Below are 115,343 nucleotides of genomic sequence, written 5' to 3' on the forward strand. Positions count from 1 at the left end.
CCTTTAGTATCAAAAAGATAAAAATCACATACCTTTTCATACGGCGCTAAGAGGCTGAAATCAAATTCATCTAAAACAGAAAATACCTTAATAATTTCTATATTTTTTGATTTTTCGCTTAATTCTTGACAAAATTCTGGAGATTCTTTTCCATGCAACTGAACAGCCACAAGTCCAAAACTTCTTATTTTTTCGATTATTTCAGTAATCGAAGCATCCACAAAAACACCTACTTTTTTAATTCGGTGTGGAATTGCATCAAGAGTTCCCTGATAATTTCTTTTTGAATTTTCCCAAAATATAAATCCTAAATAATCCGGGTGTAAAGCAGCGACATGGGCCGTATTTAAATTCATGCCACATATTTTCAATTTTAAAGCGTGCTGCTCCAAAGTTGTGGGCTTTTCCTGTTTAACTGTATAGTTGTAGGCTGCCATGATTACAAATCAGCGTTTAATTGCTCTATAAAATTTTTAGCGCTTTGGCCAGGATGATCCGTTTTCATAAAATTCTCACCAATTAAGAAACCTTGATATCCGTAGTTTTTCAACTCTTTTATCGCTTCTATACTGCCAATGCCACTTTCTGACACCTTTACAAAATCTGCCGGAATTAAATGCGATAACGATTTGCTGGTGTTTAGGGAAACCTCGAAAGTTTTTAAATTTCGATTGTTAACCCCTAATAGATCTAAACTAGGCATAATTGATTTTTGCAATTCGGCTTCATCGTGTACTTCTAAGAGTACATTTAATTGCAAGCTTTTTGCAAAATTAGATAGTTCTTTTATTTCTTGTCTCGTTAAAATGGCAGCAATAAGTAAAATAACATCAGCCCCATAGGCTTTTGCTTCTACTATTTGATATTCGTCGATGATAAACTCTTTGCGTAATAATGGATATTTAGTTACCGCCCTTGCTAACAATAAATCATCTAAAGAACCACCAAAATACTTGGCGTCTGTTAATACCGACATACCACAAACGCCTGCCTGTTCATATCCGGTAGCCACATCTTGAACATTTAAACCTTGGTTTATTTCTGATTTCGAAGGCGAACGCCTTTTATGTTCTGCAATGATCCCAGAGCTGCTATTACGTAGTGCGTTTGCCAAGGAATTTTCTGGCCTATCAAATAATACAGATTGTTCTAGTTGCTTCATAGGAATTAAAGACTTTCGTATGGAAACTTCCACACGTTTATCAGCTACTATTTTTTCTAATATATCCATTTTTATCGTTGCTCGTTGTTTTGTGTAGGTTGTCATAGCGATCCTTTTAAAAGCGTGTTTCTGGATCAGGATGTCAATACTACTTACCTTACTTTAAAATATACTATTTATCAAACACTCAATGCTTGTAATTTTTTTAATGATACCAAGGCTTTTCCACTTAAAAGCGATTCTTTTGCTTTTTCAAAACCTGCCATTGGGCTACAATTTTCAACCGTTGCGATGGCGATACCTGCGTTTGCACAAACCACATTATTTTGTGCTTCTGTACCTTTTCCTTGAAGAATATTCAAGAAAATTTGTGCTGACTCTTGAATGCTCTCACCTCCAGAAATTTCTTTCATAGTCACGGCTTTTACACCAAAATCGGACGGTTTAAGTATGCCTTCATTAGTGTTCGATATGGTTTTCGTATTTCCAGTTAAGGATATTTCATCATAACCGTCTAAGGCATGAAGCACCGTGAAATTCTTATTCGTATTCTGATACAAATACCCATACATTCTCGCCAACTCTAAATTAAAAACACCTACGATTTGGTTTTTTGGAAAAGCGGGGTTTACCATGGGCCCCAACATGTTAAAAAAGGTTTTTACCCCCAATTCTTTTCGAATAGGAGCAACATTTTTCATGGCAGGATGAAATAAGGGCGCATGTAAAACACAAATTCCAGCTTGATCAATGGTCTTCTCTAGAAAATCGGCATTACTGCTAAATTTAATACCTAAAAACTCCATCACATTGCTACTTCCACAAGTCGACGAAACGCCATAGTTTCCATGTTTTGTTACTTTAATGCCAGCTCCGGCAGTCACAAATGATGCTAAGGTTGAAATATTAAAGGTATCTTTTCCATCACCACCAGTGCCACATAAATCTATAGGATTGTACGCTGATAAATCAATGGCAATACATAATTCTAATAAAGCATCTCTAAACCCTTCAAGTTCAGCAATGGTTACGCTGCGCATCATGTATACCGTTAAAAATGCTGCAATTTGACTTGTATTGTAATCTCCGTTGGCCATATTCACTAGAATTTGTTTAGCATCTTCTTTAGCTAATACATCGTGATTAATAAGCCGGTTTAATGTGTCCTTCATTGCCTTCTTGAACCTTCCCCAAGGGGAAGGAATTTATTTATTTTATTATGCTTAATGCTTCAGTTTTATTGTTTACTTACTATCGCGAGCTCTAGTTGTTAATTCTTTACTTTAGCAACTAGTGGGCTTTTGACCCAATTTTCTAACATCTTTTTTCCGTCTGGTGTGAGAACAGATTCGGGATGAAATTGAACAGCTGAAATAGCATATTCTTTATGTCTAATCGACATAATTTGTCCGTTGGCATCCAATGATGTTATTTCTAAAACCTCCGGGAAGTCATCCGGATTAACCACCCAGGAGTGGTAACGACCTACTGCAATTTCTCTTGGCATTCCTTGAAATAAAGGATCGTCTTTTACAATGTTTATTTGTGTTGCAATACCGTGGTATACCTGTTTTAAATTAATCAAGGAACCACCAAACACTTCGGCAATTGCTTGTTGTCCTAAGCAAACACCTAATATTTTTTTAGTGGATGCATACTGTTTAATAATCGCTTTTAATAAACCTGCTTCATCTGGAATTCCAGGTCCAGGCGATAAAACAATGCTCTCAAATTTAGCCACCTCGTCTAGTGTTAGTTGGTCGTTTCTTTTGACCACTACTTCGCAATTCAAATCTTCTAAATAGTGGACTAGATTATAGGTAAAACTATCGTAATTGTCTATGACCAATACAGGACCCGTACCTTGGTTCTCCGACTGGGATAAACTCTTATCTGTTACTACTTTTTTTGTATTCATTAATTTTTTATTAAAATGCACCCTTTAGGGTTTGAAGCTTATATCTCTTCAGCTATTTCAAGGGCTTTTGTTAAAGCGCCTAACTTATTATATGTTTCCTGTAATTCTTCTTCTGCATTTGAAGCGGCTACGATGCCTGCACCTGCTTGATAATGGAGTTGGTGATTTTTACTTAAAAAAGTTCTAATCATGATGGCGTGGTTAAAATTTCCTTTAAAATCCATAAAACCTATAGCACCACCATAATAACCTCTGCTTGTTTTTTCGTATTTTTCTATCAATTGCATCGCCCTGTGTTTTGGTGCGCCACTTAATGTTCCCGCAGGAAAAGTATCCGCCACGACTTTCATCGTCGGGATATTTTTTTTCTTTTTTCCAACCACTTTTGAAACCAGATGAATCACATGAGAAAAAAACTGAACTTCTCGGTAATTCGTTACTTTTACCATGCTACCATTACGGCTTAGGTCGTTTCGTGCCAAATCAACCAGCATTACATGCTCGCTGTTTTCTTTATCGTCTTCGGATAATTGTTTGGCTAGAATAGTGTCTTGTTCGTCGTTTCCTGTGCGTTTAAATGTCCCAGCAATAGGATGTATTTCTGCCATTCCGTCTTTCACTACTAATTGAGCCTCGGGTGAACTACCAAATATTTTAAAATCGCCATAATCAAAATAAAAAAGATATGGGGAAGGGTTTATGGAACGTAAAGCACGATACACATTAAATTCATCACCTTTAAAGTTCTGAGAAAATCTCCGTGACAGTACCAATTGGAAAATATCGCCTCTTTGACAATGTTTTTTAGCTAATTGAACATGTTCTTTATATTCTTCATCTTTTAAATTAGAAGCAACCTTGCCATCCAAACTAAAATTGTACGATGCGAAGTTTTTCACATTTAAAATTTGTTCTATTTCAGAAATGTTACTTTCAGATTCGTAACAGTTTGAAAAAATATAGGCTTCATTTTTAAAGTGATTGATCGCTATGATATTTTTGTACACCGCGTAATAAATATCAGGAATGGCAACAGAATTAGCTTTTTTTGTCAATTGAACATCCTCAAAATAGCGAACTGCATCATAGGCCATATAACCAAATAAGCCGTTTTCAATAAACTTAAAGGCGTTGTTTTCGGCTTTAAATCTTTTGCTGAAATTTTCTATAACCGCAACAACATCTGTGGTGGTATCAATGACTAATTCTTCAATAGTACCATCAGGAAATTGCTGGGTGATGACTTCATTCTCAACTTTTATAGACGCAATAGGATTGCAACAGATATAGGAAAAACTATTATCGTTGGTATGGTAATCGCTACCTTCTAGTAAAATACTGTTCGGGAAACGATCTCGAATTTTAAGGTAAACACTGACCGGCGTAATGGTGTCTGCCAATATTTTTTTGAAATGTGTTTTTAATTGGTATGTCATTTTAATGCTTTAAAATAAGTAAGGCTTGTCGTGATGACAAGCCTTATATAATTATATACAATGGTGCTTTGCTCACGGTTTTTGTCGTAAGGTATTCCACCACCAAGTATTTACAGTTAAATTTTTCATTGACCTCAAAGATAGAAATCATTTTTAAGAATACAAACAGGAAGTTGTAAAAAAATAAACCCCACTAGAAAAATATCTACGTAGTGGGGTTTAGGTGATTTTCTTTAATTTTTAATGGAACTTAAAATTCTAAATCTACTACCAAATCAAACTCGTCGTAAATAGCCTTGTCTTTTAAGGTGTCTGTAAAATTTGAAGACCCGTATTTAATATTATAATTAGTTCTGTCAACCTTTAAAGTAGCGGTTGCCTTACTTCCGTAAACCGATAGATCAAAAGTAATTGCTTTCGTAATTCCTTTAATGGTTAAATCACCAGTAACCTCGTATGAATTTTTCCCATCTGCTTTAACATTGGTAAAAACTAATTTCGAAGTGGCATGATTTGCCGTTCCAAAAAAATCATCAGCATTTAAATGCCCTTCTAATTTTTCTTTTCCTTCACCTGCTTTTAAGTCTTCAACAGTAATACTCGACATATCCACCATAAACTCACCACCAGTTAATTTATCACCTTCAAACATGAGTGTTCCTGATTTTAGGTCTATTTTGCCATAGTGTGAACCTGCAAATTTGTAACCTTTCCAGGTTACTGTGCTACTTTCTGTTTTTACTTCTTTTTTTTCTCCATCAATAGGAGTTGTTGCAAATGCGGTAGCACCAAATACTAGTGCAAATACGAAACTTAAGCTGTTCTTTTTCATGTTTTTAATTTTTATTGTTTGTGTTTAAGTATTTGTGATTAAAATTTATCTAATAGTTTATTTAATAGGGTCAAATCGGCTCCGTTAAACTTATGAAGTAAACTTTCTTCTGCTTTTTTCATGGCTTGGTCCATACTGAGTAAAACTTTTTCGCCTGTTTGGGTTATCGTAATTTCAACTTTTCTCCTATTGCTCTCGCAAGTTTCTCTTTCTACAAAATCTTTTAAAATAAGCTTATCCACCAACCTTGTGGTATTACTCATTTTCGTTACCATTCGTTCATTTAAGGTACTTAGGTTAGCAGGTTTCCCTTTTTGGCCTCGCAAAATTCGAAGCACGTTAAATTGCTGTAGCGAAACATCATAGGGTTTTAAGGCATTTGTTATGACCTCATTTACTTTGTTTTCAACCAAACTTAAGTGAATTATTGTCCTTTGTTTTAAAGGAATTTCTTTTTCAGTTTTTATGGTTTCTTCTACATTCATGTCAATACAACAATTGTATATACAAATGTATTTCTAATTATTTAGGATACACTAAAGTTTGCTATTAATGTTTTGTTAAATTTTCTCTAGTTTTAAAATCACGTTGTGGGCGGTAATGCATTTTGAAAATAATGACTTATTTTTGAGGATAAAAGTTTTTAATATGGCAGATTTAGTACAAGAAGATTGGGCGGAACAACTAAAAAAAGATGCGAATGCGTTTCTTTTAGATGTAAGAACAGCACAAGAAGTAGCAGAGGGATATATACCTAATGCAACCAACATAGATATTCATTTAGGGCAAGGTTTTTTAAATGAAATTGAAAAATTAGATAAGTCTAAAACTTACTTTGTGTATTGTCGATCAGGAGCACGCAGTGGGCAGGCTTGTGCTATTATGAATAGCCTTGGTTTTGAAAATGCCTATAATTTAGTTGGAGGCTTTATGAATTGGGAAGGTGAGGTTGCTCAATAAAAAGTTTTATCTTTAATTAGGATAGTCGAATTTTCTGATCTTTCTCTCTATTTTTAACCAAAACAGCGAAACCCGAACTAGGTGCTGCAAACCATTAGAAACCAGAAATCAACATGCGAGAAGATTTTCTTCATTTTATCTGGAAATATAAAAAAATAAGAACTGCACCCCTAGTAAGTTCGCAAAATGAGACAATCGAAATTCTATCAGAAGGTACGCATAACCATTTGTCTGGTCCGGATTTTTTCAACGCCAGAATAAAAATAAATGAACAACTCTGGGCTGGCAATGTGGAAATCCACATCAAGTCATCCGATTGGTATGCACATGGCCATGAAAGCGATCCAAACTATGACAACGTAATTCTTCATGTTGTTTGGGATGATGATGTGGCTATTTTTAGAAAAGACAATACACAAATTTCTACGCTCGAACTTAAAGCTTATGTATCAAAAGAGGTATTTGAAGCCTATCAAAAACTTTTTGAAGCGCGCACGAACAGGTTTATTAATTGTCAAAATGACATAACTAGTGTTAACGATTTTGTTTTTAAAAATTGGTTAGAACGCCTATTTTTCGAGCGTTTGGAACAAAAATCGAATGCTGTAGCCGAATTATTAGTACGGCATAACAACGATTGGGAACAAGTATTGTTTTCACTTTTAGTAAAGAACTTTGGACTAAAAATAAATGGAGAATCTTTTCAAAGTTTAAGCGAAAGTTTGCCTTTTAGCATCGTTCGAAAAATAGGGGATAGTGCCCTACAACTTGAAGCTACTTTTTTCGGGATGGCGGGCTTTTTAGAAAGTGATGAAATTTCAGATGCGTATTACCTTCATCTTAGAAAAGAATATCAATTCATAGAGCACAAATTCAAATTAAACAATCAAGCTGTTCAGAAGCCAGAATTTTTTAAATTAAGACCATCCAATTTTCCGACACTGCGTTTGTCGCAAATCGCTAATTTGTATTCAAAAAATCAAAATCTGTTCCATAAAATAATAGATGCCCAGAGCTTAGATGTTATTTATGACCTATTTAATGTTCAAGCCAGTGCCTATTGGAATTCTCATTTTACCTTTGGAAAAGAATCTAAAAAAAGTAGCAAAAAACTAACTAAAAATTTTATTGAACTTCTCCTTATAAATACCATACTTCCTTTAAAATTTGAATATGCCAAGCATTTCAATACCGCCGAAGAGGCTTCTATCGTCGCTATTGTGGCGGGTATTAAAAATGAAAGGAATAGTATTATTGATAATTTTTTGTCCTTAGGGGTTGGCATATCTAATGCTATGGAAAGTCAGGCTGTTTTGCAATTGTATAACAACTACTGCTCAAAAAATAATTGTTTACATTGCGCCGTTGGGCATCATTTATTAAAAGGAAATACTTAATTTTAGCCTATGAATATTTTCTATCAGGCATTATATTTTTTTCAAAAGCGTGGTTTTGAGGTGTGTAGACGTATCGCGGAGCGTATGGGCATCAGAGCGAGAGTGGTCAGAACTTCATTTATTTATCTTGCTTTTGTTACCTTAGGCTTTGGTTTTGCCCTGTATTTGTTCGTTGCGTTCTGGTTAAAAATAAAAGATCTGGTACATACCAAAAGAACCTCCGTGTTTGACTTATAAACAATGATAAAACTCTTTAAATCTAAAATATATCTAGCCTTTTTTTTGATGATAGCTGTTTTGCTCGTTGGAGTTTTTGGCTACAGAATGATTTCAAATTTTGACTGGATTGATGCGGTTTATATGACCATCATTACGGTCACTACAGTTGGTTTTTCTGAAGTGAGACCATTAGATGACACCTCAAAACTATTTACTGTTGTTTTGATTATCTTAAGCGTTTTTATTTTTGCTTATGCCATATCGGTGATTACAGAATATATTTTAGGTAGAAATTCATTACAATTATTAAAAAAGAAAAAAGTGAAAAACACCATAAATAGTTTAAAAAACCATGTGCTTATTTGCGGTTTTGGACGTAACGGAATACAAGCATCTGAGCGTTTAAAAGCCTACAGAAAACCATTTGTAGTTATTGAGAAAGATAAGGCCATCATAGAAAGGTATGAAAATGACATTCTTTTTGTGGAAGGTGATGCTAATGACGATGATGTTTTAATAGAGGCAGGTATAGAAAATGCACAGTATTTAATTACCGCATTACCAGATGATGCCACTAATTTATTTGTGGTGCTATCAGCCAGACAGTTAAATAAAGATTTATTCATTATCAGCCGGGCATCATTGGCAAATTCTCAGAAAAAATTACTTTTGGCAGGAGCCAATAAGGTAATTATGCCTGATAAAATTGGTGGAGATCACATGGCATCACTTGTCGTTATGCCCGATTTAATTACTTTTATGGACAAATTGTCCATGGAAGGCGAGCATACAACCAACTTAGAAGAAGTCGCTATAGAAGATTTTGCGGATCAGTTAGATTGCAATTCTTTGCGTGATTTAGATTTGCGGAATAGAACAGGGTGTACCATTATTGGATATATTGAACCCAACGGTAATTATATCATTAATCCAGAAGCCGATTTAAAATTAGAACCCAAAAGTAAAGTCATTGTCTTAGGAAGACCAGAGCAAATTCGAAAATTAAATGAAATGTTTCGGATAGTTTAACTGTCTTTGATAAATAAAATTTGATACCACTTTTTTTTTTTAGATATTGCCTAACAATTAATCAAATAAAACTTACGTAACCAACATTATGAAGAAATTAATTTACTTCGTTTCTCTACTAATTTCCTTTTCAGTTTTCTCTCAAGACCTTAAAGTAGAAGGAAAAGTTTTCAATCCCTCCAACACTATCAATGATGGTGTTATAGATCTAGAAGTCTCAGGCGGTGTGGAACCTTACACTTTTAAATGGAGTAACGAAAATACCCCACTAAGCTCGAAAAGAGCCACAGGCTTAGTTGAAGGCGTTCCATATGATGTTGTCATTACAGATGCCAATGGGCAAAGTGTAAGCAAATCTTATAAAGTAAAAGCAGAAGCCATAACTGAAATTTTTAACGGTACCATGACGCCCGCGGTAAGTGCCTTAGGGTCTGTGTTGTTTTGGGATCCTTTTGCTGCAGTAGGGCTTTATGATCCTGTAGTTTATGCCGATGTAAAAAGAGTAGGAGTACCGAATTGGTCTCCTGATATGAATGATAAATTTACCCTCACAAAATGGATTAAGCCAGAAGGTTCAAAAGTTAAAAAGGGAGAGCAAATTGCTATTATTACCAATAATACTGGAGAAGAAATTGGTATTAATGCCTTAGCGAGTGGAGAATTAAAACATTTAACGGCCGAAGGTAAAGTAATTTATAATTCCGAGAATAAAGAACATATTATTGAACAAGGGGCTCACTTTTTAGCTTCTATTAAATATGATGACCCTGAAGTCGTAATACATCCAAATGGTGATCCAGTGACAAAACCTATTTCGTTTATCGTGATTTGGTTGGTATTAGGAGCCACCTTTTTTACCTTTAGAATGGGCTTTATAAATATTCGAGGCTTTGGTCATGCCATAGATTTGGCACGGGGAAAATATGATGATCCAAATGCACCTGGTCAAGTTACGCATTTTCAAGCTTTGGCTACTGCCGTGTCCGGTACTGTTGGTCTAGGTAATATCGCAGGGGTTGCCGTTGCTGTTTCTTTAGGGGGCGCAGGTGCTACTTTCTGGATGATTGTATGTGGATTTTTAGGTATGTCTTCAAAATTTGTAGAATGTACTTTAGGTGTAAAATATAGAGATATTTTACCAGATGGTCGTGTTTTTGGAGGTCCAATGAACTATTTGCGCTACGGTCTTGAAAAAAGAAATATGAAAGGTTTTGGCAAAGTACTTGCAGGTTTATTTGCAGTATTAGCAGTTGGTGCTTCTTTCGGAGGTGGAAATATGTTCCAAGCAAATCAATCTTTCGAGCAGTTAGCGGGTCAGTTTCCTGTTTTAGCAGGTAACGGATTTTGGTTTGGTATTGTCACTGCAATTTTAGTTGGTGTTGTTATTATAGGTGGTATTAATAGTATTGCTAATGTAACGGGTAAAATTGTGCCAATTATGGCTTCAATCTATATTGTTGCTGCCTTAGCGGTAATTATAATGAATATTGAGAATATCGGTCCAGCATTTTCAGCCATTTGGAATGGTGCATTTAGTCCGTCTGCATTGAAAGGGGGTATCATTGGAGTACTGGTCATAGGTTTTCAGCGAGCCGCGTTTTCTAATGAGGCCGGAGTAGGTTCTGCTGCCATTGCACATAGTACAGCGAAAACAAATAACCCTCCCTCGGAAGGCTTTGTAGCGCTTTTAGAGCCTTTTATTGACACTGTTGTGGTATGTACGCTTACCGCTCTTGTATTAATTTTTACGGGTATGCATGAGGTTGAAGGCATGGCGGGGGCTCAATTAACATCAGATGCATTTGGAAGTCAAATTTCTTGGTTCCCTTATGTGCTCGCTTTAGCCGTATTCTTATTTGCATTTTCTACAATGATTTCTTGGTCGTACTACGGAATGAGAGCTTGGACCTATTTGTTTGGAAAGAGTAAAAGAACGGAGTTTATTTATAAAATGGTTTTCTTAGTATTTGTTGTTATTGGAGCTTCGGTAAGTTTAGGCGCTGTATTAGACTTTTCTGACATGATGATTTTAGCGATGTCTTTCCCTAATATTATTGGATTGTATATCATGTCTGGGGAAGTTAAAAAAGATTTAAAAGAGTATTTTACGAAGTTAAAATCTAACCAGTTATATAAAAAGCAAATAGAGTCTAAGTAAAATAACCTAATGAAAAAATATAAATCCCACGTTAAGTTCAATACACAAGAACAGCGTGGGATTTTATTTTTATTACTTATTATTATAACGCTTCAAGTCGCTTATTTTTTATACATAGCTAAGGTTTCTACTAATTTAAATGTTACTGGTGCTTTTGTAAATGAAGAACAGCAACATCAAATTAACCTTTTAAAGCAGAACATGCTTAAAAAGGATACGCTACATTTATTTCCCTTTAATCCTAACTATATAAACGATGCCAAGGGCTATACCTTGGGGTTGTCTTTAGAAGAGCTTGATCGATTACACAAATTTAGAAAAGCAAATAACTATGTAAATTCTAAAGCGGAATTCCAGAAGGTAACTTTGGTCTCAGATTCGCTGCTTGATCTAATAGCGCCCTATTTTAAATTTCCGGATTGGGTGACTAGTACTTTACATAACAATCCCACAAGGTCAGAAAACCAGAGGGCTGTTAGGTATGAAAAATCAGTAGTAGAGGCCAAGCAGGACTTAAATACTGCTACGACAGCAGACCTAAAAAAAATAAAAGGAATCGGTGACAAACTATCAGAAAGGATCGTTAAATTCAGAGATAGGTTAGGCGGCTTTCTGATAGATGAACAGCTATATGATGTCTATGGCTTAGCGCCAGAAGTTACAAAAAGGGCTCTGGAAAAATTCACGGTAATGCATCAGCCGACGGTGCTAAAAATAAATTTAAACACCTGTTCCTCTTCCGAATTATCAAAATTAGTATATTTAAATGATGTGCTTTCTGAAAAAATTATACGCTATCGAAATACGGTTGGTGTAATTCAATCTTTTGAGGAATTAAAAAAAATAGAGGGTTTTCCTTCGGAAAAAATCAATAGAATATCTTTATATTTGTCTTTATAAAAAAAAGCTATGAAATTGGCCCCAAAAAAAGGTGACTTTACCTTTTATTGTTGGGCTAATTACATGATAATGTAATTATGAAATACAAAAACATGAACAGTATGTACTTTACTGAAGAGCACCAATTATTCAGGGCAAGTTTAAAAGATTTTTTAAAAAAAGAAGTAGTTCCGCACATTGAGAAATGGGAAAGCACAGGGACCATTGAGCGTTTTATTTGGAAAAAGTTTGGCGACATGGGCTTTTTTGGTCTTGCTACACCAGAAGCTGACGGAGGCTTAGGTTTAGATTTGTTTTATACGGTTATTTTACTTGAAGAATTACAAAAAATAAATTCTGGCGGTTTTGCTGCAGCAATTTGGGCGCATGCTTATTTAGCGATGACCCATCTTAATAAGGAAGCTGATGCACAACTAAAGAAAGATTATTTAACCCCTAGTGTACATGGTGACAAAATAGGTTGCCTATGTATTTCAGAACCTTTTGGAGGTAGTGATGTAGCTGGCATGAGAACTACTGCTGTAAAAAAGGGTGACTCTTATGTCCTAAATGGCTCAAAAACTTTTATAACAAATGGTGTTTATTGTGACTATATGATAGTGGCTGCAAAAACAACTCCGGAATTAGGAAATAAAGGCATCAGTATTTTTCTTGTCGATAAAGCTACTCCAGGAGTTTCAGCAACCAAATTGAATAAATTAGGTTGGAGAGCATCAGATACGGCAGAGATAGCCTTTGATAATGTAGTGATACCAGAAAGTAATTTAATGGGTGACGAAAACATGGGATTCTCTTATATCATGGAGCATTTTGCCTTAGAGCGCCTAATTATGGGTATTAATGCTCATGCAAGAGCTGAGCACGCCCTAGAGTATGCCCTGCAATATATGTCAGAACGCCAAACTTTTGGAACCACCATAAATCAATACCAAGCACTGAGACATCGTTTAGTGGATCTGTATGCAGATATGGAACTTTGTCGAGAATATAATTACGTTGTTGCAAGTAGGTTAAACAAGGGTGAATATGTGGTTAAGGAGGCGACCATATCAAAACTAAAATCTACCAAAATGGCAGATGAGGTTATTTATGAATGTTTGCAATTTTTAGGCGGTTACGGGTATATTGAAGATTACCCTTTAGCTCGTATGCTACGCGACAGTCGATTAGGACCTATTGGCGGAGGTACTTCTGAGATTTTGAGAGAAATTTTAGGTAAAATTATTATTGATAAAAAAGAATATAAGTCTGCAATAGATTAAATTTTAAGGATTTAATCTATTGTATTTTAGCTGTTTGCAAATAATCACTAATTAAATTTTAATTATTGATTATAAATTCTAAAATAGTTATTACATTTGCAAAATAATAATCACAAAAGAGAGGAGGTTGTAGCCCATGTTAATTATACCGATAAAAGAAGGAGAAAACATAGATAGAGCATTAAAGCGTTTCAAGCGTAAGTTTGATAGAACTGGAACAATGCGTCAATTAAGAAAGCGTCAGCAGTTCACGAAGCCTTCTGTAGAAAGAAGAGCTCAGATTCAGAAAGCGCATTATATGCAAGGCTTGAGAGATCAAGAAGAGATATAATAAGAAAACTATCTAATGAAGATATATTTAAAACCTCGCATTTTGCGAGGTTTTTTTGTTTTTAATTATGTTCTTGAAAAATCTTTATTAATTTTAGGCTATGAGTATTGCTTCATTTGTAGAGTATCTTTCCTTAGAGAAAAAATATGCCACCAATACTGTTAAGGCTTATCAGGATGATTTGTTGGAGTTTGATGCCTATTGTAGAGCAGAATTTGGCGTGCACGACATAGAGAATAACAGCTATGCAGAGATAAGAAGTTGGGTTGTGGTATTGGTGGGTACTAAAATCTCTAATCGAAGTATCAATAGAAAAATAGCCTCTTTGAAAGCCTTCTATAAATTTTTGCTTAAAATTGATGCTATCCAAGTGCATCCATTAGCAAAACATAAGTCCCTAAAAACTCCAAAAAAAATTGAAATTCCATTTTCGGAATCTGAGATGGAAAAAATAATACAGAGTATTTCTTTCCCTGATGACTTTACAGGACTTAGAGATAAATTAATGATTGAGCTTTTCTATTCAACAGGAATACGGCGCGCTGAATTGGTTAATTTAACTATGAGCAACTTAGATTTATCGAATAGTACTTTAAAAGTGATTGGTAAGCGAAATAAAGAGCGGATACTTCCTATCGTAAAATCGTTGAAGATATTATTTGAGTCTTATTTAGAGCAGAGAGCAGCAGTTTTGAGGGATCCATCGATAAAATTTGTTTTTTTGACTAAAACAGGAGATAAAGTATATGAAATGCTTGTTTATAGGGTTGTAAATCATTATTTTAGTAAAGTGTCTACCAAGGTAAAAAAGAGTCCGCATATTCTCAGGCATACCTTTGCAACACATTTATTGAATAAAGGTGCGGATTTAAATTCAGTAAAAGAGTTATTGGGGCATGCCAGTTTAGCTTCTACTCAGGTATATACGCATAACAGTATAGCGGAGCTGAAAAAAGTACACCTTGCATCCCATCCTAGAAATCAAAAAAAAGAGTAGTTTAACTTTAAATTTTTGTCCATGAAAGTAAATGCACAATCTGTTAATTTTAATGCAGAGGGAACTCTGATTAATTTTGTTCAAAATCGATTAAATAAATTAGATCAATATTACGATAAGATTTTAGGATCTGATGTATTTTTAAAAGTTGAAAAAATGAGTGCAAAAGAAAATAAAGTTGTTGAAATAAAAGTTTATGTACCTAAGAATGAATTTATTGTAAAAAAGCAATGTAAGTCTTTTGAAGAGGCAATTGATGCGGCTTGTGATTCATTAAAGCGGCAATTAGTGAAGCAAAAAGAAAAATTACGTATTTCTGCGTAAATTTTTTCAAAAAATATTTTGTTTAAATAAAAATATATCTACATTTGCAGTCCGTTAAAATAACGGGCTTTTTTTTTGACCGAAAAAAGTTTTAAAAGCCGATGTAGCTCAGCTGGCTAGAGCAGCTGATTTGTAATCAGCAGGTCGTGGGTTCGAGTCCCTCTATCGGCTCAAATGAAGTAAGATTTCAAAACTCTTACTGAAATATTGAGATTGAGTTTAAAGTCTTATGATTATTCTATAATCATGGTTTTAAAGATAATTTAGTTATCAGCTCAAATGTTCTTTTATAGTATTGGTTTGGGGAGATACTCAAGCGGCCAACGAGGGCAGACTGTAAATCTGCTGACTACGTCTTCGCAGGTTCGAATCCTGCTCTCCCCACAAAAAGAAGTTTGAAGTTTCATATTCAAAGTTTTAGGTTGAATAACAAAAAACTCTAAATACGGAACTTAAAATTGCGGGAGTAGCTCAGTTGGTAGAGCGTCAGCCTTCCAAGCTGAATGTCGCCGGTTCGAACCCGGTCTCCCGCTCAAAATTAATTAGTAAGTCTTTTTTGGTTTACTAGTTTTTTTAAACCTAAGTTGTTAAAACTATGGTTTGGTATTGCCAAAGTGAGTTTAATTGAACGTATAATCAGTTTTAGATTCATTTTGAAATCAGACTTGAGTGTCTGTAGTTGTAGGGTTTGAAAAAGCACTATATCTTTTAACCTTGAGGTAAGGTTGATTGTTTTGAGTTTATTGATTGTTCTGAAAATGATGAAGATAGATTTTTAACTCAATTAGGCCGGTGTAGCTCAGGGGTAGAGCGTTTCCTTGGTAAGGAAGAGGTCATGAGTTCAAATCTCATCATTGGCTCAAATTACGACATAAAATTGTACACTAATATAAACTAAGATTAAAATTCAATAAACATGGCTAAGGCAACATTTGATCGTTCTAAACCGCATTTAAATATCGGTACTATTGGACACGTAGATCACGGTAAAACTACATTGACTGCCGCTATTACAACAGTTTTGGCAAACGCAGGATTGTCTGAAATGAGAAGTTTCGACTCAATCGATAATGCACCGGAAGAAAAAGAAAGAGGTATCACTATTAATACATCGCACGTAGAGTACTCTACAGCTAACCGTCATTACGCTCACGTTGACTGTCCAGGTCACGCGGATTACGTAAAGAACATGGTAACTGGTGCTGCTCAAATGGACGGTGCTATACTTGTTGTTGCTGCTACTGATGGTCCAATGCCACAAACTCGTGAGCATATCCTATTAGGACGCCAGGTTGGTATTCCTAGAATGGTTGTATTCATGAACAAAGTGGATATGGTTGATGATGAGGAATTATTAGAATTGGTTGAAATGGAAGTAAGAGAATTACTTTCTTTCTACGAGTATGATGGAGATAATGGTCCTGTAATTGCTGGTTCAGCATTAGGAGCATTAAACGGTGAGCAAAAATGGGTAGATACAGTAATGTCTTTAATGGATGCTGTTGATACTTGGATTGAATTACCAGAAAGAGATGTTGATAAGCCTTTCTTAATGCCTGTTGAAGATGTATTTACGATTACAGGTCGTGGTACTGTTGCAACTGGTCGTATAGAAACTGGTGTTGCTAATACTGGAGATCCTGTTGAGATCATTGGTATGGGTGCTGAAAAATTAAACTCTACAGTAACTGGAGTTGAAATGTTCCGTAAAATATTAGATAGAGGTGAAGCGGGTGATAACGTAGGTATTTTGTTAAGAGGTATTGAAAAATCTCAAATCAAAAGAGGTATGGTAATCTGTAAGCCAGGTTCAGTAAAGCCACATGCTAAATTTAAAGCTGAGGTTTACGTACTTAAAAAAGAAGAAGGTGGTCGTCACACACCATTCCATAACAACTATCGTCCACAGTTCTATGTTAGAACTACAGATGTAACAGGGACAATTAACTTGCCTGAAGGTGTTGAAATGGTTATGCCAGGTGATAACTTAACTATTATTGTTGATTTATTATCTCCAATTGCTTTGAGTATTGGTCTTCGTTTTGCTATCCGTGAAGGTGGTAGAACAGTAGGAGCAGGTCAGGTAACTGAAATTTTAGATTAAATTTTATAGCATATATATTATTTTCATCAAGGGTGTCCTGCTATCGCAGGATACCTTTCGATGTAAATAAATACGGGTGTAGCTCAGTTGGTAGAGCACTGGTCTCCAAAACCAGGTGTCGGGAGTTCGAGTCTCTTCTCCCGTGCTAGTAAGAAGTTTTAAAATAGAAATTCCTTTTTTTGGAATGGTGATTAGAACTAAATAAATAATGTTGACTGGTAATTTTGTTTCTTTTGGATATCAAAAAAAAGTCAAAAAAAAATATAAAGTTAAATCTTTCGCAGCATGTTGACATATATCAAGGAATCCATCGAAGAACTTAGAACAAATATTACGTTGCCCTCAAGAGCAGAATCCTCTAATCTAATGGTAATCGTTGCTGTTTTTTCTATTTTATTTGCATTGGCAACTTGGGGTGTAGATAGCCTTTTTAGTGAGTTAATTCAAATTTATTTTGATAATATAATCAATTAAAAAGCTTATTCTATGTCTGAAGTATTGGAAAAGAAATGGTATGTAGTAAGGGCTGTAAGTGGTCAGGAAAATAAAATCAAAGGGTACATCGAATCTGAGGTGGCTCGACTTGGTTTTAATGATTACTTAGAAGACGTTTTAGTGCCTACTGAAAAAGTTATTCAGATTCGTAATGGAAAAAAGATAAACAAGGAAAGAGTTTATTTTCCAGGTTACATTATGATAAAGGCTAACCTAGGAGGTGAAATGACGCACGTGATCCGATCTATTACAAATGTGATAGGCTTTTTGGGTGAAACAAAAGGGGGAGACCCTGTTCCTTTAAGAAAGTCCGAAGTGAATAGAATGCTCGGTAAAGTAGATGAGTTAACGGTGACTATGGATAATGTAGCCATTCCATTCGTAATGGGGGAGACCGTAAAAGTTATCGACGGACCCTTCAACGGTTTTAACGGAACTGTGGAAAAAATTAACGAAGAAAAACGCAAGCTTGAGGTAATGGTGAAGATTTTTGGTAGAAAAACACCATTAGAATTGAGTTATATGCAAGTAGAAAAAGTATAATAAGAAAAACTGTTACATAAAAAATTGTATTGCTTCCAATTTAATACAATGAATTTAATTTTAAACAATGGCAAAAGAAATAAGTAAAGTAGTTAAACTACAAGTTAGGGGAGGTGCAGCGAATCCATCGCCACCGGTTGGACCCGCTTTAGGTGCTGCCGGTGTGAACATCATGGAGTTCTGTAAGCAATTTAATGCGCGTACTCAGGACAAACAAGGTAAGGTTTTACCTGTTGCGATCACCGTATACAAGGATAAGTCGTTCGACTTCGTTGTAAAGACACCGCCAGCGGCAGTTCAACTTATGGAAGCGGCTAAGATTAAAAAAGGATCTGGAGAGCCAAATAGAAACAAAGTAGCAAGTGTATCTTGGGATCAAATCAAAAACATCGCTGAAGACAAAATGGTAGATTTAAATGCTTTTACCGTTGAATCAGCTATGAGCATGGTTGCGGGTACTGCAAGATCTATGGGTTTAAAAGTTTCAGGCACTAGACCTTTCTAATATCTTAAAAGCAATATAATGGCAAAATTAACAAAAAATCAAAAAGAAGCGCTTTCTAAGATAGATAAGAATAAATTGTATTCGTTATCAGAAGGGTCGGCTTTAGTAAAAGAAATAACAAAGGCAAAGTTTGACGCATCTGTAGAATTAGCGGTTCGTTTAGGAGTAGACCCTAGAAAAGCTAATCAAATGGTACGTGGCGTAGTAACCCTACCTCACGGTACTGGTAAAGATGTTAAGGTTTTAGCATTAGTAACACCTGACAAAGAAGCAGAAGCAAAAGAAGCTGGTGCTGATTTCGTTGGATTGGATGAGTATTTGGAGAAAATTAAAAACGGTTGGACAGATGTTGATGTGATCATCACTATGCCTAGCGTCATGGGTAAATTAGGCCCCTTAGGTAGAGTTTTAGGACCTAGAGGTTTAATGCCTAATCCAAAAACTGGAACGGTAACTATGGATGTAGCAAAAGCTGTTGCAGAAGTAAAAGCTGGTAAAATTGATTTTAAAGTAGATAAAACGGGTATTGTTCATGCGGCTATAGGGAAGGTTTCTTTCTCTGAAGACAAGATTCAAGAAAACGCAAGAGAACTTATCGAAACTTTAATCAAATTAAAGCCAACTGCTGCAAAAGGTGTTTATATTAAAAGTATTTACATGTCTAGTACTATGAGTCCTAGTGTGCAATTAGATGCTAAATCAGTTTAATTCGGGTAAATTATGAACAGAGAAGATAAATTAAACGTAATAGAAGATTTAACTGCGCAATTAAGTAATGCTTCAACGATATATTTAACAGATATTTCAGGTTTAAACGCAGTGACAACATCTGATTTAAGAAGAGCTTGTTTTAAAGCAAATATTAAATTAGCAGTTGTTAAAAATACATTGCTTGAAAAGGCAATGAAAGCCTCTGATAAAGATTTTGGTGAGCTTCCAGGAGTTCTTAAAGGAAGTACTTCATTGATGTTTTCAGAAACATCGAATGAGCCTGCAAAATTAATCAAAGCCTTTAGATTAAAAACTAAGAACAAGCCTTTATTAAAAGGTGCTTTTGTTCAGGAGTCAATTTATATTGGTGATGAGCAATTAGAATCTTTAGTGAATATTAAATCTAAAGAAGAAGTAATAGGTGATATTATTGCATTATTACAATCTCCAGCTAAGAATGTTATTTCAGGTCTTAAGTCTGGTGGTGGTAAACTTGCAGGTATCCTTAAAACATTATCAGAGAAATAAAACGTACGCACTAAAAACAATTATATTTTAAAAATTTATTAAACGATAGAAAAATGGCAGATTTAAAAGATTTCGCAGAAAAATTAGTTAACTTGACAGTAAAAGAAGTAAATGAGTTAGCGACTATATTAAAAGATGAGTATGGTATCGAGCCTGCTGCTGCTGCTGTTGCAGTTGCTGCTGGTGGTGGTGCAGCTGCTGAAGCGGTTGAAGAGCAAACAGAATTTGATGTAATCTTAAAAGCAGCTGGTGCATCTAAATTAGCAGTAGTTAAATTGGTTAAAGAATTAACTGGTTTAGGTTTAAAAGAAGCTAAAGATATCGTTGATAGCGCACCAAAGCCTATCAAAGAAGGTATCTCTAAAGATGAAGCAGAAGGTATTAAAAAATCATTGGAAGAAGCAGGAGCTGAAGTTGAGCTTAAATAATAGCAACAACCATATAGTTTTTGGTTTAGGTCTTTTCACTTTTGGTGGCTAGACCTAAACCTATTTATGTATGTAACCTTTATTTACATGCAATTTTAGAGTAAGTATTCATAATCAAAATTTTGTCCATTGATGGTTACAAATCAGACTGAAAGAATAAATTTCGCATCCGCTAAGAATATCCCGAACTATCCAGATTTCTTAGATATTCAGGTTAAGTCGTTTCAAGATTTTTTTCAACTTGAAACCAAATCTGACGAAAGGGGAGATGAAGGACTATACAATACGTTCATGGAAAACTTTCCTATTACGGACACGAGAAATCAGTTCGTATTAGAATTTTTAGACTATTTTATAGACCCTCCACGTTATTCTATACAAGAGTGTATAGAACGTGGTCTTACCTATAGCGTTCCGCTAAAAGCAAGGTTAAAATTATATTGTACGGATCCGGAACATGAGGATTTTGAAACAATTGTACAGGATGTTTATTTAGGGACTATTCCTTACATGACACCAAGTGGTACTTTTGTGATTAATGGTGCTGAACGCGTTGTTGTATCTCAATTACACAGATCTCCTGGTGTATTTTTTGGACAATCATTCCACGCAAATGGAACAAAATTATATTCTGCAAGAGTAATTCCTTTCAAAGGCTCTTGGATAGAATTTGCAACTGATATCAATGGCGTGATGTATGCTTATATTGATAGAAAGAAAAAATTACCCGTTACTACATTATTCAGAGCCATCGGTTTTGAAAGTGATAAAGATATTTTAGAGATTTTTGACCTTTCTGAAGAGGTTAAAGTTTCTGTTGCGGGACTTAAAAAAGTACTAGGTCGTAAATTAGCGGCAAGAGTGCTAAATACTTGGCATGAAGATTTCGTAGATGAAGATACAGGCGAAGTAGTTTCTATAGAAAGAAACGAAATTATATTAGATCGTGACACTGTTTTAGAAAAAGATCATATCAACCAAATAGTTGATGCTGATGTTAAAACTGTACTTCTACACAAAGAAGGTGCGGCGCAATCAGATTACGGTATTATTCACAATACATTACAAAAGGATCCTACGAACTCTGAAAAAGAGGCCGTAGAACATATTTACCGTCAATTACGTAATGCTGAACCGCCAGATGAGGAAACTGCACGTGGTATTATTGACAAATTATTCTTTTCTGATCAACGCTATAACCTAGGTGAAGTTGGTCGATATAGAATGAACAAAAAATTAGGTTTAGATATCGAAATGGACAAACAAGTTTTGACCAAAGAAGATATTATTACCATTATAAAATATTTAATAGAGTTAATTAACTCTAAAGCAGAGATCGATGATATTGATCACCTTTCTAATCGTCGTGTTAGAACAGTAGGGGAGCAATTATCACAACAATTTGGTGTTGGTTTAGCGCGTATGGCGCGTACTATTCGCGAGCGTATGAACGTTCGTGATAACGAAGTATTTACTCCCATCGATTTGATCAATGCTAAGACACTTTCTTCTGTGATCAATTCGTTCTTCGGAACAAATCAATTATCTCAGTTTATGGATCAAACAAATCCGTTAGCTGAAATTACACACAAAAGAAGGCTTTCTGCATTAGGACCTGGAGGTTTATCAAGAGAAAGAGCTGGTTTTGAAGTACGTGATGTTCACTACACACACTACGGAAGACTTTGCCCTATTGAAACGCCAGAAGGACCAAACATTGGTTTAATTTCTTCGCTTTCAGTATTTTCAAAAGTGAATTCTATGGGCTTCTTAGAAACTCCTTACCGAGAAGTATCCAATGGAAAAGTAGATATTCATAATTTTAGATACCTAAGTGCTGAAGAAGAAGAAGGAATGAAAATTGCGCAAGCAAACATTCCAATGGATAAAGATGGAAATATCACTGCTGATAAGGTAATTGCAAGAGAAGAAGGGGATTTCCCAGTCGTTGATCCTTCAGAATTAAACTTTACAGATGTTGCTCCTAATCAAATTGCTTCTATCTCTGCTTCTTTAATCCCATTCTTGGAACATGATGATGCGAACAGAGCTTTGATGGGATCAAACATGATGCGTCAAGCAGTACCATTATTAAGACCAGAGGCTCCTATCGTGGGTACTGGATTAGAGCGCCAAGTGGCATCTGATTCAAGAGTATTAATTAATGCGGAAGGTGATGGCACCATCCAGTATGTTGATTCTGAAAAGATTTCTATAAAATACAATAGAACTGAAGAAGAGCGTTTGGTAAGTTTTGAAGAAGATTCTAAAACATACGAATTAGTTAAATTTAGAAAAACAAACCAAGGTACAAGCATTAACTTAAAGCCTATCGTAAGAAAGGGTGATAAAGTTAAAAAAGGTCAAGTACTTTGTGAAGGATATGCGACTGAAAATGGTGAGTTAGCTTTAGGAAGAAACCTAAAAGTTGCCTTTATGCCTTGGAAAGGGTATAATTTTGAGGATGCTATTGTAATTTCTGAAAAAGTAGTTCGTGAAGATATTTTTACTTCGATACACGTAGATGAATATTCTTTAGAAGTAAGAGATACAAAATTAGGAGCTGAAGAACTAACAAACGATATTCCTAACGTTTCTGAAGAAGCTACAAAAGACTTAGATGAACACGGGATGATCCGTATTGGTGCAGAAGTAAAACCTGGTGATATTTTAATTGGAAAAATAACACCTAAGGGAGAATCAGATCCTACACCAGAAGAAAAATTACTACGCGCTATTTTTGGGGATAAAGCTGGTGATGTAAAAGATGCGTCATTAAAAGCCTCTCCATCATTAAGAGGTGTTGTTATTGATAAAAAGTTGTTTTCTCGTTCTATTAAAGACAAGAGAAAACGTTCTGAGGATAAAGAAGCTATTTCAAAACTAGAATTAGAATACGAAGTTAAATTTCAGCAGTTAAAAGATGTTTTAGTTGAAAAACTATTTACATTGGTGAATGGAAAAACCTCGCAAGGTGTTCTAAATGATTTAGGTGAGGAAGTACTGCCGAAAGGCAAAAAGTACACCATGAAAATGTTGAATTCTGTGGATGATTTTGCTCACTTGGTGGGTGGAAGTTGGACTACGGATAAAGATTCAAACACCATGGTTGCTGACTTATTGCACAACTACAAAATTAAACTTAATGACCTTCAAGGTAACCTTAGAAGAGATAAGTTTACTATTTCTGTAGGAGATGAGTTACCAGCGGGTATCATGAAGCTAGCTAAAGTATATGTTGCTAAAAAACGTAAACTTAAAGTTGGTGATAAAATGGCAGGTCGTCACGGTAACAAAGGTATTGTATCTCGTATCGTAAGACATGAAGATATGCCTTTCTTAGAAGATGGAACACCAGTTGATATTGTTTTAAATCCATTAGGGGTGCCTTCTCGTATGAACATTGGTCAAATTTATGAAACTGTTCTTGGATGGGCAGGACTTAAATTGGGCAAGAAATATGCAACACCAATTTTTGATGGGGCTACTCTTGATCAAATTAATGAATATACCGATGAAGCTGGAATTCCAAGATTTGGGCATACCTACTTATACGATGGTGGTACCGGACAACGTTTTGATCAACCCGCAACAGTTGGGGTTATCTATATGTTGAAATTAGGACACATGGTAGATGATAAGATGCACGCTCGTTCTATAGGACCATACTCGTTAATTACGCAACAACCTTTAGGTGGTAAAGCACAGTTTGGTGGTCAGCGTTTTGGAGAAATGGAAGTTTGGGCACTTGAGGCTTATGGAGCTTCTGCTACGCTACGTGAAATATTAACAGTTAAATCTGATGATGTTGTAGGTAGAGCTAAAACGTACGAAGCTATAGTTAAAGGAGAAACAATGCCAGAACCTGGTTTACCAGAATCTTTCAACGTATTAATGCATGAACTTAAAGGTTTAGGTTTAGATATTAGACTGGAAGAGTAGTAGTAATAGGTTTTTTTAGAGACACTATTTTTTAACACAATTTAATTTATCATCACCATATTGTTATGGCTAGACAAAGAGATAATAACACAATTAAAAGGTTCGATAAAATTTCAATAGGCTTGGCCTCACCAGAATCAATCCTGGCAGAATCAAGAGGAGAAGTTTTAAAACCTGAAACTATAAATTATAGAACGCACAAACCAGAGCGTGACGGTCTTTTTTGTGAGCGAATTTTTGGCCCCGTAAAAGATTACGAATGTGCTTGTGGTAAATACAAGAGAATTCGGTACCGCGGAATCGTTTGTGACCGTTGTGGTGTAGAGGTTACGGAAAAGAAAGTACGTAGAGATAGAGTAGGTCACATTAATTTGGTGGTGCCTGTAGCTCATATTTGGTATTTCCGTTCTTTACCAAACAAAATAGGATACTTGTTAGGCTTACCGTCTAAGAAGTTAGATATGATTATTTATTATGAGCGTTATGTGGTTATTCAACCAGGTATCGCGAAGGGTCCTGAAGGAGAAGAAATCAATAAAATGGATTTCTTAACTGAAGAGGAATATTTAAACATATTAGAATCTGTTCCTGTTGAAAATCAATATTTAGAAGATACAGACCCAAATAAGTTTATTGCTAAAATGGGTGCTGAATGTTTGATTGATATTTTAGCACGTATCGATTTAGATGTATTGTCGTATGAATTAAGACATAAGGCAAATACGGAAACCTCTAAACAACGTAAAACAGAAGCTTTAAAAAGACTTCAAGTAGTGGAGTCTTTGAGAGAATCTCAAGAAAATAGGGAAAACAGACCTGAGTGGATGATTATGAAAGTAATCCCCGTTATTCCACCAGAATTACGTCCTCTTGTGCCTTTAGATGGTGGTCGTTTTGCAACTTCAGATTTAAATGATTTATACCGAAGAGTTATTATTCGTAACAACCGACTTAAAAGATTGGTTGAGATAAAAGCTCCGGAAGTAATTCTTAGAAACGAGAAGCGTATGCTTCAAGAATCTGTAGATTCTTTATTCGATAACACAAGAAAAGCATCTGCGGTTAAAACAGAATCAAACAGACCATTAAAGTCACTTTCTGATTCTTTAAAAGGAAAACAGGGTCGTTTCCGTCAAAACTTACTAGGTAAGCGTGTAGATTATTCAGCACGTTCGGTAATTGTTGTAGGGCCAGAATTAAAATTATTTGAATGTGGTCTTCCTAAAGACATGGCTGCTGAATTATACAAACCTTTTATCATTCGTAAGTTGATAGAAAGAGGTATTGTAAAAACAGTAAAGTCTGCTAAGAAGATTATAGATAAAAAAGAACCAGTTGTCTGGGATATTTTAGAAAATGTATTAAAAGGGCACCCCGTTTTATTAAACCGTGCTCCTACATTACACCGTTTGGGTATCCAAGCATTTCAACCTAAATTAATTGAAGGTAAAGCAATTCGTTTACATCCATTGGTATGTACTGCATTTAATGCGGATTTTGATGGGGATCAAATGGCGGTGCATTTGCCTCTTGGACCAGAAGCTATTTTAGAATGTCAATTATTAATGTTGGCATCTCACAATATCTTAAACCCTGCGAACGGTTCGCCAATTACGGTACCTTCTCAGGATATGGTTTTAGGTCTGTATTATATGACCAAAGAGCGTAAATCTACACCAGAAGTTCCTGTAAAGGGTGAAGGCTTAACCTTCTATTCTTACGAAGAGGTTGTTATTGCTCATAACGAAGGCATGGTAGATTTGAATGCTGGTATTAAAGTTAGAGCAAAAGACTTTAACGAAGCAGGAGAATTAGTAAATCAAATTATACCAACAACAGTTGGTAGAGTATTGTTTAATATTATGGTGCCAGAACAGGCAGGATATATTAACGATGTATTAAATAAAAAATCTTTAAGAGATATTATTGGTAAAATATTAGAAGTAACTGATGTTCCTACCACAGGTGATTTCTTAGATAAGATTAAAACTATGGGGTATGAATTTGCTTTTAGAGGTGGATTGTCCTTTAGTTTAGGAGATATTATTATCCCGCCAGAAAAGCAAACCATGATCGATGATGCTAACGGTCAAGTTGAAGGAATTATGACCAATTACAACATGGGTCTTATCACCAACAACGAGCGTTACAATCAGGTAATTGATGTTTGGACTTCAACAAACGCACAGTTGACCGAATTGGCAATGAAGCGTATTAGAGAAGATCAACAAGGATTCAACTCGGTGTATATGATGCTTGATTCTGGAGCAAGGGGTTCTAAAGAACAAATTCGTCAGTTAACCGGTATGCGTGGTTTAATGGCTAAGCCTAAAAAATCAACTGCTGGTGGTGGTGAAATTATTGAAAACCCAATTTTATCGAACTTTAAAGAAGGTTTATCTATTCTTGAATACTTTATTTCTACACACGGTGCACGTAAAGGACTTGCAGATACCGCTTTAAAAACTGCGGATGCTGGATACTTAACACGTCGTTTGGTAGATGTATCTCAAGATGTGATTATCAATACTGAAGACTGTGGAACCTTAAGAGGTATTGAAGTTGAAGCTTTAAAGAAAAACGAAGAAATTGTAGAATCTTTAGGAGAGAGAATTTTAGGTAGAGTTTCTTTACATGATGTATATAATCCTTTAACCGAAGAATTAGTTTTAAGAGCTGGTCAAGAAATCTTAGAAGCTGATGTAAAAGTTGTTGAGGCGTCTCCGATAGAAAAAATCGAAGTGCGTTCTGCTTTAACTTGTGAAGCTGCTAAAGGTATTTGTGGTAAATGTTACGGTAGAAACCTATCGACCAATAAAATGGTTCAAAGAGGTGAGGCTGTAGGTGTTGTAGCCGCTCAGTCTATTGGAGAACCAGGTACACAGTTAACCTTAAGAACATTCCACGTGGGTGGTATTGCAGGTAACATCTCTGAAGATAGCAAGTTAAATGCGAAATTCGCTGGTATTGCAGAAATCGAAGATTTAAGGACAGTTACTTCTGCGGATAGCGAAGGTAATGCGGCTGAAATTGTAATTTCTAGAACATCGGAGATTAAAGTAGTTGATGCTAAAACTGGAATTACTTTAAGTACCAATAACATTCCTTACGGTTCACAGTTATTTATTAAGAATGGTGCTAAAGTAACGAAAGATCAAGTAATTTGTCAATGGGATCCTTATAACGGAGTAATTGTTTCTGAATTTCCAGGTAAAATTGCTTACGAGAATATTGATCAGGGGGTTACGTATCAAGTAGAAATTGATGAACAAACAGGTTTTCAAGAAAAGGTTATTTCTGAATCTAGAAACAAAAAACTAATACCAACTTTACTTATTATGAACAGTAAAGATGAAGTATTACGTTCATACAATTTACCGGTTGGATCACATATTATGGTCGATGACGGCGACAAAATTAAAGAAGGTAAAATCTTAGTTAAGATTCCACGCAAGTCTGCTAAATCAGGAGATATTACGGGTGGTCTTCCAAGAGTTACTGAACTTTTTGAAGCTCGTAATCCATCAAACCCTGCTGTAGTTTCTGAAATTGATGGTGTAGTTTCTTTTGGTAAGATAAAAAGAGGTAACCGTGAGATTATCATAGAATCTAAATTAGGAGAGATTAAGAAATACTTGGTTAAACTTTCAAATCAAATATTAGTTCAGGAAAACGATTATGTGCGTGCTGGTATGCCATTATCTGATGGGTCAGTGACTCCAGAAGATATTTTAGCCATCAAAGGGCCATCTGCGGTGCAACAATATTTGGTGAACGAAGTTCAAGAAGTATATCGTTTACAAGGTGTGAAAATTAACGATAAGCATTTTGAGGTAGTCGTACGTCAAATGATGCGTAAAGTTAGAATTCAAGATCCAGGAGATACAATTTTCTTAGAAAATCAGTTGGCGCATAAAGACGATTTTATTACAGAAAACGATGAAATTTTCGGTAAAAAAGTGGTTGTTGAAGTAGGAGAATCTGCTAATTTAAAAGCGGGTCAAATTATTTCAGCACGTCAATTAAGAGATGAAAATTCTATATTACGTCGAAATGACAAAGCTTTAGTAGAAGCTAGAGATGCTGTTGCAGCTACTGCAACGCCAATACTGCAAGGTATTACTCGTGCTTCACTACAAACGAAGTCATTCATATCTGCGGCATCATTCCAAGAAACGACTAAAGTATTGAACGAAGCAGCGGTTGCTGGTAAGATCGATGATTTAGAAGGATTGAAAGAGAATGTTATTGTTGGGCATAAAATCCCAGCAGGAACAGGTATGAGAGACTATGATAGTATTATTGTAGGTTCTAAAGAAGAGTATAACGAGATTATGGCTCGCAAAGAAGAATATAAGTTTTAAGTATAGTTTTCATGAGTGATCAAAAACAACAGAATCAAATAAATATTGAGTTAGATGAAAAAACGGCTGAGGGAATATATTCGAACTTAGCAATCATTAATCATTCAGTATCTGAATTTGTAGTTGATTTTATTAGTATGATGCCAGGAGCACCAAAAGCAAAAGTGAAGAGTAGAATTGTATTGACACCTCAACACGCTAAAAAGTTCTTGAAGGCATTAAGTGATAACGTCAATCGTTTTGAAAAAGCCCATGGTACTATTAAAGACTATGAACAACCTCCGTTACCCATGAATTTTGGGCCAACAGGAGAAGCATAATTAAAAAATCCCGAAGTAAATTTACTTCGGGATTTTTGTTTTATGGAGTCACTTTTTTTAGTAAACTTAAAAAGCGTAGCGAACAGTGGTATCGCAACTGAGTTGTGAAAATAAAAAATACATTATTTTTTTAGGTCTAACTACACTCATCTGAGGGCTAATGCTCTGCGAGGTATATCATAATGAGGCCATACCAGCTTCAAATTGTTTCATTGTTTTTATATGAAGTTGATGTATGAAACGGTGCAGCAGCTTAGAATTTAATAGCAAAAAAGCAGGAAACAAAATCAAAAAAAATAATTTTGCTTACTGCTTACTGCTTACTGCTTACTGCTTACTGCTTACTGCTTACTGCTTACTGCTTACTGCTTACTGCTTACTGCTTACTGCTTTCAGTTTTTTCCCATCACTGGAACCTCTATTTTGTTCTCTTCAGGTGCTTTTAAATATTTCTCTAACCATTGGTCTTGTTCCCAAAGCAGATGTAAAATACTTTCTTTAGCTCTATAGCCATGACTTTCTTTAGGAAGCATCACTAATCGAGCGGTTGCACCTAGGCCCTTTAAGGCGTTAAAGTAACGCTCGCTTTGCATAGGATACGTACCTGAGTTATTATCGGCTTCACCATGAACAAGTAGTAAGGGTGTTTTCATTTTTTCGGCATTCATAAAAGGAGACATCCCGTTGTAAACTTCAGGAGCTTCCCAGTAATTGCGCTCTTCGCTCTGAAAACCAAATGGGGTAAGGGTTCTGTTATATGCACCGCTTCTGGCAATACCCGCAGCAAATAAATCAGAATGTGATAGCAAATTCGCTACCATAAAAGCTCCGTAGCTATGACCACCAACAGCCACTTTTTTTCTATCGATATATCCTAAATCATCCACGGCATCAATAGCTGCCTTTGCATTGGCGACTAATTGCTTTCTGAAGGTATCATTAGGCTGTGCATCTTTTTCTCCAATAATTGGGAAAGCAGCATCGTCTAAAACCACATAACCTTTAGTAACCCAATAAATAGGAGAGCCCCAAGATGGGAAAGTAAATTCATTTGGGTTTTGTGTATTTTGAGAAGCGCTATTTTTGTCTTTATACTCTCTAGGGTATGCCCATAAAATCATTGGTTTCTTTTCTTTTTTAGCCTTGTCGTAACCCACGGGTAGATATAAAGTTCCTGTGAGTTCTAAACCATCATCTCTTTTATAGGTTATCACTTCTTTTTGAATAGTACTAAGGCTTTTAAATGGATTTTCGAAAAAGCTAAGTTGCTTGGTGGCTTTCTTATTTTTTAAACTTTTGTAGTAATAATTAGGGTATTCGCTTTTTGATTCAATACGAACTAGAAGTTGATCTTCCTCTGGATCATATTCCATTAAAGACTCCTTTTTATTTGGAATATTTGAGGTGTACAAGCGTTTGGTTTCATAATTCTCGAGATTCATTTGATCTACAAATGGAAACTGCCCATTTTCAGTATACCCATCCCCAGTTAAAAAAACAGTATTATCACTTACCACTAGTGTGTTTATGCCATATTGGTTTCTTTTGGTTACAAAGTTTCCTGGATCACTATATACATCTTGGTAATTTCTATCAGAAATTATTTTAGGAGCTTTGGTGGCATCAGAAGGATCAAAAATATAGGATTTCGTATTTCTATCATTCCACCATCTATCATAGGCGATAGCTGTATTATCTGTACCCCATTGAATACCACTAAATCTATTTTTAGTTTTCAATATGCTTTTTCCCTTTCCATCAAAAGGAGCATCTAGTTGAAACACTTCATCTCTATAGGCTACCTTATTCTCAGGATCTCCACCATCTAATACTTGGGCGTAAATTAAAGTAGCAGGTTTGTCGCCTCTCCAGCTTAAATCTCGCATACCCATGCGTTCAGCCATAAATCCTTTAGGTAAGTCTTCAATTAAAGGTACTTCAAGAATTTGATTGACTAAGCTTCCGTCTTTCTTATAAATAGAAGTGCTCGACGGAAACCTACCGTAAGTAACTAGGTAGGAAAATGGCTTTTTTAAAGTCACTATCATGGCATATTCGCCATCAGGAGAAAAACTTACAGAAGTGTACATATCAGCGTCTTTCCACTTGGTACTGTTTCCAGTTAGATCTACTTGATACAATTCGGAATGTGCTAATTGTTCAAAATTGAACTCGTCGTTGGGGTTTTTAAGTAAATCTTGGTAGGTTCTGTTTTGAGCCTCCTTACCGTCATTAGAAGAAATTGTAGGTCCTTGAGGAACCGATTCATCGGCGTTAATTAGTGCCTTTCTATTTTTTGGGAGCATTTTTACTAAAATAGATTGGCCGTCTTTGAACCAATTCATAACATCACCTAAATTTGCATTAACCGTAGCCTCTGTGATTTTTTTTACGGTCGCTGTTTTTAGGTCTAATACCCAAACTTCAACACCGTTTTCGGTGGTATTGGTAACGGCTACTTTCGACTGATCCGGCGAAAAATTTAGATTGGCAATTCTTGGATTTTCTGGAAGTCCAGTAATACTTTTAGCCTCTTTGTCTCTTGGCGCCTTAATTTTAATATCGTTGTAATAATTTGTTCTACTGCCGATGTTTGTTTTTGGATTGATTCTTAAACCAGCTAAACGCAATTCGGTTTCAGAAAGTTCGGCCATTGTTTTGTAAGTATCACGATACAACATAAGCATATATTCACCGTCATCCGTTATGATGACTGATGGTGCAAGCGGCGCATTAACTAAATCTAAAATTTCTTTTGATGGTTTTTGATAGCCTAGATTTTCTTGTGAAAAACCGATAGCTACAAAAAAGAGTAGGAGTAAAGTAAAAAGTTTTTTCATGAGTGTTTCATATAAGTGTTAAACATAAATTTATCTTACAATGTACATAAAAAACCTCTAAAAAATGTAAATTTGATAAGAGAATGTCGATGACCTGCGGCTTAAATTACTTATAAAAATATCTTAATTAAAGCTATAAGTTTTATTTAATTCGTAGCTTTATTTTAATCAAACTAAATTTATCTAAAAAAACAGTATGTACAATTCAAAGATTACGGGATTAGGCTATTATGTTCCTGAAAATATTGTTACGAATGAAGACCTGTCTAAAGTAATGGAAACCGACGATGCTTGGATTCAAGAAAGAACAGGTATCCAAGAAAGAAGACATGTAGTAAAAGGCGATGGTGATACCACAACATCTATGGGAGTTAAGGCAGCAAAAATTGCCATAGAACGTTCTGGTTTAGATAAAGACGATATTGACTTTATTGTTTTTGCAACCTTGAGTCCTGATTATTACTTTCCAGGCCCCGGAGTTTTGGTGCAACGCGACCTTGATATAAAAACCATTGGAGCCCTTGATATTAGAAATCAGTGTTCGGGTTTTGTTTATGGAATTTCCGTAGCTGATCAATACATAAAATCAGGAATGTATAAAAATATCCTAGTTATAGGCTCTGAACTTCACTCACATGGCTTGGATATGACTACGAGAGGAAGAGGCGTTTCTGTTATTTTTGGAGATGGTGCAGGAGCTGCGGTTTTAAGTCGAGAAGAAGATAACTCAAAAGGAATTTTATCAACGCATTTACATTCTGAAGGGCAGCATGCTGAAGAGCTTTCTCTGATAGCACCCGGAATGGGAAAAAGATGGGTGAATGATATTCTCGCAGATAACGATCCTAATGATGAGTCTTATTTTCCTTACATGAACGGTCAATTTGTTTTTAAAAATGCGGTAGTGCGTTTTAGTGAGGTAATTATGGAAGGTCTTTCAGCTAATAACTTAAGCGCTAAGGATATCAATATGTTGGTGCCACATCAGGCTAATTTGAGAATTTCACAATTTATTCAAAAGAAATTTGGACTTCAAGATGACCAGGTGTTTAACAACATTATGAAATATGGAAATACCACAGCAGCATCGATTCCTATAGCCCTGACAGAGGCATGGGAACAAGGTAAAATTAAAGACGGTGATGTAGTCGTTTTAGCTGCTTTTGGTAGCGGTTTTACTTGGGGCAGTGTTATTATGAAATGGTAGCTTGGTACTATAAAAAAACAAGACCCCAAATACTATTGGGGTCTCTATTTTATCATCATTAAGTTACACGAATTAAACACTATACATATATTGCAGAATTGATAAGATGAAGAAAACTCTTGTGATAGGTGCTTCCTTAAAACCTGAAAGATACAGCTACATTGCTATCAAAAGACTAGTAGAAAAATCAATCGAAACTCAAGCTTTTGGTGTAAAGGAAGGCCTTGTATTTGGCGTACAGATAAAAACAAACTTTAAGGATTTTCACGATATACACACGGTTACTTTATACCTAAACCCAAAAAGGCAAGTAGCCTATTACAAACAAATCATAAGTTTAAATCCCAAAAGAATTATTTTTAATCCAGGAACTGAAAACCCTGAATTTTATACCTTGTTAAAAGACAACGGGATACAAGTGGAAATAGCATGTACCCTGGTGTTATTAGCAACCCATCAGTATGGATAGTTTTTAAGATTTTTTTGTAAAATTAAATCGTATAAAATCGTAATTTTGAACTTATGGAATTTTCTTCAAAATTATTAGAAAATGCGGTTTATGAAATTTCGCAATTGCCAGGAATTGGTAAACGAACAGCTTTGCGTTTAGCGCTGCATTTATTAAAACAACCTACCGCACAAACCGAAAGACTTACAGGAGCATTAGAAAACTTAAGAAATAATATTAAATTCTGTAGCAGCTGTCACAATATTTCTGATGTGCTTCTATGTGAAATTTGTTCTAATCCCAAAAGAGATGAAACTATTGTGTGTGTTGTCGAAGACATAAGAGATGTTATGGCCATAGAAAACACAGGACAATTTAGAGGTTTATATCACGTTTTAGGAGGTAAAATATCTCCGATGGAGTGTGTGGGGCCACAAGATTTGACGATCAAATCACTGGTTGAAAAGGCAAAGCAGGGTAAAATAAACGAGTTGATATTTGCATTAAGTTCAACCATGGAAGGCGACACCACTAATTTCTATATCTTTAAGCAATTAGAGCATTTAGCCATCAAAACATCGACGATTGCCAGAGGCATATCTGTAGGTGATGAATTAGAATATGCAGATGAAGTAACTTTAGGCCGTAGTATCGTAAACCGAATTCCGTTTGAAAATGCCATAAAGGCGTCCTAAAAATTATTGAAATAAATATAAGCAAAAGACGTTAATTTTAGTACTTTCGCAAAATTATATAGTAATTAAGTATTGTTATTGTTGATATGTCAAAATTTGAATTAAAATTACCGCAAATGGGAGAGAGTGTTGCTGAGGCAACACTGACCACTTGGTTGAAAGAAGTTGGCGACACTATTGAAATGGATGAGGCTGTTTTTGAAATTGCAACAGATAAAGTAGATTCAGAGGTCCCTAGTGAAGTTGAAGGCATATTGGTAGAGAAGCTCTTTAATGTAGATGACGTAGTTGCCGTAGGACAAACCGTAGCAATTATTGAAATTAAAGAAGGCGAAACTGCACCTGTTGCAGCTAAAATAGCTACAGATGAAGCTCCAGAAGTGAAAGCTATTGAGGAAGAAATTAAGATTGTAAAGGATGCTATGGATACTCCTTCTTCAGCACCATCAAATACAGATCGTTTTTATTCTCCATTAGTTAAAAATATAGCGAAACAAGAAGGAATTTCTATCGCTGAATTAGATGCTATTTCAGGTACTGGAAATGAGGGAAGAGTAACTAAAAATGACATTCTAGATTTTGTTGCTCACCGTACTTCGGGTCAATCAGCACCGGAAAAAAATGCTCAAGAACAGCAAAAAGTGGTTACAAATACTCCGGTAAATAAGGTCACTGAAAAACCAAATGAAGCTTCTAAACCGGCAACAATAAGCGCGAATGGGAACGAAGTTATACCCATGAGCAGAATGGGTAAACTGATTGCTCAATATATGGTGGATAGTATTTCCACCTCGGCGCACGTTCAAAGTTTTATTGAGGTTGATGTGACCAACCTTGTTATTTGGAGAAATAAATTTAAAAATAGTTTTGAGAAACGCGAAGGGGAAAAACTAACCTTTACGCCTCTTTTTATGGAGGCTGTTGCCGTGGCTTTGAAAAAGTTTCCGATGATGAATATTTCATTAGACGGTGATACTATTATAAAGAAAAAGAATATAAATATTGGTATGGCAGCTGCTTTACCGGATGGAAATTTAATTGTTCCTGTCATTAAAAATGCGGATCAATTAAATTTGGTGGGCATGGCTAAAGCCGTAAATGATTTAGCAACGCGAAGTAGGGATAACAAACTAAAACCTGACGAGATTAAAGAAGGTACCTATACCGTAACCAATGTAGGTACGTTTGGTAGTGTATTTGGTACTCCGATTATTAATCAGCCACAAGTGGGCATATTGGCTTTAGGAGCCATCCGCAAAGTGCCTTCGGTCATTGAAACACCAGAAGGTGATTTTATAGGTATTCGAAGCAAAATGTTTTTGTCACACAGTTATGATCACAGGGTAGTTAACGGCGCACTTGGTGGAATGTTTGTAAAAGCTGTTGCTGATTATCTTGAAGCTTGGGATGTCAACAGGGAAGTTTAAAAATACTATGCTGTTATTTAAAAGCTCCATTTTGGAGCTTTTTTAATTTTCAGCCCCCGCTTTTTTTTTAGTACCATGCTGCTTTTGAATTAAGAACCAAGCTACCCATTCCTTTTTAAAAAAAACAGAAAAAAGTAGCCTTATAGCTCGGTGGCTACTTTGCTATGAAAATGGGTCCTAAAAACCTTGGTTTCATGCGTTCATTTTAATGCAGAATTGGTATTAGCCTAATGAAAAAGTTATCTTTGCCCAAAATATATGGAAATGGAACTAAAATTAACGAGACCAATTTGTTTTTTTGATTTAGAAACTACGGGCGTAAATGTGGTAAAGGATAGAATTGTTGAAATTGCCATTTTAAAGGTGTACCCTAACGGGAATAAAGAGAGTAAAACTTGGTTGGTAAATCCTGAAATGCAGATTCCTGATGAAGTCATTGCGGTACATGGTATCACCAATGAAAAAGTAGCTAATGAACCAACTTTTAAGGAGTTGTCAAAAGAAATTTATGCCATTATTAAAGATAGTGATTTAGGCGGTTTTAATTCTGACAGGTTCGATATTCCACTTTTAGCTGAAGAAATGTTGCGAGCAGAAGTAGATTTTGATTTGAAAAATACGGTCTCTGTAGATGTGCAAACCATTTTCCACAAAATGGAAAAAAGAACACTTGGTGCTGCTTATACGTTTTATTGTGATAAAATTTTAGAGGATGCCCACAGTGCAGCAGCCGATACCAATGCAACCTACGAAGTGCTTTTAGCACAATTAGCGCGGTACCCAGATTTAGAAAATAATATAAAAAAATTAGCTGAATTTTCTTCGCATAAAAGAACAGTTGATTTTGCGGGCTTTATAATTTACGATGAGGAAGATCAGGAGGTTTTTTCATTTGGCAAGCATAAAGGAAAGAAAGTTCATGATGTTTTAGAAAGTGAACCTGGCTATTTCAGCTGGATATTAAATGCAGAATTTCCGCTTTACACCAAAAAAATATTGACTCAGATTAAATTAAGCAAGCTAAATACTAAATTGGGATCATGACCTAGTCTTTAGCTTTGATTTTTGGTTCATTTTTTAGCATATCTTTTTTTATTCACAAGTAAAATTGTAAAGCGATGAAAATCATCTGTATTGGTAGAAATTATGCGGCTCATATTGAAGAACTTCAAAATGAAAAGCCAACGGATCCTGTAATTTTTATAAAACCGGATTCTTCAGTATTACCTAAAGAACAAGACTTTTATATTCCTGAGTTTTCTAATGAAATTCATTATGAAGTAGAAGTGCTAGTAAAAATAAAAAAAGTAGGGAAGCACATTGACGAAAAATTTGCGCCTACCTATTATGACGAAATAAGTTTAGGGATAGACTTTACCGCTCGAGATGTACAGCAGGAATTAAAAGAAAAGGGATTGCCTTGGGAAAAGGCAAAGGGTTTTGACGGGGCTGCTGTGATTGGGCATTGGGTACCAAAAACAAATTTCGAAGATGTGAATAATTTAAATTTCTCACTTTCAAAAAATACGGAGCTAGTTCAAAATTCGAATACGAGTTTAATGCTTTGGAAAATAGATGCGCTTATTGCTTATGTAAGTACATTTTTCACCTTAAAAAAGGGTGATATTTTGTTTACAGGAACACCAGCGGGTGTTGGTAGAGTAAAAACTAATGATTACCTTTCTGGCAGCTTAGAACACATAGAAATGTTCCATTTAAACATTAAGTAAAATATGATATACAGTCTGGATAAATTAAATGAATTAGCGGATGGAGATGATGAATTTATTCACTCTGTGGTTTCTGTATTTTTAGATGAAGTGCCAGAAGATTTGTCACTTTTAGAAATAGCAATTAATCAAAAGAACTATCCTTCTATTTATCAATTAGCCCATAAAATTAAACCCAATGTAGATCTGTTGGGTATGGAGCAAACCCGCGCGGCAGCCCTAGAGATTGAAAATTTAGGGAAACAAGGCAATACAGGAGCGCAAATCGATGTAATTTTTCCGACCTTAAAAAAAGATATTTCGCAAGTGGTTGCTGAACTTAAAAAAGACTTTAATCTTTAATGTTTGCAGAAATTATTACCATTGGCGATGAAATTCTTATTGGTCAGATTGTAGATACAAACTCTGCTTTTATTGCAAAAGAATTTAATAAAATTGGGGTTTCAGTGGTGCAAATCACCTCTATCCAAGATGAGCGAAATCACATTCTCAAAGCACTGGAAGAAGCTGAATCGCGAGCCGATATTGTCGTTATTACGGGTGGTTTAGGGCCCACAAAAGACGATATTACAAAGCATACCTTATGTGAATATTTTAAAGACTCCTTGGTAGAAAACCAAGAGGTTTTACATCATGTGGAGCAGATTTTTAAGAAATATATCACAGCACCACTTTTACAAGTAAATAAAAATCAGGCTTTAGTTCCTTCAAAAGCGCAAGTTTTGCATAATGCCTATGGTACAGCACCAGGCATGTGGATTAACGGTGCATCTACTGTTTTTGTATCCTTACCAGGCGTGCCTTTTGAAATGAAGTATTTAATGGAGCACCAAGTTATTCCTAAGATTCAAAAGGAGTATGATAGACCTTTTATTGTACATAAAACAATTATCACCTATGGTATTGGAGAAAGTGCGCTTGCTGAAAAAATTCAAGAGTGGGAAGAGTGTTTGCCTCAAACCATAAAATTAGCCTATTTGCCTAGTTTAGGTAAAGTACGTTTGCGATTGAGTACAAAGGGAGGAAACCTAAATGCCCTTGAAATACAAATTAAAGTTGAAATAGAAAAACTATATGCCTTGCTTCATGACATTGTGCATGGTGAAGAAGACGATGAATCTTTAGAGGAAATTATTTCAAAATTACTCACAGCAAAAGAATTGACCTTAAGTACAGCCGAAAGTTTTACTGGAGGGAAAATAGCGGAATTAATCACTCAAATTCCCGGAGCATCAGCCTTTTATAAAGGCACAATAGTAAGTTATGCCACAGAGGCTAAAATGAACCTGTTACAGGTGCCAAAAGACCTTATTGAAACGCATTCGGTGGTAAGTGCTGCTGTTGCAGAAGCAATGGCGAGCAATGTACGTAAATTGATGAATACCGATTTTTCAATCGCCACAACTGGGAATGCCGGACCGTCGAAAGGAGACTCAAATGAGGATGTTGGAACGGTATTTATTGCTATTGCAAGTCCCAAAGGGGTCTTTTCTGAGAAATTTAAGATGGGGAGTCAGCGAGAAAGGGTAGTTCAAAAGTCTGTGTATAAGGCACTTGAGTTGCTTCAAAAAGAAATTTTAAAATTCTAAAAAAGAAGTTTGTACGTCCCATAAAAAAGATATAAATTTGCATCCTGTTTAAAAATAACACAAACCCTAGCATATGTCAAAAGTTTGCGAAATTACTGGAAAGAGAGCTATGTTTGGAAACAATGTATCGTTTTCCATTAACAAAACTAGGAGAAGATTCAATGTGAATCTTTCCAAAAAACGTTTTTACATTCCTGAAGAAGACCGTTGGGTTACTTTAAAAGTATCTGCACGGGCCTTAAAATCCATCAATAAAAAGGGGATTTCTGCAGTTTTGAAAGAAGCTAATGCAAATGGATTAACTAAGTAATCCAAAAAATTATAGTAAAATGGCTAAGAAAGGTAATAGAATCCAAGTGATATTGGAATGTACAGAGCATAAAGAGTCAGGCCAGCCTGGAACTTCAAGATACATTACAACAAAAAACAAAAAGAACACTCCTGATAGAATAGAATTAAAGAAATTTAATCCTATTTTAAAGAAAATGACTGTTCATAAAGAAATTAAATAAATTTCCGTAGAACGGAAGTCTAAAATTTATAATCATGGCAAAGAAAACGGTAGCAAGTTTACAAACCAGTTCAAAAAGATTGACAAAAGCTATAAAAATGGTGAAGTCACCTAAATCTGGTGCTTATACATTCACTGAGTCAGTTATGACGCCAGAGGAAGTAGATGGCTGGTTGACTAAAAAATAAGAGTCCAATTTTTATATTGGTAAAAGGCTGCTTTCGTATGATAGCAGCCTTTTTTTGTTTAGTAATTGCGCTAATTTAAGACTATCTCGCATTCCTTAATTTGGTTGGGTATTAATGCTAGATGTTTCTTATATTTATAGAATGAATTTTAAAATCGTATGAGTTTATTTAAAAAATTATTTTCTTCTGAGAAAAAGGAAACCTTAGATAGAGGTTTAGAAAAAACAAAAACATCATTTTTTGGAAAATTAAATAAAGCAGTGGCCGGAAAATCTAAGGTCGACGATGATGTTCTTGATGATTTGGAAGAGATTTTGGTAAGTTCTGATGTAGGTGTTGATACCACATTAAAAATTATCAAAGGTATTGAGGCTAGAGTCGCTTCAGATAAATATTTGGGAACAAGTGAGTTAAACCTTATTTTAAGGGAGGAAATAGCGCGTTTACTGTCTGAAACTAATTCAGGTGAAGACCTTGAGTTTAGCATACCTAAAGCTACAAAGCCCTATGTAATCATGGTGGTTGGGGTCAATGGTGTAGGGAAAACCACAACTATTGGTAAATTGGCCTATCAATTTAAGAAAAAAGGGTATAAAGTGGTTTTAGGAGCAGGGGATACGTTTAGAGCTGCTGCGATAGATCAATTACAGATATGGGCAGATCGAGTGGGAATTTCTATTGTTAAGCAAAATATGGGTAGCGATCCCGCTTCTGTAGCTTTCGACACGCTTAGTTCTGCGATAAAACAGGATGCAGACGTAGTGATCATTGATACCGCTGGACGCCTGCATAATAAGGTTAATTTAATGAACGAACTTTCAAAAGTGAGTCGCGTCATGCAAAAAGTAATTCCAGAGACGCCTCATGAGGTACTTTTGGTTTTAGATGGTTCTACTGGTCAAAATGCTTTTGAACAAGCCAAACAATTTACCAAAGCCACCAATGTTACTTCGTTGGCAGTTACTAAATTAGATGGTACGGCAAAGGGAGGCGTTGTTATTGGTATTTCAGATCAGTTTAAAATACCAGTAAAATATATTGGTGTTGGTGAGGGCATTGAAGACCTTCAGGTATTTAATAAAATAGAGTTTGTAGATTCATTTTTTGGAGGGAAGTAATTTTTTAAAGCAAGGGATTAAAAAAGCATGAGGGCTAGCAGTAAAAAAATAAAATGTAGCGCAAAGAATTTTTATTTTCACGTCAGTTTTATACTGGTTCCTTCTAAAATAGTTTAATAATATAAATCAAAATTGACGGTATGAAAAAGTTAGTATTTGCAATCTGTAGTTGTTTGATCTTGTTCTCCTGTAAAGAAGAAAAAAAGAACCTAGAGCCCGTAGTTCTCTGGGAATCTTATAATGATTCGTTGGAAGTTGCTGAAAATGCCTCTCATGACATAGGCCGCATGCAATACAAACTTATTCAGTCTAAAGTATTAGATAAAAATGACGTATTTGTACCCTTATACGCTGAAGTTTCAAAAGTTACAGAGGAACAGTATCAAACTTGGAAGCCTTTTGTTTTAGAACAAGATATTCCAACGATACAGGCAAACATCGCAAAAGGTAATTTGTCCTATGAAAATTTGGTGTTATTTTATTTGTATCGAATTTACAAATACGAATTAAACAATCTAACTACTTTAAATACGGTACTAGCCTTAAATGAAAATGTGGTGGATCAAGCGAGAGCACTGGATACAAAATTCCAAGAGAATCCCAACGCAGTGCGTCATGCCATTTACGGAATGCCTATTTTATTAAAAGACAACATTGATACAAATGGGATGAATACCACGGCTGGAGCTATTGCTTTGATGAATAATGCTGCGGATGATGCTTTTATTGTGCAGCAATTAAAGAAAAATGAAGCCCTAATTTTAGGGAAAGTGAATTTAAGTGAATGGGCTTATTTTTTATGCTCAGGTTGCCCTGTGGGGTATAGTGCAGTAGGCGGACAAACCTTAAACCCTTATGGCAGAAAAATATTTGAAACTGGGGGATCAAGTGCTGGTAGCGGTACTGCTGTTGCTGCGAACTATGCCGTAGCTGCCGTAGGTACAGAAACATCGGGTTCTATTTTATCACCTTCTAGCCAGAATTCTGTAGTAGGGTTAAAACCAACTATTGGGTTGTTGAGTAGAAGCGGAATTGTTCCGATCTCAAGTACGTTAGATACGCCTGGCCCAATGACAAAAAATGTGGTTGACAATGCAATTTTATTGTCTGCCATGACCGGAAAAGATAATGCAGATAGCAAATCGGTAGCTACAGATGCTGATTATTTGAGTTCAGCTTCTGCTACAGCATCATTAGAAGGCAAACGTTTTGGAGCTTTTAAGAACCTTTTAGAGAGCGATACTATTTACGCCCAAACCATAAGTAAAATGAAAGATTTAGGCGCTACTATTGTGGAATTTGAAGCAAAACAACCAGGCTTACCAGGTTTCTTAAGTATTTTAAATATAGATATGCGCAATGACCTGCCTGCCTATATCAACGCACATGTAAAAAATAAGGATGCGGTTAAAGTAACATCGATTCAGGATGTCATGGATTTTAACAATCAAGATTCTTTAACAAGAATTCCTTACGGGCAAGCGCTTTTTAAAGGAATACTAGCCGATACGACTTCTGCTGAAGGTCTAGAAAAAATTATCGCTGATTTAGAAGTTTCTAGTCGCTCTTATTTTGATACGATATTAGATACTCATAATTTGGATGCTATATTGAGCATTAATAATTACCATGCGGGTTATGCGGCAGTAGCCAAATACCCTGCCTTAACAGTGCCGATGGGTTATAAAATTTCAGGAGAACCCATAAGCTTAACATTTATCGCAAAACAGTTTCAGGAAGCTAAATTGTTAGCATTGGGTGCAGCTTTTGAAAAAGGTACTAAAGTTCGGAGAATGCCAGAGAATTTTGTGAATTAATCAATCCTGTTGATCATCTTTACTGTTTATTTAGCAAGAGCGTTATGGTTTTGCTCTTAAAATAAGTGGGCGAATAGTATTGCTATTTAAGCTACGAGACCAGTGCTTATTTCTATTGTCTAGATGGTTTAACGAGTAGAGATGCTTTTGTAGGCTTAACTCTTGAAATATCAGATTTTATAAAGACAGATCAAAAACAATTTCTATATTTTAAAATAATTCAGGATTTCTATGTATTCCTTTTAGTCTTTCTAGACTTTAAAATAGGAGCAAACAAGGTGTGCTCAAAACAAAAAAAACAGGCTACATTATGGTTTAGTTTATGACTTTATTGAGCATTATCCAAAGTTCATTGTCAAAAGTGGTGGGCCCTAACTCTCCTTCGTCGGCACTATTTCCCATACGTACGATAACCATTTTTTTACTTGGAATAATATATAATTTTTGATCAAATGCTCCTAGGCCTGCAATCAGATCATCGGGTGCGGAGGGCACCAGTTTGCCTAAAAATAATTCTTCAGAACCAGGAATTTTATAATTTGTTTTACCATTGAGCCACCATAAATACCCATAAGACTTATTCAATTCTTGCGAAGTGGTGGTCATTTCGTTAAAATAAGAAGCATCTGAGAGTATCGTACTTTCATTCCAAGTGCCTTTATTGAGACACAAAAGACCAAAGCGTGCCATGCTTCTAGCGTTACTGAAATAGAGATTAAGGGATCCCGTTTTTATCCACGAACCTTGCATTCCAATTTTATTGCGAATTTTGGTGTTAAAATAGTCTTTATACTCTTGATTTACAGCTCCTGAAACAATATCATCGAGAATCGTATAGGCCCCCTGGTGATAATACCAATAGGTTCCTGGTTCATTTTTATATTGGAAGCATGGTTGATCGGTACAAAAATTTTCAGGAACTGTGTAATCTAGTCCTGTGGTCATCGTTAAATGATGACGAACAGTAATATTTTGTTCTTGTTGTGCTGTTAATGCAGACCATCCTTCACCCATATAATCCGATGATGGGTTGTCTATAGATAAAAGCCCTTCTTCTTGAGCTATACCCACTGTAAATGCGGTTAAGGTCTTGGCCGCAGAGTTCCAACTATGATTTTGTGTTGCTGTAAAATTTCCAAAATACCTTTCTATTACAATTTTTCCATTGCTTAGGATGATAAAGGCATCAGTACCATTCGCTTCTAAAAAAGTGTACAACGCTTGTTCATTTTCTGTTTTCCATCCTAATGCTGCCATAGCTGTGGTTTCCCAAGTATTTGAGTTTATGGGAGGAAAATAGAGTGTTTCATCCTCAGATTCCGAGGGTGATGCGCCCTCCTTAGAACAAGACGAAAGTATTAAAGTCAAAAAAATCAAAACGTAGGTTATGTTATATTTCATAGATTGTGGTTTTCATGTGACCCATTTATTTTAAGTATCGGTTGATTTTAATTTTAACTTTTAAAAATGACTATTTATTAATTTTCAACAAACTAGAAAATCATCCCAAATAAAGGGAGTTACTTTATTAAATTGTTTATTCGTATCCAAAGTTCATTGTCAAAGCTAGATGGTCCAAGGGTCGGCTCGCCTGTAGCTTCTCCCATGCGAACTACAACAATGTTTTGACTAGGTACGATGTATAATTTTTGGTCATTTTTACCTAATCCGGCATAAAGGTCCTCAGGGGCTTCACTAATAAGGTCTCCTTGAAAGACAGTTTGTAATGTGGGTAATATTTTGCTCTCTTTGCCATTCAGCCACCATAGATATCCGTATGATTTGTTTAGATTTTGAGATGTATTTTTCATACCCTCAAGATAATTGGTGTCACCTAGAATAACTTCTTCATTCCAAATACCTTTATTTAGGTTGAGGAGACCAAACCTCGCCATACTCCGTGCAGTGCTCCAATAAACATTATTTTGCCCGTTGCTAGAAAGCCATTGGCCTGTCATTCCGATTTTATCCTTCAAGGCACTCGTAAAATAGCTATTGAAATCCATTGAAGTAGCGTTAGCAATGACATCTTGTATCAGGGTATAAGGTGCATTGTGGTATGACCAACGTGTTCCTGCGTCGGCTACATACGTTAAACAATTTGGTGTTTTACAATCTCCTTGTGTATCATCCATTCCCGAGGTCATCGTCAATTGATGCCAAACGGTAATCAAATCTTCCTTTTCAATGGCAAGGCTAGTCCAACCGGTTCCTAAATACTCTGAGGATTTATCACTTAAGCTTAAAAAACCTTCTTCCATAGCTATTCCTGTGGTAAAAGAAGTTAACGTTTTTCCTGCTGAGGCCCAGTACCAGGGTAAGTCTGCTCCATGATCAGCTGCGTACCATTCTACTGCAATTTTCCCATCTTTTAAAACTATAAATGCTTTAGAGTCATTTTCGCTCAAAAATTCATATAAGTCTTGTTCGGCACTAGTGTTCCATTCTAATTCTTCCATCGAAACGGTTTCCCAAATAGTACTTGTATTTGGCGGAAAATAAAGGCTCTTACTATTAGAATCGGGATTTGTTTCACCGTTTTTGGAGCAAGAAAAATAGAGGAGAACGAAGAAAAGTGAAAATGTAATTTTTATTGTCTTCATCAGGAGTATTTTTTAAATAGGACAAGAAAGGAACTAATAGGTTTAATTTAACTCATTTGACTGTCAGGTAAATAACGTAGAATTGATAAAAAATAATATAAATAGTAAAGTCTTTTTTTTATAGAAGTCGTTTAAACAACTTCTTGTCGTATTTTTGCACTTTATTTGAAGCTATGCGTACAAAAACTGTAAAAAAGAATACTATTAATGTGGTTACCTTAGGATGCTCTAAGAATGTATATGATTCTGAGGTGCTCATGGGCCAATTGAAAGCCAATAAAAAACAGGTAGTTCATGAGGGGGAGGGAAACATTGTTGTGATTAATACTTGTGGATTTATTGATAATGCCAAGGAAGAAAGTGTCAATACCATATTAGATTTTGTACAGAAAAAAGAAGCTGGATTAGTTGATAAGGTTTTTGTAACCGGTTGTTTAAGCGAACGCTATAAGCCAGATTTGCAAAAAGAAATTCCGAATGTGGACGAGTATTTTGGGACGAGTGAATTACCTAATTTATTAAAGGCGCTTGGAGCCGATTATAAGCATGAACTTATTGGAGAGCGTTTAATGACTACGCCAAAAAATTATGCCTATTTAAAAATTGCTGAAGGTTGCGATAGGCCATGTTCTTTTTGTGCCATTCCGCTAATGCGAGGTAAGCATAAAAGTACCCCCATTGAAAATTTAGTAACTGAAGCTGAAAAATTAGCAGCAAAAGGTGTAAAGGAGCTTATTTTAATAGCACAAGATTTAACCTATTACGGTTTAGATCTGTATAAGAAAAGAAATTTAGCGGAACTGCTTCAGGCTTTGGCAAAGGTAGAAGGTATCGAATGGATTCGTTTGCACTACGCATTCCCAACAGGTTTCCCGATGGATGTTTTAGAGCTTATGAAACAAGAGCCTAAAATCTGTAATTACCTAGATATTCCATTACAACATATTTCTGATGCGATTTTAAAAAGTATGCGTAGAGGAACTACACAAGAAAAAACCACAAAATTACTACGCGATTTTAGAGCTACAGTGCCCAACATGACCATAAGAACTACTTTGATTGTGGGGTATCCAGGAGAAACTGAAGAGGATTTTCAAACTTTAAAAGATTGGGTGACCGCTATGCGTTTTGAACGTTTAGGTTGTTTTACCTACAGCCATGAAGAAAACACCCATGCTTATCAATTAGAAGATAACGTTCCAGAAGAAGTAAAACAACAAAGAGCTTCTGAAATTATGGAAATTCAGTCTCAGATATCTTGGGAATTAAATCAAGAAAAAATTGGGCAGACCTTGCGTTGTATAATTGATCGTAAAGAAGGTAGCCACTTTATCGGAAGAACAGAGTTTGATTCTCCCGATGTGGATAATGAAGTTTTAATAGATGCTTCAAAATTCTATTTAAAAGTAGGTGACTTTGTTGATATTAAAATTGAAGAAGCGGCAGATTTTGATTTGTATGGGGTGCCCGTTTAAGTAGTATTAAGATGATTTTGATGTACAAGTGTTATACAAACAAAAATGAAGCAGAGAAAATTCCTTCAGAATTTTCTAGATAGGCACTTGCTAAAGCAATTCATTATAAACGATATTACCAACTGTTTTTTATTTTGAATAAGCGCCTGATGAATATGTCAGTTCATAACTGTGAGTATAGATTTCAAAAACAATTCCAAATGGGTCTTCAACATAGCACATTTTGAAAGGCTTTTCATTCGGATAGTATTCTCTGATTGGCATTCTTTGTTTTCCTCCATATGACAAAATTTTATCTATTAATTCTTCAATATTTGGGTCTTGTACACAAAAATGAAATAGACCAGTATTGAAAGGATTAAATTCAGGGGCTTCTTTAATTCCGTTCGGGAAGGAAAATAATTCAATTCCAATTCCGTCTGAAGTAGCTAAATGAGCAATTTCAAATTCAGTCCAATCGTTGCCGAAAACGTCAATACACATTTGGCCAATAGCAGTATCCTTTTCTTTTTTGACTTTTGAAGGTTCCATAATTATATACCAACCCATTACTTCTGAATAGAATTTTACAGCTTCTTTTATATTCGGAACTGTAATACCAATATGTGAAAATGATTTTGGATAATTTTTATTAGTTGTCATAAGTTATATTTTAGATTGCAAAATTAATTTATATTTGCCTTATGGGCAATAACTTACTAAAAAGTAATATAGTGACCAAAACGAGTAAAATAATGATAATCAATAATATAAAATTTAATTTTGAATAAAGATATTAGTTGTCCACTACATTATACAATGAATTTAATAGGGACAAAATGGAAACCTTTAATTTTATTTCATTTATTAGAAGGTGATTTGCGTTCCGGAATATTACAGAAGAAAATTCCAGAGGTTTCAAATAAAATGTTTACTCAAACCGTGAGAGATTTAGAAAAAGATGGGCTTATTGCCAGAAAAGTTTTTCCTATAGTTCCTCCTAGAGTTGAATACAGTTTAACTAAAAGAGGGAAATCACTTGAGTATATTTTGAGAAGTTTGGATAAATGGGGTTCTGAAGATTGTAAGAATTAATTGAATAGGCTTTATTTCAAACTTGTTGTCTACAACGAAATATAAGTAACACCTAATACTAACTAAGCCTTTTTAATCATCCCTACTGTAAACCATAGAATAATTCCGATGATTAAAATCATGATACCCCAAAGCCATTTTTTATCTTCAAAAAGTGGCTTGGTTACTTCTTCCTCGAATCCGTCTATGCTGAGTTCCTTGCCCAAAGTAACTGCTTTTGCCGTTTCAGGAACTACGTTTGCCATGGTATTGATATCATAGACAGGCTGTAAAGCAGCTGGGTTACCGTACACTACATAATAAGAGGCAGGTTTGTCAAACCTTGCAATTAATTCATGCTTAAAGCCTTTAATAGTAGCACCATCAATATCTAAAGGCGCATTGTCTTGATTGTTAATTGTGATTTTTATTTTCTTTGCTTTCTCGCTAAAAAAAGTAAATTCATTACCCTCTAAAGAGCTTAAAACACTACTAGCTAAATTTCTATAATTATAATGCCAGCCTTTTTCAGTTTTAACGCTGTCTAGTACGTAACTTATGGTGGTTGGTCTCAGGTATTCAATATCGTTTTTTACCTTAATATGTAAATAACTTACTGGTAGGGCTTTGTCTAAATCTATAGTAATAATCGTTTCTTTGGTTTTTTTATGATGTTCAATGTTTATGCTTTTTGGTTTGTAATTTTCATAATCCGCAGGAACAGAATTATTTTCAAAGATTTTTGCATCAGTAAAAACCGGGTCTTCTGTTGTATTTACGCTTACTCTGTAATATAAAAATGAGGCCTCTGGAAATTTTAAGGTGGTAAATCTATAATCTGTACTAGAATTTTCTATAGCTAATATTCTATAATCATCTTTAATAGCAAACCATTCTAGTTGATTTTGACTTCCTTCAAGTTTAATTCTGTAGTCGAAATTGGCAGTATCAAAATTTAAGAATATCTCGTTTATTGGGGTATTGTTCGGCAATTTAAAGGTATATAAATACTGATCATTTGTAAATGTTTGGTTTAACACTTCAAAATCAATGGTATTGATGATTGATTTACTACTCTTAATATTCAAAACATAAGGAGCCTCAATTGTATCATTAGCTGTAATTCCATAGATACGAATATCGCCTAAAGTATTTTTAGTTTTTTCGTGAATTGTTTGAGGTAGACTTATTTGATGCCATTGTTCTGTGTTATTTTTAATTTCTCTCTTGAAGGCATAATCGCCCATTTGAGCACTTAAACAAGTGCTCCATAGTATAAAAATTAGGAGTAGTTTATTCGCTTTTTGACTCATCTTCAATTTGTTTAGTGTACTTGTTATAAAGAAAAGAAATGACTAATAGTAATACGCCTAGGGACACAAAAACAATAGTTTTTGAGATGGTATCTAAGTCTGCAATATCATAAAAGAATAATTTTATCAGGGTAAATCCAAATAAAATGATGCCTGTGATTCTAAGGTATTTTTTACGTTTCCAGATGCCTAAAATCACTAAAAATAAAGAATAGGCTCCCCAAAGAATACTTAAATTCATTTTATAGGAATTGCTTATGCCTCCAAGATCCATCCAATGTAATAACTCACTACTTAATAGCCACAGAAGTGTAAAATGAAATCCTATTTCAAAAGGAGTTCTTAAATTCAGCTTTATAAAAGGCTGTTTGCTATACAAGTAGGTGACGTACAGTAATCCTCCTAAGAAAACAAAAGAAATGTACCGGATACTTAAATTATAGCTGTTATGGTAATATTCCTCTAAATATTGGTTGATATGGTCACTTCTTAATTCGCTGATAAGGTAAAGTCCAAAACTTAAAAAGATAAATACAACAAGAATATTAAATACTAGGTTCACTATACCTGTCATCCTATTTTTAACTTTAAAAATAGTCACAATAGATAGTATAGTAAAAAAGAGCAAAGTATAATTTACCAACCAAATGCTATTAAAGTCACGTAAACTATAGTTGTATTTCGTAAGTGTTTGTCCGTCTACATCTGTTATGGTCAGCATAGAAGCATTGAATAATTGTGTCCAATAGGCGTCAATTTCAAAGAAAATGGCAAAGTAAAAAATAATTAAAAATAATAGCGGTGCAAGTATCGCCATTACTAGATGAATTCCAGTTCTTACGCCATGCGCTACACGAAACGTTTTAGCGTGAAGTAGCCAAGTGATGAATGCGAAAGAAATGATCACCACTAATGAACTTAAAAAGTTACTATTGAAAAATGGAGGTATCTTTTTTTCATCTAACGAATAATAGCTAGCATAAGCTATTTCCCAATCTTGAAAAATACTAAAGAAGGCTAAAACCATTAAAATATAGGATAGTTTTTTGTATACGCTGATGTTTTTAGTGAGGCCAATCCAAAATAACAAACCAGCTTCAACAGCCCATAAAATGGTAACCCAAGAACCATCTAACTGAACAGGAATAGTTATGGTAATAAACGTTAATACCAAAGCGGCAATAAGATAAAATAGCTTTTTATCGGCTAGTTTTCGTTTGAAAATTACAGTAGCCACTACAAAATGAATACCAGCATTTGCCAGTGTAAATAATCCTAAAAGTTCTTCTGTACGTTCATTTTCTGAAAGTAAATAAAAGCCAATGCCATAAAAGATAAACGAATTTATGAATACAATAATAACATCTCCCGAATTGAAGCTTTCTTTTTTCATAAACTTATAGCTCATAAATGCCAAATAAAAAATGACAAAAAATAAGCTAGCAAAACTAAACGCTATTGCAAAATGATCGATTGGTACGTATTTGGCGGATAACCATAAGGTATATATGAGCCATGTAAACACAAAGGCAACATAATAAAGTGGTTTCCAGTATTTTTTAAAAGCAAGGACTAAAATTCCAATATTTATAATCGCCATGTAACTAAATAATGTTAGTACATCGCCAGATCCTGTACTCAATAAAAACGGAACGGCATAAGCACCCACTAAGCCGATATGTGCAATTACCTGCTTATTATAATGTATTGAAGTGATTACTGCAAAAACCGTAAATAAAACCATCAATACAAAAGTGGGTAATTGCGGTAAAAGTCCGTATAAACTATAGGCGGCAAAGCTTATAAAGTATAATATAGCAATAGCGCCACTGACTAAAACAGCACTATAATTTAAGTATTTAGCTTTTAGTTTAATCCCGAAAACCAATAAGGCTAAACCAACAAGGTACCCTAAAACAATTCTGGTTAAGGGGCTAATTAAATTATTTTCAATACTGTATTTTGCGCCAATAACAACACCAATAACCGTAATGAAAATTCCGATTTTATTAATTAAATTTTCTCCGATAAATTTCTCTAAATTCGATTTTTGTTGCGGGAGCGTACTTTTCTTTTGTACCCGATCAACTATATTTTCTATTTCAGATTTTCCACTGCTCTCAATAGGTTTTACAGCTTCTGGCTTGCTTTGAACCACAATAGGCTCTGGCGTTTCCATTATTTTTTCTTTACTAATCGGCTCAATAGCTTCAACTGGCTTTTCTGGAGTACTTAGCGTTCCTTTTTTGAGCAGTTCTATTTCTTTGTAAACGGCCATCAACTCTTTGGCAAAACCTTCTTGCTTTGATAAAAGCAATTCTAGTTTTTGTTCGAGAATTTTTATATCGTCTTGGTTGGTATTCATAGGTTAGTTGTTATAGTACTATAACATATTTATGCTTTATTTATTTTTGCGTGCTAATTCTTGCTGGTACAATTCTCGCCCTAAAGCTGCTAAAAACGGAATACCAACAGTATCATATTCGTAGTCATTATCATTAAAGATTCCATTTTTGTTGACTAAAATAGTTGCGGTTATTAAAAAGGCTATATCGTTTTCAGTATCTTTTATATACGCACAATCGGTTAAAGTACCGTAGGCATAGCCTACCTTATTGTAAATTTCGATGCTTGCAGGAATCAGTTCTTGGCTGTCGCCGTACATAAAAAACTTCACATAACTATCGTAATATTCTTTGGTGTCATAGCCTAATTCTCTAGGTAAGGTGTGCATCGCTTCTAAAAGAAAGTCACGCTGTTCCTTTGATATAGTAAATCGTTCAGCTATTGTGAATTCTTCAGGAAAAATAATGCGTTTTAAAACATCATGTTGCGCATCAATGGCATAGTAATTTTTTAGACTAAAATCAAAAGGTTCCTGAAGTAGTATAGCCTCTTCAAAATAGCCTTTTCCTTTTTTTAAGTGGTCTATTTTTAAAGGTTTTATAGGCTTGTTAATGATTTTATCAGTAATGTTTGTTGTACTATCATTTGTATAATAGACTATAGCCCTCGTGGTAATGTCGTCAGCGTTGGGCGTAGAAACTCTGTGCGAGATCCGCACATTTTCGATGCCTTTGGCTTGTAATTTTTGATGAATTTCATCTTGCCCTAAAAACTCGAACAAGCGGTTGTAGGCTGCGTTATCACTCACGGCAAATAATTTTGTTATTTCTTGGGCAACCGTTGTTTCTAAAGTATCCCCTTCAATATAAAAACGAGTATTCATATCAAAATGAACCATGCTGTTTATTTTTTCTAAGGCCAAAATAGCCACGGGAAATTTCACAGTACTCGCTGGGTAGAAATAATGATTAGCGTTTACTTGAAAATCATAATCTTTAAAAAATACGGCCTCGTTCTTGCGATCAATCTGTGTGAATTTAATCTGAACTTCGTGATTTTTTAAACTATCTAAAACGTATTGAATAGCCGGGTTATTGCTTTTAAATGCTTGTTGAATAGGATTTTCAATGGGTTTCTGTTTCTCTGTACACGCCAAAAAGAAAAAACACAAAAGCATTCCTAAAAATAACTTTTTCCTGTTTATCATAGTTTTTTATTGATCGGTATAAAGTTCTCCTCGGTGCGGTTTCAAAGCATCCCTTACAGGAATCATTTCAGATTCATCCACGACTACATAAGCAATACTATGCATGTCATTTAGATCTTTATGCCCTGTAATACGATGTATTAATTGCTCAGCATTACTATATTCTTTGAGATGTATTTCATGATGTTCTGCTGTTTTATGGGCAGCAGGACCTCTAAAATCCCAAATTAGTTTTATCATTTTTTTTGTCATGCTACTAAAATTATATGAAACTACAATATAAGTTTATATCATGAATATCAGGTTCTTTATATCGAAAAGCCTCATTGGTGCCGATGAAGCAGAAAAATAAAAAGTTAGTTGCTATGAATATAGCATTATTAAAAGTGATTTTGATAATAAAAGGTTAAAATTAGTTGATTTTTATTAGAAATTATGAACTTGCATAGCATTGGTTATTTCTTATTTTTGCAACATGACGTTAACTCATATTTTCAAGACAAAAGCGAATCGCTTATTGGTGGTTTTTTTTACTTTTATACTGGTGTTGTCTTGTGATATGATATTTAAAAGCGAGGTTGAAAAACAGCCTTTGGCACGAGTTGGTAGCACCTATTTGTACAAAGAGGATATTAACGAATTGCTGAAAAATAACATATCTAAAGAAGACAGTGCTTCCTTTGTGACCAATTACATTAACAATTGGGCGACCAAACAACTGTTACTGTCAAAATCAAAAATAAATTTACCACAAGAAAAGTTACAAGAGTTCAATGACTTAATAGAGAATTATAAAACGGATTTATATACCAGAGCCTACAAAGATGCTTTAGTAAGTAAATCGGAAGATACGATCATCTCTAATGCTGAACTCACGACTTTTTATGATAATGAAAAAGAAAACTTTAAGCTTAAAGAAAAATTAGTACAGCTGAGGTTTATAGAATTGCCGCTGGAGTTTATAAATAAAGAGAATGTAGCCTTAAGGTTAGATCGATTTAATGCCACCGATAGAAAGTTTTTGGATTCAATTGGTATTCAATTTAGAAAATTAAATTATAACGATTCTATTTGGGTTCGAGCCTCACGTGTTATTAACGAAATTCCGCCTTTAACCCTTGAAAATGAGGATAGATACTTAAAAAAATCACAATTTTTTGAATTACAGGATTCATTAGGGGTATATTTGGCAAAGGTTTCAAATGTTTTGAATCCGAATGATATTTCTCCACTTTCTTATATCAAGCCAACTATTAAACAAGTGTTATTAAATAGGAGGCGTTTGGCATTGATAAGAAAGTTAGAAACCGAAATTATAGATGATGCAATTAAAGATAAAGAATTTCAAGTTTATGGACAAGATTAAGTATGTTATTACACTGTATTTGATACTATTATGCTTGGGTACTGGTAAGGCTCAGGAAGAACAAGTAGCAGAGAAAAATGAAGCTCAAGCAACTGATGTAAGTATGCTAACCGATTCTATCAACACTTTTAAGCGTGTTAAGATTGATGGTGTTGCAGCCGTTGTTGGCGAGCATCTTATATTAGAATCTGATATCGATAAAACCTTAATTGATTTAAGAAACCAGGGAGTTTCTGCAGATGAAGTTTCGCGTTGTGGACTTTTAGGAAAACTTATGGAAGATCGTTTGTTTGCGCATCAAGCAGTTCAGGACAGTATCTTGGTCGCTGATGATGAGGTGAATGCAAATAGTGATGCTCAAATAGAGCAATTGGTGGGTAAAGTAGGATCTATAGAAAAAGTATTAGCTTTTTATAAGAAAACAGATGAAGAAAGCTTCAGAGAAGAACTCTATAAAATTAATAAGTTGCGTATGCTTTCTGAGCGTATGCAGCGCAAGATAGTTGAAGAAGTAGAAGTAACTCCTGAAGAAGTGCGTCAATATTTTAATGAAATCCCAAAAGATCAAAGACCAATTATAGGAACTGAGCTAGAAATCGCTCAAATAACTAAAATGCCGGAGGCCTCTGAGGAAGAGGTTCAAAAGGTCATAGACCGCTTAAATAAAATTAGAGAAGATGTTTTAGAAAACGGTTCAAGTTTCGCTATTAAAGCAATTTTATATACTGAAGATCCTGGATCTAAACCAAACGGAGGCTTATACTCCGGAGTTACAAAACAATCGGGATATGCAAAAGAGTTTAAAGATGCTGCTTTTACTTTAGCCGAAGGAGAAGTGTCTGAGCCATTTAAAACCCAGTTTGGATATCATATTTTAACCGTTGATAAAATATTAGGACAACAACGAGATGTGCGGCATATCCTCATGATTCCTAAAATTTCAGATGAAGCGTTAAGAGCTTCTAAAATGGAGATTGATAGTATTCGTCAGCAAATAATAGATGGTAAATATACCTTTGCCGAAGCGGCTTTAAATTTTTCAGATCAAAAAGAGACCAAATTTGATGGAGGGCAGTTAAGAAATCCGATAGATTATGGTTCTAGGTTTGAACTAGCAAATATGCCTGATCCACAATTGTATAATCAGATTCGTAATTTAAAAGATAACGAAATATCTCAGCCTCTTTTAGAAGAGGATCCAAGGGAGGGTACGAGTTACAAGATTTTGAAAATCACAAATCGCTATGATGAACATGTGGCAGATTTCGCAAAAGACTACTTAAAAATTCAAGATTTAGCCTTGACTCAAAAAAGAGCTGATGCTATTGCAAAGTGGATGAAAGAACATATCGAAGAAACCTATATTAGTGTTAGTACAACAGGAAAAGACTGTGACTTCTCGAATAATTGGTTAAAAAATTAGATATATGTCAGACGTTACGGCTATTGAAAATCTTGTTGTAAAACATCAGGCGTTAAAAAACGAAATTGCTAAAATAATCATAGGGCAAGACACTGTTGTACACCAAATTTTACTTTCTGTTTATGCTGGCGGACATTCTTTATTAATAGGAGTACCTGGCTTAGCAAAGACCTTAATGGTACATACTATTGCCAAAACTTTAGGTTTAGATTTTAAACGTATTCAATTTACACCCGATTTAATGCCAAGTGATATTTTGGGCAGCGAAATATTAGATCAAAATAGAACTTTTAAGTTTATCAAAGGGCCTGTTTTTTCTAATATTATTCTGGCCGATGAGATCAATAGAACACCGCCAAAAACTCAGGCTGCACTCTTAGAGGCAATGCAAGAACGAACCGTTACCATTGCAGGTACAAATTACCCCTTAGCGTCACCTTATTTTGTCTTGGCAACACAAAACCCTATTGAGCAAGAAGGCACATACCCCTTGCCAGAAGCACAATTAGATCGCTTTATGTTTGCGATCGAATTAAAGTACCCTTCCATGGAAGAAGAAGTCGCTATTGTCAAAGCGACTACCTCCGATGATAGCCCTGCTATAAATGCCTTATTTACAGCAGAGGAAATTGTGGCCATTCAACATTTAATTCGCAGGATTCCTGTACCCGATAATGTGGTGAATTATGCGGTTAAATTAGTGCATAGCACAAGGCCCAATATCGATTCAGCTTCCGATTATGTAAAGCAATATATTGATTGGGGTGCAGGTCCTCGAGCATCGCAAAACTTAATTTTAGCAGCTAAGGCCAACGCCGCAATTCATGGAAAATTTTCTCCTGATATCGAAGATGTAAAAGCTGTCGCTATGGGTATTTTGCGCCATAGAATTATAAAAAACTACAAAGCAGAAGCTGAAGGTATCTCTGAAGATACCATTATAGGAGCGTTATTGTAATTTTTTATTTCAGGTTCAAACGTTTTTGTAAAGAATATCTCGAAAAAAGGCTTAAAAAAATATAGGATTCGTTTTTTTTTACTTTTTTATACCAAAAATTTTAAAATCATGTCAATCAATGCACTATTTTTTTTATTTACCCTTTAGATTTTAGTAATTTTACAGGATTGCAATAATCTAAAATACATAAAAATGGCATTTGATATAGATATGATAAAAAAGGTGTACGCCGATATGCCTAAACGTGTTGACAAAGCACGTGAGCTAGTTGGTAAACCACTCACACTTTCTGAGAAAATTTTATATGCGCACCTTTGGGATGGTTCACCATCAAAAGTATTTAAAAGAGGTAAAGATTATGTAGATTTTGCTCCAGATCGTATTGCTTTACAAGATGCTACAGCGCAAATGGCTTTATTGCAATTCATGCAAGCAGGTAAAAACAAAGTTGCTGTTCCAACGACAACGCATTGCGATCACTTAATTCAAGCAAAAAACGGTGCAGCAGCCGATTTAAAAATTGCAAATTCAACAAGTGCAGAAGTTTTTAATTTTTTAGAATCTGTTTCCGATAAATACGGAATAGGTTTTTGGAAACCAGGTGCGGGTATTATACATCAAGTAGTTTTAGAAAATTATGCATTCCCAGGCGGAATGATGATTGGTACTGATTCGCATACCGTAAATGCGGGTGGCTTAGGAATGGTCGCTATTGGTGTAGGTGGTGCGGATGCCGTTGATGTTATGGCCGGTATGGCTTGGGAGCTTAAATTTCCTAAACTTATTGGGGTTAAATTAACAGGAAGCTTAAGTGGTTGGACTTCCGCTAAAGATGTAATTCTTAAAGTTGCGGGTATTTTAACCGTAAAAGGTGGTACAGGTGCTATTGTAGAATATTTTGGGCCAGGAGCTAAAAATTTATCTTGTACTGGTAAAGGTACTATTTGTAATATGGGTGCCGAAATTGGCGCAACAACCTCTACTTTTGGATATGATGATTCAATGGAGCGTTATTTACGCGCTACCGATCGTAGTGATATTGCCGATGAAGCCAACAAAATACGCGAATATTTAACAGGTGATGATGAGGTGTATGCAAACCCGAATGATTATTTTGATCAGCTTATTGAAATTAATTTAGACACTTTGCGTCCGCATTTAAACGGGCCTTTTACACCAGATTTAGCCACTCCAGTAGGTGAATTAGGTGCAAAAGCTAGAGAGCATGGATGGCCGCTTAAAGTAGATTGGGGATTAATTGGTTCTTGTACCAACTCTTCTTACGAAGATTTAACCAGGGCCGCTTCTATCGCAAAACAAGCCGTTGATAAAAAAATAAAAGCAAAGTCCGACTTTGGAATTAACCCAGGTTCAGAGCAAATTCGTTTTACTGCAGAGCGTGATGGAATTTTAAAAATATTTGAAGATTTAGACGCTACCATATTTACAAATGCTTGTGGTCCATGTATTGGACAATGGGATAGAAGCGATTTAAAAGGAGAGGAAAAGAATACCATTGTGCACTCTTTTAACCGAAACTTCTCTAAAAGAGCAGATGGTAACCCAAATACGCATGCGTTCGTTGGTTCTCCAGAAATGGTTGCCGCTATCGCAATCTCTGGTCGACTAGATTTTGATCCCATGAATGATACGCTGTTGAATGAAGATGGAGAAGAAGTGAAATTAGACGAGCCAAGAGGTATTGAGTTGCCACCACTTGGTTTTGATGTAGAAGATGCTGGTTATTTAGCGCCACAAGAAGACGGTTCTGCGGTCGTTGTTAAGGTAGATCCAAAATCAGAAAGATTACAGCTTTTAGAGCCATTTACACCTATTACAGACGAAAGTTTAATGGGCGTAAAGTTATTAATCAAAGCCTTTGGAAAATGTACTACAGACCATATCTCTATGGCAGGGCCTTGGTTGCGTTTCCGTGGTCATTTAGATAATATATCGAATAACTGTTTAATTGGGGCTGTAAATGCATTTGGTAAGAAAACAAATTTTGTTAAAAATCAATTGACAGGTGAATTTGGAGGTGTGCCTGACACAGCGCGTGCCTACAAAGCAGCAGGGATTAAAAGTATTGTCGTAGGTGATCATAACTATGGTGAAGGTTCTTCAAGAGAGCATGCTGCGATGGAGCCAAGACATTTAGGGGTTGCTGCAGTATTGGTAAAATCTTTTGCCCGGATTCATGAAACCAACCTTAAAAAACAAGGAATGCTTGGTTTAACCTTTGCGAACGAAGCCGATTATGATCTCATTCAGGAAGATGATACGTTTAACTTTTTGGATATTGCAGATTTTGCTCCAGACAAGCAATTAACTATTGAACTGGTGCATGCTGACGGAACTAAAAATACAATTAAGGTGAACCATACCTATAATGAACCTCAAATTGCTTGGTACAGAGAAGGTTCTGCCTTAAATGTGATTAAAAAAGAGAATGCTTCTTCAGCAAAATAAAGGTAGATCATCTTACTAAAAATAAATTAATTTTAATTTCATAAAACTCTTGATATTCATCAAGAGTTTTTTAGTTTTGAACAAATCTAAAGATGAATGAAAATTACAAAGAAAACCATATTAAATATTCTGCTTTTCGCTTTTATACTTTCCTTTTTTGTAACTCCTTTAGGAGACTATAGTAAAGTATTACTCAATAAAGTATTTTCATTTAGTCCTGCTATTACCGACGAAGAAAACCGAAACAAAATCACAGATTACGATTGGAGATTGAAAGATGAAAACTGGGATTTTTTTAATTTTAAACAATCTAAAGGAAAGGTAGTCTTTATAAATTTCTGGGCATCTTGGGTGCTTCCTTGTGAAGCAGAATTACAAAGTATTCAAAAGTTTTACGATGCATATAAAGGTGATGTAGATTTTTATATTATCACCAATGAAGAGCGAGAGCCCGTCGAAGCTTTTATGAAACAACAAAATTTAACATTCCCCGTAACCTATTTGTTTATTGGCGAAAAGGCAGCTATACCTTATTTAAAAGCGCCGTCTTCGTATTTGATTGATAAAGAGGGCAATATTGTTATCCATAAAAAAGGGATTGCCGATTGGGATAATACTAAAATTTTTAATCTTGTAGATAAACTCTTAACCAAATAAGGAACGATGAAGTTAGAGAAAAAGAAAATTTCTAACCTTATACTCATTATAGCGGTATTGCTGTTATTGTTTACGCCTGTAGGCTTTCACCTTAAAGTTATGGTGAATCGCTTGTTATCCTTTAGTCCCACTGAACTTAAATTAGAAGATCAAAGGGTCATCAGCGATTATCGCTGGGAATTAATTTCTCATGAGGGTCAAGCTTTGAACTTTGACGAAGAAAAAGGAAAGGTGATTGTTCTCAATGTCTGGGCCACTTGGTGTCCGCCTTGTGTGGCAGAAATGCCAAGTTTTCAGAAACTCTATGATGATTATAGCGATAAAGTAAGCTTTTTGTTTGTAGCGCACGACGAGAAAGAAAAAGTAAGCACTTTTCTATCTAAAAAGGGGTACACTTTACCCGTTTACTATGAAAACAGTACTACCCCTGTCGCGTTTGAATCTAGAAGTATTCCAATAACTTTTGTTATAAGTAAAACGGGTCAAATTATAGTCTCTGAAACAGGTGCAGCTGATTGGAATAGTGATGCTATTAGAGTATCTTTAGATACAATGTTAGCAGAATAATATGTCTCAAATCACTACACTTACTTTTTTTAAATATCCCACTCTTAAAAGTAAAGTTTGGGCCTTTATGATGATGCCCATTGCGCGTTATCCACTCTCAAAAACTAAAGGACTTTCTTTTTATAAATTAATGGGAAGTGGCAAACCGGGCTTTAACCCGGCTCCTGATTGGTCTACATACGGATTATTGCAGATTTGGGAAACCGAACAATATGCCAACCAGTTTTTTAATGAGGCTACTTTATTTCAGAAATACAAACGAAATAGTCAGGAACAATATACCATTTACATGAAAAGTATAGTGGCAAAAGGGGAGTGGTCTGGAGCTAATCCGTTTGAGAAAAGCACAAGCTTAGACGAAACAATTCCTTTTATTGCCGTCATCACGAGAGCTACTATTAAATTTAAATTGTTGCGTACTTTTTGGAAGTACGTGCCGACCTCGCAAGCGCCATTAAAAAACAATGACGGACTTTTATTTACCATGGGTATTGGAGAAGTTCCGCTTACACAAATGGCTACTTTTAGTATTTGGAAAAATAAAGAGGCTTTAATGGATTTTGCGTATAAAAGTAAAGAACACGCAAAAGCTATTGTAAAGACACGTAAACTACAATGGTATAACGAAGAATTGTTTTCGAGATTCCAGCCTTATAAGACTGTTGGGCAGTGGGGTGGTAAAGATGTTTTGAGTACACATTAGGATAAAGTAAAATAGAAAAAAACAAAAAATAGTAGTTGCACGCCGTAGTAGTGAAATGATAATTTTACATCTCCTTTTATTTTCGATAAGAATAAAACCAGCTGAAATAACAAAGCAATAGAAAACCAAGTAATATAATTTTCTACGGGAGCTTCATTGCCAGCAAAGGTCCAATAATCAAATACAGGCGCTAAATGTTCCATAAAATAATCTAGCAAAACCATTAAGGTTGCTCCAGCAATAATTTGAATCCAGCCACTTTTGGTAAAATGAGAAATCATATTTCCCGTTACAAACGTTAACAAAGCCCAGTAGGCCCCAATTAAAAGGGGAACCCCACCTATTTTTATTCCGAAATTAGCCCCATACGCATATTCACCAAATAAAATCCCGTAGTTTACACCCAACCACTCTGCAAAAAATCCTCCTATAAAAAAAAACAAAAACACCACAATTTTCTTAATATCGTCTATAGGGAATGCCCAAAGAAATAAGAATAAGCTCAGGGATAAGTTTAGGGGCGTTTTTGTAATAAACCAATCTTGATACCCAAGGCTTACCCCAAGAATAGCAGCGATATGAAATACCCATATAATACTAATGGCAATGGTAGATTTGTTTTTACGGATCATACTTCAACCTCAAATTAATTCAATTTCGGCACTAAATCGCCCACTATTTTCGCTGATAGTAAACATAAGGGTATTCCGCCACCAGGATGTACGGAACCTCCACAAAAATATAAATTATTAATTTTTCTACTGAAGTTTGGATGCCTTAAGAACGAAGAAAATTTAGTATTACTAGCCGCACCGTATAGTGCTCCTCGGTAAGAACTAGTGCTATTTTCAATACCAACAGGACTCAAAATATGTTCTGCAGTTATGAAGGACTCTAAATCTACCTTCAAAATATTATTTATTTTAGCGATGATATGCCTACGTGCGTTTTGCACCAAGGTTTCCCAATCTTGACCATAATTACCGGGTGCATTAATCATTACAAACCAGTTTTCATGACCTTGAGGAGCATCTTTTTTATCCTCTTTACTTGTTATATTTATATACACGGTAGGGTCGCTGATTAGTGTTTTGTCTTCAAAAATAGCTTTAAATTCGTTTTCGTATGAGGTAGAAAAGAGAATATTGTGTAGGTCTAATTCTGGAAACTCTTTAGAAATTCCCCAGTAAAAAATTAGTGCAGAGCTAGAGCGTTCTTGTTTCAGTGTTTTGGTCGGGTGAACCTGTTCTTTTAATAACTTTTTATAGGTGGGATAAATATCCATGTTTGAAATTACAATGTCGGCCGCATAATTGTTTTTTTGTGAGATGACACCTTTAGCTTTTTTGTTAGCTACTACAATTTCTTCTACTTTTTCATTAAATTTAAAAATGATTCCTTGATTCAGGGCTAATTGATACAGACTTTGGCTAATTTGATGCATTCCTCCTTTGGGGTAGTAGGTGCCAAAATACATTTCTAGATGAGGGATCATAGACATTATTCCCGGTGTTTTATAGGGTGACGAGCCATTATAGGTGGCGTACCTGTTAAAAAGTTGTATTACTTTTGGATTTTTAAACGCTTTTTTATTCACCTGGTCCAGACTGCTATTGGTGTCTAATTTGGCGACCTTAAAAATAGCATTTACGGTATCTGCCGATAAATAGGTGTTAATTTTATGTAAGGAATTCTCTAAAAACAAGCGGGCTGTTAAATCGTACTTTTCTTTGTTTTTATGTAGATAGGCAGCAAGGGCAGCTTCATCCTCATTAAAAGCTTTTGAAGCACTTTTTACGAAATCTTGCTGGTTGGCTTGTACTGAAAATCGCTTTCCGTCTTCCCAGAAATAATTACAAAGAATATCTTTCCTTGTAAATTGAAAATAATCTTCTGTTTTTATGTCGTAGAGCTCAAATAGCTCCGTTACTAAATGGGGCATAGTAAATAAAGATGGGCCTAAATCAAAACGGTATCCATCTAAATTCATAGCGTGAAGTTTGCCACCCGCGTAGGCATTTGCTTCAAGAACAGTGACTTGGTATCCTTTTTTTTTTAAACGTAAGGCTGTAGCGATTCCGCCAATGCCCGCGCCAATTACAATGGCCTTTGCCATACTACTTCTTAAAATATTTAAACGGAACAAAAAGCATCCCGAAGCACTCTCCTTCTTCCTTTCCTAAATGTTTATGATGAATTTTGTGCGCTCTACGTACCCCTCGGGCATACCAGTTATTAGCATTTCGCAGTAATTTGAAACGCTGATGAATAAAGATATCATGTACTAAAAAGTAGGCCGCTCCGTAAGCCATAATTCCAAATCCAATAGGCAATCCATACCAAAACCAAGTATTTGAAGCCGTTATAATAAAAGACATACTTACAACCGCATAAATGATGAAAAAGGCATCATTGCGTTCAAACCATGAGTCGTGATCTTTATGGTGGTGATCCTTATGTAAAACCCAAAGAAAGCCATGCATAATGTATTTATGGCTAAACCAAGCCATAAATTCCATAAACACAAAGGTTACTAAGAAAATTACGATTCCAATAAAAAGCGTCATTATTGCACTAAATTAAGTTTATAATTAACATATGATTTTGCTAAGAGCCCAAATTTTTGATAATTAGATACTCTTATTCTGGTATTTTGAATTTCTAGAGGAGGCGTGTTTTGTAGTTTTTGCAATAACTTTGAATAATATTTATAGGCGGTATATACCCCAAATTTAGCTGTATTTGGAAGCTTTGCTATGCCTTCATAACCTAACCTAAAATCTTCATTAATTTCAGCTACAATTCTATTTTTAGAAACCTCATCTAAGGCCCTTAAGTTTGTATTTGGAAAATAGGTCCGGTCTAAGCCTTCAAAATCATCTTTTAGGTCTCTTAAAAAGTTTACTTTTTGAAAAGCGGAACCTAAAGCCATTGCAGATGATTTAAGATTATCATAAGCCTCTTGATCACCTTTTACAAACACTTTTAAACACATTAGACCCACAACATCAGCCGATCCATAGATGTAATCTTTGTACTCCTCATCGGTTTTGTAAATCTTCTTAGACAAGTCCATCCGCATACTTTTCATAAATGAAGCCACTAAGTGATGCGGTATTTGATATTTATGATACGTGTGTTGAAATGCGTTTAAAATAGGATTTAAACTAATCTTATGGCTTAGTGCCTCTTCTAAATCTTGCTCAAATTTATTGAATAAAAAAGATTTGTCATACTCATGAAAAGTATCTACAATTTCATCAGCAAAACGCACAAAACCATAAATGTTATAAACATCACCGCGAATGCTTGTGTGTAACATCTTTGTGGCAAGGGAAAAAGAGGTACTGTACGATTCTGTTACTGTTTTACTACAGCTAAAGGAAACATGGTCAAAAATGCTTTTCATCTGTTCATATTTGTTTTTTCTTTAAGCTCTGATCTAATTCGCCCACTAAAATTTGAATTTTAGTTAAGCTGTTAAAATGGCTTATTTTATATTAATTTTTCAGTATTAATTCGGATACTAATTTTCCGGAAATTAATGCTGGAGGAACACCTGGACCAGGAACAGTTAATTGCCCTGTGAAAAATAGATTTTTTACTTTCTTACTTTTTAGATTTGGTCTTAAAAAAGCAGTTTGTGTTAGGGTATTCGCTAATCCATACGCGTTTCCTTTGTAACTATTATATTCCTCAATAAAATCTTTTACACAAAAGGACTCCATGAATATAATATTTTTCTCGACATTTTGATTTGTTTTTCGTTCAAATCTCTTCAATATTAAGTTAAAATATGCTGTTCTCAACTCTGGAGTGTCTTCTAAATTGGGAGCGATAGGAACTAAAAAGAATGCTGTTTCGCACCCATCTGGTGCCATACTATTATCTGTTACTGATGGAAAATTGGCGTAAAATAAAGGGTCCTTTGGCCATTTCGGGGTGTCATAAATTTCCTCAGCATGCAATTCAAAATCCGTATCAAAAAATAAATTATGATGTTCCACACCACTAATTTTTTTATCAAAACCAACATAAAATAATAAAGATGAAGGAGCAAATGTTTTAGTCTCCCAGTATTTTTCTGAATATTGACGGTATTGTTTATCTAAAAGGGTTTCAGAATGATGGTAGTCAGCTCCCGAGAGCACAACATCCGCAGGTTTTAACTTGCCATTGCAAATGACACCTTTAGTGATGCCTTTTTCTACCACTATTTTACTTATTGGGCTAGTGGTATAAATAGTAACCCCAAGTTCTTCAGCTAAACTTTTCATGGCTTTTATAATCTCGTACATGCCACCTTTGGGATGCCAAGTGCCTAAGCCAAAATCTGCATAATTCATAAAATTATAAAAAGAAGGCGTTTTACTTGGTTTAGCGCCTAAAAATAAAACGGGAAACTCTAGCGTCGAAACTAATTTAGGGTTTTTAAATTTTTTACGCACCTCTCCACTAATGGTCTTAAAAAATTGATCTACTCTTAGTATAGTTTCTGGAGTGACCAATTCTAAGGGTGACAAACCTGGTCTTAGAACCACTTTATTAATGGCGATGTCATAATTTTCTTGTGCTTGCTTTATAAAAGTTTTAAGGTGAACCGAACTTCCCTTTTCAATACGTTCAAACTCCACTGCAATTTTATCGAGACTATCGCCAATGGTAATGACATCATCCTGAAAAAATATTTTATAAGCAGGGCTAAGTTTGTCTAAAGCGTAAAAATCGGAGGTTTTTTTGCCAAAGTCTGCAAAAAACTTATCAAAGATATCTGGCATCCAATACCAACTTGGTCCCATATCAAAAGTAAAGCCATCTTTTTTTAGTTGTCTCGCCCTACCACCTACGGTATTATTTTTTTCATAGATGCTAACGTCAAAACCCGCCTTTGCTAGATAACAAGAGGCCGATAAGGAGGAAAATCCTGATCCTATGACAATAATTTTACGGTTCATAAATTATTTTGAGTGTAAATAACTTAATTCAGTTCTTTAATAATTTTTTCTAAAGAATTGAATTTTTTAATATTTGGTGTTAAATCTTCTTCTTTTAGGAATTGAGTTTGATGTCCAAGAATCCATAGTGTAAAATCATAATTTTCTCCTATTTTGGCATTGAATGTCTCAATATATTTATGAATTTTACTTTTATTCGGTTCTACAGTGAAATAAGATACAAAATGTACATTCGAACAATAACCCATTAAATCTTTTAAAGATTCGATTGGAATTGTTTGACCTAAATAAATAGTTTTATATCCTTTTAAGGTTATTTCATAGTTTAAATAAAGTAGCCCAATATCATGAATTTCGTTATCCGGGAGAAACAATACAAAGGTTTTATCGGTTTTAACCGGTTCAGTCCTCTGAAGTTTTTCGGTATTAATGATAATTTTTTGTTTAATTAAATTGGTAATAAAATGTTCGTGAGACGGACTAATCGTATCGGTCTGCCATAAAATTCCCAATTCATTCAACAAAGGAATAAATACTTCATAAAATAAATCTCTAAAAGAGCTTTCCTCTAATAGCTTATTATAAGTACTTGAAAATTGGGTAGCATCAAAATTTATCATGGCCATCTTAAAAGAATTAATGGCATGATTCTTAACCGTTTTTTTAGAAATAACTTCCTTAACGGTTTCAGGTATTTCTGTTTCCGATAATTCTGCTATTTTTGATATTTTATATCCGTTATTGTATAGTAAGGTAATATTTAATAATTTTTGAAGGCTTTTTAGGCTATACGTACGAATATTGGTGGTTGTCCTTTCAGGACTAAATAAATGGTACCTTTTCTCCCAAATACGAATAGTGTGCGCTTTTATTCCAGATAAATTTTCTAAATCTCGAATACTAAAAGTTTTTTTTACGTTGTTCATGTATTTTTATAAAAGGTTAAACAAATTTACGATTTTTTACCGTTCCAAAGTTAAAATGCCGTTAATTTTTGAGAATTTATATCGTAAAGCGCAGATTTGTTTAAATAAAAAACCATTTAAGAGAGTCTTAAATGGTTTTTGTGCCCACGACTAGATTCGAACTAGCACGTCCTTGCGAACACCACCCCCTCAAGGTGGCATGTCTACCAATTTCACCACGTGGGCCATACCAGTGCAAATTTAATAAAGTTTTAAACAATCATCATTCATTTAAAAGGAATATTATTTTTTGTTTAAACTTGGAACAACCGGAATATAATTTTTTTTTAGACGAAGTCAATGTAGCTCCACTTTTTTAGGTGCAGAACACTAGTTTTTCCTTGTTAACCTTCTCCCTTGTTGCTTTAAGTGGCTCAGGTTTTCACGATTCAATGCGTGTAACAATTGATCTAAAACCAAAATTCAATGTATCTTTAGGGATATCATTTTTACTTACATATATTAGGGTATGTCTAACAGAAGAAAATTTATCAAAGCCTCTTTGCTCGGTACCGTGGGAGCCACAGCCTTGTCAAGTTTTAAAAATACAGGTGAACTGCTAGGTTCAGCCACAACCCCCACCTCAAATAATCAACTGAAACCACTTATTATTTCTACTTGGAATCATGGTTTACCCGCTAATGAAGAGACTTGGAAGAACTTAAAAAATGGAACATCAACCATAGATGCTATCGAAGCAGGTATGCGAATTCCGGAGGCAGATCCAAAAATACGGAGTGTTGGTTATGGTGGTTTTCCCGACAGAGAAGGAAAAGTAACCCTAGATGCTTGTATTATGGATCATCATAGTGATTGTGGAGCTGTATCTTTTTTACAAGGTATAAAACACCCTATTTCTGTAGCTAAAAAAGTCATGCAGAAGACTTCTCACGTGATGCTATCAGGCGAAGGTGCGCTTCAGTTTGCTTTATCAGAAGGCTTTGAAGAAGAAAATTTATTGACCGATGAAGCTAAAAAGGACTGGGAAAAATGGCTAGAAGCATCTAAATATAAGCCCGTCATAAATATGGAAAATCACGATACTATTAGTATGTTGGTTTTAGATGAAGATGGGAATATTTCAGGAGGATGTACCACCAGTGGTGCCGCTTGGAAAATGCATGGTCGAATAGGTGACTCGCCGATTATCGGAGCAGGATTGTTTTTAGATAATGAAATAGGTGCTGCTGCGGCCACAGGTTTAGGTGAAGCGGTTATTAGAACTGCCGGTAGCGCTATGGTAGTTGAATTAATGCGACAAGGAAAATCGCCTTACGAAGCCTGTAAAGAAATTGTAGAACGTATTTATACCAAACACAAAAATCATAAGGATATGGAATACCTCCAAGTTGGATTTATTGCCATCAATAAAAAAGGAGAACATGCGGGGTATAGCCTAAGATCTGGATTTAACTATGCGGTCTATGATGATAAAAAAGGAAATAGAATGGAAGATGCTCCATTTAAAATGGCATGGGAATAAGTGGTCATAAGTTAGGTATAATGGCTATAGTCACTTTGCCTTTGGTACCGCAGTTAAAAAAAGAACTACATGGCGGCAAAAGGGGGGATTAGACCATCTTTACAAAAAATGAAAGCCGTACTCCGTTTTATTCGTACCTGTCATGAGCATCTTAATGGTATAATTTCTCGAGGAAATCACAAATTGTCCTAGTTGTTTTGCCAAAAATAATTTTCCCTTTTTAGCCTAAAAATCAATTCAAATTATTACAGAGTTTCACAGAAAAAACCAAACCAATTAAACCTAAAGCAACGAAATAATGATGTCGAACACTTCAAAAGTAAAGAGTAATCTTGTTCCAATTCTGATTATAGGTGGTATGTTTTCCATTTTTGGATTTGTCACTTGGATAAATGGTGCTTTAATTCCATTTATGAAAACCTTAAATGAACTCACAGAAGCACAAGCTTATTTAGTGGCTTCTGCATCTTATATTTCATTTGTGGTGATGGCCTTGCCGGCATCCTACCTGATAAGCAAAATTGGCTATAAAAATGGCATGTCTTTAGGCTTATTGATAATGGCTTTGGGCGCCCTAGTCTTTATTCCTGCTGCGGACGCTCGCACCTATTGGCTGTTTTTACTGGCCATTTTTATTCAAGGCGTTGGGATGACGGTATGCCAAACTGCTGCCAATCCGTACATTACTATTTTAGGGCCCATAGAAAGTGGCGCCAAGCGCATGGCGATCATGGGCATTGCTAATAAAGTGGCGGGGGCTTTAGGCTCATTAATTTTTGGCGCCTTATTGCTATCTGGAATTGATGAAGTAAAGGAAAAATTAGCAACAGTGTCTTCAGGAGAAAAAGGAGCACTTTTAGATACTATGGCAGATAGTGTTCATACACCCTATTATGTTATGGCTACCGTGCTATTTATTTTGGCCTTGCTAATCAGACAAGCACCATTACCGCATGTGGAAGCCGAAGATGTGGAGGATACAACTTCAGGTAAAAGTACTAAAACAAGTATTTTTCAATTTCCCCACCTTTGGTTAGGGGTATTTGCCCTCTTTGTTTACGTGGGAGCAGAAGTTATCGCCGGTGATACGATAATATCGTACGGAATGTCTTTAGGGTTTACAGGTGAAGAAGCAAAGTATTTCACAACCTACACCTTAATGGCCATGGTGGTGACTTACGCATTAGGAGCGCTTTTAATTCCTAACTATTTAAAACAAGGTACGGCTTTAAAATTAAGTGCCCTTTTAGGTATCGTTTTTAGTGTTTGTATTTTGCTCACTACTGGTTTTACATCGGTCTTATTTGTAGCCGCTTTAGGCATTGCAAACGCATTAGTTTGGCCTGCCATTTGGCCTTTAACATTGGATGGCTTAGGTAAATTTACAAAAACAGCATCTGCCTTGTTAATTATGGCAATCTCCGGTGGTGCAATTATTCCTCCGCTATATGGAAGATTGGTCGATGCACAAAAAGCTGAACTTATAGCACAAGGCATAGAAACTGTTGAGGCAACCACAACAGCTGCAACATCGAGTTATTGGATTTTAATTCCCTGTTACACCATTATTCTGTTTTTTGCAGTTTGGGGACATAAAATTAAAAGCTGGAAGAAAAAATAATTACGACTCAGAATTACAAAAAAACAATTCTGAACGCTTACCCCAATGGAGTGGTATTTTTTTACCTACAAATCCTTGGTGACGAATTACAGAATTATGATTAACATTTTATACTAAACCTTATGTTGAAAAGCACTATAGATAAAGCTACTGGCTTTGAGAAAAGATTTGAAAATGTAGGAACTGTTGTTTATGAAAATTCTAAAGAAGCTTCAAAAGATATTGCACAAGAAATAGCAGCTCTTATACGCGTAAAACAATCACAAAAGCAGCCTTGCATTTTAGGATTAGCAACGGGTTCGTCTCCCAGGGGATTGTATGCGGAATTAATACGGCTGCACAAAGAAGAGGGGTTAAGCTTCAAGAATGTGATCTCGTTTAACTTAGATGAGTACTACCCCATGGAGCCAGATTCTGTGCATAGTTATGTGCGGTTTATGAAAGAACAATTATTTAATCATATCGACATTCTTCCTGAAAATTACCATATTCCCGATGGCACCTTATCTAAAGAAGAAATAGCCGAATATTGTGCGCATTACGAAGAGAAAATAAAGGCTGTAGGAGGTATTGATTTACAAATTTTAGGGATAGGTGGAAATGGGCATATAGGATTTAACGAATCAGGATCCTTGCAAAATTCTAAAACACGCTTAGTAGCCTTGGATCACATTACGAGAGTTGCTGCAAGTGGAGATTTCTCTGGCTTAAATAACACGCCCAGAACTGCAATTACTTTAGGGATTAAAAAAATAATGGAAGCCAAAAGAGTAATTCTCATGGCTTGGGGCGAAAGCAAGTCTAAAATTATCAGTGCTTCTGTTGAAGGGGAGATTACTAGTAAAGTTCCGGCGACATTTTTACAAGAACACAATAATGCAACCTTTGTTTTAGACAAAGAAGCATCTTCTAAATTAACAAGAATTAATAAGCCTTGGTTGGTGGAAAAAATCAACTGGACAGACAAATTAATTAGAAAGGCAGTATTAAATTTAGCCCTAGATTTAAAAAAGCCCATATTAATGTTAACAGATGCTGATTATATCGAGAATGGCATGAGCGATTTATTGGCAGACTCCGGACCAGCATACGATATTAACATTAGTATTTTCAATAAACTCCAGAATACCATTACAGGATGGCCAGGTGGTAAACCTAATTCAGATGATACTAAGCGCCCTGAAAGATCAGAGCCGGCAACAAAGCGGGTGCTCATATTTAGTCCGCACCCTGATGATGACATCATTAGTATGGGTGGCACGTTTAAGCGCCTAAAGGAACAAGGGCATGAGGTACATGTGGGGTATCAAACCTCTGGAAATATTGCGGTTGCTGATGACGAAGCTTTGCGTTTCGCCAATTTTGTGATCGATTACAATACTAAATTTGGTATAAAAAACGAAGAAGCAGAAATAATTTATAAAAAAGCAGTAAAGTTTCTTGAAAACAAAAAATCAAGCGAAATAGATAGTATTGAAGTTCGGCATATTAAAGGCCTAATACGAAAAGGCGAAGCACGTTCTACTTGCCGTTTTATTGGTATCCCGAATGAGAATATTCATTTTATGGAACTACCGTTTTATGAAACAGGAAGCGTAGATAAAAAACCTCTATCAGCGATTGATATAGAGATAACCATGGCATTAATTGAAAAAATTAAACCACATCAAATTTATGCCGCAGGTGATTTGGCAGATCCACACGGTACCCATAAGGTATGTTTAGATGCTATTTTTGCCGCAGTAAAACAATTAAAGCCTAAAAAATTTATGAATGATTGCTGGTTGTGGTTGTACCGAGGCGCATGGCAAGAATGGAACATCGATGAGATAGAAATGGCCATACCTATGGGGCCAGATCAAGTACTAGAGAAACGAAAGGGAATTTTTAAGCATCAATCTCAAAAAGATGGTGTTGTTTTTCAAGGATCAGATAGTAGAGAGTTTTGGCAACGCGCCGAGGACCGAAATAAAGAAACTGCAGATCTGTATGATCAGCTAGGCTTATCGCATTATGCCGCTATGGAAGCATTTGTGAGGTATCATTTTTAATAAAATTCGCTTCACTAAAAATTCAGGTACATGCTTATCGTAACTTTTTATCTATTTTTTTAGTGAAGTTAAATTTGTCAGCTGTTTAAATCGTAGACCAAATGAAGGCTTGTAGGTATTCAGCCGCATAAGGCCATATTTTTATGGGTAGTGCACTGTAATTTTAGGCAAAACTTAGCTTTAAAGGCATTTTAAACAGTCTTGTTCCTAAACATATAATGCACTATAAGAATACTCGCTGAGAGTAAAATTCCTAATACAGAAACTCCACTCCACTGAAAATGCTGCCATGCGAAAGCACCTAAGGAGGTGCCTAAGGCACCGCCAATAAAAAAGCCCACCATATAAATTGTATTGACTCTATTTCTAGCCTCAGGATTTTTTGAAAAAATAATATTTTGATTGGTGATATGCAGCACTTGTAGCCCTAAATCTACCAAAATTATTCCGATGACTAATCCAAATAAAGAATGGCTTGATACTAAAAAAATACCCCAAGAGGCTATTAATAGCAGGGTGGAAAATAGAATAATTTTATTTTTAGCAATTTTATCATTCAATTTACCGGCAACAGTGGCGGCTAGGGCCCCTACAATACCAAATAAACCAAAGAGCCCAGTGGCTCCACTCCCTAAACTAAAGTTGTCTTCCATTAAAAAAACTAATGTAGTCCAGAATGCACTTAGTCCGCCAAATGCCAAGGCACCGCGCAGGGTAGCTAAACGCAGCGAGGGTTCTGAGGTAAAATAGAACCAAAGCGATTTCATCAAACTAAGATAAGAATCCTTATAGGAGGGGTTTATTTTAGGCAATTTAAATTTTAAAATAAAAAATAAAATAAGCATTAAAACCACTGCGGCGTAATACATTAGTCGCCATCCGAACCTCTCCCCAACAAATCCACTTATCACACGACTACCTAAAATTCCAATGAGCAAACCACTCATGACGATTCCTATAGCCCGACCGCGCCCTTTTTCATCTGAAAGTTGTGCTGCCATCGGTACAAATAGCTGGGGAATAGCTGAGGTAAAACCAATAATAAAGCTACTTACACTTAAATAAAACAAAGAAGGTGACATCGCAGCAGCCAGCAGCGCTATAATCATCACCAGAAAATCGACCTGTAATATTTTCTTATTTGAAATTTTATCGCCCAAAGGAATAATAAAAAGTAAACCAAAGGCATAGCCTAATTGCGTGGTCAGCGCCACATTGCTTACTGCAGCTTCGGTTACCTTAAAGCTCTTCGCAATTAAATTTAATAAGGGTTGGTTATAGTATAGGTTGGCAACCACTAGTCCGGCAGCAATACTCATTAAATACAAGACAGAATTGGTTAGCTTTTGGGGCATAGTGTATTCAATTGATTTTAATCATCAAGTAACATAGCAAAGGCTAAGATGCGTTATGGAAGAATTAATTTACCTCAAGGATATTTTTATACCTATTGGGGTCACTTTTTATTTCGTAGAGCGCATCAAATTCGTTGGTTGTGGCATTATACCTATAATCTTTAGACCAAGTATCCTTATGGTGTATGATTTCCATTAATGCGTTAATGATAAAAACCAATTCTGTAGTGCTCATAATTGGGTGCAAGGATAAACGTACCCACCCTGGTTTTTCGCTGAGGTTTTTACCTTCAATTTGGTCCATGATCACAGCAGAACTCTCTTCTTTAATTTCACATAAATGGTGTGCATAGGTGCTGGCGCATGACCAACCTCCGCGTACTTGAATTCCAAAACGGTCGTTTAACAAACGTACAACCAAATTGTAGTGCATGTTGTTTATATTGAAGGAAACACAACCAATTTGTTTTTGATTCCGGGCACCTAATATTTTAATTTCAGAGCTATTTTCGACACTAGTATAAAACAAATGTAATAGCTCATCTTCACGCTGTTGTATTTTTTCAACACTCATTTTTTCTTTCAGATTGATGGCAAGTGCTGCACGAATCACTTGAAGAATTCCGGGTGTTCCGCCGTCTTCACGAGTTTCTATGTCTTCATAATAAGCAAATTCTCCACTTGGTTTTGTCCATTTTACATTACCTCCCCCTGGATGATCAGGAATTGTATTTTGATGTAATTTTTTATGATACACAAGCACACCACAACTTCCAGGCCCCCCCAAAAATTTATGAGGAGAAAAGAAAATAGCATCCAAATGTTCGTTTTCATTTATGGGGTGCATATCAATACCAACATAGGGTGCTGAAGCCGCAAAATCTACAAAGCAATAACCGCCGTGGTCGTGCATAATTTTTGCTAAAGTATGGTAGGGAGAAATAATTCCGGTAACGTTAGAACATGCAGTAAAAGACCCAATTAATACCTTGCGATTTTTATACTTTTTAATTTCAGTTTCTAAAATTTCAGGCTGTACCAATCCATTTTCGCATAAGGGTAATAGCACTACATCTGCACCAGTTTCGAACCAACAAACTTGGTTAGAATGGTGTTCCATGTGTGTCAGAAAAACAACAGGTTTATCTTCAACTAAGGCATAGGTTTTTGCTGGTGCCATTTTTAGAATTCGCAATAACTTGTTTAATGCACCCGTCATGCCTGTTCCTGTTGTCACTAAAACATCGTCTTGAGAGGCGTTTACGTGTTTTTTAATGGCCTGTCTCGCCTCCTGGTAAAGATAGGTTGTTGCTTTGCCACTTTCGCTTGAAAACGAATGTGTATTTGCCATCATAGGACCTACTTTTTCACAGATAATCTTTTCAATGGGCGCATATAACCTGCCGCTAGCAATCCAATCTGCATAGCGCATCTGCTGCACACCGTAATAGGAATTAAATGTTGTCGTGTCGCCAATGACATTTTTCTTAAAAGCATTAAAGTAGGCTTCTAATTCAGTGGTGTGGTTTGGCGTAACTAAATGCTCTTTCATAGCTCTGGTATCAAATGTCAGGCAGTTTCCTGATAAAAGTTGTTTGCAAAGTTAAAAGTTTTTTAACCCTTCTTGTAACCAATTGCGATAAATGTCGGTATCAGGCGTATAAACAACAGCAGCTATTAAGTAATCTTCATCATCTCATAGCCACACCCTTAAGACTGGTATGGGCTTTGTATTGGATTACTCGAAATTCACTCCATTTTTGACTATTGTATTCTAGGTTGTTTAGCTCGTGAATTTAAATTTTGCCATCACTCTTTTCATTATAAAATTAAAAGCGAGAAATGCTTTGACACATTTCTCGCTTTAAAAAATAGTTAAAAACTAATGTTCCTTGATAACTTAGGTTAACGAATTATTCTTGAAGTAAAGGTTTGAATACAATTTCGTAGGTTTCAGCATCTTTTAATAAGGCAGCCGTAAAATTCTGTACATCTTTTGCGGTTATCGAATTTACGATGTCTTCATAGTTTTTTGGATCATCCATATTATAGCCTTCCAAAACGAAATTAGATACCCAGCTCATATCATAGCGATTATAATCTTTTTGCTCTTTTCTTTCTTTGATATAATTGGTCAGTGTCTTATCCAAATCTAACTGTTGAATATCTCCTTTTGCAATTTTTGTGACTTCATTGTGAACGATGGTGATTAATTGTTCTACTTTATCAGGGTTACAATCAAAGTTTACCTGTAAATTAGCTTTCTCAGTGGGTCTTTTTGATAAAGATGCTCTTGCACTTGCGCCATAGGTTCCGCCTTCTTCTTCTCTCAAGGTTTCTGTATAGCGTAACTGTAAAATATCACCTAGCGTACTCGCTAAAAGATTATTCTTTAAACTGTGTTTAAAATTATTTTTATAGCCAATTCTTACTGATGCTTTTGGATCTTCCATTTGTAAATAAATGTCCTTATCTATAGCTTTTGCCGACCATGCAACCGAATTATCTTTCCAGTTTTCTTTAGCACCAGTAGCAGGAATACTTGCAATATACTGCTCTAAAAGGGGCTTTAGCGCGTCTTTTTGAATATCGCCAACAATAAAGAAATTAAAATCGGCAGCATTGCTGAAACGTGATTTGTAAATCTTTTCAATGGTTTCAAAATCAACATCATCTAGCATCGCCTGGTTAAAAATTCTTTGTTTTGGATTGTTGTTTCCATACAGCGTGGTAGTGACGCTATCTTGCATTTTTGCATTTATGTCTTTACTTCTGCGCGTTAAGAAGTTTCCAATATTATTTTCTAAAACTTTAAACGCATCTTGATCTAAACGTGGTTTTTCAAAGTTTAAATAGGCCATTTGTAACATGGTTTCAACATCTTTTGTAACGGCATTGCCGATAATCATTTCGTTAAGACCTGATACCACAACTTGCGTTCTTGCCGTTTTACCTGCCAAAACTTTTGGTAATTCAGTGGCTGAATAATCTCCTAGTCCGGATAATTGCACCAAACTACCTAACATCGTTGCCGATGGCAAATCGGAATCTTCTAATAAAGATTCTCCGCCATAACTCGTTGCCATAAACTGCACATCATCTTTGTTTTTATCTGCAAATTTAAAATACACCGTGGCACCATTACTTAGTTTAAATTCAGTTGCGCCTGTTTCTTTCATCAGTTTTTCAGAAACGATGTTCCCTTTTTTGATGGTAACCCCAGAAATTAAGGTTTTGTCGCCAAATTCGTCTTCATAAGCAGTCAAATTGTTGTCATTTTCGACGGTATTTATGATGTTTAGGGCTTCTTCTTTTGTTAAATTGTTTTCATCTTTTACCCCTGTAACCATAAGAATACGGTTTTCTTTGGTGTATAATTTTTTAATCGTTTCGTGCAGCTCTTCTGCGGTTAGGGCCGCAAAAATTTGTTGAGCAATTTCGTATTCTTGGGTAACGTCGGTCATGGTTTCATTATCCAAGTAGTTTTGTTTAATGGTATTGATGATAGCGCGATGCGGTAAATCACTCTCTTTACTTATTTGATTTTCGTAAGAGCTTGAGTACCTTTTGACCATACGATCAATTTCTGCTTTTGTAAAGCCAAATTTTACCGCTCGAACAACTTCCGTTAAGGCAGTTTTAAAAGCTTCTTGTTGTTGTCCTGGTTTTGGTCCTATACCAATAGATAATTGATTTTTAGCTCTTGCCAAATCACTATAATAAATGTTAGCACCTAGAAAAGGGGCCTCTGGTTTTTGGCTTATTTCTCTTATCCTCGCAGAGATCATTCCTGTTGCCATTCCGTTTAATAGTGATTCTTTTAAATCTTTAACCGTTTGATTTTCTAAGGATTTTGGATGGGTAATATTAAATGAAATGCTCGATGTAGAAACTTCTTCATCCATCGACATTTTGTAAAGCATTTCTTTATTATCATCTATTTGAACAATAAAACGTTCAATAGGGTTTTCAACCGCAGGAATATCTGAAAACATAGTTTTGATTCTTTTTTCCATCTCAGCGACGTCGATATCACCAACAATAGCGATAGCTTGAAGATCAGTGCGGTACCAATCGTGATAAAAATCACGTAAGGCTTTATACTCAAAATTGTCAATGACATCCATGATGCCTATTGGCATTCTATTAGAATAGGTAGAATTATTAAACATAGTAGGTAGTGATTGTTGAAGAATACGCATACCGCCACTTTGGCGCGTTCTCCATTCTTCTTTAATAACACCACGCTCCGCATCAATTTCTTCATCAGTCAATAATAAGTAATTAGACCAATCGCGAAGCACCGTTAAACAAGTCGTAACAAGTTCATCGGTGGTAGGAATATTATCCATATTGTATACCGTTTCGTCAAAAGAAGTATAAGCGTTGATGTCTTTTCCAAAAACGGCACCTACTTTTTGAAGGGTATTTAAAATACCTTTGCCCTCAAAATTTTCTGTTCCGTTGAACGCCATATGTTCTAAAAAATGCGCTAGTCCCTGCTGATTATCATTCTCTAAAACCGATCCTACATTTTGTATGATGTAATAACTCGCGACGTCTTTAGTAACATCTGTTGGATACAAATAATAGGTCATTCCGTTAGTGAGTACACCTTTGGTTATTTTATTGTTTTCTGGTAAGGGATCATTGAGGTTGCTGTTTTGGGCCAAGAGGCTTAAACAAAACAGGAAAGCAAATAGTACGGTAACTTTTTTCATTCTATAATTGGTATTCGTTAGTAAAATACTTTAACTAATGTAAAGGTATTCTGATTAATATTAAAACTAAGATATTAGTTAAATGTCACATAAAATAGTAATTTGAATAAAAAAAAGCACTTTTTCCATTTTTCATTTTTTGATGTTAGGCCTAAGAGAGCTAATGCAATTAAAGCTAAACAACTTTTTAATTTGTCCAAATCACAATAAACAAAATACGAAAGAATACCTTGGATCTAATTATGGCATGGCAGTTTTAATGTTTAACAGAGTTCAATATCTTTGTCTTCAGGTTTTACTTAACTTCGTTTGCCATAAAGGATATACTTGCCAAGGGCAATTTATTTAAATGAGAAGAGGTATTTAATTCTAGGATAAAATTTAATAGTATAAAGTAATGAATGCGGCAGAACTAGCTTTAAAGGAAAGAATTAAAGAGTTAACTTGTTTATATGAGGTTTCTTCTATTATTGTCCAAGCCAGCTCAGAACTTCTAGAAGACACCTTAACTGCCATAGCCGGAAGTCTTAAAAATGCTTTTAAGTTCAGTGAGTTTACTGAGATTGAAATCCAAACCCCTCTTATAGCTGTAAATACTACCATCAATTTTGAGCATAAAGTAGTGATTTCATCTCCTATTTTATGCTTTAATAAGGCCAACGGAAGTATACATGCGTATTTACCCAAGGATAAATTTTCTAAACAAGACTTTTTATTTGAAGAACAACAACTTTTAGATAGTGTAGCCTTAAAAATAGGAAATCTTTTAGAGCGATTAGAGTTAAAAAAGAATGAAACATCCTTAAAACGACAAATGGAACGTGCAGATCGTTTGGGGATTTTAGGAGAAATTACAGCCGGTATAGCCCATGAATTAAATACACCATTAGCAAACATATTAGGTTTTGCAGAATTACTTAAAGATGATTTGAAGAATAATGTGAAAGCCATGGCTGACGTAGAAAAGATCATACAGAATGCTATTTTTTCTAGAGAAGTGGTTAAAAAATTGATGTTTTTTGCTTGTGAGATGCCCCAGGAAATGCAAAAGGTAAATATTGTTCCCAGTATTAAAAATGCAATTAATTTACTAGATGCCAGCTTTAGAAAAGAAGAAGTAAAATATCTTGTTAAGATTGAAGAAGAAGAATTATGGCTTAGAGCAGACACCATTCAGCTGACACAAATTATTTTTAATTTAATAATTAATGCTATTTATTTTTCACCAAAAGGGGGATTAGTTACCATCGAAACTTTTCAAACTACTACGCATATTATTTTAAAAATCGTCGATGAAGGTACCGGACTTTCTGAAGCTTCTTTAGAGAAAGTTTTTCAACCTTTTTATACCACCAAAGCAACTGGTGAGGGTTCAGGTTTAGGTTTAAGTGTTGTACATGGTATTATCATGAGCCACGGTGGCACTATAGAGGTAGAGAATAATCCACATAAGGGCGCAACATTTACGGTGAAACTTCCTAAATCTTAAAACATGCTGTTAAAAAAAGAAAATATACTTATAGTAGATGATGATATCCATATTTTGGAACTTTTACAACGGCATCTTCAATCTTGGAATTACCACACCTATAAAGCAGTTTCGGTAAAAGAGGCAGTTGCAATTTTGCGTGATACCCCTATAGACTTATTGATCACCGATTTAAAAATGCCAGAGATTGATGGTTTTGAGCTTATAAAATTTGTATCAGAACATTATCCAAAACTTCCTAAATTAGTAGTTACCGGATACCCATCAGTACAAGATTCCCTTATGGCCATAAAATCGGGAGTTGTCAAATACTTGACAAAGCCTTTTACAAAAGATGAATTACAAAGCGCCATAGATGTTTCTTTTAAGCGTAAAAACAGTAAAATTTCGACCGCCAAACAGCGCCAAAAAGAAGACCTATCTAAAAATGAAAATAGTACAAAATCATCCTACGGAGACATCATAGGAACTTCAGAAAAGATTAAGAATGTCATCCAAATTATTGAAAGGGTTAAAGACAATAAGGCAACTATTTTTGTAAAAGGTGAAAGTGGTACTGGAAAAGAGCTCGTGGCACGAGCCATTCATTACCAAGGTAAATTTTCAAGGGAACCTTTTATTGCTGTAAATTGTGGTGCTATCCCAGAAAACCTGCTAGAAGCTGAACTTTTTGGATATACCAAAGGCGCATTTACAGGTGCAGACACCACACGAAATGGGTTTTTTCAAGCGGCCAACCGTGGTACTATTTTTTTAGATGAAATAGGCAATGCCTCTTTAGCCGTGCAATCTAGGCTATTGCGCGTTCTTCAAGAAAAGGAAGTCATTAAAGTGGGAGCTCAAAAGCCTGAAAAGGTAGATATTCGTATTATTACCGCAACGAATAGCAATTTATTAGAACTCATAAAAAAAGGTGCTTTTAGAGAAGATTTATATTATAGACTTACCGTTGTAGAAATACAAGTGGCACCACTTAGAGATCGAAAAGAGGATATACCCTTATTAGTAGAAAAGTTTTTATTTAAATACGGGGTTGAATATAAAGACGGCTTGGTAAAGCTAAGTGAACAAGCCTTGGCTATTTTACAGCGTTATGATTGGCCAGGTAACATTCGTGAATTAGAAAACATCATTCAAAGAGCGGTCATTATGTGCGATAGGAGTATACACGTGGAGCATTTACCCGAAAGCTTAAAGTATCCTATTAATTTTCCGGATAGTGCCTTAGTTTCCCTTAAAGAAATTGAAAAGCAATACATCCAAAAAGTACTAAATTTTACCGATAATAATAAAACTAAAGCAGCTGAAATTTTAGGAATAGACCGCAAAACCATCCGGCAGAAATTGGCTGATTAAATACCCTAAGCGTAAACCACTAACCCCTAACGTTCTGAACTTCTTTGATTGTAGTTTCAAAACGAGTGCCTAGCACCTAAGATTTTTAAGTTTTACCGATGCATTTCTACCCTACTGGGTAAATTTGTACCACCTCTTCCTTATTTTTATTTCTAAAAAAATGTTTGAATAAATTGATTATTAGGTAGTTGAATAATTTTGGCATACCATGAACTTTTGTTGGCACACAGATTGTCCTTAAGGTGTAAAACAAGTTTATTTATGGAATCATCATCGTTTAATATTTGTCCTACTTGCGTTTACCTAAGCACTTGTGTGTTAACCAATCAAAAACATAAAGTATGGTCTTGTAGTGAATACCATGAAGTAGAAAGCATTCAGAAAAACCTTATTCCTAATATAGTGAACGATAGCTTAGCGGCTATAGTGCTATAATTAATTCTTTAATTTTTATTAAAATAATAGCATGATTACAATACCAAAAGATCTTGATACAAAAGAAAAAAAAATACCGCTTAGGGGTATGATGGAAAATGTGATGGAGCAGTTTAATAGTGCTTCAGATCATATTAATTTACATCCTAACATTCGTAAAATTTTAAGTATTACCAACAATGAAATCATAGTGCATTTTCCAGTAAAAATGGACAATGGTGATGTTGCTATTTTTACGGGATACAGGGTTCAGCATAATAATGCGCTCGGACCTTACAAAGGTGGTTTACGTTACCACCCTACAGTAGATATCGATGCAGCAAGGGCCTTAGCGATGTGGATGACCTGGAAAACCTCATTAGCAGGTTTGCCTTATGGTGGGGGCAAAGGAGGTATTCAACTCGACCCTACAAAATACTCAGCAGGAGAATTAGAGCGAATTACACGTAGGTTTACTTTTGCCTTAGCCGACAATATAGGCCCAGAACATGATATTCCTGCGCCAGACGTAAATACCAATAGCCAAACAATGGCTTGGATGGCAGACACCTATATGAGCACAAGACCGCCCGCTGAACGCAGTGCAAATCAGCATGTAGTTACAGGTAAACCGGCAGGTAGTGGAGGTCTTGAGGGACGTGATCGCGCCACGGGATTTGGGGTGTTTTTGACCATTAAATTTTGGGCGGAGCGTAACAATGAGGTGCTTAAAGGAAAAACATTTACCGTTCAAGGTTTTGGAAATGTCGGCTACTGGGCTGCCTATTTCCTTGAATTGGAAGGGGCTAAATTGGTGGCTGTACAAGATGCTTTTGGAAGTATTCAAAATAAAAATGGAATTGAAGTTGCAGCCTTATTTAAGTATGCACAGGCTCACAAAGGGAGTATTGTAGCTTATCCTGATGCGCTACCTTTAGATAAAGATGATTTTTTTAGCACCGCTTGTGATATTTGTATTCCTGCAGCTTTAGGAAACCAAATTACCATTGAAAACGCACCCTTTATAAAAGCAAAATTAATTGCAGAGGGTGCTAATGGGCCTACCAATGTAGAAGGGGAACAAATCTTAATCAAAAACGGAGTTACGATAATCCCAGATATCCTTTGCAATTCTGGCGGTGTCATTGGTAGTTATTTTGAGTGGTTGCAAAATAGAAATGGAGAACTTTGGCAGCTAGATGAAGTAATGATGAAGATCGAAAAAAAGATGAAAGAATCTTTTGATAAAGTCAATAAATACGCTGAAGAGCATCATTTAGATATGAGAACTGCGGCGTATTGTATCGCGATACAGCGAATTGAAAGGGCTTATGTAGAACGTGGAATTTTTCCATAATTAAAAAGTTTAGAAATGAAATACAAGAATTTAATAATAGAAAAAAGAGAATACGTTTATTTAAAACGTATTCTCAATATATCTGGATACACAGGTGATTTTGAAACTCAAAAATCGTTGAAGCGATTGCTAGATGAACTTAAAACAGCTCAGATAGTGGATAATGATGAACTTCCAAAAGATGTGATTCGATTAAATAGTAAGGTTAGCATAGAAGCTGAAAATGGATGGAAAAAAACGCTACAAATCGTAATTCCAGCAGACCGAGATTTAAAAAATGATAAAATTTCAGTACTTACTCCTATGGGTGCTGCCCTTATAGGCTATTCTCAAAGTGATGCGATCACTTGGGAATTTTCTAAAGGAGAACAAAAGTTGACTATTGTAGCTGTAGCACAAGATGAAACGTACGAAGCCATAAATATTTAAATCTAAAACCAATAAAATGACATCACTACATACAACGGTTTATGCCCATGATACAGAAGTTGATTTAACACATAAAATAAATACCATTGAGTTACAAAACTGGATTATTCATTTGCAATATGTAAAAAAAGAAATAAACCATTTAGTCCTTATATGTAATACAGTATTGGAGGGTAAGTTTGTTGATTTGTTTGAGGAAAAGCAAGCAAAAAACGATAAGCTGCTGAATATATTAAATAGCTCTAAAAGGTCACGGGCTAATATCACTGAATGTGAAGATACCCTTTGTGATATGGCGTTTATAAACGATCACGAAGGCTTTAGGAAAAGTTACATGTACTATTTAGATTCCTATAGAAGTTTAAAAGAGCATTTTTTTATTGAATTTACAAACACTATGGGATCTAAAGTATAAATTTTAACCCTACAAATTTGAATAGTTCTAGAATAGATCAAACGGAAACACAGCGCAAATTATGTTTAAAAAAAGACCTGATAGAACTTAGTTATTGGATCGATGCATTAGAGTTTATTCACCGAGAACTCGATACCCTAATGGTTCTTGAGAATCAACTGCTAAATCAAAGTATATTTCGGCAAAATATAAAAGGATTGCGACGTAAAAATACCTTGGCGATGGGCTTGTTTTGCCAGTATGAAAAAGAGTTGCGGACCGAGTTCGAATATGGAAAAATGGCTTATGAAGTTACAAGGGCAAAAGTTCATGAAAAAAAGCGTGCTTCCTATGAAAGTTTAATTCAGGACTTTAGAGCGTTAAAAAATGATTTCTATAAGCTGCTAAGGTCTTATACCGCTACTTATAGTAGCATAAAATGAGGTGTAAGGCTTAAGAAATATTAAAACGAGAAAACTATGAGTAATAGAAAATTTAATATCATAGCTATATTGGTGGGTATTGTAATACTTGTTTTATTAAGTTGGTGGGTTCCGGCACCAATTTTTAATTGAAGTATGCACTAAACATCCTCTTTGTTTTTAAGTAAAAAATGCTTGAATACTTCTTGTAAGTATTCAAGCACTTTTTAATTTTGTGCTACTCGCTATGCAATAGAAAGTTGTTTCTAGTAAGATGCTGACTTTAGAACATAAAACCGATTCCTGCAGATACATAAGAATTATGTACGTCTAAATTTTCAATCATTTCTGAAAAGCCATAACTATATCTTGCCTGAATAAAAACCGACCCCGAAAATTTGTATTCGACTCCGGTTGTTAATTGAAAATCAAAATCTTTTACGGCATCGGTATCAATATCGCCACCATCAGCATTGGGGTCAAAATCTATTTCCTCGTTTACTTTAAAACCAAATTGTGGTCCCGCATGAATGTTTAAACCGTCAATAAGATACACTTTTAAAAGTAATGGAACTTGAATATAATCTACTTGATACGCTGCATCATCTTGATTTGAATTATTTGTAATATCAAAACCTTGACCAGAATAAAAAACTTCGGATTGGAAGGAAAAGATATCAGTAACTGGAACCTCCACTAGTAAACCTCCATAGAAACTAGTTCGCCCATCAGGACTCTCAAAATCATTACCCGCCACGGTGGCGAAATTAAGACCAGCTTTTACACCAACCTGTACTTTGTTAGACCACGTTTGTGCCATTGCACTGGCTCCTGTTGCTAAAACTATAGCTAATACCACTATTTTTTTCATTCTTATTTTTTTATTTAATAATCAATTTATGACCGCAAACTTAAGGCTGGTTTTTACAAAAAAATGAACCTATCCAAAAGGTTTTTAACCCTAAAAAAATGTGGCTATTATTATTATTTAAAGCGCATAAAGATTTTTTTTAGCACTAAAAATTAAAGCGGGTTTTTAGACCGTCGACAAGGTAGTAGTATGATATCCTTCTTATATGTTCTAAACCTTTAAAACTATTTTAAGGGTTTTATTCCAATAAGCACAAACACTTAAAAATTTCGTAGTCATCCAGAAACTTGATATGAGTTAAGGAAAAACGCATTCAAAACAAAACTCGGCAGGTACAATTTTTATATTGCCTTTGAATTAAATAAAATAAAACAGCATAAAATGATAAAACCTAAAAATAAATTCCCTGACTTAGAGGTAGCGCTCACAAACGGCGCACAATGGAGCTTGTCAGCTCAAAAAAGCGATACCTTTACAATGCTTGTTTTTTATCGTGGCTTGCACTGCCCGGTGTGTAAAAAGTATTTGGAAGAATTAAAGAAAAAATTAGATGCCTTTAGCAATAAAGGAGTGCATTTAGTTGCGATCAGCTGTGATTCTGAAGCACGAGCAAAAAAAACAACGGAGGAATGGAGCATTTCTGAAATACCTTTAGGTTATGATTTAGAAATTACTAAAGCTAGAGAACTAGGTCTTTTTATTTCTAAAGGCATCTCTGATAAAGAACCCGAAGCGTTTTCAGAACCGGCGGTTTTTTTGATAAGGCCAAATCAAACACTTTACGCCAGTGCCATTCAAAGCATGCCCTTCGCAAGACCTCATTGGGATGACATTTTGAACGCCATTGATTTTGTGACCAAAAATGAGTACCCCGCACGCGGAGGAGCCTAATTTTTTCAAAAAACCTTATGGTACCCTCTCTGTTACTGCTTAGCACTGGCCGCTAATACTTCTTTTAGGTAACTATTTGTTGGAATGAAGGCGTTCGGGGTTGCATTATCCTTTTTTTAAGAATACCATCCTTAGCTATAAAAATGGCCATCACATCAGTATAAATTTGTTGTTTGAACTTCAAATTTTGAAAAATGGAATGTGGCAAAAATCTTTTTTTTACCGTTCTGTTGCATCAAAAATACAACGTAATTTAAGAATTGCTTTTATCAGATAGTATTAAAAACCGTAGAATTAGAATCAGAAGAAAATTGAATGACAGAACATAAAATAGTCATTATAGGTGGTGGGTTTGCCGGAATAAATTTAGCGAAGTCATTAGCTAATACATCAGGGATTCAAGTAGTGTTGGTCGATAAAAACAATTACAATCATTTTTCTCCCTTATTATATCAGGTGGCAACTGGCTTATTAGATATTTCGAGCATTTGCATCCCCTTTAGAACCCTTTTTAAAGGAACAAAAAATCTAAACTTTAGATTGGGTAAATTATTGGAGGTTTTCCCTGGGGAGCAAAAAATAAGGCTAAGCACAGGTGAACTATCGTATGACTCCTTAGTGATTGCAACAGGAACGGTAAGCAATTTTTTTGGAATGGAAAATATAAAAAAAAACGCTTTACCTATGAAATCGGTTGAAGATGCTACTAAGCTCCGAAATTTTTTGCTTCGGGAAGCAGAAAAGTACACGTATACCAATGATATTGACGAAAAACGAAAAATGCAAAACATTGTTGTTTCAGGCGCTGGACCATCAGGTGTAGAAATTGCCGGTATGTTAGCAGAAATGCGTAATCGTATTCTAGAAAAAATATATCCAGAACTCGATAGTACAAAAATGAAAATTTATCTTGTAGATGGAGCAGCAACACTACTTCCACCAATGCGTGAAAAATCACAGCAGTATTCCTTAGAAACCCTAAAAAAAATGGGAGTAAAAGTTTTGCTCAACAAAATGGTTCGTGATTATAAGGATGATGTGGTCTATTTTAAGGATGGCGAAAAAATTGAGACAAAAACATTGATTTGGACTGCAGGAGTTATTGCTTTAAAGTTTAAAGGGATGCCAGAGGGTAGTTACAAAGAAAGTAAGAGACTAAAAGTCGATGCGTATCACAGGGTGGAGCATACTGAAAATATTTATGCCATAGGAGACGCTTGCATACTTCAAGAGGACCCTAACTTCCCCAATGGTCATCCACAACTAGGAAGTGTAGCACAACAGCAAGGAAAGCTTTTAGCCAAAAATTTTAAGGCTATGGTGAATAAGCAAACGATGCAAGCTTTCACCTATGATGATAAAGGAACCATGGCAATTATTGGTCGCAAAAAAGCTGTGGCAGATTTGAATATCCCTAAAACAACCTTAACAGGATGGATTGCTTGGATTTCATGGTTGTTCGTTCATTTATTGTTGCTGCTAAATTATCGCAATCAATTGAGAACCATGTGGAATTGGGCAACCGCTTATTTCGGCAAAGCACAATCGCAGGGAATCATGCTTGGCGAAATTCCAGAGGATGAATCTAATCCTCAAATAAAAGAAAAATAGCAATGCGTGAAGAGTTTATAATGTTGAACTAAATACACACAAAATGAAAAATTTTAAAAATAAAACAATAATTATCACAGGCGGAGCAAGCGGATTAGGTTTGGCAGCAGCCAAAGAGCTAGCCTCAAAGGGGGGCAATTTATCGCTTGTGGATTATGACGAAGAAGGCCTAAAAAAGGCAAAAGAAGAACTTAAAAATGAATTCTTGGATATCAAGGTAATCAGTATTCTTGCTGATGTTTCCGAGGAAGAGGCCGTTAAAAATTATGTAAAAACTACGCTTAAAGAATTTGGCTCAATTGACGGATTTCTTAATAATGCGGGTATCGAAGGCGACCAAGCTCCGATGGATGAATATGATGTTGATGTGTTTAAAAAAGTAGTAGACATAAATCTCATGGGTGTTTTTTATGGTTTAAAATATGTGCTTCCAGAAATGAAAGAGAACGGAGGTAAAATAGTAAATATGTCTTCTGTTGGTGGACTAAGAGGCGTAATCAATATTACGCCCTATGTTGCTACTAAACATAGCGTTGCAGGAATGACTAAAAGTGCAGCCATGGAGTTTGCAAAGTATAATATTCTAACAAACGCACTTGCACCAGGCGCTATCTTAACAAATATGGTGGCTGAATCTATGAAAAAAGTAAATCCTGAAAATCCTAAAAAGGCCGAAGAAGAATTTGCAAAAAGAAACCCGATGGGAAGATTAGGAAGACCAGAAGAGGTTGCTAAAGTGGTTGCTTTTTTATTAAGTGATGATAACAGCTATATAAACGGGCAGGTTATTGCCATTGATGGTGGCGAATCTAATATTTATGGAAACTTATAAACCTTTGGTCTAAAAATAATCATAGAATTCAATACATATATTTTGATCGGATTCTATGAGTTTTTATATTTAGATTGGTTTAAACCAGCAATTATAGCCATGCTATTTTTAATACTAACCTGTACGAAAATCTTAAAATCATGTCAAAATTTAATGAAATAATCGCTCAACATAAGCCAACTCTTATTGATGTCTTTGCAACTTGGTGTGGGCCTTGTAAAACTATGGCTCCTTTTTTTGATAAAGCGAAAGAAGAACTGGGCGACTCGGTAACCGCTTTAAAAATAGATTTAGATAAAAACCCTTCGTTTGCCGCTAAGTATGGTGTTCGGAGTGTGCCAACCTTGATGCTATTTAAAAATGGAAAAGTGGTGTGGAAACAATCAGGAGTTATTCCAGCTCATGAACTTGTGGACATTGGGCGACAATATATATAAATTAAAACAACTCGCAGCGTGAGGCCATTTTTTAAAAATTTTTTTCAAAGAGACTCTTCCACAGGTATTCTTTTAATGTTGACCACCTTTATCGCATTAATTGTCGCGAATACCCCATTAAACAGTTTTTATACTGTTATTATGGAACTGGAATTTAGCTTAGGCTTTCCTAATTGGAATATTACAAAATCTATTCATCATTGGGTGAATGACGGGTTAATGTCCTTATTTTTCTTATTGGTAGGTCTTGAAATAAAGGGAGAACTAAAATTTGGAAGGTTAAAATCATTTAAGTCTGCTGTTTTTCCAGTGGTAGCGGCTATAAGTGGGGCTCTAGTTCCAGGGCTTATTTATTGGGCCTTTAATTACAATACGATTTATGCTCAGGGTTGGGCAATACCCATGGCAACAGATATTGCTTTTGTGATTGGTATAATTGCAATTTTGGGTTCTAGAGTTCCATCATGGGTAAAAGTTTTTGTAACGACAATAGCCGTGGTTGATGATTTAATTGCAGTTTTGGTCATCGCTTTTTTTTATACAGAACAAATAAGTTGGCCATCATTGGCGATAGCGGGTGTTTGTGTTTTAGTATTACTATTTTTAAATTTTAGAAATACATCAAGACTCACGCCTTACCTTATGATTGGTTTTGTGCTTTGGTGCGCCGTACTGGCTTCGGGAATACACCCTACTTTTGCAGGTGTGGTTTTGGCACTTACTATTCCACTGAACCAAAAATGGAATTTAGAGGAGATAAAAAAGTTTGCACTAAAAGGCTTTAATCAGTTTAAAAAAGCGAAAGACGAAACTTTTTCGTTAACATCAGCCCAAGCACATTATTACCTCGAAAAAACGCAAAGAGAAATGGAATCCCCATTGCGTCGTTTAGAGCGAAAACTACACAAGCCTGTTTACTTTATAATTATGCCTTTGTTCGCCTTTGTGAACGCAGGAATTGTAATTGACGGTGCTATTTTAGGAAAAGCATTTCAAGTGCCCATAACATGGGGTATTATTGCAGGCTTGTTTATTGGTAAACAAGTAGGTATTTTATTAGGAGTTTGGGTTTTGTTAAAATTCTTTTATAAGAGTATGCCTAATACAAAAGCCATATGGAAAGTATTGCATGGCGTTGCTTTACTTTGTGGTATTGGCTTTACGATGTCACTTTTTATTACCAATTTATCGTTTTCAAAAGAAATTCTTCTAGAAGAAGCAAAAATCGGGATTTTAATAAGCTCTTTGTTAAGCGGTGTTTTGGGTTATTATGTATTGTATAACGGCACTGAAAATCAAGAAGATGTAAAGGCTAAACATCTAGATATAGTAAATCCGCCTTCTGACAAAGCATAAGACGGATTTTCTTTAGGGTTGCTATTGAAAATTCCCTAATAATCTTTCATTTTACCTTTAACTTTTTTTAATTGATCTTCCAAATCTCGGACAGTCTCTGCTATGGCAGCTTCAAAATTTTCTGCATTTGTAGAAGCAAAAATCCGAGGTCCGGGTAAACTTAAACGTATATCACAAATCATTTCGCTGTCATCAGATCTATTTTGCTGTTTAAAAAACACATCGGCTCTGTGCACAAAATTGTATTTGTGATGTAAATTCTCCAATTTTTCTTTGGCTAATTCTTCTAGGCGTGTACTGGAAGAAACGTCGTGGTATTCATATATAATTTGCATCATCTAGATATTTATTTTATTATTATTTCCAAATGCTTATGGCTTCATCACGAAGCAGTTGGATAAGATTAAATTCTTTTTTTTTGTTTTCTTCTGGGTAGGCATAATACATATCAGTATAAATAAACCCAAAATCTTTGGCATCTTGGGCTGAGGCTCCATAATAGATTTTGTCTAGCTTGGCCCAATAACAAGCTCCAAGGCACATCATGCATGGAATACAACTAGTATACAAGATACAATCTTTTAAAGTTTTAGACTGTAGTATAGCACAGGCTTTTTGAATTACAGCGAGTTCGGCGTGCTGTGTACAATCTTTTTTTTCATGTACCACATTGTGACCTTCCGCTATGATTTTATTGTTTTTGACGATAACAGCGCCAAAAGCGCCATTACCTTTTGATTTTCCTTCTGCGGCTAATGCAATGGCACGTTTCATGAAGTGTATGTTTTCAGCTGTCATTTAGGTCGTTTTAAGGTATTGGGCTAAGGTAGCACTCTTCGTATAGATTCTTATTTTTAAGTCTAACTTTTTAATTGAAATTCACCATCCAATGAATACCATATTTATCGCTACACCTTCCAAAATATCCCCATTCCCGTTCTCTAAAAGTGTGATGTATTTGTCCACCATCAGATAGTTGAGAAAATAATTCTTCTGCTTTTTCTTTGGAATCTAAATCTATGCTCATATGTATTTGGTTACCCAAATTTATGGGAGTGTCTGGTGACGCATCATAAGCCATAAAGTGCACTCCTTTTCCCTTGAGCTCGGCGTGTTGTAATTTTTGTCGGTACGATGCGGGAACATCAATTTTTTTGTCTTCGTAGGTTTGACGATTTTTTATTTCAGCATCGAAAAGCTGACCGTAAAAACTAAGAGCCTCATGGCAATTTCCACGAAAGGCTAAGTATGCTTGTATTTTCATGATGTTTATTTTTAAGTTCATCCAAACTTAAGTATTCATAGAAATGTATCTTGAGCTAAAAGCATTAAATTTTAATTCAAATCAAATTTGGGAAGTTTCGCTTGTCAGAATTTTTGTGAATTAGGTATTGCATTAAAAAAATACACAATCGGAGTAGTGAATTTTTTTAAAGAGAAATATATTTACAAGACGCATGAAAATCATTAAACAATGGAAAAAACAAACTATATCATTTATTTAGCAGATGATGATGAAGACGATAGGCAATTTTTTGAAGAAATTACGGAGGAAATGGTTGAAAATATTCTTTTAAAAACCTTTGAAAATGGAATAGACTTACTAAAATCTCTATTTCAATCTGACCTGAAAAAGCCTGATTTTATTTTTTTAGACCTTAACATGCCACTGATGGATGGAGAAGAATGTTTAAGCGAGATTAGGGCCGCAGCATCTTTAAAAGATATTCCAATTATTATTTATTCTACATCCATCGATTTTTCAAAAGCAGAACGTTTTCGGGATGCAGGTGCTAATTTATATTTAAAGAAACCAAACAATTATAAAGCGTTAAAGGCAGCTATTCTCAACTGTTTAGAGCATTTTAAAACCACAGGAAAAAACCCTGAAGAAAACGATACGTTCATTGTACAATTGTAAAGTTTATAGTTATGAGTAGCCAAAAGCAAAAACATATTCCTAAGTTTTTACAAAATGGGAGTGAAATGGCGCAATTAATTGCAGAGAAAGATTGGAAAGAACATGCCTTGGGTGAACCAGAAAACTGGCCCATGGCTTTAAAATTGACATTGAATACGATGCTCAATACTGCGTTTCCAAAGTTTTTGTTATGGGGAAAAGAATATTATAATTTTTACAATGATGCCTATCGCCCCAGTTTGGGTATTGATGGTAAACATCCATTAATTATTGGTAAAGGCTTCGACGAGGCTTGGCCAGAATTAAAAGAATCGATGAAACCTGAAGTAGATTTGGTTTTTAGCACAGGCAAACCCACTTGGCATGAAAATCAATTAGTTCCGATTTACCGTAATGGCCAAATCGAGGAGGTGTTTTGGACCTTTAGTTACAGTGCAATTTTAGGTGATACCATGGAAATCAGTGGTGTTTTAGTTACCTGCATAGAAACAACCGATGCGGTAAAAAATGTAAAGCGATTAGAAGAAAGTGAAGACGAATTAAAATTTGCCATCGATGCGACCGATTTGGGTACCTGGGACTATAACCCTTTAACTGATCAATTAAAAACAAACCATCGGCTAAAAGAGTGGTTTGGGTTGCCTATTAAAGATGATATTGAGCTAGATCAGGCAACAAATGCCATCATTGCCAAAGATAGAGAGCGAGTGAATAAAACGATTCAAAATGCACTCACTTGGGAATCTGGCGGTAAATATGATGTTACTTATACGATTCAGAATAAAGAGACAAGACAAAAAAGAATTGTAAGAGCCTTGGGTAGGGCTTGGTTTAATGAAAATAGAATAGCCTATAGGTTTAACGGAACCTTACAAGATATTACAGAGCAACAGAAAGTTGTAAATCATCTAAAACTAAATGAAGAGCGGTTTCGTCGCTTGGTAAAAGAAGTACCGGTAGGGATTGCGATTATAAGCGCTGAAGATTACTCCATAAAAGTGGTTAATGATATGGCATTAATGATTTGGCAGAAAACCTTAGATGAGGCACTTAATATGCCGTTATTTGATGTGCTAACAGAAATTAAAGATGGCATTTCACCTATTTTTGAAAGTATACTTCGTAGCAAAAAAGCCAAAAAAGGGATGGAATATCCTTTTGTTCTCGAACGTAACGGAGTAAAAGAAACTGGTTATTTTAATTTTATTTTTAAGCCCATCTTAGAAAATAATAAGGTCATTGAAATAATGTTGGTGGCCTTTGAAATGACCGAAACGGTGAAAGCAAAGTTCAAGTTAGAAGAATCAGAACGGCAGTTTAAAAATTTCGTGATGCAGTCTCCAATTGCCATGGGGGTCTTAAGGGGAAAGGCAATGAAAATAGAAATGGCCAACAATTCTCTGTTAAATCAATTTTGGCGCAAAAAAAAAGAAGAGGTACTAGGGAAAGGCCTATTGGAAATTTTTCCAAACTTATCTGATTCAAAATATCCCGAAATTATACAAAGCATCATTAATACAGGAATCCCTGTTTCTGAAAAAGAATCTTATGCCTCGCTACAAGATGAAAATGGTATTTGGGAGTTTTATGTAGACTACATCTACGCGCCACTCAGAGATGTAGATGGAAACGTGTCAGGAGTAATGGTTACTTCAACAGATGTTACAGATCGCGTAAAAGCCCGTGAAAAATTAGAACAATTTTCTAAAGATTTGGAAAAGCAAGTTGCCCTGCGTACCAAACAATTAAAAGTGGCGAATAATAAATTGCAAGTATCGATTCAAAGTCTAGAAAATAGAAATGAAGAATTAGAAGCTTTTGCCTATGTTTCCAGCCATGATTTACAAGAACCTTTGCGGAAAATTCAAATGTTTATCTCACGAATATTAGAACGAGAACAAGATACCTTAACCGATAAGGGAAAAACCTATTTTGATAAAATTACAGATTCTGCAACACGCATGCGAATTTTAATTGATGACTTATTGACATTTTCGAGATCAAATAAAAAAGATGCAGAATTTGAAGAGACCGATCTAAATTTAATAGTCAAAGAGGTAAAGGAACACTTGTCTGATAGTATTGAAAATTCAAAAGCTCAAATTACTTGCACCGCCTTACCAACAATTACTGCAATTCCGTTTCAATTACATCAAGTATTTACTAATCTTATAGGAAATGCTATTAAATTTTCAAAAAAAAATACGATTCCAAGAATACATATTACTGCTGAAGTTGCTACGGGAAGAGAGATAAAGTTTCATAAATTACAAAAAAATACCCTGTTTTATAAAATTACTATTTCCGATAATGGTATTGGTTTTCCTAAAGAAATGCAGTACAAAATATTTGAAGTATTTCAGCGTGTACATAGTCAACAAGACTATAAAGGAACTGGAATAGGTTTGGCGATTGTAAAAAAAATTGTGTTGAATCACGATGGTGTAATAGTGGCCGAAAGCACAGAAGGTGAGGGTACTACCATAAGCATGCTGATGCCAAAAAATAGGCTGTAGTTCTCAGCTTCATTGGATAATTTACATGAGTGTTTTTTCTTGACCTAAAAAGGGGAATAGCTTAAAAAAATCTGGAACTTTTAGGCAAAAGTCTTTAAATAAAAAAATCCAATCTAAAATAGATTGGATTTTTTTCAGTGACCGGGCCGGGGTCGTTATTTCTAAGGTTAAGCCTAGTAATATCAATAGTCTTGCAAATTTTTTAATAACGTGTTGACGTTTTGTGAACCTAAATTCAATATAATTTGTTTCGTCTTATTCAAATTCAAATATAGTAATTATTTAAATGCTATTTTAATCGTATCTCATATGCGGTTTATTAATCATTAAGCTATTTCGAAAATTGTTAAAATTTCGACTGAATCAAACCTAGTTGTTGAATGCTAGTATTTACTTCACTTATACAAGAATTTATATTTATTGTAGACGATTTATAAGCTACTAAATATAGTAGCTTAATTAAATTTTACTTTATTAAAAAATAGTACTTTAAATTACTTAACTAAAAATCTCTAATATTTTTTTTGTTCATTTTTGTTAATAGTCAAAATAGAGTTACCCAGAATTATTACTGCTTATTCAATTAATAGCCTATAGGTAATTTCTTGTTCATTTATAGTACCTTTTAAAATATAAACTCCAGGATTTAGATTACCTATTTGTAATAAAACATTATTGTCTTGAATGGAAGCGGTTACCGGAAATGTCTGCTGCATGTAATCAACTACTATCATATTTCCAATTGAATTAATTAAGCCGTCAAAACTCAATATACAATTATCAGATACGGGATTTGGAAAAACGGACACCAAACTTGATTGTGTATCTATTTTTGAAGCAGAAAGGCCAACAGGTTCTTCACCCCAAACCAATTGGCCATTAATATAGGCCGTAATTTTCATGTTCTCAGCGTAAACGTTACCAGTTGAGCGGTATGAGAAATCATCACTTTCGTTAAAGTTGGACCAATCCTGTTTGTTGATCCTAAATCTCATTTCACCAGTTTCACTAAACGCAAATAGGTTACCTGTCGATTCTTGAAAACTCACTTCAAAATAATTTGAAGCGCCATCATATACAACATCCGAAATTTTAAAGTCGACGTTAATTTTGTTTGAGTTTATGATGGAATAATCAATATTGTAATTTAGAGTTATGGCACTTTCCGGGGTGAACCAATATCTTAAGGTGACATCTTTTAAAGGAACATTTTGATTTCCTGCATTAAGAATTCTAATATTCGGCTTCATAGAATTATTTGTAACCCCATCTTTGTTTTGGTGCATGACGATTAATTCAGGTCTTTGGATGGTAGCAACCTCAGGTTCATTACCCCAAATTAATTGACCATCCCAATATACTGTAATTGTATTGGTTTCTAAATATTGATTGTGATTGGAGTAACTAAAATCATCACCTTCATCAAAATTAGTCCAATTGCTTTTTGCAATCCGTGTTTTGATTTCTCCTGAATTACCTAGAGCAGCAATTTTTTTATTGGTATCAAATGTCATTTCCAAATAGTAATTTGCACCATTTCTTGGTTGGTCCAGTGCTACAAAAGCACCATTCACATCTGATGTTCCCAATTGCGCATAATCCACATAAAAGTTAAGTGGCGAAAAATCCTCAGCCGTGAGCCAATACCTTACCGAAAGGCGATTTAAATCCACTGCATAATCGGCTTCGTTTCTCAATTTTAATTGCGGTTTTACGCTGTTATTGTTGAGTCGATTATTATCTCCATCTTTATAATCAACAATGATGAAAGGAGCTTTGGTTTCTATTTCTTTTGAATAGCAAGACAAGTTCGTTTCATCCAACAATGCTGCAATGCGATAGGTATAGCTTGTGCCTGCAGTTAGGTTTGAATGCGTAAAGCTAGAGATGTCTTCTGAAACGCGTTCTATTTCTTCAAAATTTTGACCTTCTTCTTTTGCTTCTAACACAAAACCGAGACTGTTTTCTAAGCTACTTTCCCAAGTAATTTCGATTTCGGAAGGAGAAATGCCTCTTGCTGAAAGATTTTTAATAGCAATGAGTTCAATATTAATTTCAGTATCTTCAGTAATGTTCAGTAGTTCTGAAGCCAATATAACCTCTCCTTTTCTGATCTCGTAAGGTTGCGATACATTGGATGCCACATTATAAAACACTAAAATGCCATCTTCTTGAGGAACCTTTAATTCGCCATTAAAACTTACGAGTAATTCGTCTAAATTACTATTGCAATTCACCAAATTCATGGTTACTATGTAAGGTGTGACTTCGGTAGCAACCTCATTATAAATGTCACTCCACTCCGAAATGCCTATGACTGATTTATAAGGTTCAAAAACAGTATTTTCATTGGCTTTTCCAGCGGCATTCCAAACAAACCAACCTTCTTTTTTCTGATCAAAACCCTCTATTGTGCCATCTAAAACCGTCCATAAGCCAAATTCAAGTCCAGCTTCATTAGGGTTGTCCACCCATCTATGCAATTGGATATTTTCAATGGATGGCAGTCTTTGGTTTGTTTTTTTCCAAAAGTAAGCCAATGCCGCAGCCTGTGTAGTTTCATTGGCATTTGCATTTCTAGCGGTGTTGGAACTGAATCCGTTTTCAGATAGCAGAATGGTTCGTACTTTCTTTCCATTATAAAGCACCTCTTTTTGACGCACGTAGGCATCAATCATTTCAAGATTTCGAGGTGTGATTTGTGGCGTATTGAAGTTCAATTGTGTCTGTGCAATTGGATCTTCCCACACTTTTGGATTGAATAAATTGGTAGGGTAGGAGTGCCATCCAATGCCCCATTCATAATCGCCTTCTTTTTTGCTCAACCTATTTAGTACATCAAGAATTTCTTTGGATCTGAAATTGACTTCACTTACCGGCTTACTGTTCCAATGTTTTGTGAAGGAACCAAAAACTTTTGCAGTAGGATTGTATTTTCTGATGGTATAATTCACCATTCGCATAGAGCGATCATAAATTTGGGTATAGAGATTTACAGGTTTTTGTCCGGCATGGGTCCAGCTCGTGTGCGCATCCACTTCATTATGGATAATCCACTGATCCAATCGCCCATACAATTTGTCTGGTCTCGAATAACGTTGCGCTAAAAAGTCAACAGCCGCGGCATAATACTCGACGCCTTCTTCGGTTGCCACGTTAGCCATACTGTATAGGCCCAACGAAGCATCTGGATGTACAAAAATGCGTCGTAACTCCTCATTCCCAATATTGATAGGAATTAAAAGAACGAAAGCTGCTTTAATATCATTATCGCTAAGCCTTTTAATTCGGGCATCAAAACCAGCCACAAAGTTCGGGCTAATGTTGTACGTTTTACCGTTGAATTCATGTGTAAGACTTGTTGGATTTAAACTTAAAACGCCGTTAAGCAATAAGTTCAGTTTCATGCTTTTGATATCAAGCTCCGTCAGATCTGAAAAATTAGATAGCGAAGTTGGGCTCAGCCCATCAAGACCTTTAATTGAACTTGCTTTGTCCTCGGCAATATTATTTAGTGAAACTGCTGAAATATCTCCCGCCCATTGCATATTCGAAACAAGTTCATAGCTGCTGTTTCCTGTATTTTTTACAATTGCCCATCGGGAATAAAGCCGATCATAATCATGATCTGACTTTTGGATAAAACGATCTACATCTATGGAGAATGTACCGTCAACACTAGGAATTGGTGTTACAAAATTGAACTCTGTAAGATCAAAACCGTATTGGTGCGGCTCAATTTCTGCTAAAAACAAATCTTCGGAAGCATTTAAGACTTGACCTTTTATGTTGACGATATCGGCATTGACCTTCACTATTGAAATTGAATCCGTAAACGTTTTATTGAGGTAATTTGTGAAGTCCTGATCAATTGCCACACTTAAGAATTTGTCACTATTCTGCTCATTTTCCAACTCTTGAATGGTTGGTTTTCTCAATTTTATATTTCTGATAAAAATTGTTTTTTCAGCATTTTCATTTCTTCCGAGGTCAAATCTAAAGGTAGTCCATTCATTGTCCTGAAAATTATCGGCAAAAAGACGCGGATTTACAACAAAGGTGGACCAATTTGAAGCTGCAGGAATTCCGTTTACTGTTAATTTTTGTGTGGCATTGATTGGTGGTCCGTAAAATAATTCGAGTTCATTATAAGCTTGTTCAGATTTGTATTCAAATGATAAGATATAGCTGTCATCAATATCATAAAGCTCATTAATGGGTTTGGAGAGAATCCAAGGGTCATTGGCACTCGTATTCAGTTGGTAGGAACCATCTTGAAGTTGGGTGGCCTGTAAAAATGGACTGGTGGAAGCGACATCCAATTCTATAGCTATCGTTTCCTTGATTTCAAGGGCTTTCTTTTCTTGATTGGTAGGCTCTCTCAAAATTAGATTATTTACCTGAATGTCCAATCCAGAAAGTCTACCAAAATCAAAACGAAAAATATCATAAGACTGGTTCCAACTGGGGGCACTGACCTTCATTATGGCTGAAAATTTTTTAGTAGTTGTAGAAGCATCTAAACTCCCTAATTGAGCCCTTCTTGCGCCGCTGATTGGGCTTCCATAAAAAATTTGAAGATCATCCAAACCACTCGAAGAAGTATAATCAAAACTCACTACAAAGGTATTATCAGGGTCATAATTGGTGGTCAATAGTTGGGATTGGACCCATGGATCGCCACCAGAAGTTATGATGCTATAATTTTTAGGCGTTGTTTCAGAAATCGACATTTGATTGGTTTGCCCAAGATTAAGCTCAATTTCAATGACTTCATTGGGCAATGCAGCCCTTAATTGTACATTTTTTACAGTAATATTTTGATTGGCATTCTTACCAAAATCAAAACGTAGGCGTTCATAAGAGGCATTCCAAGTTGGTGCTTCATATTTCATAAAAGCTTTGAAGGTTTTGTATTGTGTAGCAGGAGCGAGGCTTCCAAATTTAGCCAATCGATTTGGACTTACAGGAGTTCCGTAGAAAATTTGCAGGTCATCTAATCCATCTGGAGCGATATAGTCGAAGCTGACAACATACACTTGATTAGGATCATAATTTTGGATAGGTCTAGTTTGAATCCAAGGATCGCCACCTGCAAGCGTCTGAATGGAGTAAGTTCCTACAGGAGATTCCGTAATATTCATTTGGTTTTTAAGACTTGGGTTGAGTTCTAAGGTAATGTTCTGCCCAAAAGTAGAAATGCACACAAGTGAAAATAGGAAGGGTAGTAGTTTTTTCATAGTTGAATATTTTTAAGGAAATTAAAACTTTCAACTCTTGATTCCATCCTGTGGTAACCTGTTAATACTTAATAATAAAAAAGATATTTCATTTATTCAAATTGAAACCAGTCGATTTCAAATAACTCTTCCTCATTTCCCGTAGTTTCAAGCCACAGTGCATGAATGCCAGTTTCGTTTTTAACGGGATACGATAGAATTTGCCACTCTTGATTCGGTTCGATTTTTAAAGCAGCCAATTTTTTATACCATGGCTTGTCAGAATAGAGATTTAATTTACCTCCATCAGACGATTTAATTCGGATGGAAACTGAAGTGACTCCATCACCAAAATCTAAATATTTAAAAATGGCGACATCCTTATTTTTGAATTTTGAAAGGATTTCGTTGGATTCAGAAGCTCGTGTAATACGAACATTGCCTTGAAGCAAACAGGCGGAAGCAGCATCAATTTTAGATGTTGCTGGCAGCGGCAATCCTGAGCCTTGACTGGTCATTTCCACTTCAGGGATGCTCCCATCTTCTAAAAAACTGATTTTTTCTACGCAGGCTTTTCTCATAGTTCTAACCCCATGGGTCGAACGATGGTAAAACACATACCATTGGTTCTCAAACTCCGCAATGGAGCCATGATTATTCCAGTTACCCGGATTAGAACCATTATTGTCAATAATCACACCTCTATAAGTGTAAGGACCAAAAGGAGAGATGCTGGTTGCGTAACCCAAACAGGTTGGCTTGTCTTCCCGACTGATATCTGAATAGACTAAATAGTAAAGTCCTTTTCTTTTAGTCAGATACGCTCCTTCATGAAAAAAATGCTCTTTTTCCGTGATGATATCGGTTTGAAGTGTTGTCGCATCAATGGCGGTCATGTTGGGCTGAAGTTTTGCCATTTTAAGACTAAATTGTCCCCATAAATAGTAGGCTGTTCCATCATCGTCAATAAAAACTGAAGGATCTATTTGGTTATGACCATTCAAATCAATTTTCTTACCGTTTGTAAACGGACCTGTGGCACTTTTTGAAGTGGCAACACCTTCAGGAGCATTGATGTCTGGTTGACAATAATATAGATAATAAGTGTCATCTTTTTTTGTGGCGTCTGGCGCGAAGAGCACAGCATCATTGTATGGTACTTGATCATTTTCTCCTTTTGAAGCGAATACATTTTTAGTGATATTCCAATATTGCATATCTGTTGTATGCATGATATCATGCTTTGCCGAACAATAATAAAGCTCACTTTCATCGGTCGAACCGAAAACATAAAGCCTGCCATCATCAAAAACCTTGGCCGATGGATCAGCGATATACACACCGGGAGGCGAGATGGGATTTTGGGCAATGAGTATTGGGGTAGAAACCATAAAAAAAAGTAGCGCGTACAGACTTTTTAATTTTTTTCTTTTGATCTTAATGCTATTTGGATTCCAATTCATATTGAATACCGATAAATTTATTTATCTATGGTTTGATATATTAGATTTCTTAAAGTAATGGCAGCCCTCGGATCGTATTCCACAGCTTCGCTTATGACCAGATCGCAAACGACGATGTCTCCCCAAGCATATTTTACCGAAAAAACGGGGTATCCAATCTTATTGTCATAAACATTCTTAAGATTACCCGACCAATAGAAATGGGAATTTAAAAAACGTCCCAGAGGAATGACCATGTCGTTTTCGATGTTCAATTTATGGCTTGAAGAGGCTACATAAGCAGGGTTGTTATTTCCTGTCATCCACCACTTCCAGTCCATAGCATCCAACCCGTTAAAAACAGGTTTTTGCTTATCCCAATCCAACATCTCAACAAATTCACCAGTAGAATACTCTATCGCTTTTAAATCGGCAGTACCGCTATCATACATAAAATCCTTCATTGCAGGTTTGTCTCCGGGTTGAAGATCTTTTGGTATTTTGATGACATCTTGTACATAAGCATGAGCGTTTTCACCCTGCTGCAACAAAATCAATCGGCCGGTTTTCTTAAGATGTTTCTTTACTTCATTTAATTCATACGCCTTTGAATTCGGTCCTAGAATGATAACGTCAACCTTAGATTTCAATTTTGAAAACGATTTTACATCTGATACATCTTCTAAAAATTGATTTATTCTTTCGTTGCACCCTAAGGCAATTACTGAATTTTTTTCGACATCATCTGCTTTTCCTATTTTTTTTTGAACTACCATACTATAGCTGTTTTCTGAAATCACCTCATCCTTGTTGTTTTTAAGTTTAAGTTTAAAAACCACCTTTTTTTCCGTAGAATTTAATTTTGGTAGGCTAAACGTGAATGGGATTTTTTCTACCTCAAAATACCGTATATCTTTTATCAATTTAGTTATTGTCATGAGTTCTTTTCCTTCAGGATTTTCTATTGAAAAATGAACCGTGGTTTTTCCTATGTCCTTGAATTTGGTATTATCATTTACAATGAATAGGTTTGTTGAAACGGTATCTTCTTCGTAGAAAAAGCGTTGTGGGGTTTCCAAAGCCACAAGAATGGGTTGAAATCCTTGTTTTACACCGTCATAAATGGGGAATGGCTTCCATTGGTCAGGCGGTCTTGTAAAAGCATGTTGTATCCAAGTCAGATTACTGAACAGCATAAAGCCGGCGGTTGGCAATTGACTACGGCTATACCTCAGCTTTTCAGTTTTCATTTTGCCTTCTAAATAAATATGGTCTTGAAAATAACTATGATCCAGACCAAGTGTGCCAATATCCCCAATCCAGGTCTGCGCGGAATAGCGCCCCACATAATTAGGGTGTACAGACCCGTCGTCAATCATTGAATAAGGTACCGCACATTCTTGGTTGATAAATGGCTTGTCATGACCTAAGGTCAATCCTCTCCTAGGTTTTGTGTAATCGTTTACAAATGAGGAACTTTCATACCATCCCCAGTAGGCATGTACGTCTTCAATGTCTGCATTATCATTATGGTCGGGATCTCCTGAGGTCTGAAACACCAATCTCGAAGGATCCAACTCTTTGACGGCATCAATAATATCCTTAAAAATCGAGAGCTTTTCCTCATTCTCATGATCAGCTTGTAAGCCTTCATTGGAAATTACGTAAAACAAAATGCTAGGGTGGTTTCTATATTCTTTTATGGATTCTAACTGTTCTTGTTTCCAATGCTCTAAAATTGCTTTAGGTGGTGGTGGTGATTTGGTCATCAATGCCCAAGGTCTTACACCTTCACTACTAACACCAATGCCCACTTCATCGGCAGCCGTATACCACATGTGATTCCAAGGGTTACCATGGGTTCGGGTGACAACCGTATTGCCTTCGTGCATCAATTGTAGAAAATTTCTGGCCAAAATACTGTCATTGGACTTATACCCATAGGGCGGCATATTTGCGCCTCGGATCCAATACGGTTTTCCGTTCAAATATACCTGTTCTCCATGAGCTTCAACGGTGCGATATCCTATTTGGCATTTATAACTGTCTATTACTTTCCCTTCTAAATTTTTCCAGTAGGCTTCCAATTGATACAGATTTGGGTGGTCTGGAGTCCAATGCTTGGGATTTAAATTCTGCTTTGAAATTTTTAAGGTTGTTGTTTCATGTGAAGGAATATGGACTGTCTCACGAAATTCCTCCTCCACCAATAATTCCTCAGAATGTTTATCGGTTATTTTATAACTCCAATACCCAGAAACAGTTTCCCTACTATGGTTTTCTAAACTGAATTCAATTTTGTGTCCGGTTAGGATTGGATTAAAGAATACGTCTTCAATTTTACCACCTGAGTTAGAAACCGTTAAATGTACTGGTTGCCATATACCAAGAAACTTGGCACGTGGACCATTCCCAAAACCGCCAAATAAACCTGAATTTAAGGACATCAACATGTCTTTAGTTACCGGTACCGTGACTGCGACTGAAACCACATCATCACCATTTTCAGATTTTACACCTCGTTCCGTATAAACCATTAAGTGGTTCGAACGTCCTACTTTTAAATGTGGCGTAAGTCGGGTTTCAAACGCACCAAACATACCAAGGTGTCCGCCCACAAAGTTCCCATTAATATACACGCGAGAAACTGTGGCTATACCCTCAAAATTGGCAAAAATTTCCTTTTCGAATATGTCGTAACCAGTTAAGTCAATAGTTTTCATGTACCACCCTGCACGAAGGTCTTCGGTTTTAAAAGGGAGCGCGGCAACCCTAGCTTCTTCGGCTTTCTCATATTCCATGGAGACATTGGGTAGCCACCAAGAAATCCTATTGAGCATTTGTGGCACCTCTACCTGATAACTTTGCCTCTGGTTTCTGAATTCATTAAAAATTTTAGCGGCGTCTTTGTCTATTTGCTCTGGTCCACTTTTAACGGGATCCTGAGTGCCATAGATTGGTATGAAATCCCAAATACCATTTAAAGAAATTTTAGTTGGTTTCTCTAGTTCCTTTGATGAAATGAATACACTCTGCGAGACTGAATGAAGACTAAATATGAAGCATACGATGATGATTGAATTTTTCATTCGAAATATTTAAGATTTCTTGATGTGATTATTTTCAGAACAAGCAAACCGGATTACATTTTTTGAAGAAATTTCAGTAATTGCTGTTGAAAAGACTCCTGCATTGTTTTTACTTTGTCAGACCCATACAAATCCATCCATTCCATAGGATCCTTTTCCAAATCATAGAATTCGCCAGTAATGATATCGTCTCTTGTATAATCGTTGACGTTTTCCTTTCGGTTGAATACCAGAATAAGTTTGTGGGAGTTGGTGCGCCACATAAATGCCGCTTCGCCTTCACGTTCATGAAGTGTTGAGAAACTTGCATTCCGTCTGTTTTTTGCGAGAAGATTTTCTCCGGACAGAGTTTTTTTTGTTTTAATTCCCGCGAAATCCAAAAGGGTGGGCATGATGTCAATATTTTCAGTAGGTGTAGAATTAACACTATTTCTTTTCACAGCATCAGGTAGGGCGCTTCCAGCCAAAATCATAGGAACTTTTACACTCGCATCATATAAATTGTATTTATTGAATCTATAATAATGTTCGCCCAACATTTCGCCATGATCGGAGGTGTAAACAATAATGGCATTGTCCAATAGACCTTTTTCTTTTAACGCCTTCAAGGTCCTTCCCATCATGTCATCAATCCAAGTGACATTGGCATAATAGCGCATAGTCATTAATTTCCATTCTTCAACAGGTGCTTTTCCCCAATAGTTTTCATACATGTCCCTTCTGTTGACCCCTTCAGAGTGTGGAGAATAATCTTTATCCCATGGTGGTTGTTTGGCATAGGTAATTTTGTTCAAATCATATAAACCTTCATAGCCTTCAGGTACATTGTGTCCTGCGTGTGGTTTCATATAGGACAGGTAAAAAAACAGCGGCCTTTCATCATTTCGTTTTTCAATATAATCAATCGCCTGTTTGGTAATCCAACCATCACGATGCTCTTCTTCTGGTAGTTTGCTTGTAAAACCCAAATAGCCCAAATTATTTTCTTCACCTGGACCCATATCGGCTATTTCTGCATCATATCTTGCTTTGGCTTCAGGATTCATCTCTATCATACTGATACCGCCTCTTTCTGGAATTTCAGAAGTATAGCGGGTTTCAAAGCCACGAGTATCTGTTTTGAATTTTCCCCAATGGGTTTTTCCAAAACCTGCAGTTTCATAACCCGCATCCTTAAAATATTGTGCCATGGTTTTGCCAGGTTGTAGGGAGTCTGGAACGCCGCCACTATTTCTATAAACACCTGTTTGGTTAGGATACATCCCAAACATAATGGAATTGCGACTCGGAACACACATTGGTGCCTGACAAACCGCTTGATCAAAAAAAACACCTTCTTTTGCGAGACCATCCAATGTTGGTGTAATGACTTCCGAATTGACCATTCCCAAGGCATCCCAACGGTGTTGATCGTCCATGATAAAGATGATGTTTGGTCTTGTTTTAGTTGCTTCGTGTACTTCTACTTTTTTCACTTCTTTGCAACCCATCATGATAATTAATAGAGTAAGAATGAAAGTATGTGATTTAATTCGGTTCATGTTCGATCTATTTTTCTGTCTGTCTTGTTTTAATTTCTAATGGGTCGTCAGCCACATCGCCTGTTGATTTTCGCCAATTTTCAAGAGCGGTTTTAAGTTCGTCCTGTTTGGCCTTAAGAACTTCTGATCCTGCCAAATTATGGAGTTGTCCCGGATCTTTTTCCATGTCGTACAATTCTTCAAAAGGTCTCCCGGATTCCAATTGTTTCAATAGTTGATATGGTATTGGGTGTGTTGTTTTAGCATCCAAAGTAGCTTTGTAACTGAGATTGCCCCAACCTTTTTCCTCACGCAAATCGGCAGGCAATTCATAGTCTTTTTCATGCATTAGGTTTTGAATGTAATAATATCTGCCATCAAAAACCATTCGGCTGGGATAATGTTCTTTTCTTATTGGACCATGTGAATTGTGTTCTCCAAAAGCATAAGGTCTATCCATTTGTTTTTTAATGTTTCCTGTAAAAATGGGTCTTAAGGAGTGACCCTGAACTATTTCAGGAATAGGAATCTCTAAATAATCCAAAATTGTGGGCATAATGTCAATATGCGAAATCAGTGCGTCCGAAACTTTATTTTTCACAACATCCGGACCAGAAGCAACAAGAGGCACGTGAAGTCCGGCATAATATGGTGATGCTTTCGCTCTGTGATAGGGTTCACCTTGGTCTCCCGTATAAATGATTAATGTATTTTCGAGCAGGCCTTTCTTTTTTAAAGTTTCGATGATGGCACCAGCGCAAGCATCAGCAAGTTGTACTGACCCATAATAGTTAGCTAAATCAGCTCTCATAGTTGATGTATCCGCTAAATATGCTGGAATTTCAATGGCATCAGGATTTGGAATCATTTCAGGGAATTTCTCCATGTGATGATCGAAATTACGATGTGGTGGTGCAATATTTGCCTGAAAGAAGAACGGCTTTTCACCAGCGTCGTCAATAAATTTTGATATGACTTTTTTGAATTCTTCAGGGTCGTTTTGTACTGGATTTCGCTCGTTATAAGGAAATTTCCAAGGCGGACTCATGTGAAATTTTTGAGTGATGGCAGTAAAATAGCCATTCTGCTGTAAAATTTCGGGTAAGGTGTTGATGTATTCATGGATGCCAACTTTATCAACCCTTTTTGAATCTCTGCCAAATTCTGAATCTGGGTCGTCCAGTTTTGGTGTGATGGTATTACGCCAATGACCGTTGGCATGCGGATACATCCCTGTCATGATGGAACTTCTGCTTGGGGAACACGAAGGTACCACGGCAAATGAATTGGTAAAGAGCATCCCGTTTTTAGCCAATTCGTCCACATTGGGTGTTGAAATTCCCTTAGTGCCAACGGCTGACAAATGATAGCCTTGATCATCTGTAAGAATCAATACCACGTTTAGTGGTTTTTTTTCAGTTTTTTCTATAACTTCAGCCTGTTCTTTGCAACTGATTGCGCAAATTGTATTTAATAGAATTATTGAAAGGATCACTTTTTTCATGGGTCTTAATCTAAATAAAAAACTTCCGTTAACTCATTTGAAGTTGGACTTTTATCTGTGTTGGTTTCCATACAATCAGCCATGAAGGCCCACCATTTTTTGCAAATGGCTGTATCTGCAATGGCATCCCATTGTGCTTCGGAATTTATTTCGGCATATCCAAAAAGAACGCCTGTTTCAGAGTCCAAAAAAATACTATAATTAAATACACCATGATTTTTGAGAACTTCTTTTAATTCTTTCCAAATGGGATTATGTCTTTTAACGTATTCTTCTTTTTTGTCAGCGAATACATTCATTTTGAAGGCCTTTCTTATCATCTTATTCCTTGGATTGAATTAATTGATATCTATAGGTAAAACGCGCGTTTGGTGCCACATCACCTTGATCATAAAACTTCATGATATCACCATCTGCTGGCACATTGTCCAACCATTTAAATTTGAGTTCTTTAGTTGATGTTAGCTCCATTAATTTTTTCGGAATGGAAACCTCCAGTTTATTTGCTTTTATTTTCCATTTAAGTTTGTCAACGATGGTCCATTTCCAACCACCATCATTTTTCTCCAAAGTAACCTCGTTCTTATTTAAAGTAATTCTATAGGTGTAGCCTTTCCAATTGGTCTTAGCGTTGGAATTTATCAATAAAGATAAATTTTCAGGCCATTGGGAATTCGTAAAATTATTAGCCAATTCGGTATAAAAGAAAAGGTGCTCTTGAGTTTCTGCAATTTTCGATTGTACAAAATCATGTCTTCCTGAAGTATCTGTATAAGCTTCGATACGCCCCCATCCTGGGTGACTTCTGGATTCGATGTCCCCCTTATGGTCAAAATAGCTATTATTGATGGCATTCCAATCATCAAATTCTCCGTCAATAATAATATTTCGATAGGTTGTCTCAACATCCAAAGCCCTGGTGCCTTTAAACTTTCGGATGTTATCCACCATTTGATAGTAATAATTATCCTTAAATCCATCTTTCATGGGTTCAATGTCTCTGCTGAATTCTTCATTGTATTGATCGACAAAAAATACATCCCCTTTTTCAATGGTTTTTCCCATCATTTTTTTAGCTCTTCCATCACTAAATCGCATCGCGACCCATTCGTTCCAGCCTGTGATGAAAACAAATTCGGGATCTACATCCAATGCTCTTTTCCATTGCTCTGAAAAAAATAAACCTTTATCTGGTTGAATGCTATCGGTTGAAGGTTGATGCCCGTCATGAAAACTCCTTCCGATATTGGAAACCGGGTGTTGGGCCGATGCCACGGTAATTTGTTCCGGTATGTCTTTAGATTCATGCCAGCCATAATTTTGTGGATAGTGGTCAATCCATGGCCATTTGTCTTTACCATCGCCAAACCATTCCTGGCCTTCAGTCCAAGCCCATGATCTTCTAAAATTAAAAAACTCAGTTATTTCAGGTGATAGCCCTTCTTGGTTACCCATCATTAAAGGCTTCCCTTTCCAATAAAACCATAAATTTTTATAGCTGTTCTTCTTGTAGAAATCATTATAAATTTTTTCCGTCGTAGTCACATGTTTGGTATTGGTTAAGAATGCTATTTGTGGCACTTCCCAACCATACTCTTGAAGTTTTGAAAACACTTTACAAATAGTTGTTACTTGCGGAATATACGCCAAACCATTGGTCACATCAAATACAATGACATCTATACCAGCATCCGAAAGCAATTGTGAATGTTTCGCAATGACCCATTCGTCATTGGAAAGATAATAACCAAAATAAGGTTCTGCCCAATGATGAAATGCCAAATCAGGACCATATCCTGGGTTCTTAGGATTTTCTTTTAATATTTTGTTTATGTCATAAGGACTTTCAGTATCAGAAACTTTTTTAGGATAAATACCTTCGTCAGGCATTGTTGAAGAGTGCTGGTCATAGCCGTGGGCACCTAACCAAATAAAATAGAAAATCCCAACGAATTTGTTTTCTTTTAAATCACCAGTTTCTTCGTTAAGCGCTAGTAACCTATTTAAATCATCCGTCGCTGACCAAGTATCTGCATATTGGTTTGATACCAATTGCTTAGTTTCTTGGGAAAAATTAGTGAAACTCACTAAAAAAGCAACCAAGCTAAAAAGTTTGCTTTTTATTTTTGGACAGTTTTTTAAGTGAGGCGTTGTCATGTTACTTGATAATTTTTAGTCCTTCAGGTGCTTCAACAATTGTTTTAATAGTACCGTTGTCGTCTTTGACATGGTTCACGGTCAACACGCCAAATTTTGTTGGAAAGGTACCTTGAGCAAATTTTAAATCGCCCAAATGAGGCTCAACCTTTATACTATTCCCACCATCCATCACATGAATACCCAAAACATATTGGGTAAGCCAAGGCGTCGGACCACTTGCCCAACCATGACAAAGGCTATGTCTATAACCAACATAGCAATATTCCCCAAAATCTCCGTGAATATCGAATTTATTAGGAGGAGCAAGCGTGTCGATTCTACCACTATTAGTGACATCTAATACATCAAAATCTTCCCAAAAAGTAGTAGCGCCCAAATCCAGCATTCCACCCCAATAATCACGGATCACTTTTAAAGCACCATCATAATCTTCTGCTTTTGCCATGGCTTCCAGAATGTAATAGCCGTAAAAGGTGGACATACGTTGCACACCGTCTTGTTTTAGTACGTCTTTGTTTGTTTTTTTAGCATCCACAAGGTTGGCAAGCGCCATTAACGCTGCGGCCTGTTTGGTGGTATTGCCTTCAGGTTGGTGTTTTCTTAAATTTTTTGCTGTTTTTTGATATTTTTCCTCAAGTTTTTTATTGTCTAAAGTTGCCATCATTTGACTACCGGCTTCAAAAGTCATGACCATCATCGCTTGAAGTCCAGCATGTACTGCTTTTGGTTTTTCGCTAGTTGGCCAGTCGAGAAAACGACCACCATTTAGAACCTCTTTGTTATCCTTGTCAATAAACGTACTCAACTGATCCAAGAGCGCAATCATATAGGTTTCCTGTTCTTTTAAATAGTCCAAATCGCCATGATAGTCATACCAATTTTTATGGATGAGAATCCACCACATAGAGTAGGAGCTGATACCATTCATCCATTGTGGTAATGGATGTTGGTCTCTTGCTAAATCCAAACTCTTAGGGACGATGCTGTTTTCGCCAAAAACAGTATTGATAGTCATTACTTCAGGATGTAAATCGCCAACCCAAACCAGACGGTCTCTTTTGATGCCATCCCACAGATAGTTTTGCATATTTAAATGCACGGTATAGGCACCTGTTAGCCAAATCTTGTTCAAACGTTCGTCACTACTTTCGAACGATCCCAAATAAGGAATGTCTCTGTAAATAAAAGCCGCGTCAATGGATTTAATTGGTGCATTTTCATTGGCTTCCACCACATCAACTCTCAAGAAACGAAATCCAGTTTCACCTACCTCAATAGTTCCTAACCAAGGTACTTCAATGATAAAATCCCTTAATGAATGCTCATTCGTGGCATTTTGTTCACCACCAATATCTGACATAGCTTCGCCAACTGATTCTCCAAAACGCAAGCGCAATTTTAAAGGCGTTTTACTGGGTCTGATACCCATGGAGATTTTAATACCACCGTGGATTTCCTTTCCGTAATCCAGTAAAATAGCTGGCTTGTGGGTCTCGGTACTTATAAATCTAAATAAGTCCTGATCATTGACCGCCACTTGTCCATTACCCATGGTTGTGAGTTGGGATGGATTTTGAATGAATTGCTCAGTATTATCTGATTGCCAAATAATTTTTTGAGGCGTGATATAGGTTTTCACCATATCAGAAGTGCTTATTTTGTCTTTATAGTCCTCACCAAAAACAGGTGGTAACTGCGCAAAACTGAGTTGTACTGCCAAAAGGAGAAATAATGTATAATAGAATTTAGTCATCATTAGTGTCGTTTAAAAACATTTAGAATTTGATAAGCTATAAATTTAAACCAACTTGAAATAGAGCTTATCCTGTACTATAAGGTTCATTTAGTTTTTTTACATTTATTTAACAACTTGAACCGTTACAGGACCTAATAGTCCAGAGGACACTAGTGCTTCTTCAGGTGTTATTCCATCTACATTTACCCAGGTGGTGCGCTGCTCTTTAGGTATGGTTTTGTCGCCCGTTAAACGGTTTCGCCATACATTGACCACTTCCACTTCAATAGTGTTTTCACCTTCTACAATGGCGTCATTAGCATTCAGTTTAAAAGGTGCTATCCAAGTCGTTCCAATCGTGTTCTTATTGATTTTTACCGTTGCCATAACACCTACTTCTCCTAAATCAATGAACACATCTTTGGTTCCCTCTTCTTTTTTGTAATTAAAGGTGGAAGTGTAAACAGCAGTTCCTGAATAATATTTGATTTTATCATTATCGCTGGTAGTCCAATCAGTAAGTTTTGTAAATTTTACAGGTCCCTCCGGGCCAATTTCCTTGTTTTTAAAATCGACTGTCCATGAATTTTCAAGTGTGTTTGCCACTTTTGGCTCAGGGAAATTCACTTTATAATTTTTACTTGTAGAATTATCTTTTGCATTAGAAAATACCACAAACCAACTTTGCAGCCCTTTCATTTTAACAGGGACAGTAATTTGTCCATCATTTTCTGTAAATTCAGGCAATTCTCGAATCTCTCCAGAAACGGCATCCCACAATTGTGGTTTGGTTCCTTGGACTCTAAACGAGGGTGAAAAACTTATACTGTCTTCACTTTGGTTGGTCAAAAAATAAATGTCCATGTCCTCTAAAGAACGATGTGTCCAAAGCACAGGAACATCGCTGTTCAAATCAACGTCTTTTTTGATGCCCAATTGTTGCATGGCATCCTGTAATTCTAAACCATCTACGATAAAACCATCGCCATATTTTTTTAATTTTTCACTGGAGCTGCCCCACATTTTGTCCGCCAATACCTTTACTTTTTTATCACTTTCAGGGTAGTTTTGAAGACTTGGCGATTTTAAAGGTGGCTGACCAAAAATTTTACCACCTTGCTTAACTAAACTTTCAATTCTAGACAGTAATTCTGGTCGCATGGTTTCAAATGGAGGCAATACCATAAGGCTGTAGGACATCCCATCTGGTAGAACAAATTTTCCGTCTTTAACTGATAAACGCTCTAAAATAACTTCGGCATTGATGTAATCATAAGAATAACCTTTTGGCAATTCTGGATTGCGAACACCAGTCATGATAGGAGTATTTTCGCCAATAAAATAGCAAACATCAGCTGCATAAGTGCCTTGTTGCAAAAGGTGCTGACTTCTTCTCAAATAATCGAAGTAGGCTTTTGATTTTTTGAACCATGTATTGTGACGATTAAATTCTGTGCTAAACCATGCATTGACTCCGGGAACTCGATCGTCATCAGGTTGATGGATGTAAAGGTGCAAAACAAAGTGATTGATACCTTCCGTGTAGGACCAATCGCCTCGCTTTTTAAGCATTGCAGGATGGCGTACATAACTTTTGTTTGCAGCTGTAAATGCTTCCGCAGAAACCATTGGTTTTCCATAAATGTGGGCTGCTGAAGATGCTGATTTACACTCGATATCGCCCAAAGTGCCTTCATTCCAAAACTCACCGCTCACCAAATCTGATTGTCCGCCGTACATTAAAAATTCAGATGGGAATCCCCAATGTCCATAGTTTTCAAGCCATAGTTTTAAATTGTCCTCATTGCTGGCTTCTCTAAGTCCTCCAGTATATTCGTAAGCTACCGCATCAGCGACCGACCTGCGTAAATCCCATAAAAAGCGATTGGATTCTTCGATACTACCCACAATTCTACCAGAAAATACAGGCAAATATTTCTTTGGGTTATAGCCAAATTTCTTTTCAAAAGTTTCCTCATAACCATCGGTCCAGTTTTGGGAACCCATTTCATAACTATCGGCAATCACATATTTAAAAGCACTTTTGCTTTCTTCGGGAATACGTTTCAATAATTCTCCAATGTATTGTTCGTAATGAAATTGTATCAATTCTTTATTTGCTTTGTCCACTTCGTAGCCTTTACCTTGAGGTGCTGAGGGTGAGTTTTTAGTGCCCGTTGGAGTCATCCCGTAACGTTGGATGGTCCAGTTGCCTTTTGGGGCACCCCAAGTAAGCTTGCCTGTGACATCCATTTTATCGCTGATGTCAATGATATTTGATGGTGTTACTTTTAATGCGTCATCAGCAACATCTGGTTGTGATTCCCATAGGTAGCTGTCCCAAGCAGGAAAAGGGGTAGGGTGCATTTTACCTAAGCTTTTTTCGGCGTAATCCTGCAATCCTGCAGCTTCAGAAATAACGATTTCTGAAATACCGAAACCTTCCGTTTTTGCATTGGGTACATTCATCGCTTTAACTATTCTTGGTGGAATTTTAAAAACCAACCTAAATTCAATTGTATTTGTTTCTGGTAAAGCTTCCATTATAGGGGCATAGATATCGGGGCCAACATTTGGGTTTAAGTTGCTCCTGTTTATTTTAAATGTTTTTATGCTTTTGTAGTTACCATCAATTTTGGCCATTACTTCGCATTCCATCTCAATGGTTTCTTTTCCTGGAATAATTTTAAGACTTCTTGCAGTTATTGGATGTTGTAAAGTTAGGTCAACTTGATAGGACTCTTTTGCTTTTGAAAAAGATGCACTCGTATTCACGTCCATATCAATGAGACTGTTATGGTTTTTTATAGCAGGAGAGACTTTTATGGAAGCATTTTTTGTGGAAATTGCACTATTTTCAGAATCAATCGAAGGAAATGCTAACACATACACATCTTGAAATTCTTCAGATGGTTTTGCCAATTGCAGATTAACTATTTTCCCACCTTCTGCGGAAGCTTCCGAATATACCAAATGACGCATGGCCATCTCTGGTTTTACCCAAGGGCCGCCAGATTGACTCCAACCCGGGCAGTTGAAGGCACCAATATCCACACCAATACGTTTGCCTTCATTGACGGCATGTACCATATGATCCCACCATTCTTCAGAAAGCATTGGAACTTTTCCATCAACTTCATCGGGATTTATGTTTCCTATCAAGGCACCACCAATTCCGGCAGCTTTCATGGCTTCCAAATCTTTGGTAATTCCTTCTTTTGAAATATCATCACCAATCCAATACCAGTAGCACCACAATGTATTGTCATCTGTTGGAGTTACAAAGCCAGATTTAATAGTCTCATAATTAGAGGTATTCCTTGGTGTTTCGCTTTTATTTGAACAATTATATAAGAATGCAGAGATTATTAATGCCGATATAATTTTGAAATTAGATGTTTTATATTTCATCATGTGGATTTCTGATTTGTGATTATTTTTTTACTTCGAGTTTTAAAACTTGATAACGTCTACGTTGCGTTTCCAAAAGCTGCTTATAATTAGGGTCACTTACTAAATTTTTGGTTTCATTCGAATCCTTGATAAGATCGAATAGTTCTTCGTATCCATGTTCAATATAGATCATGTATTTGGTGGTTGGACTTACTACTCCTTCAACCTTTGGGAGTTTTGGACTACCTTCAAAGGTGTGTTCATAGAAAAAGTCTTGTCTACTATTATTTTTTTTGGAAAGATCAATGCCTTGCATTCCGGCAGGCTTATCTACTCCTGCATAACCTAAAATGGTCGGGGCTATATCAATATTAAGTCCAATGTTTTCGACTTTGCTTTTGGAAGGTTTATGGCGTGGGTCATAAACAATCAATGGGACCCTGATAGATTCTTCATGTCCAAACCATTTGCCTGCCAATCCGTGTTCACCTAAATAAAATCCATTATCACCCATAAAAATGATTATGGTATTTTTATCCAAGCCTTTTTCTTTAAGTTCTTCTCTTAATTTTGCAACGGCATCGTCAACGCCTGTAATCAATCGGTAATAATTTTTAACACTTTCTTGATATTTTTCTTGGGTTTCAAAACGGAGTTTCCAACGCTGACGAGCGATATTTTCATCAGAATGAAAAAAATCAGGAAGGGCATCCCAATATATTGGATTTGCAGTTTCTGGCAAAGGAATGATATCGTTTTTATAGTGATCCGCATATTTTGGATTTGGAATGAATTGTCGTGGATCACCATCTTGACTGTGCGGCGATTTGAAGCTCACCGAGAGACAGAATGGTTTTTCATTAGCGCCATTTAAGAATTCATCAATATGTTGACTTAAAAGTTCCGTATAGTGAATGTAATTACCATCCTTATCCTTATTTTCGTAATTCGGCTGATGTAGCGGTGTGACCGCCCAAAAATTGAAAGCCTCTTTAGGTTGGTCTTTTGGATTGCCAACGCCATATTTACCTACAAAGCCCGTTCTATATCCATTCTTTTTTAGAAGTGCAGGGTAAGTGCTATCGAAATCTTCTTTAGTGAAGCTTGTAAAGAAGTCATTGATGCCATGTTTGGATTCGTATTGACCACTTAAAATACTGGCTCTACTCACCATGCATATGGAGGTTGTGACATACGAATTCATGTAAAGTTGCCCTTCTTCAGCAAGCTCATCGATATTTGGTGTTTTTAAAATCGTA

97 protein-coding genes and 6 tRNA genes (2 of these 103 cut by a window edge) are annotated in these 115,343 nt (G+C 35.7%); 64 read left to right on the plus strand and 39 right to left on the minus strand.

Annotation, left to right across the window (positions count from 1 at the left end):
- The 7 genes from GQ45_RS15310 to GQ45_RS15340 form a co-directional block, all read right to left on the minus strand.
- Positions 1 to 356 carry the 5' portion of a phosphoribosylanthranilate isomerase gene (locus GQ45_RS15310; protein WP_047420496.1) on the minus strand. The gene continues 244 nt to the left of window position 1, outside the view, so the window shows 356 of its 600 coding nt (coding positions 1-356); the start codon lies at positions 354 to 356; its stop codon lies beyond the left edge, outside the window.
- Positions 357 to 439: 83 nt separating this feature from the next.
- Positions 440 to 1,231 carry an indole-3-glycerol phosphate synthase TrpC gene (gene trpC / locus GQ45_RS15315; protein ID WP_047420498.1) on the minus strand — a complete coding sequence of 264 codons (792 nt, stop codon included), beginning with the start codon at positions 1,229 to 1,231 and terminating at the stop codon, positions 440 to 442.
- A 110-nt stretch (positions 1,232 to 1,341) separates the two neighbouring features.
- A complete protein-coding gene (gene trpD / locus GQ45_RS15320) occupies positions 1,342 to 2,334 on the minus strand; it encodes an anthranilate phosphoribosyltransferase (RefSeq protein ID WP_047419360.1) in 993 nt (330 codons plus the stop codon).
- 98 nt (positions 2,335 to 2,432) lie between these two features.
- Positions 2,433 to 3,080, minus strand: coding sequence for an aminodeoxychorismate/anthranilate synthase component II (locus GQ45_RS15325; RefSeq protein ID WP_081980933.1), 648 nt, complete (start codon positions 3,078 to 3,080; stop codon positions 2,433 to 2,435).
- A 38-nt stretch (positions 3,081 to 3,118) separates the two neighbouring features.
- The gene (locus GQ45_RS15330) at positions 3,119 to 4,516 is read right to left on the minus strand and encodes an anthranilate synthase component I family protein (protein ID WP_047419361.1); all 1,398 of its coding nucleotides are present in this window, start codon (positions 4,514 to 4,516) and stop codon (positions 3,119 to 3,121) included.
- A 250-nt stretch (positions 4,517 to 4,766) separates the two neighbouring features.
- On the minus strand, positions 4,767 to 5,348 hold the full coding sequence (locus GQ45_RS15335; RefSeq protein ID WP_156125445.1) for a YceI family protein: 582 nt from the start codon (positions 5,346 to 5,348) through the stop codon (positions 4,767 to 4,769).
- A 38-nt stretch (positions 5,349 to 5,386) separates the two neighbouring features.
- Positions 5,387 to 5,833 carry a MarR family winged helix-turn-helix transcriptional regulator gene (locus GQ45_RS15340; protein WP_047419364.1) on the minus strand — a complete coding sequence of 149 codons (447 nt, stop codon included), beginning with the start codon at positions 5,831 to 5,833 and terminating at the stop codon, positions 5,387 to 5,389.
- A 163-nt stretch (positions 5,834 to 5,996) separates the two neighbouring features.
- Here GQ45_RS15340 and GQ45_RS15345 point away from each other — a divergent pair, with 163 nt between their 5' ends.
- The 25 genes from GQ45_RS15345 to GQ45_RS15465 all read left to right on the plus strand — a co-directional run bounded on the left by GQ45_RS15345 (position 5,997) and on the right by GQ45_RS15465 (position 28,865).
- Positions 5,997 to 6,308 carry a rhodanese-like domain-containing protein gene (locus GQ45_RS15345; protein WP_047420502.1) on the plus strand — a complete coding sequence of 104 codons (312 nt, stop codon included), beginning with the start codon at positions 5,997 to 5,999 and terminating at the stop codon, positions 6,306 to 6,308.
- Positions 6,309 to 6,421: 113 nt separating this feature from the next.
- Positions 6,422 to 7,705, plus strand: coding sequence for a DUF2851 family protein (locus GQ45_RS15350; RefSeq protein ID WP_047419365.1), 1,284 nt, complete (start codon positions 6,422 to 6,424; stop codon positions 7,703 to 7,705).
- A gap of 9 nt (positions 7,706 to 7,714) precedes the next feature.
- The gene (locus GQ45_RS15355) at positions 7,715 to 7,942 is read left to right on the plus strand and encodes a PspC domain-containing protein (RefSeq protein WP_047419371.1); all 228 of its coding nucleotides are present in this window, start codon (positions 7,715 to 7,717) and stop codon (positions 7,940 to 7,942) included.
- A 3-nt stretch (positions 7,943 to 7,945) separates the two neighbouring features.
- Positions 7,946 to 8,953, plus strand: a complete 1,008-nt coding sequence (locus GQ45_RS15360) for a TrkA family potassium uptake protein (protein ID WP_047419372.1) — start codon at positions 7,946 to 7,948, stop codon at positions 8,951 to 8,953.
- Between the two features lie 88 nt (positions 8,954 to 9,041).
- Positions 9,042 to 11,111 (plus strand): amino acid carrier protein, encoded by a 2,070-nt coding sequence (locus GQ45_RS15365; protein WP_047419373.1) that lies wholly within the window; start codon positions 9,042 to 9,044, stop codon positions 11,109 to 11,111.
- A 9-nt stretch (positions 11,112 to 11,120) separates the two neighbouring features.
- On the plus strand, positions 11,121 to 12,011 hold the full coding sequence (locus GQ45_RS15370) for a helix-hairpin-helix domain-containing protein (RefSeq protein WP_047419374.1): 891 nt from the start codon (positions 11,121 to 11,123) through the stop codon (positions 12,009 to 12,011).
- A 92-nt stretch (positions 12,012 to 12,103) separates the two neighbouring features.
- A complete protein-coding gene (locus GQ45_RS15375) occupies positions 12,104 to 13,273 on the plus strand; it encodes an acyl-CoA dehydrogenase family protein (protein ID WP_047420504.1) in 1,170 nt (389 codons plus the stop codon).
- 136 nt (positions 13,274 to 13,409) lie between these two features.
- Positions 13,410 to 13,604 carry a 30S ribosomal protein S21 gene (gene rpsU, locus GQ45_RS15380; RefSeq protein ID WP_047419375.1) on the plus strand — a complete coding sequence of 65 codons (195 nt, stop codon included), beginning with the start codon at positions 13,410 to 13,412 and terminating at the stop codon, positions 13,602 to 13,604.
- A 100-nt stretch (positions 13,605 to 13,704) separates the two neighbouring features.
- Positions 13,705 to 14,601 carry a tyrosine-type recombinase/integrase gene (locus GQ45_RS15385; protein WP_047419376.1) on the plus strand — a complete coding sequence of 299 codons (897 nt, stop codon included), beginning with the start codon at positions 13,705 to 13,707 and terminating at the stop codon, positions 14,599 to 14,601.
- Positions 14,602 to 14,622: 21 nt separating this feature from the next.
- Positions 14,623 to 14,925: a ribosome hibernation-promoting factor, HPF/YfiA family gene (hpf, locus tag GQ45_RS15390; RefSeq protein ID WP_047419378.1), complete on the plus strand. Its 303-nt coding sequence runs from the start codon at positions 14,623 to 14,625 to the stop codon at positions 14,923 to 14,925.
- Positions 14,926 to 15,022: 97 nt separating this feature from the next.
- Positions 15,023 to 15,096 (plus strand) — tRNA-Thr (locus GQ45_RS15395).
- A gap of 131 nt (positions 15,097 to 15,227) precedes the next feature.
- Positions 15,228 to 15,309, plus strand: a tRNA-Tyr gene (locus tag GQ45_RS15400).
- Positions 15,310 to 15,385: 76 nt separating this feature from the next.
- Positions 15,386 to 15,458 (plus strand) — tRNA-Gly (locus GQ45_RS15405).
- Positions 15,459 to 15,713: 255 nt separating this feature from the next.
- Positions 15,714 to 15,785: transfer RNA gene (locus GQ45_RS15410), tRNA-Thr, on the plus strand.
- Positions 15,786 to 15,841: 56 nt separating this feature from the next.
- Complete coding sequence (tuf, locus tag GQ45_RS15415) at positions 15,842 to 17,029, plus strand: elongation factor Tu (RefSeq protein ID WP_047419379.1); 1,188 nt, start codon at positions 15,842 to 15,844, stop codon at positions 17,027 to 17,029.
- A 72-nt stretch (positions 17,030 to 17,101) separates the two neighbouring features.
- Positions 17,102 to 17,174, plus strand: a tRNA-Trp gene (locus GQ45_RS15420).
- A 140-nt stretch (positions 17,175 to 17,314) separates the two neighbouring features.
- Positions 17,315 to 17,503: a preprotein translocase subunit SecE gene (gene secE / locus GQ45_RS15425; protein ID WP_047419380.1), complete on the plus strand. Its 189-nt coding sequence runs from the start codon at positions 17,315 to 17,317 to the stop codon at positions 17,501 to 17,503.
- 12 nt (positions 17,504 to 17,515) lie between these two features.
- Positions 17,516 to 18,067 (plus strand): transcription termination/antitermination protein NusG, encoded by a 552-nt coding sequence (gene nusG, locus GQ45_RS15430; protein WP_047419381.1) that lies wholly within the window; start codon positions 17,516 to 17,518, stop codon positions 18,065 to 18,067.
- 67 nt (positions 18,068 to 18,134) lie between these two features.
- Positions 18,135 to 18,572, plus strand: coding sequence for a 50S ribosomal protein L11 (gene rplK / locus GQ45_RS15435; RefSeq protein ID WP_047419383.1), 438 nt, complete (start codon positions 18,135 to 18,137; stop codon positions 18,570 to 18,572).
- A gap of 18 nt (positions 18,573 to 18,590) precedes the next feature.
- Entirely contained in the window at positions 18,591 to 19,280 is a 690-nt protein-coding gene (rplA, locus tag GQ45_RS15440) for a 50S ribosomal protein L1 (RefSeq protein ID WP_047419385.1), read from the plus strand.
- Between the two features lie 12 nt (positions 19,281 to 19,292).
- Positions 19,293 to 19,811: a 50S ribosomal protein L10 gene (rplJ, locus tag GQ45_RS15445; RefSeq protein WP_047419387.1), complete on the plus strand. Its 519-nt coding sequence runs from the start codon at positions 19,293 to 19,295 to the stop codon at positions 19,809 to 19,811.
- 53 nt (positions 19,812 to 19,864) lie between these two features.
- The gene (gene rplL / locus GQ45_RS15450) at positions 19,865 to 20,239 is read left to right on the plus strand and encodes a 50S ribosomal protein L7/L12 (RefSeq protein ID WP_047419389.1); all 375 of its coding nucleotides are present in this window, start codon (positions 19,865 to 19,867) and stop codon (positions 20,237 to 20,239) included.
- Positions 20,240 to 20,371: 132 nt separating this feature from the next.
- Complete coding sequence (gene rpoB, locus GQ45_RS15455; RefSeq protein ID WP_047419391.1) at positions 20,372 to 24,181, plus strand: DNA-directed RNA polymerase subunit beta; 3,810 nt, start codon at positions 20,372 to 20,374, stop codon at positions 24,179 to 24,181.
- A gap of 65 nt (positions 24,182 to 24,246) precedes the next feature.
- Positions 24,247 to 28,545, plus strand: a complete 4,299-nt coding sequence (gene rpoC, locus GQ45_RS15460; protein ID WP_047419393.1) for a DNA-directed RNA polymerase subunit beta' — start codon at positions 24,247 to 24,249, stop codon at positions 28,543 to 28,545.
- Positions 28,546 to 28,556: 11 nt separating this feature from the next.
- A complete protein-coding gene (locus tag GQ45_RS15465) occupies positions 28,557 to 28,865 on the plus strand; it encodes a DUF3467 domain-containing protein (RefSeq protein WP_047419395.1) in 309 nt (102 codons plus the stop codon).
- Between the two features lie 392 nt (positions 28,866 to 29,257).
- On the opposite strand, the gene GQ45_RS15470 is transcribed toward GQ45_RS15465, so the two are convergent.
- Complete coding sequence (locus tag GQ45_RS15470; protein ID WP_047419396.1) at positions 29,258 to 31,705, minus strand: S9 family peptidase; 2,448 nt, start codon at positions 31,703 to 31,705, stop codon at positions 29,258 to 29,260.
- Positions 31,706 to 31,901: 196 nt separating this feature from the next.
- Here GQ45_RS15470 and GQ45_RS15475 point away from each other — a divergent pair, with 196 nt between their 5' ends.
- The 13 genes from GQ45_RS15475 (at position 31,902) to GQ45_RS15530 (ending at position 42,435) form a co-directional block, all read left to right on the plus strand.
- The gene (locus GQ45_RS15475) at positions 31,902 to 32,912 is read left to right on the plus strand and encodes a 3-oxoacyl-ACP synthase III family protein (RefSeq protein ID WP_047419397.1); all 1,011 of its coding nucleotides are present in this window, start codon (positions 31,902 to 31,904) and stop codon (positions 32,910 to 32,912) included.
- 106 nt (positions 32,913 to 33,018) lie between these two features.
- Entirely contained in the window at positions 33,019 to 33,381 is a 363-nt protein-coding gene (locus GQ45_RS15480) for a CoA-binding protein (RefSeq protein ID WP_047419398.1), read from the plus strand.
- Between the two features lie 53 nt (positions 33,382 to 33,434).
- Positions 33,435 to 34,055 carry a recombination mediator RecR gene (recR, locus tag GQ45_RS15485; protein WP_047419402.1) on the plus strand — a complete coding sequence of 207 codons (621 nt, stop codon included), beginning with the start codon at positions 33,435 to 33,437 and terminating at the stop codon, positions 34,053 to 34,055.
- 86 nt (positions 34,056 to 34,141) lie between these two features.
- Positions 34,142 to 35,482, plus strand: a complete 1,341-nt coding sequence (locus GQ45_RS15490) for a dihydrolipoamide acetyltransferase family protein (protein WP_047419403.1) — start codon at positions 34,142 to 34,144, stop codon at positions 35,480 to 35,482.
- A gap of 264 nt (positions 35,483 to 35,746) precedes the next feature.
- The gene (locus GQ45_RS15495) at positions 35,747 to 36,526 is read left to right on the plus strand and encodes a 3'-5' exonuclease (protein WP_047420506.1); all 780 of its coding nucleotides are present in this window, start codon (positions 35,747 to 35,749) and stop codon (positions 36,524 to 36,526) included.
- A 74-nt stretch (positions 36,527 to 36,600) separates the two neighbouring features.
- Positions 36,601 to 37,212 carry a fumarylacetoacetate hydrolase family protein gene (locus GQ45_RS15500; RefSeq protein ID WP_047419404.1) on the plus strand — a complete coding sequence of 204 codons (612 nt, stop codon included), beginning with the start codon at positions 36,601 to 36,603 and terminating at the stop codon, positions 37,210 to 37,212.
- 3 nt (positions 37,213 to 37,215) lie between these two features.
- Positions 37,216 to 37,554: an Hpt domain-containing protein gene (locus GQ45_RS15505; protein ID WP_047419405.1), complete on the plus strand. Its 339-nt coding sequence runs from the start codon at positions 37,216 to 37,218 to the stop codon at positions 37,552 to 37,554.
- Positions 37,554 to 38,801, plus strand: coding sequence for a competence/damage-inducible protein A (locus tag GQ45_RS15510; RefSeq protein ID WP_047419406.1), 1,248 nt, complete (start codon positions 37,554 to 37,556; stop codon positions 38,799 to 38,801). The genes GQ45_RS15505 and GQ45_RS15510 overlap by 1 nt, the downstream gene beginning before the upstream one ends.
- Positions 38,802 to 38,874: 73 nt before the next feature.
- A complete protein-coding gene (gene rpmB, locus GQ45_RS15515; RefSeq protein WP_047419408.1) occupies positions 38,875 to 39,111 on the plus strand; it encodes a 50S ribosomal protein L28 in 237 nt (78 codons plus the stop codon).
- A 19-nt stretch (positions 39,112 to 39,130) separates the two neighbouring features.
- On the plus strand, positions 39,131 to 39,313 hold the full coding sequence (gene rpmG / locus GQ45_RS15520) for a 50S ribosomal protein L33 (protein WP_024481505.1): 183 nt from the start codon (positions 39,131 to 39,133) through the stop codon (positions 39,311 to 39,313).
- Between the two features lie 34 nt (positions 39,314 to 39,347).
- Complete coding sequence (locus GQ45_RS17905; RefSeq protein ID WP_081980934.1) at positions 39,348 to 39,500, plus strand: DUF4295 domain-containing protein; 153 nt, start codon at positions 39,348 to 39,350, stop codon at positions 39,498 to 39,500.
- A gap of 158 nt (positions 39,501 to 39,658) precedes the next feature.
- A complete protein-coding gene (gene ftsY, locus GQ45_RS15525) occupies positions 39,659 to 40,618 on the plus strand; it encodes a signal recognition particle-docking protein FtsY (protein ID WP_047419410.1) in 960 nt (319 codons plus the stop codon).
- Between the two features lie 140 nt (positions 40,619 to 40,758).
- Positions 40,759 to 42,435, plus strand: coding sequence for an amidase family protein (locus GQ45_RS15530; protein WP_047419412.1), 1,677 nt, complete (start codon positions 40,759 to 40,761; stop codon positions 42,433 to 42,435).
- A gap of 315 nt (positions 42,436 to 42,750) precedes the next feature.
- On the opposite strand, the gene GQ45_RS15535 is transcribed toward GQ45_RS15530, so the two are convergent.
- Entirely contained in the window at positions 42,751 to 43,836 is a 1,086-nt protein-coding gene (locus GQ45_RS15535) for a serine hydrolase (RefSeq protein ID WP_047419414.1), read from the minus strand.
- A gap of 119 nt (positions 43,837 to 43,955) precedes the next feature.
- Entirely contained in the window at positions 43,956 to 45,038 is a 1,083-nt protein-coding gene (locus GQ45_RS15540) for a serine hydrolase (RefSeq protein WP_047419415.1), read from the minus strand.
- Between the two features lie 173 nt (positions 45,039 to 45,211).
- On the opposite strand from GQ45_RS15540, the gene rimO reads away from it, so the two are divergent.
- Positions 45,212 to 46,513 (plus strand): 30S ribosomal protein S12 methylthiotransferase RimO, encoded by a 1,302-nt coding sequence (gene rimO, locus GQ45_RS15545; RefSeq protein WP_047419416.1) that lies wholly within the window; start codon positions 45,212 to 45,214, stop codon positions 46,511 to 46,513.
- A 129-nt stretch (positions 46,514 to 46,642) separates the two neighbouring features.
- On the opposite strand, the gene GQ45_RS15550 is transcribed toward rimO, so the two are convergent.
- A complete protein-coding gene (locus GQ45_RS15550; RefSeq protein ID WP_047419417.1) occupies positions 46,643 to 47,155 on the minus strand; it encodes a VOC family protein in 513 nt (170 codons plus the stop codon).
- A 156-nt stretch (positions 47,156 to 47,311) separates the two neighbouring features.
- On the opposite strand from GQ45_RS15550, the gene GQ45_RS15555 reads away from it, so the two are divergent.
- The gene (locus GQ45_RS15555) at positions 47,312 to 47,587 is read left to right on the plus strand and encodes a helix-turn-helix domain-containing protein (RefSeq protein WP_052188253.1); all 276 of its coding nucleotides are present in this window, start codon (positions 47,312 to 47,314) and stop codon (positions 47,585 to 47,587) included.
- A gap of 62 nt (positions 47,588 to 47,649) precedes the next feature.
- Here the strand turns inward: GQ45_RS15555 and GQ45_RS15560 are convergent, their stop codons facing one another.
- From GQ45_RS15560 to GQ45_RS15575, 4 genes are read right to left on the minus strand one after another with little or no spacing between them, the layout of a single operon-like run.
- Positions 47,650 to 48,879, minus strand: a complete 1,230-nt coding sequence (locus GQ45_RS15560) for a hypothetical protein (RefSeq protein ID WP_047419420.1) — start codon at positions 48,877 to 48,879, stop codon at positions 47,650 to 47,652.
- Positions 48,860 to 51,244, minus strand: coding sequence for a DUF2339 domain-containing protein (locus tag GQ45_RS15565; RefSeq protein WP_047419421.1), 2,385 nt, complete (start codon positions 51,242 to 51,244; stop codon positions 48,860 to 48,862). The genes GQ45_RS15560 and GQ45_RS15565 overlap by 20 nt, the downstream gene beginning before the upstream one ends.
- 36 nt (positions 51,245 to 51,280) lie before the next feature.
- The gene (locus GQ45_RS15570; protein ID WP_047419423.1) at positions 51,281 to 52,432 is read right to left on the minus strand and encodes a serine hydrolase; all 1,152 of its coding nucleotides are present in this window, start codon (positions 52,430 to 52,432) and stop codon (positions 51,281 to 51,283) included.
- A gap of 6 nt (positions 52,433 to 52,438) precedes the next feature.
- Entirely contained in the window at positions 52,439 to 52,672 is a 234-nt protein-coding gene (locus GQ45_RS15575; protein WP_369798311.1) for a hypothetical protein, read from the minus strand.
- 235 nt (positions 52,673 to 52,907) lie between these two features.
- Between GQ45_RS15575 and GQ45_RS15580 the strand changes: the two genes are divergently transcribed.
- From GQ45_RS15580 to GQ45_RS15610, 7 genes are all read left to right on the plus strand, one after another.
- Positions 52,908 to 53,798, plus strand: a complete 891-nt coding sequence (locus GQ45_RS15580) for a hypothetical protein (protein ID WP_047419425.1) — start codon at positions 52,908 to 52,910, stop codon at positions 53,796 to 53,798.
- The gene (locus GQ45_RS15585) at positions 53,785 to 55,221 is read left to right on the plus strand and encodes a peptidylprolyl isomerase (protein ID WP_047420508.1); all 1,437 of its coding nucleotides are present in this window, start codon (positions 53,785 to 53,787) and stop codon (positions 55,219 to 55,221) included. Before GQ45_RS15580 ends, GQ45_RS15585 begins: the two co-directional genes overlap by 14 nt.
- 4 nt (positions 55,222 to 55,225) lie before the next feature.
- Positions 55,226 to 56,179, plus strand: coding sequence for a MoxR family ATPase (locus GQ45_RS15590; RefSeq protein WP_047419426.1), 954 nt, complete (start codon positions 55,226 to 55,228; stop codon positions 56,177 to 56,179).
- 192 nt (positions 56,180 to 56,371) lie between these two features.
- On the plus strand, positions 56,372 to 58,648 hold the full coding sequence (locus tag GQ45_RS15595) for an aconitate hydratase (protein ID WP_047419428.1): 2,277 nt from the start codon (positions 56,372 to 56,374) through the stop codon (positions 58,646 to 58,648).
- A gap of 96 nt (positions 58,649 to 58,744) precedes the next feature.
- A complete protein-coding gene (locus GQ45_RS15600; RefSeq protein ID WP_052188254.1) occupies positions 58,745 to 59,305 on the plus strand; it encodes a TlpA disulfide reductase family protein in 561 nt (186 codons plus the stop codon).
- Between the two features lie 6 nt (positions 59,306 to 59,311).
- Positions 59,312 to 59,872 (plus strand): TlpA disulfide reductase family protein, encoded by a 561-nt coding sequence (locus GQ45_RS15605; protein ID WP_047419429.1) that lies wholly within the window; start codon positions 59,312 to 59,314, stop codon positions 59,870 to 59,872.
- A gap of 1 nt (position 59,873) precedes the next feature.
- Positions 59,874 to 60,575, plus strand: a complete 702-nt coding sequence (locus GQ45_RS15610) for a hypothetical protein (RefSeq protein ID WP_047419430.1) — start codon at positions 59,874 to 59,876, stop codon at positions 60,573 to 60,575.
- On the opposite strand, the gene GQ45_RS15615 is transcribed toward GQ45_RS15610, so the two are convergent.
- From GQ45_RS15615 to GQ45_RS15645, 7 genes are all read right to left on the minus strand, one after another.
- The gene (locus GQ45_RS15615; RefSeq protein ID WP_047419431.1) at positions 60,572 to 61,207 is read right to left on the minus strand and encodes a carotenoid biosynthesis protein; all 636 of its coding nucleotides are present in this window, start codon (positions 61,205 to 61,207) and stop codon (positions 60,572 to 60,574) included. The genes GQ45_RS15610 and GQ45_RS15615 overlap by 4 nt on opposite strands.
- Positions 61,208 to 61,221: 14 nt before the next feature.
- The gene (gene crtD / locus GQ45_RS15620; protein WP_047419432.1) at positions 61,222 to 62,691 is read right to left on the minus strand and encodes a 1-hydroxycarotenoid 3,4-desaturase CrtD; all 1,470 of its coding nucleotides are present in this window, start codon (positions 62,689 to 62,691) and stop codon (positions 61,222 to 61,224) included.
- A 1-nt stretch (position 62,692) separates the two neighbouring features.
- Positions 62,693 to 63,142 carry a sterol desaturase family protein gene (locus GQ45_RS15625; RefSeq protein ID WP_047419433.1) on the minus strand — a complete coding sequence of 150 codons (450 nt, stop codon included), beginning with the start codon at positions 63,140 to 63,142 and terminating at the stop codon, positions 62,693 to 62,695.
- A complete protein-coding gene (locus GQ45_RS15630; protein ID WP_047419434.1) occupies positions 63,142 to 63,984 on the minus strand; it encodes a phytoene/squalene synthase family protein in 843 nt (280 codons plus the stop codon). The genes GQ45_RS15625 and GQ45_RS15630 overlap by 1 nt, the downstream gene beginning before the upstream one ends.
- Positions 63,985 to 64,075: 91 nt before the next feature.
- On the minus strand, positions 64,076 to 65,530 hold the full coding sequence (locus GQ45_RS15635) for an NAD(P)/FAD-dependent oxidoreductase (protein WP_047419435.1): 1,455 nt from the start codon (positions 65,528 to 65,530) through the stop codon (positions 64,076 to 64,078).
- Between the two features lie 23 nt (positions 65,531 to 65,553).
- Positions 65,554 to 66,456, minus strand: a complete 903-nt coding sequence (locus GQ45_RS15640) for a MerR family transcriptional regulator (protein WP_047419436.1) — start codon at positions 66,454 to 66,456, stop codon at positions 65,554 to 65,556.
- Positions 66,457 to 66,597: 141 nt separating this feature from the next.
- Positions 66,598 to 66,681, minus strand: a tRNA-Leu gene (locus GQ45_RS15645).
- A 283-nt stretch (positions 66,682 to 66,964) separates the two neighbouring features.
- On the opposite strand from GQ45_RS15645, the gene GQ45_RS15650 reads away from it, so the two are divergent.
- The 3 genes from GQ45_RS15650 (at position 66,965) to nagB (ending at position 71,650) form a co-directional block, all read left to right on the plus strand.
- Positions 66,965 to 67,978 carry a N(4)-(beta-N-acetylglucosaminyl)-L-asparaginase gene (locus GQ45_RS15650; protein WP_047419437.1) on the plus strand — a complete coding sequence of 338 codons (1,014 nt, stop codon included), beginning with the start codon at positions 66,965 to 66,967 and terminating at the stop codon, positions 67,976 to 67,978.
- Positions 67,979 to 68,279: 301 nt separating this feature from the next.
- Positions 68,280 to 69,599 carry a sugar MFS transporter gene (locus GQ45_RS15655; RefSeq protein WP_052188256.1) on the plus strand — a complete coding sequence of 440 codons (1,320 nt, stop codon included), beginning with the start codon at positions 68,280 to 68,282 and terminating at the stop codon, positions 69,597 to 69,599.
- 122 nt (positions 69,600 to 69,721) lie between these two features.
- A complete protein-coding gene (gene nagB, locus GQ45_RS15660; RefSeq protein ID WP_047419439.1) occupies positions 69,722 to 71,650 on the plus strand; it encodes a glucosamine-6-phosphate deaminase in 1,929 nt (642 codons plus the stop codon).
- 191 nt (positions 71,651 to 71,841) lie between these two features.
- Here the strand turns inward: nagB and GQ45_RS15665 are convergent, their stop codons facing one another.
- From GQ45_RS15665 to GQ45_RS15675, 3 genes are all read right to left on the minus strand, one after another.
- A complete protein-coding gene (locus GQ45_RS15665; RefSeq protein ID WP_047419440.1) occupies positions 71,842 to 73,005 on the minus strand; it encodes an MFS transporter in 1,164 nt (387 codons plus the stop codon).
- Positions 73,006 to 73,069: 64 nt separating this feature from the next.
- Positions 73,070 to 74,557, minus strand: a complete 1,488-nt coding sequence (locus tag GQ45_RS15670; RefSeq protein WP_047419442.1) for an aminotransferase class V-fold PLP-dependent enzyme — start codon at positions 74,555 to 74,557, stop codon at positions 73,070 to 73,072.
- A gap of 361 nt (positions 74,558 to 74,918) precedes the next feature.
- Positions 74,919 to 77,726, minus strand: coding sequence for a pitrilysin family protein (locus GQ45_RS15675; RefSeq protein WP_047419443.1), 2,808 nt, complete (start codon positions 77,724 to 77,726; stop codon positions 74,919 to 74,921).
- Positions 77,727 to 78,123: 397 nt separating this feature from the next.
- Here GQ45_RS15675 and GQ45_RS15685 point away from each other — a divergent pair, with 397 nt between their 5' ends.
- The 7 genes from GQ45_RS15685 to GQ45_RS15710 all read left to right on the plus strand — a co-directional run bounded on the left by GQ45_RS15685 (position 78,124) and on the right by GQ45_RS15710 (position 83,608).
- Positions 78,124 to 79,215, plus strand: a complete 1,092-nt coding sequence (locus tag GQ45_RS15685; RefSeq protein ID WP_047419446.1) for a sensor histidine kinase — start codon at positions 78,124 to 78,126, stop codon at positions 79,213 to 79,215.
- Positions 79,216 to 79,218: 3 nt separating this feature from the next.
- A complete protein-coding gene (locus tag GQ45_RS15690; RefSeq protein ID WP_047419447.1) occupies positions 79,219 to 80,571 on the plus strand; it encodes a sigma-54 dependent transcriptional regulator in 1,353 nt (450 codons plus the stop codon).
- A gap of 261 nt (positions 80,572 to 80,832) precedes the next feature.
- A complete protein-coding gene (locus GQ45_RS18075) occupies positions 80,833 to 81,006 on the plus strand; it encodes a hypothetical protein (RefSeq protein ID WP_156125449.1) in 174 nt (57 codons plus the stop codon).
- Positions 81,007 to 81,037: 31 nt separating this feature from the next.
- Positions 81,038 to 82,342, plus strand: a complete 1,305-nt coding sequence (locus GQ45_RS15695) for a Glu/Leu/Phe/Val dehydrogenase (RefSeq protein ID WP_047419448.1) — start codon at positions 81,038 to 81,040, stop codon at positions 82,340 to 82,342.
- Between the two features lie 15 nt (positions 82,343 to 82,357).
- Positions 82,358 to 82,771: a GreA/GreB family elongation factor gene (locus GQ45_RS15700; RefSeq protein ID WP_047419449.1), complete on the plus strand. Its 414-nt coding sequence runs from the start codon at positions 82,358 to 82,360 to the stop codon at positions 82,769 to 82,771.
- A gap of 16 nt (positions 82,772 to 82,787) precedes the next feature.
- Positions 82,788 to 83,186 carry a hypothetical protein gene (locus tag GQ45_RS15705; RefSeq protein ID WP_047419451.1) on the plus strand — a complete coding sequence of 133 codons (399 nt, stop codon included), beginning with the start codon at positions 82,788 to 82,790 and terminating at the stop codon, positions 83,184 to 83,186.
- 17 nt (positions 83,187 to 83,203) lie between these two features.
- The gene (locus tag GQ45_RS15710) at positions 83,204 to 83,608 is read left to right on the plus strand and encodes a hypothetical protein (RefSeq protein ID WP_047419452.1); all 405 of its coding nucleotides are present in this window, start codon (positions 83,204 to 83,206) and stop codon (positions 83,606 to 83,608) included.
- A 262-nt stretch (positions 83,609 to 83,870) separates the two neighbouring features.
- On the opposite strand, the gene GQ45_RS15715 is transcribed toward GQ45_RS15710, so the two are convergent.
- Positions 83,871 to 84,458 carry a porin family protein gene (locus GQ45_RS15715; protein WP_047419454.1) on the minus strand — a complete coding sequence of 196 codons (588 nt, stop codon included), beginning with the start codon at positions 84,456 to 84,458 and terminating at the stop codon, positions 83,871 to 83,873.
- A gap of 381 nt (positions 84,459 to 84,839) precedes the next feature.
- On the opposite strand from GQ45_RS15715, the gene GQ45_RS15720 reads away from it, so the two are divergent.
- The 5 genes from GQ45_RS15720 (at position 84,840) to nhaA (ending at position 89,585) form a co-directional block, all read left to right on the plus strand.
- Complete coding sequence (locus tag GQ45_RS15720) at positions 84,840 to 85,349, plus strand: peroxiredoxin-like family protein (RefSeq protein WP_047419456.1); 510 nt, start codon at positions 84,840 to 84,842, stop codon at positions 85,347 to 85,349.
- Positions 85,350 to 85,664: 315 nt separating this feature from the next.
- Positions 85,665 to 86,960, plus strand: a complete 1,296-nt coding sequence (locus GQ45_RS15725; RefSeq protein WP_047419461.1) for an NAD(P)/FAD-dependent oxidoreductase — start codon at positions 85,665 to 85,667, stop codon at positions 86,958 to 86,960.
- Positions 86,961 to 87,003: 43 nt separating this feature from the next.
- Complete coding sequence (locus tag GQ45_RS15730; RefSeq protein ID WP_047419464.1) at positions 87,004 to 87,792, plus strand: glucose 1-dehydrogenase; 789 nt, start codon at positions 87,004 to 87,006, stop codon at positions 87,790 to 87,792.
- 140 nt (positions 87,793 to 87,932) lie between these two features.
- On the plus strand, positions 87,933 to 88,229 hold the full coding sequence (gene trxA / locus GQ45_RS15735; protein WP_047419469.1) for a thioredoxin: 297 nt from the start codon (positions 87,933 to 87,935) through the stop codon (positions 88,227 to 88,229).
- Between the two features lie 18 nt (positions 88,230 to 88,247).
- Positions 88,248 to 89,585 (plus strand): Na+/H+ antiporter NhaA, encoded by a 1,338-nt coding sequence (gene nhaA / locus GQ45_RS15740; protein WP_156125451.1) that lies wholly within the window; start codon positions 88,248 to 88,250, stop codon positions 89,583 to 89,585.
- 35 nt (positions 89,586 to 89,620) lie between these two features.
- Here the strand turns inward: nhaA and GQ45_RS15745 are convergent, their stop codons facing one another.
- The 3 genes from GQ45_RS15745 to GQ45_RS15755 all read right to left on the minus strand — a co-directional run bounded on the left by GQ45_RS15745 (position 89,621) and on the right by GQ45_RS15755 (position 90,849).
- Entirely contained in the window at positions 89,621 to 89,923 is a 303-nt protein-coding gene (locus tag GQ45_RS15745; protein ID WP_369798313.1) for an HPF/RaiA family ribosome-associated protein, read from the minus strand.
- A gap of 19 nt (positions 89,924 to 89,942) precedes the next feature.
- Positions 89,943 to 90,383 carry a nucleoside deaminase gene (locus GQ45_RS15750; RefSeq protein ID WP_047419471.1) on the minus strand — a complete coding sequence of 147 codons (441 nt, stop codon included), beginning with the start codon at positions 90,381 to 90,383 and terminating at the stop codon, positions 89,943 to 89,945.
- A gap of 70 nt (positions 90,384 to 90,453) precedes the next feature.
- Positions 90,454 to 90,849 (minus strand): VOC family protein, encoded by a 396-nt coding sequence (locus tag GQ45_RS15755; protein ID WP_047420518.1) that lies wholly within the window; start codon positions 90,847 to 90,849, stop codon positions 90,454 to 90,456.
- 210 nt (positions 90,850 to 91,059) lie between these two features.
- On the opposite strand from GQ45_RS15755, the gene GQ45_RS15760 reads away from it, so the two are divergent.
- Positions 91,060 to 91,506 (plus strand): response regulator, encoded by a 447-nt coding sequence (locus GQ45_RS15760; protein ID WP_047419472.1) that lies wholly within the window; start codon positions 91,060 to 91,062, stop codon positions 91,504 to 91,506.
- An 11-nt stretch (positions 91,507 to 91,517) separates the two neighbouring features.
- Positions 91,518 to 94,022, plus strand: coding sequence for a PAS domain-containing sensor histidine kinase (locus GQ45_RS17670; RefSeq protein ID WP_052188261.1), 2,505 nt, complete (start codon positions 91,518 to 91,520; stop codon positions 94,020 to 94,022).
- 575 nt (positions 94,023 to 94,597) lie between these two features.
- On the opposite strand, the gene GQ45_RS15770 is transcribed toward GQ45_RS17670, so the two are convergent.
- The 10 genes from GQ45_RS15770 to GQ45_RS15815 form a co-directional block, all read right to left on the minus strand.
- Complete coding sequence (locus tag GQ45_RS15770; protein WP_047419474.1) at positions 94,598 to 99,262, minus strand: DUF5722 domain-containing protein; 4,665 nt, start codon at positions 99,260 to 99,262, stop codon at positions 94,598 to 94,600.
- A 92-nt stretch (positions 99,263 to 99,354) separates the two neighbouring features.
- On the minus strand, positions 99,355 to 100,704 hold the full coding sequence (locus GQ45_RS15775; RefSeq protein ID WP_052188263.1) for a family 43 glycosylhydrolase: 1,350 nt from the start codon (positions 100,702 to 100,704) through the stop codon (positions 99,355 to 99,357).
- A 17-nt stretch (positions 100,705 to 100,721) separates the two neighbouring features.
- Positions 100,722 to 103,772, minus strand: coding sequence for a glycoside hydrolase family 2 (locus GQ45_RS15780; protein WP_047419476.1), 3,051 nt, complete (start codon positions 103,770 to 103,772; stop codon positions 100,722 to 100,724).
- Between the two features lie 53 nt (positions 103,773 to 103,825).
- Positions 103,826 to 105,313, minus strand: coding sequence for a sulfatase (locus GQ45_RS15785; RefSeq protein WP_081980935.1), 1,488 nt, complete (start codon positions 105,311 to 105,313; stop codon positions 103,826 to 103,828).
- Between the two features lie 7 nt (positions 105,314 to 105,320).
- On the minus strand, positions 105,321 to 106,796 hold the full coding sequence (locus GQ45_RS15790) for a sulfatase (protein ID WP_047419477.1): 1,476 nt from the start codon (positions 106,794 to 106,796) through the stop codon (positions 105,321 to 105,323).
- Positions 106,797 to 106,801: 5 nt separating this feature from the next.
- Complete coding sequence (gene rhaM, locus GQ45_RS15795; RefSeq protein ID WP_047419478.1) at positions 106,802 to 107,116, minus strand: L-rhamnose mutarotase; 315 nt, start codon at positions 107,114 to 107,116, stop codon at positions 106,802 to 106,804.
- 1 nt (position 107,117) lies between these two features.
- On the minus strand, positions 107,118 to 108,953 hold the full coding sequence (locus tag GQ45_RS15800; RefSeq protein WP_047419479.1) for a hypothetical protein: 1,836 nt from the start codon (positions 108,951 to 108,953) through the stop codon (positions 107,118 to 107,120).
- Between the two features lies 1 nt (position 108,954).
- Positions 108,955 to 110,712, minus strand: a complete 1,758-nt coding sequence (locus GQ45_RS15805; protein WP_197056967.1) for a hypothetical protein — start codon at positions 110,710 to 110,712, stop codon at positions 108,955 to 108,957.
- A 102-nt stretch (positions 110,713 to 110,814) separates the two neighbouring features.
- Positions 110,815 to 114,105, minus strand: coding sequence for a glycosyl hydrolase (locus GQ45_RS15810; protein WP_197056969.1), 3,291 nt, complete (start codon positions 114,103 to 114,105; stop codon positions 110,815 to 110,817).
- A gap of 19 nt (positions 114,106 to 114,124) precedes the next feature.
- Positions 114,125 to 115,343 carry the 3' portion of a sulfatase gene (locus tag GQ45_RS15815; protein ID WP_047419484.1) on the minus strand. It continues 149 nt past the right edge of the window, so the window shows 1,219 of its 1,368 coding nt (coding positions 150-1,368); the start codon falls outside the window, past its right edge; it ends in the stop codon at positions 114,125 to 114,127.

Source organism: Cellulophaga sp. Hel_I_12 (assembly GCF_000799565.1).
GTDB lineage: Bacteria > Bacteroidota > Bacteroidia > Flavobacteriales > Flavobacteriaceae > Cellulophaga.

Bases quoted from the DNA above. Each gene is read 5' to 3' on its own strand.
- trpC (WP_047420498.1), bottom strand. From the start codon at position 1,231: ATGGATATATTAGAAAAAATAGTAGCTGATAAACGTGTGGAAGTTTCC.
- trpD (WP_047419360.1), bottom strand. From the start codon at position 2,334: ATGAAGGACACATTAAACCGGCTTATTAATCACGATGTATTAGCTAAA.
- GQ45_RS15325 (WP_081980933.1), bottom strand. From the start codon at position 3,080: ATGAATACAAAAAAAGTAGTAACAGATAAGAGTTTATCCCAGTCGGAG.
- GQ45_RS15330 (WP_047419361.1), bottom strand. From the start codon at position 4,516: ATGACATACCAATTAAAAACACATTTCAAAAAAATATTGGCAGACACC.
- GQ45_RS15335 (WP_156125445.1), bottom strand. From the start codon at position 5,348: ATGAAAAAGAACAGCTTAAGTTTCGTATTTGCACTAGTATTTGGTGCT.
- GQ45_RS15340 (WP_047419364.1), bottom strand. From the start codon at position 5,833: ATGAATGTAGAAGAAACCATAAAAACTGAAAAAGAAATTCCTTTAAAA.
- GQ45_RS15345 (WP_047420502.1), top strand. From the start codon at position 5,997: ATGGCAGATTTAGTACAAGAAGATTGGGCGGAACAACTAAAAAAAGAT.
- GQ45_RS15350 (WP_047419365.1), top strand. From the start codon at position 6,422: ATGCGAGAAGATTTTCTTCATTTTATCTGGAAATATAAAAAAATAAGA.
- GQ45_RS15355 (WP_047419371.1), top strand. From the start codon at position 7,715: ATGAATATTTTCTATCAGGCATTATATTTTTTTCAAAAGCGTGGTTTT.
- GQ45_RS15360 (WP_047419372.1), top strand. From the start codon at position 7,946: ATGATAAAACTCTTTAAATCTAAAATATATCTAGCCTTTTTTTTGATG.
- GQ45_RS15365 (WP_047419373.1), top strand. From the start codon at position 9,042: ATGAAGAAATTAATTTACTTCGTTTCTCTACTAATTTCCTTTTCAGTT.
- GQ45_RS15370 (WP_047419374.1), top strand. From the start codon at position 11,121: ATGAAAAAATATAAATCCCACGTTAAGTTCAATACACAAGAACAGCGT.
- GQ45_RS15375 (WP_047420504.1), top strand. From the start codon at position 12,104: ATGAACAGTATGTACTTTACTGAAGAGCACCAATTATTCAGGGCAAGT.
- rpsU (WP_047419375.1), top strand. From the start codon at position 13,410: ATGTTAATTATACCGATAAAAGAAGGAGAAAACATAGATAGAGCATTA.
- GQ45_RS15385 (WP_047419376.1), top strand. From the start codon at position 13,705: ATGAGTATTGCTTCATTTGTAGAGTATCTTTCCTTAGAGAAAAAATAT.
- hpf (WP_047419378.1), top strand. From the start codon at position 14,623: ATGAAAGTAAATGCACAATCTGTTAATTTTAATGCAGAGGGAACTCTG.
- tuf (WP_047419379.1), top strand. From the start codon at position 15,842: ATGGCTAAGGCAACATTTGATCGTTCTAAACCGCATTTAAATATCGGT.
- secE (WP_047419380.1), top strand. From the start codon at position 17,315: ATGTTGACATATATCAAGGAATCCATCGAAGAACTTAGAACAAATATT.
- nusG (WP_047419381.1), top strand. From the start codon at position 17,516: ATGTCTGAAGTATTGGAAAAGAAATGGTATGTAGTAAGGGCTGTAAGT.
- rplK (WP_047419383.1), top strand. From the start codon at position 18,135: ATGGCAAAAGAAATAAGTAAAGTAGTTAAACTACAAGTTAGGGGAGGT.
- rplA (WP_047419385.1), top strand. From the start codon at position 18,591: ATGGCAAAATTAACAAAAAATCAAAAAGAAGCGCTTTCTAAGATAGAT.
- rplJ (WP_047419387.1), top strand. From the start codon at position 19,293: ATGAACAGAGAAGATAAATTAAACGTAATAGAAGATTTAACTGCGCAA.
- rplL (WP_047419389.1), top strand. From the start codon at position 19,865: ATGGCAGATTTAAAAGATTTCGCAGAAAAATTAGTTAACTTGACAGTA.
- rpoB (WP_047419391.1), top strand. From the start codon at position 20,372: ATGGTTACAAATCAGACTGAAAGAATAAATTTCGCATCCGCTAAGAAT.
- rpoC (WP_047419393.1), top strand. From the start codon at position 24,247: ATGGCTAGACAAAGAGATAATAACACAATTAAAAGGTTCGATAAAATT.
- GQ45_RS15465 (WP_047419395.1), top strand. From the start codon at position 28,557: ATGAGTGATCAAAAACAACAGAATCAAATAAATATTGAGTTAGATGAA.
- GQ45_RS15470 (WP_047419396.1), bottom strand. From the start codon at position 31,705: ATGAAAAAACTTTTTACTTTACTCCTACTCTTTTTTGTAGCTATCGGT.
- GQ45_RS15475 (WP_047419397.1), top strand. From the start codon at position 31,902: ATGTACAATTCAAAGATTACGGGATTAGGCTATTATGTTCCTGAAAAT.
- GQ45_RS15480 (WP_047419398.1), top strand. From the start codon at position 33,019: ATGAAGAAAACTCTTGTGATAGGTGCTTCCTTAAAACCTGAAAGATAC.
- recR (WP_047419402.1), top strand. From the start codon at position 33,435: ATGGAATTTTCTTCAAAATTATTAGAAAATGCGGTTTATGAAATTTCG.
- GQ45_RS15490 (WP_047419403.1), top strand. From the start codon at position 34,142: ATGTCAAAATTTGAATTAAAATTACCGCAAATGGGAGAGAGTGTTGCT.
- GQ45_RS15495 (WP_047420506.1), top strand. From the start codon at position 35,747: ATGGAACTAAAATTAACGAGACCAATTTGTTTTTTTGATTTAGAAACT.
- GQ45_RS15500 (WP_047419404.1), top strand. From the start codon at position 36,601: ATGAAAATCATCTGTATTGGTAGAAATTATGCGGCTCATATTGAAGAA.
- GQ45_RS15505 (WP_047419405.1), top strand. From the start codon at position 37,216: ATGATATACAGTCTGGATAAATTAAATGAATTAGCGGATGGAGATGAT.
- GQ45_RS15510 (WP_047419406.1), top strand. From the start codon at position 37,554: ATGTTTGCAGAAATTATTACCATTGGCGATGAAATTCTTATTGGTCAG.
- rpmB (WP_047419408.1), top strand. From the start codon at position 38,875: ATGTCAAAAGTTTGCGAAATTACTGGAAAGAGAGCTATGTTTGGAAAC.
- rpmG (WP_024481505.1), top strand. From the start codon at position 39,131: ATGGCTAAGAAAGGTAATAGAATCCAAGTGATATTGGAATGTACAGAG.
- GQ45_RS17905 (WP_081980934.1), top strand. From the start codon at position 39,348: ATGGCAAAGAAAACGGTAGCAAGTTTACAAACCAGTTCAAAAAGATTG.
- ftsY (WP_047419410.1), top strand. From the start codon at position 39,659: ATGAGTTTATTTAAAAAATTATTTTCTTCTGAGAAAAAGGAAACCTTA.
- GQ45_RS15530 (WP_047419412.1), top strand. From the start codon at position 40,759: ATGAAAAAGTTAGTATTTGCAATCTGTAGTTGTTTGATCTTGTTCTCC.
- GQ45_RS15535 (WP_047419414.1), bottom strand. From the start codon at position 43,836: ATGAAATATAACATAACCTACGTTTTGATTTTTTTGACTTTAATACTT.
- GQ45_RS15540 (WP_047419415.1), bottom strand. From the start codon at position 45,038: ATGAAGACAATAAAAATTACATTTTCACTTTTCTTCGTTCTCCTCTAT.
- rimO (WP_047419416.1), top strand. From the start codon at position 45,212: ATGCGTACAAAAACTGTAAAAAAGAATACTATTAATGTGGTTACCTTA.
- GQ45_RS15550 (WP_047419417.1), bottom strand. From the start codon at position 47,155: ATGACAACTAATAAAAATTATCCAAAATCATTTTCACATATTGGTATT.
- GQ45_RS15555 (WP_052188253.1), top strand. From the start codon at position 47,312: ATGAATTTAATAGGGACAAAATGGAAACCTTTAATTTTATTTCATTTA.
- GQ45_RS15560 (WP_047419420.1), bottom strand. From the start codon at position 48,879: ATGAGTCAAAAAGCGAATAAACTACTCCTAATTTTTATACTATGGAGC.
- GQ45_RS15565 (WP_047419421.1), bottom strand. From the start codon at position 51,244: ATGAATACCAACCAAGACGATATAAAAATTCTCGAACAAAAACTAGAA.
- GQ45_RS15570 (WP_047419423.1), bottom strand. From the start codon at position 52,432: ATGATAAACAGGAAAAAGTTATTTTTAGGAATGCTTTTGTGTTTTTTC.
- GQ45_RS15575 (WP_369798311.1), bottom strand. From the start codon at position 52,672: ATGATAAAACTAATTTGGGATTTTAGAGGTCCTGCTGCCCATAAAACA.
- GQ45_RS15580 (WP_047419425.1), top strand. From the start codon at position 52,908: ATGACGTTAACTCATATTTTCAAGACAAAAGCGAATCGCTTATTGGTG.
- GQ45_RS15585 (WP_047420508.1), top strand. From the start codon at position 53,785: ATGGACAAGATTAAGTATGTTATTACACTGTATTTGATACTATTATGC.
- GQ45_RS15590 (WP_047419426.1), top strand. From the start codon at position 55,226: ATGTCAGACGTTACGGCTATTGAAAATCTTGTTGTAAAACATCAGGCG.
- GQ45_RS15595 (WP_047419428.1), top strand. From the start codon at position 56,372: ATGGCATTTGATATAGATATGATAAAAAAGGTGTACGCCGATATGCCT.
- GQ45_RS15600 (WP_052188254.1), top strand. From the start codon at position 58,745: ATGAAAATTACAAAGAAAACCATATTAAATATTCTGCTTTTCGCTTTT.
- GQ45_RS15605 (WP_047419429.1), top strand. From the start codon at position 59,312: ATGAAGTTAGAGAAAAAGAAAATTTCTAACCTTATACTCATTATAGCG.
- GQ45_RS15610 (WP_047419430.1), top strand. From the start codon at position 59,874: ATGTCTCAAATCACTACACTTACTTTTTTTAAATATCCCACTCTTAAA.
- GQ45_RS15615 (WP_047419431.1), bottom strand. From the start codon at position 61,207: ATGATCCGTAAAAACAAATCTACCATTGCCATTAGTATTATATGGGTA.
- crtD (WP_047419432.1), bottom strand. From the start codon at position 62,691: ATGGCAAAGGCCATTGTAATTGGCGCGGGCATTGGCGGAATCGCTACA.
- GQ45_RS15625 (WP_047419433.1), bottom strand. From the start codon at position 63,142: ATGACGCTTTTTATTGGAATCGTAATTTTCTTAGTAACCTTTGTGTTT.
- GQ45_RS15630 (WP_047419434.1), bottom strand. From the start codon at position 63,984: ATGAAAAGCATTTTTGACCATGTTTCCTTTAGCTGTAGTAAAACAGTA.
- GQ45_RS15635 (WP_047419435.1), bottom strand. From the start codon at position 65,530: ATGAACCGTAAAATTATTGTCATAGGATCAGGATTTTCCTCCTTATCG.
- GQ45_RS15640 (WP_047419436.1), bottom strand. From the start codon at position 66,456: ATGAACAACGTAAAAAAAACTTTTAGTATTCGAGATTTAGAAAATTTA.
- GQ45_RS15650 (WP_047419437.1), top strand. From the start codon at position 66,965: ATGTCTAACAGAAGAAAATTTATCAAAGCCTCTTTGCTCGGTACCGTG.
- GQ45_RS15655 (WP_052188256.1), top strand. From the start codon at position 68,280: ATGTCGAACACTTCAAAAGTAAAGAGTAATCTTGTTCCAATTCTGATT.
- nagB (WP_047419439.1), top strand. From the start codon at position 69,722: ATGTTGAAAAGCACTATAGATAAAGCTACTGGCTTTGAGAAAAGATTT.
- GQ45_RS15665 (WP_047419440.1), bottom strand. From the start codon at position 73,005: ATGCCCCAAAAGCTAACCAATTCTGTCTTGTATTTAATGAGTATTGCT.
- GQ45_RS15670 (WP_047419442.1), bottom strand. From the start codon at position 74,557: ATGAAAGAGCATTTAGTTACGCCAAACCACACCACTGAATTAGAAGCC.
- GQ45_RS15675 (WP_047419443.1), bottom strand. From the start codon at position 77,726: ATGAAAAAAGTTACCGTACTATTTGCTTTCCTGTTTTGTTTAAGCCTC.
- GQ45_RS15685 (WP_047419446.1), top strand. From the start codon at position 78,124: ATGAATGCGGCAGAACTAGCTTTAAAGGAAAGAATTAAAGAGTTAACT.
- GQ45_RS15690 (WP_047419447.1), top strand. From the start codon at position 79,219: ATGCTGTTAAAAAAAGAAAATATACTTATAGTAGATGATGATATCCAT.
- GQ45_RS18075 (WP_156125449.1), top strand. From the start codon at position 80,833: ATGGAATCATCATCGTTTAATATTTGTCCTACTTGCGTTTACCTAAGC.
- GQ45_RS15695 (WP_047419448.1), top strand. From the start codon at position 81,038: ATGATTACAATACCAAAAGATCTTGATACAAAAGAAAAAAAAATACCG.
- GQ45_RS15700 (WP_047419449.1), top strand. From the start codon at position 82,358: ATGAAATACAAGAATTTAATAATAGAAAAAAGAGAATACGTTTATTTA.
- GQ45_RS15705 (WP_047419451.1), top strand. From the start codon at position 82,788: ATGACATCACTACATACAACGGTTTATGCCCATGATACAGAAGTTGAT.
- GQ45_RS15715 (WP_047419454.1), bottom strand. From the start codon at position 84,458: ATGAAAAAAATAGTGGTATTAGCTATAGTTTTAGCAACAGGAGCCAGT.
- GQ45_RS15720 (WP_047419456.1), top strand. From the start codon at position 84,840: ATGATAAAACCTAAAAATAAATTCCCTGACTTAGAGGTAGCGCTCACA.
- GQ45_RS15725 (WP_047419461.1), top strand. From the start codon at position 85,665: ATGACAGAACATAAAATAGTCATTATAGGTGGTGGGTTTGCCGGAATA.
- GQ45_RS15730 (WP_047419464.1), top strand. From the start codon at position 87,004: ATGAAAAATTTTAAAAATAAAACAATAATTATCACAGGCGGAGCAAGC.
- trxA (WP_047419469.1), top strand. From the start codon at position 87,933: ATGTCAAAATTTAATGAAATAATCGCTCAACATAAGCCAACTCTTATT.
- GQ45_RS15745 (WP_369798313.1), bottom strand. From the start codon at position 89,923: ATGATGCAAATTATATATGAATACCACGACGTTTCTTCCAGTACACGC.
- GQ45_RS15750 (WP_047419471.1), bottom strand. From the start codon at position 90,383: ATGACAGCTGAAAACATACACTTCATGAAACGTGCCATTGCATTAGCC.
- GQ45_RS15755 (WP_047420518.1), bottom strand. From the start codon at position 90,849: ATGAAAATACAAGCATACTTAGCCTTTCGTGGAAATTGCCATGAGGCT.
- GQ45_RS15760 (WP_047419472.1), top strand. From the start codon at position 91,060: ATGGAAAAAACAAACTATATCATTTATTTAGCAGATGATGATGAAGAC.
- GQ45_RS17670 (WP_052188261.1), top strand. From the start codon at position 91,518: ATGAGTAGCCAAAAGCAAAAACATATTCCTAAGTTTTTACAAAATGGG.
- GQ45_RS15770 (WP_047419474.1), bottom strand. From the start codon at position 99,262: ATGAAAAAACTACTACCCTTCCTATTTTCACTTGTGTGCATTTCTACT.
- GQ45_RS15775 (WP_052188263.1), bottom strand. From the start codon at position 100,704: ATGAATTGGAATCCAAATAGCATTAAGATCAAAAGAAAAAAATTAAAA.
- GQ45_RS15780 (WP_047419476.1), bottom strand. From the start codon at position 103,772: ATGAAAAATTCAATCATCATCGTATGCTTCATATTTAGTCTTCATTCA.
- GQ45_RS15785 (WP_081980935.1), bottom strand. From the start codon at position 105,313: ATGAACCGAATTAAATCACATACTTTCATTCTTACTCTATTAATTATC.
- GQ45_RS15790 (WP_047419477.1), bottom strand. From the start codon at position 106,796: ATGAAAAAAGTGATCCTTTCAATAATTCTATTAAATACAATTTGCGCA.
- rhaM (WP_047419478.1), bottom strand. From the start codon at position 107,116: ATGATAAGAAAGGCCTTCAAAATGAATGTATTCGCTGACAAAAAAGAA.
- GQ45_RS15800 (WP_047419479.1), bottom strand. From the start codon at position 108,953: ATGACAACGCCTCACTTAAAAAACTGTCCAAAAATAAAAAGCAAACTT.
- GQ45_RS15805 (WP_197056967.1), bottom strand. From the start codon at position 110,712: ATGATGACTAAATTCTATTATACATTATTTCTCCTTTTGGCAGTACAA.
- GQ45_RS15810 (WP_197056969.1), bottom strand. From the start codon at position 114,105: ATGATGAAATATAAAACATCTAATTTCAAAATTATATCGGCATTAATA.